The 115343-nt window shown below is 56.3% G+C and carries 109 protein-coding genes and 4 pseudogenes (2 of these 113 cut by a window edge); 63 read left to right on the forward strand and 50 right to left on the reverse strand.

The genetic code is table 11. The features are described 5' to 3' along the window. Together rhaS and ABLN87_RS09630 are read right to left on the reverse strand one after the other, a co-directional pair. Positions 1–281, reverse strand: partial view of a rhamnose ABC transporter substrate-binding protein gene (gene rhaS / locus ABLN87_RS09625; RefSeq protein WP_353009494.1) — the 5' portion only. The gene continues 718 nt to the left of window position 1, outside the view; the window shows 281 of its 999 coding nt (coding positions 1–281); it begins with the start codon at positions 279–281; the stop codon falls past the left edge of the window. Positions 282–319: 38 nt separating this feature from the next. After that, positions 320–1120 carry a DeoR/GlpR family DNA-binding transcription regulator gene (locus ABLN87_RS09630; protein WP_353009496.1) on the reverse strand — a complete coding sequence of 267 codons (801 nt, stop codon included), beginning with the start codon at positions 1118–1120 and terminating at the stop codon, positions 320–322. A gap of 185 nt (positions 1121–1305) precedes the next feature. On the opposite strand from ABLN87_RS09630, the gene ABLN87_RS09635 reads away from it, so the two are divergent. Both ABLN87_RS09635 and ABLN87_RS09640 read left to right on the forward strand, forming a co-directional pair. Next, positions 1306–3408, forward strand: coding sequence for a bifunctional rhamnulose-1-phosphate aldolase/short-chain dehydrogenase (locus ABLN87_RS09635; RefSeq protein ID WP_353009498.1), 2103 nt, complete (start codon positions 1306–1308; stop codon positions 3406–3408). 12 nt (positions 3409–3420) lie between these two features. Further along, positions 3421–4659: an L-rhamnose isomerase gene (locus ABLN87_RS09640; protein WP_353009500.1), complete on the forward strand. Its 1239-nt coding sequence runs from the start codon at positions 3421–3423 to the stop codon at positions 4657–4659. A 118-nt stretch (positions 4660–4777) separates the two neighbouring features. On the opposite strand, the pseudogene ABLN87_RS09645 reads toward ABLN87_RS09640, so the two are convergent. Then, positions 4778–4900 (reverse strand): annotated as a pseudogene (locus ABLN87_RS09645) (IS6 family transposase); the annotation flags it as partial. 125 nt (positions 4901–5025) lie between these two features. Continuing rightward, entirely contained in the window at positions 5026–5667 is a 642-nt protein-coding gene (locus ABLN87_RS09650) for a TetR/AcrR family transcriptional regulator (protein ID WP_353009502.1), read from the reverse strand. A gap of 87 nt (positions 5668–5754) precedes the next feature. Between ABLN87_RS09650 and ABLN87_RS09655 the strand changes: the two genes are divergently transcribed. The 16 genes from ABLN87_RS09655 to ABLN87_RS09730 all read left to right on the forward strand — a co-directional run bounded on the left by ABLN87_RS09655 (position 5755) and on the right by ABLN87_RS09730 (position 23276). Further along, positions 5755–6915 (forward strand): efflux RND transporter periplasmic adaptor subunit, encoded by a 1161-nt coding sequence (locus ABLN87_RS09655; RefSeq protein ID WP_353009503.1) that lies wholly within the window; start codon positions 5755–5757, stop codon positions 6913–6915. A gap of 12 nt (positions 6916–6927) precedes the next feature. Next, positions 6928–10071 (forward strand): efflux RND transporter permease subunit, encoded by a 3144-nt coding sequence (locus tag ABLN87_RS09660; protein WP_353009505.1) that lies wholly within the window; start codon positions 6928–6930, stop codon positions 10069–10071. A 132-nt stretch (positions 10072–10203) separates the two neighbouring features. Continuing rightward, positions 10204–12498: a bifunctional salicylyl-CoA 5-hydroxylase/oxidoreductase gene (locus ABLN87_RS09665; protein WP_353009506.1), complete on the forward strand. Its 2295-nt coding sequence runs from the start codon at positions 10204–10206 to the stop codon at positions 12496–12498. Then, complete coding sequence (locus tag ABLN87_RS09670) at positions 12495–13214, forward strand: SDR family NAD(P)-dependent oxidoreductase (protein ID WP_353009509.1); 720 nt, start codon at positions 12495–12497, stop codon at positions 13212–13214. Before ABLN87_RS09665 ends, ABLN87_RS09670 begins: the two co-directional genes overlap by 4 nt. Next, on the forward strand, positions 13211–13675 hold the full coding sequence (locus tag ABLN87_RS09675) for a MarR family winged helix-turn-helix transcriptional regulator (protein WP_353009511.1): 465 nt from the start codon (positions 13211–13213) through the stop codon (positions 13673–13675). The genes ABLN87_RS09670 and ABLN87_RS09675 overlap by 4 nt, the downstream gene beginning before the upstream one ends. Next, positions 13675–14478 carry an enoyl-CoA hydratase family protein gene (locus ABLN87_RS09680; RefSeq protein WP_353009514.1) on the forward strand — a complete coding sequence of 268 codons (804 nt, stop codon included), beginning with the start codon at positions 13675–13677 and terminating at the stop codon, positions 14476–14478. Before ABLN87_RS09675 ends, ABLN87_RS09680 begins: the two co-directional genes overlap by 1 nt. Beyond that, positions 14478–15629, forward strand: a complete 1152-nt coding sequence (locus ABLN87_RS09685) for an acyl-CoA dehydrogenase family protein (protein WP_353009516.1) — start codon at positions 14478–14480, stop codon at positions 15627–15629. The genes ABLN87_RS09680 and ABLN87_RS09685 overlap by 1 nt, the downstream gene beginning before the upstream one ends. Next, the gene (locus ABLN87_RS09690; protein WP_353009517.1) at positions 15629–17263 is read left to right on the forward strand and encodes an AMP-binding protein; all 1635 of its coding nucleotides are present in this window, start codon (positions 15629–15631) and stop codon (positions 17261–17263) included. Before ABLN87_RS09685 ends, ABLN87_RS09690 begins: the two co-directional genes overlap by 1 nt. 111 nt (positions 17264–17374) lie before the next feature. Further along, on the forward strand, positions 17375–18505 hold the full coding sequence (locus ABLN87_RS09695) for an ABC transporter substrate-binding protein (RefSeq protein WP_353009520.1): 1131 nt from the start codon (positions 17375–17377) through the stop codon (positions 18503–18505). A gap of 64 nt (positions 18506–18569) precedes the next feature. After that, positions 18570–19490: a branched-chain amino acid ABC transporter permease gene (locus tag ABLN87_RS09700; protein WP_353009521.1), complete on the forward strand. Its 921-nt coding sequence runs from the start codon at positions 18570–18572 to the stop codon at positions 19488–19490. Then, positions 19487–20470: a branched-chain amino acid ABC transporter permease gene (locus tag ABLN87_RS09705; protein WP_353009524.1), complete on the forward strand. Its 984-nt coding sequence runs from the start codon at positions 19487–19489 to the stop codon at positions 20468–20470. Before ABLN87_RS09700 ends, ABLN87_RS09705 begins: the two co-directional genes overlap by 4 nt. Continuing rightward, complete coding sequence (locus tag ABLN87_RS09710) at positions 20463–21212, forward strand: ABC transporter ATP-binding protein (RefSeq protein WP_353009526.1); 750 nt, start codon at positions 20463–20465, stop codon at positions 21210–21212. The genes ABLN87_RS09705 and ABLN87_RS09710 overlap by 8 nt, the downstream gene beginning before the upstream one ends. Beyond that, positions 21209–21895, forward strand: a complete 687-nt coding sequence (locus ABLN87_RS09715; RefSeq protein ID WP_353009528.1) for an ABC transporter ATP-binding protein — start codon at positions 21209–21211, stop codon at positions 21893–21895. Before ABLN87_RS09710 ends, ABLN87_RS09715 begins: the two co-directional genes overlap by 4 nt. Further along, positions 21895–22308, forward strand: coding sequence for an acyl-CoA thioesterase (locus ABLN87_RS09720; RefSeq protein WP_353009531.1), 414 nt, complete (start codon positions 21895–21897; stop codon positions 22306–22308). Before ABLN87_RS09715 ends, ABLN87_RS09720 begins: the two co-directional genes overlap by 1 nt. Further along, positions 22298–22690, forward strand: coding sequence for a RidA family protein (locus ABLN87_RS09725; RefSeq protein ID WP_170537414.1), 393 nt, complete (start codon positions 22298–22300; stop codon positions 22688–22690). Before ABLN87_RS09720 ends, ABLN87_RS09725 begins: the two co-directional genes overlap by 11 nt. Positions 22691–22985: 295 nt before the next feature. Next, the gene (locus ABLN87_RS09730; RefSeq protein ID WP_170537416.1) at positions 22986–23276 is read left to right on the forward strand and encodes a zf-TFIIB domain-containing protein; all 291 of its coding nucleotides are present in this window, start codon (positions 22986–22988) and stop codon (positions 23274–23276) included. 357 nt (positions 23277–23633) lie between these two features. Here the strand turns inward: ABLN87_RS09730 and ABLN87_RS09735 are convergent, their stop codons facing one another. Further along, positions 23634–23897: an ATP-binding protein gene (locus ABLN87_RS09735; protein ID WP_353009534.1), complete on the reverse strand. Its 264-nt coding sequence runs from the start codon at positions 23895–23897 to the stop codon at positions 23634–23636. Positions 23898–24143: 246 nt separating this feature from the next. On the opposite strand from ABLN87_RS09735, the gene ABLN87_RS09740 reads away from it, so the two are divergent. From ABLN87_RS09740 to ABLN87_RS09770, 7 genes are all read left to right on the forward strand, one after another. After that, the gene (locus tag ABLN87_RS09740; protein WP_353009536.1) at positions 24144–25304 is read left to right on the forward strand and encodes a LacI family DNA-binding transcriptional regulator; all 1161 of its coding nucleotides are present in this window, start codon (positions 24144–24146) and stop codon (positions 25302–25304) included. Then, the gene (locus tag ABLN87_RS09745) at positions 25301–26656 is read left to right on the forward strand and encodes an ABC transporter substrate-binding protein (RefSeq protein WP_353009537.1); all 1356 of its coding nucleotides are present in this window, start codon (positions 25301–25303) and stop codon (positions 26654–26656) included. The genes ABLN87_RS09740 and ABLN87_RS09745 overlap by 4 nt, the downstream gene beginning before the upstream one ends. Before the next feature lie 65 nt (positions 26657–26721). Then, entirely contained in the window at positions 26722–27954 is a 1233-nt protein-coding gene (locus ABLN87_RS09750; protein WP_353009540.1) for a carbohydrate ABC transporter permease, read from the forward strand. Beyond that, complete coding sequence (locus ABLN87_RS09755; protein ID WP_353009541.1) at positions 27954–29162, forward strand: carbohydrate ABC transporter permease; 1209 nt, start codon at positions 27954–27956, stop codon at positions 29160–29162. The genes ABLN87_RS09750 and ABLN87_RS09755 overlap by 1 nt, the downstream gene beginning before the upstream one ends. Positions 29163–29167: 5 nt before the next feature. Continuing rightward, positions 29168–30415, forward strand: a complete 1248-nt coding sequence (locus tag ABLN87_RS09760) for an MGH1-like glycoside hydrolase domain-containing protein (RefSeq protein ID WP_353009544.1) — start codon at positions 29168–29170, stop codon at positions 30413–30415. Further along, positions 30415–31467 (forward strand): ABC transporter ATP-binding protein, encoded by a 1053-nt coding sequence (locus ABLN87_RS09765; protein WP_353009547.1) that lies wholly within the window; start codon positions 30415–30417, stop codon positions 31465–31467. Before ABLN87_RS09760 ends, ABLN87_RS09765 begins: the two co-directional genes overlap by 1 nt. A gap of 158 nt (positions 31468–31625) precedes the next feature. Further along, positions 31626–32672: a GlxA family transcriptional regulator gene (locus ABLN87_RS09770; RefSeq protein WP_353009550.1), complete on the forward strand. Its 1047-nt coding sequence runs from the start codon at positions 31626–31628 to the stop codon at positions 32670–32672. Here ABLN87_RS09770 and ABLN87_RS09775 read toward each other — a convergent pair. Genes ABLN87_RS09775 through ABLN87_RS09805 form a run of 7 tightly spaced genes read right to left on the reverse strand, consistent with a single transcriptional unit; the run spans position 32632 to position 40106 of the window. Then, complete coding sequence (locus ABLN87_RS09775; protein WP_353009552.1) at positions 32632–33564, reverse strand: 3-hydroxyacyl-CoA dehydrogenase NAD-binding domain-containing protein; 933 nt, start codon at positions 33562–33564, stop codon at positions 32632–32634. The genes ABLN87_RS09770 and ABLN87_RS09775 overlap by 41 nt on opposite strands. Next, positions 33564–34304, reverse strand: coding sequence for an SDR family NAD(P)-dependent oxidoreductase (locus ABLN87_RS09780; protein ID WP_353009555.1), 741 nt, complete (start codon positions 34302–34304; stop codon positions 33564–33566). The genes ABLN87_RS09775 and ABLN87_RS09780 overlap by 1 nt, the downstream gene beginning before the upstream one ends. Next, the gene (locus tag ABLN87_RS09785) at positions 34304–35722 is read right to left on the reverse strand and encodes an aminobutyraldehyde dehydrogenase (RefSeq protein ID WP_353009558.1); all 1419 of its coding nucleotides are present in this window, start codon (positions 35720–35722) and stop codon (positions 34304–34306) included. The genes ABLN87_RS09780 and ABLN87_RS09785 overlap by 1 nt, the downstream gene beginning before the upstream one ends. Positions 35723–35732: 10 nt before the next feature. Next, positions 35733–36665, reverse strand: coding sequence for a 3-keto-5-aminohexanoate cleavage protein (locus ABLN87_RS09790; RefSeq protein ID WP_353009560.1), 933 nt, complete (start codon positions 36663–36665; stop codon positions 35733–35735). Then, the gene (locus ABLN87_RS09795; RefSeq protein WP_353009561.1) at positions 36665–37459 is read right to left on the reverse strand and encodes an SDR family NAD(P)-dependent oxidoreductase; all 795 of its coding nucleotides are present in this window, start codon (positions 37457–37459) and stop codon (positions 36665–36667) included. The genes ABLN87_RS09790 and ABLN87_RS09795 overlap by 1 nt, the downstream gene beginning before the upstream one ends. Then, positions 37456–38991 carry a choline-sulfatase gene (gene betC, locus ABLN87_RS09800; protein WP_353009562.1) on the reverse strand — a complete coding sequence of 512 codons (1536 nt, stop codon included), beginning with the start codon at positions 38989–38991 and terminating at the stop codon, positions 37456–37458. Before betC ends, ABLN87_RS09795 begins: the two co-directional genes overlap by 4 nt. Then, positions 38988–40106 carry an aromatic ring-hydroxylating oxygenase subunit alpha gene (locus ABLN87_RS09805; protein ID WP_353009564.1) on the reverse strand — a complete coding sequence of 373 codons (1119 nt, stop codon included), beginning with the start codon at positions 40104–40106 and terminating at the stop codon, positions 38988–38990. The genes betC and ABLN87_RS09805 overlap by 4 nt, the downstream gene beginning before the upstream one ends. 282 nt (positions 40107–40388) lie before the next feature. On the opposite strand from ABLN87_RS09805, the gene ABLN87_RS09810 reads away from it, so the two are divergent. The 9 genes from ABLN87_RS09810 to nadC all read left to right on the forward strand — a co-directional run bounded on the left by ABLN87_RS09810 (position 40389) and on the right by nadC (position 50352). Beyond that, on the forward strand, positions 40389–41435 hold the full coding sequence (locus ABLN87_RS09810; RefSeq protein ID WP_353009567.1) for a helix-turn-helix domain-containing protein: 1047 nt from the start codon (positions 40389–40391) through the stop codon (positions 41433–41435). Between the two features lie 369 nt (positions 41436–41804). Next, entirely contained in the window at positions 41805–42623 is an 819-nt protein-coding gene (locus ABLN87_RS09815) for an efflux RND transporter periplasmic adaptor subunit (protein ID WP_353009570.1), read from the forward strand. Beyond that, positions 42620–43333: an ABC transporter ATP-binding protein gene (locus ABLN87_RS09820; protein ID WP_353009572.1), complete on the forward strand. Its 714-nt coding sequence runs from the start codon at positions 42620–42622 to the stop codon at positions 43331–43333. The genes ABLN87_RS09815 and ABLN87_RS09820 overlap by 4 nt, the downstream gene beginning before the upstream one ends. Next, positions 43330–44472 carry an ABC transporter permease gene (locus ABLN87_RS09825; RefSeq protein WP_353009574.1) on the forward strand — a complete coding sequence of 381 codons (1143 nt, stop codon included), beginning with the start codon at positions 43330–43332 and terminating at the stop codon, positions 44470–44472. Before ABLN87_RS09820 ends, ABLN87_RS09825 begins: the two co-directional genes overlap by 4 nt. A gap of 5 nt (positions 44473–44477) precedes the next feature. Beyond that, entirely contained in the window at positions 44478–45680 is a 1203-nt protein-coding gene (locus ABLN87_RS09830) for an ABC transporter permease (RefSeq protein WP_353009576.1), read from the forward strand. Positions 45681–46055: 375 nt separating this feature from the next. Continuing rightward, a complete protein-coding gene (locus ABLN87_RS09835; RefSeq protein WP_353009579.1) occupies positions 46056–46868 on the forward strand; it encodes an NUDIX hydrolase in 813 nt (270 codons plus the stop codon). A 77-nt stretch (positions 46869–46945) separates the two neighbouring features. Further along, a complete protein-coding gene (nadA, locus tag ABLN87_RS09840) occupies positions 46946–47917 on the forward strand; it encodes a quinolinate synthase NadA (protein WP_353009581.1) in 972 nt (323 codons plus the stop codon). Next, positions 47914–49452: an L-aspartate oxidase gene (locus tag ABLN87_RS09845; RefSeq protein ID WP_353009583.1), complete on the forward strand. Its 1539-nt coding sequence runs from the start codon at positions 47914–47916 to the stop codon at positions 49450–49452. The genes nadA and ABLN87_RS09845 overlap by 4 nt, the downstream gene beginning before the upstream one ends. A gap of 3 nt (positions 49453–49455) precedes the next feature. Continuing rightward, on the forward strand, positions 49456–50352 hold the full coding sequence (nadC, locus tag ABLN87_RS09850; protein WP_353009586.1) for a carboxylating nicotinate-nucleotide diphosphorylase: 897 nt from the start codon (positions 49456–49458) through the stop codon (positions 50350–50352). Positions 50353–50365: 13 nt separating this feature from the next. On the opposite strand, the gene ABLN87_RS09855 is transcribed toward nadC, so the two are convergent. From ABLN87_RS09855 to ABLN87_RS09890, 8 genes are all read right to left on the reverse strand, one after another. Then, positions 50366–52099 (reverse strand): SulP family inorganic anion transporter, encoded by a 1734-nt coding sequence (locus ABLN87_RS09855; RefSeq protein ID WP_353009588.1) that lies wholly within the window; start codon positions 52097–52099, stop codon positions 50366–50368. A 105-nt stretch (positions 52100–52204) separates the two neighbouring features. Further along, positions 52205–53884 (reverse strand): TIGR01244 family sulfur transferase, encoded by a 1680-nt coding sequence (locus ABLN87_RS09860; RefSeq protein WP_353009590.1) that lies wholly within the window; start codon positions 53882–53884, stop codon positions 52205–52207. A gap of 10 nt (positions 53885–53894) precedes the next feature. After that, positions 53895–54776: an MBL fold metallo-hydrolase gene (locus ABLN87_RS09865; RefSeq protein WP_170537465.1), complete on the reverse strand. Its 882-nt coding sequence runs from the start codon at positions 54774–54776 to the stop codon at positions 53895–53897. A 22-nt stretch (positions 54777–54798) separates the two neighbouring features. Beyond that, the gene (locus tag ABLN87_RS09870) at positions 54799–55227 is read right to left on the reverse strand and encodes a DUF6691 family protein (protein WP_353009594.1); all 429 of its coding nucleotides are present in this window, start codon (positions 55225–55227) and stop codon (positions 54799–54801) included. A 1-nt stretch (position 55228) separates the two neighbouring features. Continuing rightward, positions 55229–55660, reverse strand: coding sequence for a YeeE/YedE family protein (locus ABLN87_RS09875; RefSeq protein WP_353009597.1), 432 nt, complete (start codon positions 55658–55660; stop codon positions 55229–55231). A 4-nt stretch (positions 55661–55664) separates the two neighbouring features. After that, positions 55665–55877 carry a YgaP family membrane protein gene (locus tag ABLN87_RS09880; RefSeq protein WP_353009600.1) on the reverse strand — a complete coding sequence of 71 codons (213 nt, stop codon included), beginning with the start codon at positions 55875–55877 and terminating at the stop codon, positions 55665–55667. 90 nt (positions 55878–55967) lie between these two features. After that, the gene (locus tag ABLN87_RS09885) at positions 55968–56630 is read right to left on the reverse strand and encodes a Crp/Fnr family transcriptional regulator (RefSeq protein WP_353009602.1); all 663 of its coding nucleotides are present in this window, start codon (positions 56628–56630) and stop codon (positions 55968–55970) included. Next, positions 56627–56761 carry a hypothetical protein gene (locus ABLN87_RS09890; protein ID WP_353009604.1) on the reverse strand — a complete coding sequence of 45 codons (135 nt, stop codon included), beginning with the start codon at positions 56759–56761 and terminating at the stop codon, positions 56627–56629. Before ABLN87_RS09890 ends, ABLN87_RS09885 begins: the two co-directional genes overlap by 4 nt. Between ABLN87_RS09890 and ABLN87_RS09895 the strand changes: the two genes are divergently transcribed. Next, positions 56760–56939 (forward strand): hypothetical protein, encoded by a 180-nt coding sequence (locus tag ABLN87_RS09895; protein WP_353009605.1) that lies wholly within the window; start codon positions 56760–56762, stop codon positions 56937–56939. The two genes, ABLN87_RS09890 and ABLN87_RS09895, sit on opposite strands and share 2 nt — an antisense overlap. Positions 56940–57002: 63 nt before the next feature. Here the strand turns inward: ABLN87_RS09895 and ABLN87_RS09900 are convergent, their stop codons facing one another. Genes ABLN87_RS09900 through ABLN87_RS09915 form a run of 4 tightly spaced genes read right to left on the reverse strand, consistent with a single transcriptional unit; the run spans position 57003 to position 61227 of the window. Beyond that, positions 57003–57785 (reverse strand): dimethylarginine dimethylaminohydrolase family protein, encoded by a 783-nt coding sequence (locus ABLN87_RS09900; RefSeq protein WP_353009608.1) that lies wholly within the window; start codon positions 57783–57785, stop codon positions 57003–57005. A gap of 3 nt (positions 57786–57788) precedes the next feature. After that, entirely contained in the window at positions 57789–59393 is a 1605-nt protein-coding gene (locus ABLN87_RS09905) for a 5-guanidino-2-oxopentanoate decarboxylase (protein ID WP_353009611.1), read from the reverse strand. Beyond that, entirely contained in the window at positions 59390–60574 is a 1185-nt protein-coding gene (locus ABLN87_RS09910; RefSeq protein WP_353009613.1) for a pyridoxal phosphate-dependent aminotransferase, read from the reverse strand. The genes ABLN87_RS09905 and ABLN87_RS09910 overlap by 4 nt, the downstream gene beginning before the upstream one ends. After that, on the reverse strand, positions 60571–61227 hold the full coding sequence (locus ABLN87_RS09915) for a TetR family transcriptional regulator C-terminal domain-containing protein (RefSeq protein ID WP_353009616.1): 657 nt from the start codon (positions 61225–61227) through the stop codon (positions 60571–60573). Before ABLN87_RS09915 ends, ABLN87_RS09910 begins: the two co-directional genes overlap by 4 nt. Before the next feature lie 77 nt (positions 61228–61304). Here ABLN87_RS09915 and ABLN87_RS09920 point away from each other — a divergent pair, with 77 nt between their 5' ends. The 7 genes and pseudogenes from ABLN87_RS09920 (at position 61305) to ABLN87_RS09950 (ending at position 68595) form a co-directional block, all read left to right on the forward strand. Further along, positions 61305–62102: an ABC transporter ATP-binding protein gene (locus tag ABLN87_RS09920; RefSeq protein ID WP_353009618.1), complete on the forward strand. Its 798-nt coding sequence runs from the start codon at positions 61305–61307 to the stop codon at positions 62100–62102. A 41-nt stretch (positions 62103–62143) separates the two neighbouring features. Further along, positions 62144–62908: a transporter substrate-binding domain-containing protein gene (locus tag ABLN87_RS09925; protein ID WP_353009621.1), complete on the forward strand. Its 765-nt coding sequence runs from the start codon at positions 62144–62146 to the stop codon at positions 62906–62908. Between the two features lie 9 nt (positions 62909–62917). After that, positions 62918–63670: an ABC transporter permease gene (locus ABLN87_RS09930; RefSeq protein WP_353009624.1), complete on the forward strand. Its 753-nt coding sequence runs from the start codon at positions 62918–62920 to the stop codon at positions 63668–63670. Beyond that, positions 63667–64458, forward strand: a complete 792-nt coding sequence (locus ABLN87_RS09935) for an ABC transporter permease (RefSeq protein ID WP_353009627.1) — start codon at positions 63667–63669, stop codon at positions 64456–64458. Before ABLN87_RS09930 ends, ABLN87_RS09935 begins: the two co-directional genes overlap by 4 nt. 220 nt (positions 64459–64678) lie before the next feature. Further along, positions 64679–65125, forward strand: a complete 447-nt coding sequence (locus tag ABLN87_RS09940; protein ID WP_353010250.1) for a helix-turn-helix transcriptional regulator — start codon at positions 64679–64681, stop codon at positions 65123–65125. 80 nt (positions 65126–65205) lie between these two features. Continuing rightward, positions 65206–65424: pseudogene (locus ABLN87_RS09945) on the forward strand (helix-turn-helix transcriptional regulator); the annotation flags it as partial. Between the two features lie 219 nt (positions 65425–65643). Next, complete coding sequence (locus tag ABLN87_RS09950) at positions 65644–68595, forward strand: NAD(P)-dependent oxidoreductase (protein ID WP_353009630.1); 2952 nt, start codon at positions 65644–65646, stop codon at positions 68593–68595. 165 nt (positions 68596–68760) lie between these two features. Here the strand turns inward: ABLN87_RS09950 and ABLN87_RS09955 are convergent, their stop codons facing one another. The 3 genes from ABLN87_RS09955 to ABLN87_RS09965 are packed head-to-tail and all read right to left on the reverse strand — an operon-like array spanning position 68761 to position 71538. Then, positions 68761–68961: a DUF2783 domain-containing protein gene (locus ABLN87_RS09955; RefSeq protein WP_353009633.1), complete on the reverse strand. Its 201-nt coding sequence runs from the start codon at positions 68959–68961 to the stop codon at positions 68761–68763. 3 nt (positions 68962–68964) lie between these two features. Further along, positions 68965–70581 carry an FAD-dependent oxidoreductase gene (locus ABLN87_RS09960; protein WP_353009636.1) on the reverse strand — a complete coding sequence of 539 codons (1617 nt, stop codon included), beginning with the start codon at positions 70579–70581 and terminating at the stop codon, positions 68965–68967. A gap of 6 nt (positions 70582–70587) precedes the next feature. After that, a complete protein-coding gene (locus tag ABLN87_RS09965) occupies positions 70588–71538 on the reverse strand; it encodes an MBL fold metallo-hydrolase (protein WP_353009638.1) in 951 nt (316 codons plus the stop codon). A 137-nt stretch (positions 71539–71675) separates the two neighbouring features. On the opposite strand from ABLN87_RS09965, the gene ABLN87_RS09970 reads away from it, so the two are divergent. Next, positions 71676–72164, forward strand: coding sequence for a MarR family winged helix-turn-helix transcriptional regulator (locus tag ABLN87_RS09970; RefSeq protein ID WP_353009641.1), 489 nt, complete (start codon positions 71676–71678; stop codon positions 72162–72164). A 19-nt stretch (positions 72165–72183) separates the two neighbouring features. Here ABLN87_RS09970 and ABLN87_RS09975 read toward each other — a convergent pair whose 3' ends face one another. The 14 genes from ABLN87_RS09975 to ABLN87_RS10040 all read right to left on the reverse strand — a co-directional run bounded on the left by ABLN87_RS09975 (position 72184) and on the right by ABLN87_RS10040 (position 87236). Next, positions 72184–72945 (reverse strand): Phenylacetic acid catabolic protein, encoded by a 762-nt coding sequence (locus ABLN87_RS09975; RefSeq protein ID WP_353009643.1) that lies wholly within the window; start codon positions 72943–72945, stop codon positions 72184–72186. A gap of 13 nt (positions 72946–72958) precedes the next feature. Continuing rightward, entirely contained in the window at positions 72959–74032 is a 1074-nt protein-coding gene (locus tag ABLN87_RS09980; protein WP_353009646.1) for a 2Fe-2S iron-sulfur cluster-binding protein, read from the reverse strand. A gap of 13 nt (positions 74033–74045) precedes the next feature. Continuing rightward, complete coding sequence (paaD, locus tag ABLN87_RS09985) at positions 74046–74507, reverse strand: 1,2-phenylacetyl-CoA epoxidase subunit PaaD (RefSeq protein WP_353009648.1); 462 nt, start codon at positions 74505–74507, stop codon at positions 74046–74048. Between the two features lie 6 nt (positions 74508–74513). After that, a complete protein-coding gene (paaC, locus tag ABLN87_RS09990; RefSeq protein WP_353009650.1) occupies positions 74514–75272 on the reverse strand; it encodes a 1,2-phenylacetyl-CoA epoxidase subunit PaaC in 759 nt (252 codons plus the stop codon). Continuing rightward, positions 75272–75556, reverse strand: a complete 285-nt coding sequence (gene paaB / locus ABLN87_RS09995) for a 1,2-phenylacetyl-CoA epoxidase subunit PaaB (protein ID WP_353009653.1) — start codon at positions 75554–75556, stop codon at positions 75272–75274. Before paaB ends, paaC begins: the two co-directional genes overlap by 1 nt. A gap of 23 nt (positions 75557–75579) precedes the next feature. Next, the gene (gene paaA / locus ABLN87_RS10000; protein WP_353009656.1) at positions 75580–76557 is read right to left on the reverse strand and encodes a 1,2-phenylacetyl-CoA epoxidase subunit PaaA; all 978 of its coding nucleotides are present in this window, start codon (positions 76555–76557) and stop codon (positions 75580–75582) included. 68 nt (positions 76558–76625) lie between these two features. Further along, the gene (pcaF, locus tag ABLN87_RS10005; protein WP_353009659.1) at positions 76626–77828 is read right to left on the reverse strand and encodes a 3-oxoadipyl-CoA thiolase; all 1203 of its coding nucleotides are present in this window, start codon (positions 77826–77828) and stop codon (positions 76626–76628) included. A 171-nt stretch (positions 77829–77999) separates the two neighbouring features. Continuing rightward, positions 78000–78731, reverse strand: coding sequence for a PaaX family transcriptional regulator C-terminal domain-containing protein (locus tag ABLN87_RS10010; protein ID WP_353009661.1), 732 nt, complete (start codon positions 78729–78731; stop codon positions 78000–78002). 133 nt (positions 78732–78864) lie between these two features. Further along, the gene (paaZ, locus tag ABLN87_RS10015) at positions 78865–80895 is read right to left on the reverse strand and encodes a phenylacetic acid degradation bifunctional protein PaaZ (RefSeq protein ID WP_353009664.1); all 2031 of its coding nucleotides are present in this window, start codon (positions 80893–80895) and stop codon (positions 78865–78867) included. Between the two features lie 118 nt (positions 80896–81013). Continuing rightward, complete coding sequence (locus ABLN87_RS10020; protein ID WP_353009667.1) at positions 81014–82201, reverse strand: cytochrome P450; 1188 nt, start codon at positions 82199–82201, stop codon at positions 81014–81016. Continuing rightward, on the reverse strand, positions 82201–83553 hold the full coding sequence (locus ABLN87_RS10025) for a TRAP transporter large permease (protein ID WP_353009670.1): 1353 nt from the start codon (positions 83551–83553) through the stop codon (positions 82201–82203). The genes ABLN87_RS10020 and ABLN87_RS10025 overlap by 1 nt, the downstream gene beginning before the upstream one ends. Beyond that, entirely contained in the window at positions 83550–84056 is a 507-nt protein-coding gene (locus ABLN87_RS10030; protein WP_353009673.1) for a TRAP transporter small permease, read from the reverse strand. Before ABLN87_RS10030 ends, ABLN87_RS10025 begins: the two co-directional genes overlap by 4 nt. 58 nt (positions 84057–84114) lie before the next feature. After that, a complete protein-coding gene (locus ABLN87_RS10035; protein ID WP_353009676.1) occupies positions 84115–85134 on the reverse strand; it encodes a TRAP transporter substrate-binding protein in 1020 nt (339 codons plus the stop codon). A gap of 68 nt (positions 85135–85202) precedes the next feature. Beyond that, positions 85203–87236: an FAD-dependent oxidoreductase gene (locus ABLN87_RS10040; RefSeq protein ID WP_353009678.1), complete on the reverse strand. Its 2034-nt coding sequence runs from the start codon at positions 87234–87236 to the stop codon at positions 85203–85205. A 103-nt stretch (positions 87237–87339) separates the two neighbouring features. On the opposite strand from ABLN87_RS10040, the gene paaG reads away from it, so the two are divergent. The 6 genes from paaG (at position 87340) to ABLN87_RS10070 (ending at position 91260) form a co-directional block, all read left to right on the forward strand. After that, the gene (paaG, locus tag ABLN87_RS10045; protein WP_353009680.1) at positions 87340–88125 is read left to right on the forward strand and encodes a 2-(1,2-epoxy-1,2-dihydrophenyl)acetyl-CoA isomerase PaaG; all 786 of its coding nucleotides are present in this window, start codon (positions 87340–87342) and stop codon (positions 88123–88125) included. Between the two features lie 2 nt (positions 88126–88127). Next, positions 88128–88553: a hydroxyphenylacetyl-CoA thioesterase PaaI gene (gene paaI / locus ABLN87_RS10050; RefSeq protein WP_353009683.1), complete on the forward strand. Its 426-nt coding sequence runs from the start codon at positions 88128–88130 to the stop codon at positions 88551–88553. Positions 88554–88576: 23 nt separating this feature from the next. After that, entirely contained in the window at positions 88577–89887 is a 1311-nt protein-coding gene (paaK, locus tag ABLN87_RS10055) for a phenylacetate--CoA ligase PaaK (RefSeq protein WP_353009685.1), read from the forward strand. A gap of 3 nt (positions 89888–89890) precedes the next feature. Then, positions 89891–90487 (forward strand): TetR/AcrR family transcriptional regulator, encoded by a 597-nt coding sequence (locus ABLN87_RS10060; RefSeq protein ID WP_353009688.1) that lies wholly within the window; start codon positions 89891–89893, stop codon positions 90485–90487. A gap of 135 nt (positions 90488–90622) precedes the next feature. After that, complete coding sequence (locus ABLN87_RS10065; RefSeq protein ID WP_353009690.1) at positions 90623–90913, forward strand: hypothetical protein; 291 nt, start codon at positions 90623–90625, stop codon at positions 90911–90913. After that, positions 90859–91260, forward strand: a complete 402-nt coding sequence (locus ABLN87_RS10070) for a DsbA family protein (RefSeq protein ID WP_353010252.1) — start codon at positions 90859–90861, stop codon at positions 91258–91260. The genes ABLN87_RS10065 and ABLN87_RS10070 overlap by 55 nt, the downstream gene beginning before the upstream one ends. A gap of 19 nt (positions 91261–91279) precedes the next feature. Here ABLN87_RS10070 and ABLN87_RS10075 read toward each other — a convergent pair whose 3' ends face one another. From ABLN87_RS10075 to ABLN87_RS10090, 4 genes are all read right to left on the reverse strand, one after another. Then, positions 91280–92233 (reverse strand): NAD(P)-dependent oxidoreductase, encoded by a 954-nt coding sequence (locus tag ABLN87_RS10075; RefSeq protein WP_353009693.1) that lies wholly within the window; start codon positions 92231–92233, stop codon positions 91280–91282. Then, the gene (locus ABLN87_RS10080) at positions 92230–92682 is read right to left on the reverse strand and encodes a cupin domain-containing protein (protein ID WP_353009695.1); all 453 of its coding nucleotides are present in this window, start codon (positions 92680–92682) and stop codon (positions 92230–92232) included. The genes ABLN87_RS10075 and ABLN87_RS10080 overlap by 4 nt, the downstream gene beginning before the upstream one ends. A gap of 116 nt (positions 92683–92798) precedes the next feature. After that, a complete protein-coding gene (locus ABLN87_RS10085) occupies positions 92799–94241 on the reverse strand; it encodes an aldehyde dehydrogenase family protein (protein WP_353010254.1) in 1443 nt (480 codons plus the stop codon). Positions 94242–94303: 62 nt separating this feature from the next. Continuing rightward, positions 94304–95923: a GMC family oxidoreductase gene (locus ABLN87_RS10090; protein ID WP_353009698.1), complete on the reverse strand. Its 1620-nt coding sequence runs from the start codon at positions 95921–95923 to the stop codon at positions 94304–94306. Between the two features lie 136 nt (positions 95924–96059). Between ABLN87_RS10090 and ABLN87_RS10095 the strand changes: the two genes are divergently transcribed. The 7 genes and pseudogenes from ABLN87_RS10095 (at position 96060) to ABLN87_RS10125 (ending at position 101496) form a co-directional block, all read left to right on the forward strand. Beyond that, positions 96060–96944 carry a LysR substrate-binding domain-containing protein gene (locus tag ABLN87_RS10095; RefSeq protein WP_353009701.1) on the forward strand — a complete coding sequence of 295 codons (885 nt, stop codon included), beginning with the start codon at positions 96060–96062 and terminating at the stop codon, positions 96942–96944. A gap of 91 nt (positions 96945–97035) precedes the next feature. Continuing rightward, positions 97036–97266 (forward strand): hypothetical protein, encoded by a 231-nt coding sequence (locus ABLN87_RS10100; protein ID WP_353009703.1) that lies wholly within the window; start codon positions 97036–97038, stop codon positions 97264–97266. A gap of 11 nt (positions 97267–97277) precedes the next feature. Further along, a pseudogene (gene glnQ, locus ABLN87_RS10105) lies at positions 97278–97400 on the forward strand (glutamine ABC transporter ATP-binding protein GlnQ); the annotation flags it as partial. 96 nt (positions 97401–97496) lie between these two features. Further along, entirely contained in the window at positions 97497–98456 is a 960-nt protein-coding gene (locus ABLN87_RS10110) for a dihydrodipicolinate synthase family protein (protein WP_353009706.1), read from the forward strand. Beyond that, positions 98447–99379 (forward strand): proline racemase family protein, encoded by a 933-nt coding sequence (locus ABLN87_RS10115; RefSeq protein ID WP_353009709.1) that lies wholly within the window; start codon positions 98447–98449, stop codon positions 99377–99379. The genes ABLN87_RS10110 and ABLN87_RS10115 overlap by 10 nt, the downstream gene beginning before the upstream one ends. A 63-nt stretch (positions 99380–99442) precedes the next feature. Then, positions 99443–100693, forward strand: coding sequence for an NAD(P)/FAD-dependent oxidoreductase (locus tag ABLN87_RS10120; protein ID WP_353009711.1), 1251 nt, complete (start codon positions 99443–99445; stop codon positions 100691–100693). A 161-nt stretch (positions 100694–100854) separates the two neighbouring features. Continuing rightward, the gene (locus ABLN87_RS10125) at positions 100855–101496 is read left to right on the forward strand and encodes a mandelate racemase/muconate lactonizing enzyme family protein (RefSeq protein WP_353009713.1); all 642 of its coding nucleotides are present in this window, start codon (positions 100855–100857) and stop codon (positions 101494–101496) included. A 3-nt stretch (positions 101497–101499) separates the two neighbouring features. Here the strand turns inward: ABLN87_RS10125 and ABLN87_RS10130 are convergent. The 3 genes and pseudogenes from ABLN87_RS10130 to ABLN87_RS10140 all read right to left on the reverse strand — a co-directional run. Continuing rightward, positions 101500–101640 (reverse strand): annotated as a pseudogene (locus ABLN87_RS10130) (hypothetical protein); the annotation flags it as partial. 24 nt (positions 101641–101664) lie between these two features. Next, complete coding sequence (locus ABLN87_RS10135; RefSeq protein WP_353009715.1) at positions 101665–102537, reverse strand: isocitrate lyase/PEP mutase family protein; 873 nt, start codon at positions 102535–102537, stop codon at positions 101665–101667. 101 nt (positions 102538–102638) lie between these two features. Further along, the gene (locus ABLN87_RS10140; protein WP_353009717.1) at positions 102639–103310 is read right to left on the reverse strand and encodes an IclR family transcriptional regulator; all 672 of its coding nucleotides are present in this window, start codon (positions 103308–103310) and stop codon (positions 102639–102641) included. Between the two features lie 87 nt (positions 103311–103397). Between ABLN87_RS10140 and acnA the strand changes: the two genes are divergently transcribed. From acnA to ABLN87_RS10170, 6 genes are all read left to right on the forward strand, one after another. Next, positions 103398–105986, forward strand: coding sequence for an aconitate hydratase AcnA (gene acnA, locus ABLN87_RS10145; RefSeq protein WP_353009720.1), 2589 nt, complete (start codon positions 103398–103400; stop codon positions 105984–105986). Beyond that, positions 105986–107140: a PrpF domain-containing protein gene (locus ABLN87_RS10150; RefSeq protein ID WP_353009722.1), complete on the forward strand. Its 1155-nt coding sequence runs from the start codon at positions 105986–105988 to the stop codon at positions 107138–107140. Before acnA ends, ABLN87_RS10150 begins: the two co-directional genes overlap by 1 nt. After that, complete coding sequence (rraA, locus tag ABLN87_RS10155; protein WP_353009724.1) at positions 107137–107628, forward strand: ribonuclease E activity regulator RraA; 492 nt, start codon at positions 107137–107139, stop codon at positions 107626–107628. Before ABLN87_RS10150 ends, rraA begins: the two co-directional genes overlap by 4 nt. Positions 107629–107664: 36 nt before the next feature. After that, a complete protein-coding gene (locus ABLN87_RS10160; RefSeq protein ID WP_353009726.1) occupies positions 107665–108651 on the forward strand; it encodes a tripartite tricarboxylate transporter substrate binding protein in 987 nt (328 codons plus the stop codon). A gap of 73 nt (positions 108652–108724) precedes the next feature. Beyond that, positions 108725–109228, forward strand: coding sequence for a tripartite tricarboxylate transporter TctB family protein (locus tag ABLN87_RS10165; protein ID WP_353009728.1), 504 nt, complete (start codon positions 108725–108727; stop codon positions 109226–109228). Between the two features lies 1 nt (position 109229). Then, complete coding sequence (locus ABLN87_RS10170; protein ID WP_353009730.1) at positions 109230–110750, forward strand: tripartite tricarboxylate transporter permease; 1521 nt, start codon at positions 109230–109232, stop codon at positions 110748–110750. 122 nt (positions 110751–110872) lie between these two features. Here ABLN87_RS10170 and putA read toward each other — a convergent pair whose 3' ends face one another. Then, positions 110873–114346, reverse strand: coding sequence for a bifunctional proline dehydrogenase/L-glutamate gamma-semialdehyde dehydrogenase PutA (putA, locus tag ABLN87_RS10175; RefSeq protein WP_353009733.1), 3474 nt, complete (start codon positions 114344–114346; stop codon positions 110873–110875). Between the two features lie 133 nt (positions 114347–114479). Here putA and ABLN87_RS10180 point away from each other — a divergent pair, with 133 nt between their 5' ends. Continuing rightward, a complete protein-coding gene (locus tag ABLN87_RS10180; protein ID WP_353009735.1) occupies positions 114480–114953 on the forward strand; it encodes an Lrp/AsnC family transcriptional regulator in 474 nt (157 codons plus the stop codon). Between the two features lie 238 nt (positions 114954–115191). On the opposite strand, the gene ABLN87_RS10185 is transcribed toward ABLN87_RS10180, so the two are convergent. Beyond that, a protein-coding gene (locus ABLN87_RS10185; RefSeq protein WP_353009738.1) for an IclR family transcriptional regulator crosses the window boundary here: on the reverse strand, positions 115192–115343 show its end. The gene runs 628 nt beyond the window's last position; only the last 152 of its 780 coding nucleotides appear in the window; its start codon lies beyond the right edge, outside the window — the gene reads right to left on this strand; the stop codon is at positions 115192–115194.

The raw sequence follows: 115343 nt of genomic DNA on the forward strand, positions 1-115343 counted from the left end.
GCAGAGATCGCGATGGCGTCGACGCCTTGGGCGATCAGAGAGTTTATGACTTCAATCTGGCCCTCCGCAGTGGTGTCGGTCGGACCGGTATAGATGACCTCGACATTACCGAGCTCTGCCGCTGCCTCCTCAGCACCTTCCGCAGCCGCTTCAAAAAAGCCGATACCCAGCGCCTTTACAACAAGCGCGATGCGCATGTCATCTTGTGCGTGCACAGCACTTCCCGCCAGCATGGTGGCCGCGATTGCTGTGCCACCGAAGAGTCTTCTGGTCATGCTCATGGTTAATCCTCCCTGTCGAGCGATTGTGAATGGTTCGCTTAGGTCGAACCGGTTTCAGCCGCGGCGTTCCTTTCCGCCACGATCAGTTTGATTTCGGCAGCCTCCAGCATCGCCGCAGCCCGGTCGGAGATACCCGCATCTGTAATAACGACGTCGATACGATCCAGCGGGCAAAGCACGAGGCTGGAGCGCGACTCGAATTTGCTGCTATCGACCAAAACGACCAACTCGTCCGCCTGACCCATGAGCTTTTCCTCGGCTTGGATGAGCAGGGGATCGCCCTCCATCAAACCAAGAGGGCCAATGCCCTGAGCCCCCATGAACATGCGGCGCGCGTAGAAATTGCGCGAGACATCATTTTCGAACGGAGACAGGATGATGTTCTGTTCACGGTATATCGCCCCACCGGGCAGCATGACTGTGTTCTTGGAATGCTTCAGCAGGTGCTCTGCAATCGGAAACGAATTGGTAAAGACCTGCATGCGTCGGTTGGCTAGCGGATGCACCATCTGGAACGTCGTGGTGCCCCCGTTAATAATGATCGGATCGCCATCTTCGCACAGCTCGGCTGCGGCCTGAGCAATGGACTGCTTTTCATCAATGCGAATAGCTTCGTTTACGGCAAACGTCCGTCCCGCAAGTCCGACGAATTGAGGTGGTGCGATCGCTTCGGCACCTCCACGAACACGGCGGAGCTTTTTCTCCATGTGAAGCGTAGCAATGTCCCGTCGAATGGTGGCTTCAGAGGCACCGGTCAGCCCACAAAGATCGGTGACGCTGGCGAATGGGCGGTCCTGAACCGCCGACAAGATTACAGTATGACGCTCAGTTTCGTGCAATTGTGCCTCCCTTGGCCCAGCACGATGTCCAGATTCGCATAACCTGTCAATCATTTTCACTCATAATCAATCATGCTGCAATGCAGAATGATTGATTATGATCGTTTTTGATTGACAAAATGACACAACCTCCGCACCCTCGCTTGCAACGCACATCCTGAATTTGGACGCAGCCGGAGGGTCAGATGTTGAAGACCGTTGAAAAACAACCCCTTGAGAATCTCTGGGAAGACAGTGCTGCAGCAAAGATGAGCGAGTCGGAGAAGCTTCTTTATCGCTCCAATCTTCTTGGATCGGACAAACGCATCACCAACTACGGCGGCGGCAATACGTCAGCCAAGGCAATGGAGCGCGATCCATTGACAGGCGAGGATGTCGAAGTCCTTTGGGTCAAAGGCTCGGGCGGCGATATTGGTTCTATCAAAATGGACGGGTTCGCGACGCTCTACATGGAAAAGCTGCTTGCCTTAAAGGGTCTTTACCGCGGCGTTGAGTTTGAGGACGAGATGGTCGGCTATCTCCCACATTGCACGTTCAAACTAAACCCACGCGCGGCCTCCATCGACACCCCGCTCCATGCCTATGTCAAGAAGAAACATGTCGACCACCTCCACCCGGACGCCATCATCGCGATCGCGGCTTCAAAGAACTCGAAAGAGCTAACGCATGAAATTTTCGGCGGCGAGATTGGCTGGCTTCCGTGGAAGCGCCCGGGCTTTGAACTGGGCTTATGGCTTGAGGATTTCTGCAAAAGAAACCCAGAGGCCAAGGGCGTCGTTCTTGAGTCACACGGGCTCTTCACTTGGGCGGACGACGCCAAGGAATGCTATGAGCTTTCGCTTGCGATCATTCAGAAAGCAATGGACTGGTTCGAGGCGAAGACAGCTGATGTCGCGGCTTTTGGCGGAGCTGTTCACGAAAGCCTTTCTCCAGCCAATCGTCGCGCCGTTGTCGCGCGTCTTATGCCAGCGATCCGTGGGATGGTTTCAGGCAAACAGCACATGGTCGGCCATTTCGATGATAGCGACGCCGTCCTCGAATTCGTCAACGCAAAGCACATTCGTCCCCTCGCAGCACTTGGTACGTCTTGCCCGGACCACTTCTTAAGGACAAAAATCCGACCGCTGGTCGTGGATTTCGATCCGGCCAAGAACAATATCGATGCCGTGTTGGAAGGGCTGCCCGGACAGGTTTCTGCATATCGCGAAGACTACGCCGCCTACTATGAGCGCTGTAAACACGACGATAGTCCTGCGATCCGAGACCCAAACGCCGTTGTTTATCTTATCCCCGGCGTCGGCATGATCACATTTGCCAAGGACAAAGCCACCGCGCGCATTTCGGGCGAGTTCTATATCAATGCTATCAACGTGATGCGTGGTGCTTCTTCTGTCAGCGAATATGTTGGCCTGCCTGAACAGGAGGCCTTCGACATCGAATACTGGCTTCTGGAAGAGGCCAAACTTCAGCGTATGCCCAAACCAAAATCGCTTGCCGGGCGCATCGCACTTGTCACTGGTGGCGCTGGCGGAATTGGCGCGGCAACGGCTGAAAGGTACCTTTCAGAAGGCGCGTGCGTAGTGCTGGCCGACATTGATGCGGACGTTCTTGGAGCCGTCGCGGACAACCTGAAATCCCGTTATTCGGATGATGTTGTTCACAGCGTCAGGATGGACGTAACCGATGAGAATGGCGTCTTTGCCGCCTTCGCTGAGACAGCCGTTGAGTTTGGCGGCATCGATATTCTTGTTTCAAACGCGGGTATCGCCTCGTCGGCGCCAGTCGAGGAAACTACGCTCGCGCTGTGGAATAAGAATATGGATGTTTTGTCCACTGGCTACTTCCTCGTCAGTCGCGAAGCGTTCAAGATCCTGCGCACCCAAGGCATTGGAGGTTCGATCGTCTTCGTCGGCTCAAAGAACGGACTTGCAGCCAGCCCCAACGCCTCGGCCTACTGTACGGCCAAGGCATCCGAACTTCACCTCGCCCGATGCCTAGCGCTAGAGGGGGCGGAGGCAGGCATACGCGTCAACGTCGTAAACCCTGATGCGGTCCTTCGTGGGTCTCGCATCTGGGAGGGCGAGTGGCTCGACCAACGCGCATCGACCTATGGAACCGACAAAGACGGCCTTGAAGAAATGTATCGCCAACGTTCGATGCTAAAGCGCTCGGTTTTGCCGGAGGACATCGCTGAGGCCGCCTATTTCTTTGCCTCTGACAAGTCTGCAAAATCGACTGGTAACATAGTCAATGTAGACGCGGGTAACGTTCAGGCCTTCACCCGTTAAGAGAGGAAGCCCATGACCTACGACAGCGCGAAGGCGGTTTTTGCAGAATGGGGCGTTGATACCGAGGCAGCCCTCGATCGACTTGCTACGATTCCAATCTCGATGCACTGCTGGCAAGGTGACGACGTGATGGGCTTTGAAAAACGAAGCGGCACTTCGGGCGGTGGCATTCAAGCGACCGGCAACCATCCGGGCCGCGCTCGAACACCGGATGAACTCCGTGCTGACCTTGAATTCGCCTATCGTCAGATCCCCGGCACACACAGGCTCAACCTGCACGCTATTTACCTCGACACAGACGAGACGCCCGATCGGGACGAAATCGAATACCATCACTTCGCACCATGGATCGATTGGGCCAAGGATCAGGCGATTGGCATCGATTTCAATCCGACTTTTTTTGCGCATGCGAAGGCCGACGACAATCTGACCCTCAGCCACCCTGACAAGGGCATCCGCGATTTCTGGATCGAACACGGCCGCCGTACGCGCGACATCGCAGCAAAGATTGGTGAAAAGCTTGGTTCGTCAGCCGTCAACAACATCTGGGTGCCAGACGGTTACAAAGATACACCAGTGGACCGCATGGCGGCACGCGCACGGCTTGAGGCCTCGCTTGATGCCATGCGTGCCGAAACCCAGGACCCGGCTCAGATGGTCGATGCGGTCGAGAGCAAGCTTTTTGGTATCGGTGTCGAGGCCTGCACCGTTGGCAGCCACGAGTTCTACATGGGTTACGCGATCCGCAAGGGAACGCTTCTGTGCCTCGACATGGGGCATTTCCATCCCACCGAGAGCATCGCCGACAAACTGAGTTCCGTGGCGCTCTCGCTTGACGAAATCCTCCTCCACGTCTCACGCCCCATGCGTTGGGACAGCGATCACGTGATCCTGCTGAATGACGACATTCAGGCGATGGCGAACGAGCTCGTGTTCGCCGACCTGCTTGACAGGACACGCATCGGGCTGGATTTCTTTGATGCTACGATCAGCAGAACGGCCGCTTGGGTGATCGGGACACGGAACATGCAAAAGGCACTCTTGCGATCTCTGCTTATGCCGCTAACAGAACTTAAAAGCGCAGAAGCTACGCTGGACTTCACAAAGCGTCTCATTTTCACCGAAGAGCTTAAAGACCTGCCCTATGGGGTAGTCTGGCAGGAGTTCTGCGAAAGGCATGACGTGCCTTGGGGCCTTGCTCTTTCAGGCTCGCTGGACGCCTATCAGGCGAGCGTGAGCGGACGCGGATAAATCATCTAAGCTTATAGGTGGCTTTGTTCGCATCATGTAACTTCAGCCACCCTATTATTTTGCGCTTGCACTGAGCGGCTGGTTCGACAGGCCGCTACGAGAAGGTCCGTACTCAGAGATTTAGCACCGCGCGATCCATGTCGACACGACGCTCCGCCATAATTTCTTCCAGATCCCGCTAGAAGATAGGGTGCAAGATCACGTTCTTTGGAAAATGGGCGCCTCTGAATGAGATCGTCACGGCCGGTTCCTGTCACGTTTAGTGCGCGTTACCAGAACTGCTTTCGATCTCACAGGTGGTGCAAAGATTGCAACAGAACCTGCGATCCCGATAACCCTGATAAAAGTCACAGCTATGTTGAGAGTTCAACGCAGCATTCTTTCAGCGATTTCTTCGAGTAGGGCATACAGCTCGAAATCTCCGCCTTTCTCTGCAAGCCCTTTGTCACGCAGAATGAAGGATAGCCCGTGCACAAAGCTCCACAATAAGAACCCTCGTCTACGTACCTCGTCAGTGATCCCCGGTTCTCCGAGACATTTTGCAACCTCGGTCAAAAGAATCCCAAAGCTTTGTTGGCCGCTTTCTTCAAGTCGGGGATCTGCGATGCGATCCGTAAAGCCACCAAATTTCAGCCTGAAAATTCCCGGCTCGTTGAGGGCGAAAGCAACATACTCCATCCCAATTGCGGTGATGCGCTCGGTCGATCCTTCAGGAACGCCTTCCAGTGCGGAAAGCATTTTATTGCGGTGACGCACCATGCCTTCAAGAACAGTCGCAACGAGCATTTCTGTCTTGTCTTTGAAGTGCTTGTAAGGGGCCGCCGTCGAAACGCCCGCCCGTCTGCACGCCTCGGATACGGAAAAACTATCCGGACCTTTTTCTTCAACCAGCTGTCGGGTTGCCTCGATCAATGCAGCGCGTAGATCGCCGTGATGATAGGCTTTCTTGCTAACAGCATGACCGGTCGCCTGGCTGATTGAAGGGTGAATTTTTTCTGTGCTGCTCATGATCCAACATGTGCCAGATCACGTATCTCTTGTCAAAGTAAGAACTTCTAACATATGTTAGAGATGCTAACTTGATGAGGTCCCCAAATGCCGAATCCTGCAAATTCATCTACTGAAGCGACCAAACCGAGCCTATTTGCACGTGTGTTCCGCGGCACCGTGCGTTTGGGAGTGACCGTCAGCTTTATGGCCGTTGCAGCGGCTGCAGTTTACTTCGGTGCGTCCGAGCTCACACGCCGGGCAGATGCTGTTCCTTCACCGGACGCTGCGGCAGTGACGCCGGTCTCGGCTACGCCAATCACGTCGGAGAGCGCCTATACAGTCGACCGTGTGTTCATCGGTCAGGTCGAACCACAGCGTTCGGCAGATATTTCATTCGAACTGAATGGGACGCTTGATCAGATTCTGGTGGACGAGGGTGACGAGGTTGCCAAGGGCCAACTTCTGGCGACGCTGGACACTGCTCTGTTGGAGGTCGAACGTGAGCGTCTGACCGCATCACGCGATGCCATTTCAGCCCAGCTCGCGTTTGCCAAGAAAACGGTTGAGCGAAACGCCAAACTCATCGAACAGGGATTTACCAGCCAAGCTCGACTGGACGAAGCAGTTTCCCTGCAAGACGAATTGTTGTCCAGAATTGGTGAACTGGATGCGGCCATGCGTGATGTGACCGTTCGGATCGAGAAATCCAGTATCGAGGCCCCATTTGCCGGTCAAATAACCGCGCGACACGTGGACGGAGGTGAAACTCTGCGATCGGGTGAGCTGGTTCTGGGAATGGTCGAGGTCGTGTCCCCGCAGGTTCGGATCGGTATCCCTCTCGATGTTGATCCGGAGCTGTTGACTGATGTTGAGATCGAAATAGCAGGTCAAAGCTATCGCGCCGAGCTTGCAACTTTGCGGCCCGACATTGACCCGGTGACCCGAACCCGAACCGCGCTGTTCGATCTGAAGAACGCGCCAGACGTTGCTTTCGGACAAACCGCACGTGTTCATGTACTGGATCCCGTCCAGAGTGCGGGGACCTGGGTGCCCACGACATCGTTGAAGGAAGGTACGCGTGGGCAATGGACACTTCTGGTTGCTGACGCACAGAAGATTGTACGCCTGGCAACGGTCGAAGTTCTGCACGCTGAAGATGACCGCGTTTTCGTACGCGGCGCGTTTCCAGAAGGCACTGTTCTGATCGACCAAGGGCCACAGCGCGTTACCGTTGGCCAGCGCGTCGCCTTCAACACGGGCGAGTAACGGAGCGATTTGATGGAAACCCTTACTTTTCGCCAACCCCGACTGGTTGCTCTTATCATTTTGGTGCTTGTGTCTGCAGGCCTGTCTTCGTTCTTATCGTTGGGCCGGCAGGAAGACCCAACGATTACCAACCTCTTCGCAACCGTGACGACGCAGTTCCCGGGTGCAGACCCGGAGCGGGTCGAGGCGCTGGTTACCGCAGAAATCGAGGAAGAACTGCGGAAAATCTCCGAAGTGGATGAGATCAGTTCTGTCTCACGCTCGGGCGTGTCGGTTGTTTCGGTCGAGTTGTTGGAAACGCTGGATGAAGCCACCATTGAGCAGGTTTGGGCCGAGGCTCGGGATGCCGTTGAAGATGCGCGCCAGAACTTTCCGGCAGGAGTATTGCCGCCAGAGTTTGATGCCGAGGGTATTGCTGCCTATTCCGCTGTCATTGCAGTTGCGGCCGAGGACCCCGACTTTCCGTTAACTTTGCTGTCTCGTCATGCCGAAGCATTGGGTGACAGATTGCGCGCGATACCTGCGACACGAGCAGTGGACTATTTCGGGCAGCCGGATGAAGAGGTGCTTGTAAGCGTCGATATGGATAAGGCTGCTGCGCTTGGGCTTAGCGCGGCCGAGATATCCCAGCGGATCGCAGAAGCAGATGGCAAGGTTCAGTCTGGGCGGTTGCAGTCCGATGTCGACCTGACCATCGGCATCAGCGGGGAGATTGAGACTTTGGACCGCATTCGAAGCATCGTCCTGCGTGAAAACGCAGACGGTGCCGTGGTGCAGCTTGGAGATATTGCCAGCGTAGACCGGGGTGGGCGCGAACCGCAGTCCTCAATCGCGTTTGCCAACGGAAAACCTTCGGTTCTGGTGGGGGTTCTGGCGCAGGATGGCGTGCAGATCGACCGCTGGACTGGTTTTCTTCGGGATGAGCTTGCGGCAGGCGCCGCATCGGTACCTCTGGGCATACAGGAAATACTTCTGTTTGATCAAAGCCAGTATACGACGGATCGTTTGTCAGAGGTCGGGATTAACATGGCAATTGGCGTGGCGCTGGTGGTGTCTGTTTTGTTCATAACCTTGGGGGTTCGGGCCGCTGCGATTGTGGCGTTGGTACTGCCTGTCGTCTCATTGGCAACTCTGGCGACGATGAACATGATTGGATTGCCCATTCATCAGATGTCCGTGACGGGCCTGATTGTTGCACTCGGTCTGCTCGTTGACGCAGCCATCGTAATGACCGATGAGATTCGACGCCGTCTGCAGGATGGGATGGAGCGACTTGCAGCCGTGCGAGACGCTGTTCGCCGGTTGGCCGCGCCGTTACTGGCATCGACTGTCACAACGGCGCTCGCCTTCACGCCGATGATCTTGCTGCCGGGGCCCGCAGGCGACTTTGTCGGTGCCATCGCGATCGCTGTGGTGCTTATGCTTGTCTGGTCCCTAGTCGTGGCCTTGACGGTGACTCCGGCGATTGCGGGCTGGGTACTGTCCGATCGCCCAGATGCAGGAATGCTGAGCCGTGGTATCAGCATTCCGCCGCTTGCCCGTATGTTCGAGGCCTCAATCCGATTGTCCGTTGCCAACCCAGTGCGATCCATCGCGTTGGCGTTGGTCTTGCCCGTGCTTGGCTTTGCGGCCTTTCCAACGCTGACCGCGCAATTCTTCCCGGGCGTCGACCGAAACCAATTCTATATTGAAGTTGACATGCCGGGTGGAACATCAATTGCCACCACCGAAGCAACCGCCCGTCAGATCGATGAAATGCTGCTGGCTGATGACGGCGTTAAAAGTGTCTACTGGACGGTCGGAGAATCCGGCCCTGCATTCTACTACAATATCGTTGGCAACCGTTCACGCGAACCCGGGTTTGCACAGGCCATGATCACGACCGACACGGCTGACGACGCAGCCCGCCTTGTCGGAGCCCTGCAGGGTCGTCTGGATACCGACTTTCCTGACGCGCAGATTATAGTTCGCAATCTTGTGCAGGGCCCTCCGGTTGCGGCACCGGTTGAGGTCAAAATTCAGGGGCAGGACATCACGGTTCTGCGTAATCTGGGCGACGAGGTGAGGTCAGTTATGGCCAATCTCGATTTGGTGACGCAAGCACGCGCCAGTGTGAACGGTGGCAACCCTCAAATCCGGTTCGAGATTGATGAGGTCAAAGCCCGTCTGCTGGGATTGGACGTGGCAGATATAGCGGGTCAGTTGGACACGGCGCTTGTTGGCATAACCGGCGGATCACTGATCGAAGGGACCGAGCAGTTGCCGGTGCGTGTTCGTTTGGGTGACGAGGTGCGATCAGACCTAAGCGCCATTGTCAGTATGCCCATTCTCCTGCCGAACGCTGCCGCCATATCCGCGACCGGGGTGTTCCCCGCTGTACCTTTGTCGGAACTCGCCAGACCGGTTATCGAACCTGCAGAGAGCGTCATAACCCGCACGGATGGCGTACGCGAGAACACCATACAGGCGTTTATCGTGCCCGGTGTTTTACCCGAAGAGGCTTTGCAGGACGTTCTAGTAGCGCTTGATGCATCGGGGTTTGCGTTGCCGCAAGGGTATTCGATGTCCTTGGGCGGCGACAGCGATGCCCGATCCAACACTGTGGGGAATTTGCTTGCCTCTGTCGGGTTGATTGTCACGCTCTCCATCGCGACCATTGTTCTGACCTTCAACTCGTTCCGGCTGACCCTTGTGACTTTGGTTGTGTGCGTGTTGTCTGCCGGCCTTTCAATGCTGTCACTGGCCGTCATGCAATTCCCGTTTGGTATAACTGCAATTATCGGAGTCATCGGTTCAATTGGGGTTTCGATCAACGCGGCGATCATTATCCTAACCGGGTTGCAACAAGACGATCAGGCCAGCCAGGGTGATCGGGCGGCGATGGCGCGCGTTGTTACTGGTTCCAGCCGACACATCATCTCGACAACAATCACGACTTTCGGTGGCTTCCTGCCCCTTATCTTAGGAGGAGGAGCTTTTTGGCCTCCGTTTGCAGTGGCGATCGCCGGTGGTGTTCTGTTGTCGACAGTAGTGTCGTTCTACTTCACCCCGCCTGTATTCGCGTTGGTGTATCGTGGCAAATTCAAAAATCGGCGGGTAGCCAACCAACAACCCTCTGACCCCAACAATCCAGTTGTTGCGCTCGCGGCGGAATGAGGGTCCTCTTTTCCCCTAGCAATCGAGCCATTCTTTCGGGGTCAAACTGTTCCAATTTAAAATTTCAAGCTTGAAATAAAAATGAGTTGCCCACAGACTTAGTTCAAGAATCGGGGCAAGGAGAGGGATTGTATGCGTATCGCCTGTCTTGGTGGCGGCCCGGCAGGGCTTTATTGCGCGATCTCGATGAAGCTGCGCGACCCGACCCATGAGGTTGTTGTTGTGGAGCGAAACAAGAGGGACGACACCTTTGGTTGGGGCGTCGTGCTCTCTGATGAAACGCTCGACAACCTCGCGTCAAATGACAGCATAAGCGCCGCGGCAATCCGTGCAAACTTTGCCTATTGGGATGACGTGGCTTTGCGCTTCAAAGGTGAACGACTGGTATCGTCGGGCCATGGGTTCTGCGGTATCGGTCGCAAGACACTGCTTCTTTTGCTTCAGGACCGGGCGCGAGAGCTGGGCGTCGAGTTGCGTTTTGAAACCGAGATCGGAAGCGTCGAAACCTATGCGGCCGAGTTCGATCTTGTCGTGGCCAGCGATGGGCTGAATTCAAAAACGCGCGCGCATTATGCAGATGTATTCAAACCCGAGATCGACGAACGGCTTTGTCAGTTCGTTTGGCTGGGGACGCATCAGCGTTTTGATGACGCTTTTACCTTCATCTTTGAGGAAACCGACAAAGGGTGGGTCTGGGCCCATGCCTATCAATTCGATGATGAGACCGCGACATTCATTGTCGAATGTTCGCAATCCACTTTCGACGCGTATCGCTTTGGCGAGATGAGCCAAGACGAAAGCATCGCCGTCTGCCAGCACATCTTCAAAGATCACCTGGGCGGGCATGCTTTGATGACGAATGCCAATCATATCCGTGGCTCCGCCTGGCTACGGTTTCCGCGTGTGCTTTGCGAACAATGGCATCATGAGAATGTCGTATTGATGGGCGATGCCGCAGCCTCGGCGCATTTTTCGATCGGCTCTGGCACGAAGCTGGCGTTGGAGTCGGCGATTGCCTTGGCCGACTTGCTGCATAGCGAGGAGGATACAGGCGCCGCGCTTGCGCGCTATCAAGAGGACCGCAGGCTTGAAGTGTTGCGTTTGCAATCAGCGGCGCGCAACTCGCTGGAGTGGTTTGAAACTGTGGAGCGCTACTTCGATCTGGATCCGGTGCAGCTCAACTATTCCATGTTGACCCGGAGCCAGCGGATCAGCCACGAAAACCTGCGCGAACGCGACAAGGATTGGTTGGAAAGCGCCGAGCGTTGGTTCATGACGCGTTCAGGTATGCCAGAGGACGCACCCCTGCGCTCTCCAATGTTCACGCCGTTTAAGCTGCGAGAGATGACACTCAAGAACCGGATCGTTGTGTCGCCCATGGCGCAGTATAAGGCTGTAGACGGCGCACCGACGGATTGGCATTTGGCGCATTATGGAGAGCGGGCCAAAGGCGGGGCCGGGCTGGTCTACACTGAAATGACTTGCGTCAGCTCAGAGGGCCGGATCACACCCGGCTGTCCGGGGCTTTACGCACCAGAACACGAGGCCGCCTGGCGGCGGCTGACTGGATTTGCGCACGAACACACCGATGCAAAGATTTGCTGTCAGATCGGGCATTCAGGGCGCAAGGGTTCGACTCAGTTGGGTTGGGAGGTCATGGACGCGCCGCTTGCGGAAGGGAATTGGGACCTGGTCAGTGCTTCTGCCCTTCCTTGGTCGCCAAACAACGCAACACCTCGCGAAATCACCCGAGCGGAGATGAATGAGATCAAGGACCAGTTTGCGGAAAGCGTGCGTATGGCTGATCGGGCCGAATTCGACATGATCGAGCTGCACGCGGCGCACGGGTATCTTGTTTCGTCCTTTATCTCGCCCATGTCGAACGCACGCACCGATGAATACGGTGGCGCACTAGAAAACCGCCTGCGATGGCCGTTGGAGGTATTTGCCGCCATGCGTGCAGCCTGGCCAGAGACCAAGCCGATATCGGTTCGGATCTCGGCGAATGACTGGGTTGGAGATGCGGGTGTAACACCTGAAGAAGCCGTGTTGATCGCAAAAGCCTTCCATTCGGCGGGGGCGGACTTGATTGACGTGTCGGCGGGGCAAACCACAGTTGAGGCTCAGCCGGTCTATGGCCGCATGTTCCAGACGCCGTTTAGTGACCGTATTCGCAACGACGCGGGCATTCCCACGATGGCAGTCGGCAACATCTATGAAGCTGATCACGCGAATTCGATCCTCATGGCTGGGCGCGCCGATCTTGTTGCGGTTGGGCGTCCAAATCTGGCGGATCCATACTGGACTTTGCACGAGGCCGCACGCATCGGCGACAGGGCGGCTCCTGATTGGCCACTTCCCTATCTGGCAGGGCGGGATCAGGCGTGGCGTTTGGCAGATCGCGAAGCGGAGATGCTTAAAGTATGAGACGGGTCTTGGTCACGGGCGGAGGTACAGGTATCGGGCGTGCGATTGCCCATGCCTTTGCTGACGCGGGCGATGCTGTCACGATTACAGGCCGAAGAAGCGATATGCTTGAAGACGCCAGCGCGGGGCGTTCAATCATTTGGCAGACCGCTGACGTCACAAAAGAGCCAGAGGTCGAAGCGCTTTTTGACGCGCCCTACGACGTGGTGATTGCAAATGCTGGGGGCGGTTCCTCTGGTAAGGTTTTAAAGACGTCGCTTGCGTCCTGGGAAAAGACTCTGTCGGTCAATTTGACAGGCACATTTCTGACCTTTCGCGCGGCCTTGAACACGATGGGCGCTGGCGGGCGCCTGATTGCAATTGCGTCGACTGCCGCCCTGAAAGGGAACGCATCGGTTCCCGCTTATTCTGCCGCCAAACATGGTGTCGTCGGGCTGGTTCGATCCATCGCTTTGGATGTTGCGAAGTCGGGGATCACGTGCAACGCGATCTGTCCCGGCTTTACGGATACTGCGCTGGCGGATGAGGCTATATCCGGGCTTATGAAACGGTTTGATATGAACCGTGCTGAGGCGACGACAATGGTTGCGTCGGGCAACCCCCAGGCACGACTCATTGACCCGAGCGAAGTGGCCGCAACCGCGTTGTTCTTGGCGTCTAAGCAAGCCGCCGCGATCAACGGTCATGCATTGTCAATGTCGGGAGGTGAGATATGAATCCGCAACCGCAACCCGACCAGGAACCGCTGTCAAAGGAGCGGCTGCGTCTTTGGCTCAGGATTTTGAAGCTTTCGTCTTCGGTTCAGGCAGAACTGCGCCGTAGGCTCCGAGATAATCATGATACGACGCTTCCGCGATTTGATGTGATGGCAGCCCTATCGCGCTATCCTGACGGCTTAAAAATGAGCGAGCTCTCCGACTATCTGAAAGTCTCCAACGGTAACATTACTGGAATTATCGACCGCCTGGCGGAAGAAGGCCTTGCGCTTCGTGTTGCGGTGCCCGGAGACCGGCGTGCCATGATCGCGCGCTTAACACCCAAGGGCACCAAAGCATTTGCGGATTTGGCGCAGCACCATGAAGAATGGATAGACGATAGGTTGGGCAACCTGACACGTGAGGACGCGAAAACCCTGACCCGTCTTTTGAACAAAGCCCTGGATGATCGGAACACGTGATGAATCTGCCCCAGCCAAAGCACTTTCGCTGCAAAATCGTCGACGGCATTGCCCGTATTGCCCATGATCGACCAGATCGAAAAAATCCGTTTACGTTCGACAGCTATGCAGAAATGCGCGATTGGTTCCGTGCCCTTGCCTATTCGGACGATGTCCACGCGGTTGTGATCTTGCCAAACGGTGGCAATTTCAGTTCGGGCGGAGACGTGCATGACATCATCGGGCCGCTCACCCGGATGACCATGAAAGAGCTTCTGGCCTTCACGCGTATGACCGGAGATTTGGTCAAGGCGATGATCCATTGCGGCAAGCCGATCATCGCGGCCGTAGACGGGGTTTGCGCGGGTGCAGGCGCGATTATGGCCATGGCGTCTGATCTGCGCATTTCCGGACCGGACACAAAAGTTGCGTTTCTGTTCAACAAGGTGGGGCTTGCAGGCTGCGATATGGGGGCTTGCGCGATGCTGCCTCGGATCATCGGGCAGGGGCGCGCTGCGGAATTGCTTTATACCGGGCGCAACATGCGCGCAGAAGAGGGCGAGCGTTGGGGGTTTTTCAATTCTGTGACCTCCGCTGAAGAGCTTGAGGCGGCGGCGATTGCCCTTGCCGAACGGATTGCCACCGGGCCGACCTTTGCCAATGCGATGACCAAGACGATGCTAGCGCAGGAATGGAATATGAGCCTGGATCAGGCGATCGAGGCCGAGGCGCAGGCACAGGCCATCTGTATGCAGGGCCAGGATTTCAAGCGTGCCTATGAAGCCTTTATTGCCAAAGAAAAACCAGTGTTCGAGGGCGATTGATGGCGGATCAAACCTTTCTTCACTGGCCCTTCTTTGATGCCGAACACCGCGACTGGGCGGCCTATGTGGAAGAGATTGCCCAAGGGCTGGATATAGATCACGGCGATACGGACACGGCCTGCCGGGCGCTGGTTGCGGAGCTGGGAAAGGCAGGTGTTCTTGCGCCCACGTCCAATGACGACGGCGTGTTCGACGTCCGGAAGCTGTGCCTGTCGCGTGAAATTCTGGCTCGCCATGACGGGTTGGCCGATTTCGCCTTTGCCATGCAGGGGCTGGGAACTGGAGCGATCACGCTGTTTGGAACGCCCGAACAGAAAGCCGCTTGGCTTCCAAAGACGCGCGCCGGGCAGGCGATTTCCGCCTTTGCCCTTACCGAGCCCGGCTCGGGTTCAGATGTTGCGGCCAACACCATGACGGCGACGCGCGATGGCGAACACTTCATCCTTAATGGCGAGAAAACCTGGATCTCGAATGGCGGGATTGCTGATGTCTACACGGTCTTCGCGAACACGGGTGAAGCGCCGGGTACCAAGGGCATGTCGGCCTTTATCGTCACGCCAGACTTGCCGGGTTTTAATGTTGCAGAGCGTCTTGATACCATCGCGCCACATCCTTTGGCGAGTTTGCGGTTTATGGAATGCCGTGTTCCCGCGAGCGGTATGATTGGGAATCCGGGGCAAGGCTTCAAAATCGCAATGTCTGTCTTGGATGTGTTTCGTGCCAGCGTGGCGGCGGCGGCTTTGGGCTTTGCGCGCCGCGCGCTGGATGAAGCACTTGGGCGCGTCTCCTCCCGGCACGTGCAAGGGTCTCCGTTGTTTGATTTACAACTGGTTCAGGGGCATATCGCTGACATGGCTTTGGATGTCGATGCGGCGGCTTTGTTGATTTACCGCGCTGCATGGATGCGCGACAGGGGTGCCCCGCGCATTACCCGCGAGGCGGCGATGGCAAAGCTGTTTGCCACGGATCAGGCGCAACATGTGATAGACAAGGCGGTTCAGCTTTTTGGTGGAGACGGCGTAAGATCTGGGTCTTCAGTGGAAACGCTCTATCGCGAAATCCGGGCGCTGCGCATCTATGAAGGTGCGAGCGATGTTCAGAAAATCATCATCGCGCGCCAGACCATGACCGTGTTCGAGGAGGGTGCCTGATGCTTGGACCGACGGCGCATAGTGATGGTTTCGCGCGGGACAACCTGCCCAGGCAGGACAGTTGGCCTGATTTCTTGACGGCTGGATTTGAGTACCCAGAATATCTGAATGCCGGTGTGGAACTGACTGATGCGATGGTGGCCAAAGGGTTCGGAGATCACACGGCCCTGATCGGAAATGGTCGGCAGCGGACTTACAAAGAACTGACGGATTGGACAAACAGACTGGCACATGCGCTGGTTGACGACCTGGGGGTAAAACCAGGAAATCGTGTTTTGATACGCTCGGCCAACAATCCGGCCATGGTGGCCTGCTGGCTTGCTGCTACGAAAGCAGGCGCTGTGGTGGTCAACACAATGCCGATGTTGCGCGCGGTCGAATTGCAAAAATATGTCGAACTGGCCGAGATCACACATGCGCTATGCGACACCCGACTGATGGATGAATTGGACCTTTGCGCAAAGGACTGTCCTTCTCTGCGCGTTGTGGCATTTGACGGGACAATGAACCATGATGCCGAGCTTGACGGGCTGGCGCTGGAAAAACCGGTGACTTTCGATGCGGTTCAGACGGGTCGTGACGATGTCGCCTTGTTGGGTTTTACCTCCGGCTCCACCGGTGCGCCCAAGGCAACAATGCATTTCCACCGCGACCTTCTGATGATTGCGGATGGTTATGCGCGGGAGGTGCTTAAGGTGGTGCCCGAAGATGTCTTTGTCGGTTCACCGCCATTGGCGTTTACATTCGGCTTGGGAGGACTAGCGATCTTCCCCCTCAGGTTCGGTGCAACAGCAACGCTGCTAGAAGACGCAACACCGCCGAATATGATCGACATTATCCAGAAATATAAGGCGACAGTATCTTTCACAGCACCAACCGCCTATCGCGTGATGCTCTGCGCAATGGAAGAGGGGGCTGACCTTTCCAGTCTTCGGGCTGCCGTGTCCGCAGGAGAGACCCTGCCTGCCCCGGTTTACGAGGAGTGGATCGCAAAAACCGGCAAACCGATGCTGGACGGGATTGGGGCGACTGAGATGCTGCACATCTTTATCTCGAACCGTTTTGACGATCACCGTGCAGGTTGTACTGGCAAGCCTGTGACGGGGTACGAAGCCAAAATTCTGGCGCCTGACGGCAGCGAAGCGCCAATTGGCGAGGTGGGGCGGCTTGCTGTGCGCGGCCCGACAGGGTGCCGATATCTGCGGGGCGACCGTCAGGACACCTATGTTCAGGATGGATGGAATGTCACGGGTGACAGTTTTCGCCGTGATGAGGATGGCTATTTCTATTTCGTAGCCCGCAATGACGACATGATAGTCTCCTCTGGTTACAATATCGCCGGGCCCGAGGTTGAAGCGGCCCTTCTGGGGCACGAAGCCGTTGCTGAATGTGGCGTCATCGGTGCGCCAGACGAGGCGCGGGGATCAATTGTTCAAGCCCATATTGTTCTTGCTGAGAATGTCGAACCATCCGACGAGCTGATCCAAGCGCTTCAGGACCATGTGAAAGCGACCGTTGCGCCCTTCAAGTATCCACGTTCTATCCTTTTTCGGGATGAGCTGCCAAAAACCCCAACAGGAAAGATTCAACGCTTCAGACTGAAAGAGGCGATTCCAGAACAAGGGTCGACATGAGCTTTATCGGAAAATTGTCCCCTCGATTTGGGCGGGATCGAGAGGACAAAGCCACGCTTACGGTGGAAACAAGCTAACCGTACCGAAACGAAACAGGGAAAGGAAAAACCAATGAAAAAAATACTTGCGATGACAACAGCGCTTGCGCTTGCCGCTACTGGAGCGGTGGCAGAGACCAAGATCGGCATGATCACGACACTTTCAGGAGGAGGTGCCGGGCTGGGGATTGATGTGCGCGATGGCTTCATGCTGGCAATCAAACAATCCGGCCGCGATGATGTAGAAGTTGTGATTGAAGACGATCAGCGCAAGCCGGATATCGCGGTTCAGCTGTCAGACAAGATGATCCAGTCCGAGAAAGTTGACATTATGACTGGAATCATCTGGTCAAACTTGGCCATGGCTGTCGTCCCATCTGCTGTAAACCAAGACGTTTTCTATCTGTCGCCGAATGCGGGACCTTCGGCATTGGCCGGCAAAGGCTGCCACAAAAACTACTTCAACGTTGCCTGGCAGAACGACAATCTTCACGAGGCTGCTGGCGCATATGCAAACGGTGCGGGCTACGCCAACAGCTTTATCCTTGCCCCCAATTACCCGGCAGGGAAAGATGCTTTGACCGGATATAAGCGTTTCTTTGAAGGTGAGCTGGCCGGCGAGCTTTACACCGAACTTGGCCAAACAGACTATGCGGCAGAGATCGCGCAGATCCGTGCCTCGGGCGCAGATAGCGTGTTTTTCTTCTTGCCCGGCGGAATGGGAATTTCCTTCTTGAAGCAATATGCAGATAGCGGTGTTGATCTGCCTGTGGTCGGTCCGGCGTTCAGTTTTGACCAAGGTATCCTGCAAGCGGTGGGTGGCGCCGCCTTGGGCGTGGTGAACACGTCGCAGTGGAACAAGGATATCGACAATCCGACAAATGCAGCCTTCGTCGAGAGCTTTCAGGCCGAATACGGGCGTCTTCCGTCGCTGTATGCAAGCCAGGGGTTCGATACGGCAAACCTGATCCTATCGGCCCTGAACACCACGAGTGTTGACGACGCCGACGCGTTCCGCGCGGCTCTGAAAGCCGCCGAGTTTGACAGCACGCGCGGCGACTTTGCCTTTGGCGACAACCATCACCCGGTGCAAACGATCTATGCCCGTGAGGTGATCCAGGAAGGTGACGTTTTCACCAACAAAATTCTTGGTGCTGCTCTCGAAAACCACGCTGACGCCTACGCGGGTGATTGCAAGATGTAGTGACGATGGCAGGCCTGCCGCGCGTGGTGTGCACGGCAGGCCTGTTTGTTTCCGAGGCGATTGAATGTCAGCTATTCTCATTTTTGAGCAGGTTCTGAACGGGCTTCAGTTTGGTGTTATGCTATTTCTGATGGCAGCAGGCCTGACCCTGATCTTCGGCGTTATGGGGTTGATTAATCTGGCCCATGGCTCGCTGTACATGGTTGGGGCCTTCGCGGCCGCAGCCGTTGCCGGATACACAGGCTCTTTCGTTCTGGCGCTTGTGGCGGCGCTGGCTGCCGCGGCCTGTGCTGGCGCGATTGTTGAAATGACCGTTATCCGACGGCTTTATCATGCTCCGCATTTGGATCAGGTATTGGCGACATTTGCCCTGATTTTGATCTTTTCCGAAGGTACGAGATGGGTTTTTGGGTCTTTCCCTCTGTTTCTTGACATCCCCGATTACCTGTCTGGCCCGATCACATTGCCGGGCGGTATTGAATATCCCTTTTATCGTTTGACCCTTATTGGCGTGGGTATTGTGGTAGCCCTTGGGCTATGGTGGCTTACCGCCCGTACCCGGATCGGTATCCAAATCCGCGCAGGAGAAAATGACCGCGAGATGATCGCAGCGCTTGGCGTCGATATCTCGAAACTCTACACGATCGTCTTTGCCCTGGGCGCGGCGCTAGCCGGGTTTGCAGGTGCCTTAGTGGGCGCGATCCAATCGGTGCAGGTGGGGATGGGAGAACCTGTGTTGATCCTTGCCTTTGTGGTGATCGTGATCGGTGGGATCGGCTCGATCAAAGGGGCGTTCATCGGAGCTGTCCTCGTCGGATTGACCGATACACTGGGCGGAATATTCCTGCCGGAAGTTTTCAAACTGTTCATGGAAGCAGGCGCTGCGACGCAAACCGGCTCTGCCTTGGCGTCGATGGCTGTCTATATCCTTATGAGCATCGTTTTGATCTGGCGCCCGACTGGTTTGTTTGGGGTGCGGGCATGATCAAGGAACATTATGTCAATTGGGTCGTGCTGGCCGGGCTTTCGGTCGTGCCGCTTTGGGCTCTTGCGGTTGATGAACCATTCACGATCACATTGGCCACAAGGGCCGTTATTCTGGCGCTGGCCGCGGTGGGGTTGAACATCGCGCTTGGGATTGGCGGCTTGGTGAGCCTTGGACATGCGGTGTTTTTTGGCCTTGGTGGCTATGCGATGGGCATTCTCGCCCATCATGCCCAGACATATACCGCGCTGGAGCTTGGACCATTTAGCATCGAGGGCACAAAATCCATGCCGGTGATATGGTTGACGGCGAGTGTCACTTCCGCCCTGGCGGCGTTGTTGATCGGGCTACTGTCTCTGCGCACAACGGGTGTCTATTTCATCATGATCACGCTCGCGTTTGGTCAGATGTTCTTTTTCTTCTCCATTTCCTGGAGCGCCTATGGCGGCGAAGATGGTCTGTCGATTTACGTGCGCAACGGATTTCCAGGCATGAACACACTTGTCCCGTTCCAGTTCTTTGGCCTGTGTTTCGCGGCGCTGTGCGCCGCGCTGCTGCTCCACTGGCGGCTTCGTGCATCTCCTTTCGGATTGGCTTTGAACGCAGCACGACAGGTGCCGCAACGCGTGGAAACGGTCGGGTTGAACCCGATGCGCCTGAAGCTTTTGGCCTTTGTCATCTCCGGCGCGGTGACCGGATTAGCGGGTGCTCTTTTTGCTGATCTGAATCGCTTCGTGAGCCCAACGATGTTCAGTTGGCAATTGTCGGGCGAGTTGATTGTTCTGATTATCATTGGTGGTGTTGGGCGTTTGATGGGTCCTGTCATTGGGGCCGCACTATTTGTGATGCTCGAGCATTTATTGGGCGGTTTGACCGATTTCTGGCACGTTTGGCTTGGAGTGATCCTGCTTCTGATTGTGCTGTTCGCCCGCGGTGGCCTGTTGGGCATTTTGACCGGCAAAGAGGGGCCCCATGTCTGACGTTGTGTTGTCCACGCGGAACCTCAAAAAAAGCTTTGGCGCGCTCAAGGCCACGCAAGACGTTTCGATTGATTTGAGGGCTGGGGAAATCCACGCCATCATCGGTCCGAACGGCGCGGGCAAGTCAACGCTGATTGGGCAAATCTGTGGAGGCTTGAGGTCCGATTCCGGCCGCGTCTACTTGAACAATCAGGACATCTCGTCCAAATCGACGCAGGAACGTGCCAGGGCCGGTTTAGGGCGAACCTTCCAAATCTCTGCTCTTGCGATGGAAGACACCGTGCTTGAAAATGCGCTGCTGGGTGCGCTTGGACATTCCGGAAATCCTTGGCGTTTTTGGGGCGCAGCAAGCCGGGACACAGACTTGCGCGACAGGGCTATAGAGGCGCTTGTCCGCGTCGGCTTAGACGGTGCCGCAGGTCAAACCACTGCCAATCTCAGCCATGGGCAACGTAGGCAATTGGAAGTCGCCGTTGCCTTAACCCTGTCCCCTAAGGCCTTTGTCATGGATGAACCGATGGCGGGATTGGGTGCGGAGGGGTCGAAGGAGATGACCGGTTTCCTGGACAAACTGCGCCACGAGGCACCGATCCTGCTGGTTGAACATGACATGGATGCGGTTTTCTCGCTGGCCGATAGGATCAGCGTTCTCGTCTATGGCCAGGTGATCGCGTCCGGAACAGTAGACGAAATTCGATCATCGCCCGAGGTCCGAGAGGCCTATTTGGGGGAGGAGGCATGAGCTTGCTCAAGGTTGAAAACCTGACAGCATCCTACGGTCGTACGCCTGCTTTGTTCGGAGTTGATCTGACCCTGAACGCAGGCGAGGTCTGTGCATTGATGGGGCGGAATGGTATGGGAAAATCCACCACAGTCAAAGCGATCTGCCGAATGATCGACGCGTCCGGCAACCTGACATTTAGTGGCAAAAACCTGCATAAGCTGGCGAGCCATAACGTGGCTCGGCTGGGTGTTGGATTGGTGCCAGAGGGGCGTCGTTGCTTTCGGGACCTGACGGTCGAAGAGAACCTCATTGCTGCGGCGCGCTCTGGCGCTTGGGATTTAAAAGCCATTGCCCGGCTTTTTCCCCGACTTGAAGAACGCAAAGGCCAACGCGCGGCCTCGCTTTCGGGTGGAGAGCAACAGATGCTCGCAATTGGGCGGGCATTGATGACCAATCCTCAGCTTTTGGTGTTGGACGAGGCAACTGAGGGCCTGGCCCCGATTGTTCGCCAAGAAATTTGGGCAGCGATCACGCAGATTAAGCGTGAGACCGGAATGTCGATCCTGTTGATCGATAAATCCCTGCGCGAGCTGTCCTCGGTTGCCGACAACGCCGTCATCTTGGCGCGGGGCAAGACGGTTTGGGCTGGCAAAATGGACGCTTTGACGCCCGAATTGACCGCGCAATATGTAGGTGTGTGATGAGCTTTGAACTTACCCAAAAAGTCATGTTCAAACACTGCGACCCTGCCGGGATTGTCTTCTACCCACGCTATTTCGAGATGATAAACGACTGTGTTGAGTGTTTTTTCGCGGACGTGCTGGATTGGCCGTTCGAAGACATTCATGGCCAGAGCGGCGTGCCGACGGCACAGATCAACACGAGGTTTGCCGCCCCAAGCCGGCACGGGGACAAGCTGGTATTGCGCTTGAAGATTTCTGCCATCAGCCGCCGATCAATGACGTTTCGCCTGACTGCGCATTGTGAAGAAGAGCTTAGATTCGCAACCGAGGCAACCTTGGTTCACATCAACGCGACAGGACGTGCAGCGCCTTGGCCGGAACGGATCGCACAACGACTGCAAGACTTGAAGGAGCCCACTGATGCCGCATGACGTAATACACCCCGAAGGTTGGCTGCCGGCGCTGGGCTATGCAAATGGAATACTGGCGAAAGATGGCACGCTTCATATTGGTGGCCAGATTGGATGGGATGCAAACAAAGAGTTCGTGAGTGACGATTTCATCGGTCAAATGCGTCAGGCGCTACTCAACATCCGCACAATTGTCGAAACGGCCGGTGGCAAAGTCGAGGATGTGATGCGCCTGACGTGGTTTGTCACGGACAAGGCTGAATACTTGGCCGCCCAACGCGAAGTTGGCCAGGCCTATCGGGAGATTTTTGGTCGACACTTCCCGGCCATGTCGATGGTGGTTGTTGCCGGCCTTGTCGAAGACGCGGCAAAGGTCGAAATCGAAGCAACGGCCCAATTGTGATGTCGGTGCAAGCCGTTTTCTTCTGCAATATGTAACGAAGGCCGTTCGATCGGTATGGCGACACACTGCCTTCGATCCGTGCTGACTATCTTGCGAGTTCACTGACCAGGCCTTGATGGAACGTAGTTTCATCGATTGGAGCACTTCGGGCGATGTTATCCAGAGCGCGGCGAACCAATCCTGTGAAGACAACCACTGATGCGATGGAGTTCTGAGCCTTGTAAAGGCATCGCTCAACTACAATTTATGTAAGGTCTGCTCACTGGTAAATCTCGCTTAGCAAAGGATATCGCATATGCCCCTGATGACATCTCCAATCGACGGTTCGCCCATGCGTGAGGTGGAACGTTATGGTGTAAAGATGGATATCTGTCCTTCTTCGGGGGGCATCTGGTTGGATCGTGGAGAGTTAGAAAAGATCATCATGGCCATCCGCGAAGAAGCGCTCATCGATAGCGGCGTCTCCGCTGACGATGCATATTCTGATGTGCATTATCACGAAAGCCCTCAGCGCACGCCGCAGGGTTACCCAAAACGCCGCAAGCGCGGCGGCATGTTCGACAATTTGCTAGAGATTTTCGACTAGGCACGTCACGCTCCTCGTGATCTCAACCGCCCTGCGTGCATGTATGACCGCTTGCCGGTCCTATTGTGTGACTGCCGGGCAAGTCCGGATTGAGGACTTGGCCTAGGCCTTCAAGCGCTGCCACGCAGCTTTGCAAGACCGGGCTTTCGCCACAGCTGCAGCGTCTAGGCATTCGGTCGGGTGTCCCGTTTGGGCCGGCTGCCTGCCCTGATCGCCTGAAAATGAGGGATCGCCTAAGCTCATAGCAACACGCGCTGCGGTGTGCGTCAAAGACTGGTTTGGCGTCTATGCAGACGGCGATTTCAGATCGGAAGAGGTTGCGCCCTGACTGCTAGCGCAATAAGCAGAGCGCTTTGCTCACATCCGAAGCGTTACCTCACAGGCCAAGCCACCCAGGCGCTCCGATGTTCTAAGTTCCAGCTTCCCAACATAGGCAGCCAGTAGATCAACGGAAATAGACAGACCTAAACCAGTTCCTCTTACTGAGGTGTCCAGCCGACTGCCGGACCGAAGCGCTTCGTCTCGGGCGCCTTCCGGAATGCCGGGTGCGTCATCTTCGATACAAAGTTCGATACCGCTTTCAGTACGCCTTGCGGTGACCTGGAATGTTGTTTGGCTCAAGAATTGGGCACAAGTGGCGTTACGTTGTGATCGCTATTCCAGGTCTTCCTTCCCTCAGTCGCCTTCGTAACGACCATTATCTACTGGTTGTGAATCCTGACCCGAGATCGCCGCGCCAGTGTCTCTTCGGATTCTGGAATTATAGGCGTCTTCCAGGAACCAAGTTTGTTTGACGCCAGAGGTTCAGGCGGCAGAAGTTCTACAAATCTGTTGCCGAAACCGGTTTCGGCATCGAAAATCGAAAAGATGGGAGCGAATCTTACAAATCGGTTGGATGTATCTGTTGCTGAAAATCAGCAGATTTCTGGCCGTGTTAAGATCCATGATCTTGCAGCCCGGCTTGGTCTTTCGAAAAGCACGGTTTCGCGCGCGCTGAACGGATATCCCGATATTTCCGAAACCACGCGCAAGCGTGTTGAAACCATGGCACGTAAGTTGGGGTACCGTCCCCTTAGCCATGCACAAGCTATTCGAACCGGGCGTGTTCGCGCCATTGCGATGGTGCTCAACGCTGACGAGCCGGATGGCCACAACCCATTTCTGCAGGAATTCCTAGCCGGAGCTTGCGAGGCCGCCAGCGGATTTGACTGGACGATGACGATATCAACCGCAAGATCTGAGCAGGACACGCTTAAGGTTCTTGCCCGTCTTGTGGAAGAGCACAAGGCCGATGGGTTTATCCTGCCTCGAACTGCGGTCAACGACGCGCGTATTCGATTTTTACGGCATCTGGATGTACCGTTCATTCTTTATGGCCGCACTGGATATGGATGCGCCACTCCGCCTGCAAATACATCGTGGTTCGATATCTCGGGCGAGACAGCCATCCGCAAGGCGGTGCTTCGGCTGGCAGGTCACAATCATACCCGCATCGGGTATGTCGGCAGCGATCTAAAATTCAACTACAGCCATCTCCGCCGGGATGGTTATGTTGAAGGGCTGGGTATCGCTGGGTTGCCCTTCGATCCAGAGCTTGTGCGGAACGGCGCCCGAACGCGCGAAGAAGGGGCCGCTGAAAGCCGGGCCCTTTTGGGTCTGGATCGGCCACCCACCGCGATCGTTTTTGCCACCGACCTGGCGGCCTTGGGATGTTACGGGGTCGCAACCGATCTGGGGCTGAAGATCGGACAGGATATTTCGATCATCGGCTATGACGGTATCCCTGAATGCCACTACGCCCGTCCAGGCCTGACAACGTTCAATGTTGATAGCCACGCTGCGGGGGCTCGCCTCGCAACACTGCTAATCCGCCAAATCCGGGGAGAAGCCCCTGACACTTTGCGCGAGCTTGGCGAGGCATCTTTGACCGAACGGGCCTCTGACGGCCCGCCATCGCTGACCTCGGAGGAGTTGGCGGAAAAGATCACGAAATCTAATGAACACATCTCGGGAGGAACCAATCAATGAAACTCACGCCCAAAGCGGCCAAGCTTATGCTAGGCTCGTCGCTTGCACTCGCGCTGACTGCGCTATCCGTGCAGGCGGACACGATCCGTTTCTGGACAACCGAAGAACAACCAGAGCGTCTGGCCAGACAGCAGGAGATGGCTGATAAGTTCAAGGCCCAGACCGGCACAACAGTTGAGGTGATCCCGGTTACCGAAAGCGATCTTGGCACCCGCGCCACCGCCGCCTTTGCTGCCGGCGATCTGCCGGACGTGGTTTATCACCCGCTGCAATATGCCCTTCCCTGGGCTGAAGCAGGTATTCTGGACACCGGGGCTGCAAGTGAAGTGATCGAGGATCTGGGCGCGGATACCTTTGCCCCGGGCCCTCTGTCCATGGCCGCCTTTGATGATGAAACTGCATCGGTTCCGGTCGACGGCTGGACGCAGATGGTGGTCTATCGCAAGGATCTGTTTGATGAGGCGGGTCTGGAAGCGCCGAACAGCTTTGCCGACATTCAGGCAGCGCTGGATGCACTGCATAACCCACCTGAAATGTACGGGTTTGTTTCGGCCACCAAGGTTGATGAAAACTTCATGAGTCAGGTGTTGGAGCATGTCTTCCTAGCCAATGGCGTCAGCCCTGTGGGTTCCGAGGGCTTCCAGCCATTGGACGAAGCCAAGACCACCGAGGTTCTGGATTTCTATAAAGCGATCTCTCAGGCCTCGCCTCCGGGTGAATTGTACTGGAAGCAATCGCGTGAACTGTATTTCGACGGCAAAGCCGCGATGATCATCTGGTCCCCATTCATTCTGGACGAGCTGGCTGGTCTGCGCGACAGTGCGCCGCCAACCATCAACGACGATCCGACCTCGCGCGATCTGGCCAGCAAGACCGGTATCGTGACCAAGCTGTCCGGCCCCTCGAACCCCGATGGAGCTGCTTGGGGTGATGTGCGTTACTTCGGTATTACCAGCGATGCGGATACCGATGCGGCGATCGACTTTGTGAAGTTTGCTATGGATGACGGATACACCCAAACTCTGGCTATCGCACCAGAGGGCAAGTTCCCTGTCCGTCGTGGAAATGCCGATAACCCGACTGCCTTTGCGGAAGCATGGGCTGAACTGCCGGTTGGTGTTGATCGCAAAGCCCCGCTCGGGGATCTCTATGAACAGGCCATGATCGATGAAATCGTTGGTGGTCTGGACGTTGCCCAGCGCTGGGGCGTGGCCGAAGGTCAGCTGGCACTGGCGTCGAAGATGATCAACAGCCAGGCGATCAATCGGGTCGTCCGTCAATATATTGATGGCGAAATTGACGCTGCAACTGCGGTTGCCGCCATGAATGACGAACTCGCCAAGGTCGAATAACGCGACCTCTCTTTGGCATCTGCAGCGGCGTTCGCGCCGTTGCACCCAACCCCTCGAGGTACCTCATGACTTCGGCCACCCCACCGACCGGAACCGGGGCCCTAGCCAAACGCGAGGCGCGTCTGGCCTGGGCGCTGCTGGCCCCAACCATCATCAGCGTGTCGCTGGTTGTGATCTTGCCATTGCTGGCAATCATCTGGATCAGCTTCAAACCCTTCTCGCTGTCGGATCTGCGTCCACCTGCGCCCGTCGTACGCGAGAGCCTGCGAGGGTCGGGTGACGATCTGCGTATCGAATACCGACTGCGCAACTCTAGTCAGGAAATCGCTGTCGAAGGTGTGACGCTTAGCGATGTTTTGCCTGATGGTGTCACCGCGGGTGAGGTCGCCACCCCCTGCATTCTGAATGGACAAGACCTATTCTGCGATTTCGGCACGTTGGAAGGTGGTCAACGTGAACGCATTCGCATTCCGGTCACCCTGGATGGTGATAAGGACGCATTTGAAGATTTGTTGGAAGGATCCGAACCGGGCATTACTGGCAAAGGACCAAACGTTCTGACCAATCCGGAGTTCAGTCTGGAAAACTTCGCTCGTGTCTTTGACGGATCAGAATTCTGGGGCGTTCTCTGGGTCACCTTGTTTTACACCGTCTTCGGTACAATTGGTGCCTTGGTCATGGGCCTGTTTGCTGCGCTGTTGCTGAACAAAAGCTTCAGAGGTCAGGGCTTCATCCGAGGTTTGTATCTATTCCCGTATGTCGCCCCCGTGATTGCCGTGGCCTTCACATGGGTTACACTGTTTGACCCCTTCTCTGGCTCGGCCAATGCATTGCTGGTGCAAATGGGGCTTAGTAACGATCCGATCAACTTTTTCGGCGAACGACCTCTGGCACTGATCATGGTCACGGTGTTCGAAATCTGGCGTTACTTCCCGCTGTCCTTCCTGTTCATTCTGGCGCGGATGCAGTCCATCGACTCCAGCATGTACGAAGCTGCCGATATGGATGGGGCCTCACCATTCCAAAAGTTCTGGCTGCTGAGCATTCCGCAATTGCTGGGCATCCTGTCGGTGCTGTTCCTGCTGCGTTTTATTTGGACGTTCAATAAGTTCGACGACATCTTCTTGCTGACCGGCGGCAATGCGGGGACCCGCACATTGACCGTGAACGTCTATGAGCAAGCCTTTGCGATCTCGAATATCGGTGCAGGCGCTGCCGTTGCTGTTGTGATCCTGATGTGCCTGATCACCTTCAGCTTCGTCTTCTTCCGCTTCATCAGCCGTGAGGAGGGTTTGTGATGCGCAATGGATTTATCACAGGACCTGTTTTGGGTGCACTGTGGCTGGTGGTCATTTCCACAACCGTCGCGGTGACTATGTCTTTCGCGACGGGCGCGGCCTTTCGCCCGCAAGTTCTGATGAGCCTGATCTGGGGGGCGGTGGTTGGTCTAACCTACGCTCGCTTTCCGGCGCGCCTTGCCCCGGCACGCCTGGGTGTGACGGCCCTGTTGGGCCTGTCCTGCGTGACAGGTTTTGGTCCGGTTCTGGTCGGGTCAGACACGACGCTGCAGGCCACGATGATCACCGTCATCGCCATGGCTTTGGTGATGCATCTTTCAATGGCAGAAATCTTGAAGGAACTTCCTTTCGGTGAGCTAACCCGCCATGAGTTCGAGGATGCGGTGATCCGCTTCTGCACCGGATTCGGCTATATCTTCTTTACCGCCATCGTCGTCATTCCCTTCTATGTGATGGTAATGACCAGCCTGAAATCGCAACAGGCGCTGTTACAAAATCCGCTGGATTTCTCGGTGGACCTTTCGCAGGGTTGGGCGCTGTTTCGCAGCTATACGGAACTGTTCCGCGATTTTAACTTCGGCACCTATCTTTGGACCTCTCTTTATGTCTCGGTCCTGACAGTTTTCATCACACTGGCGTTTAGCGTTCCAGGTGCCTATGCCGTCGCGCGTTTCCGGTTTCAGGGGCAAAAGGCGTTCTCTCGCTCGATCCTACTGATCTACATGGTGCCGATGATCGTTCTGGCGCTGCCGATCTATATTGCGTTCTCGCTGACTGGTCTGCGCAACTCGATCCTGGGCATCGTGATGATCTATCCGGTCACGACGATTCCCGTCGCGCTGTACATGCTGCAGGGGTATTTCCGTGGTCTCCCGACCGAGGTGGAGGAGGCCGGTCTGATGGACGGGCTTTCGAGGTTGGCAGTAATCTGGAAGATCACACTGCCACTTAGCCTGCCAGCCCTGGCCTCGGTCTCACTCTATGTCTTCATGATTGCCTGGAACGAGTTCCTGCTGGCCTTCATGCTGCTGGACGATCCGTCGAAATTCACTCTGACCCGAGGCGTCACCATGCTGAACTCCTCGGAAATTCCCCGACAGCACCTTATGGCCGGCGCGGTGATCGCCACTGTTCCGATCATGGCGCTGTTCCTGGGGCTTGAACGTTTCATGACCAAAGGCCTGACGGCAGGGTCTGTCAAAGGATGACCGAGATGAACCAACATACAAACCCCGACCGCGAGGCACGCAACATTCTGATTGCCAACGATCGCGGCGGTTACACCATCCCAACCGAGGGGCTGTACCCCTATCAATGGAACTGGGACAGTGCCATTGCTGCGCTGGGCTTTGCCGAGTTCGACATCGACCGCGCATGGGTCGAAATCGAGACATTGTTTTCAGGCCAATGGGATGACGGTATGGTGCCACATATCCTGTTTCATAAGCAGGATGAGGGTTATTTCCCGGGCCCTGACGTCTGGGGCTGCAACGGGCCAATTCCGTCCTCAGGTATTATCCAGCCACCGATTGCCGCAACGATGGCGCGCAAGATCTGGGAAAAAGACCCCGAAGCCGGTGAGGTGCGGATGCGTTCATTGTTCCCGGCGCTGCTGGCCTGGCACCGGTGGATCATGACGTGGCGCCTTGATGACCATGGTGCAGTTTGCACCACCCATCCATGGGAGGCCGGCCGGGACAATGCGCCGGATTGGGATAACACAATGGTGCGGATGGATGCCTCGGACGTGGGCGAATATCAGCGTCGTGACACAAAGCACGTGAACAGCGATGACCGCCCGACCAAATACGACTACGACCGCTATATAAAGCTGGTCCAGATCGGGCGGAACGTGCATTGGGATCAGCGTAAGCTGCTCGATGACAATCCATTCCGGGTTGCCGATCCGACCATGTCGTTCACCACTTTGCGCGCTGCACGGGATCTATTGATCGTCAGCGAAGCCCTGGGTTTACCCGCTGACGGTTTGACCGAGGACATCGCTAAATTGGAAGCCGGGGCGCAATCGCTTTGGAATGATGAACTTGGGTCCTTTGATTCTCGCGATGCGCACACTGGCGAGTGGTCCGGTAGCGTTTCAAACGCATCTTACCTTTGCTGGTATGCAGGTGTGGATTCTAAAGGAATGCTGCAGCGCGCACGGTCGGTATTGGAAACCGTACCATACCCCTTCCCAAGCTATGACCCGTCAATGCCGGGCTTCGATCCTCGCCGATATTGGAGAGGACCGAGTTGGGCGATCATGAACATGCTTGCCGGTTTTGGTCTGGACGAAATGGGCTACAAAAAAGAGGCAGAGTTGTTGCGCAGTAAAACAGCGGACCTGATCTCAACCTTTGGCTTTGCAGAATATTTTGACCCAATGACGGGCAGCCCCGCAGGCGGCAAGGCATTTACCTGGACAGCCGCTGTCTGGCTGCATTGGGCTGGGAGGAACTGATGGGCAGTATAGAACTCAAAGGCGTCGAAAAATGGTTCGGCAGCGCACAGGTCATCAAGGGCGTCGATCTTAAGATCGAAGAAGGTGAATTTGTTGTCTTCGTCGGCCCGTCGGGCTGTGGGAAATCCACACTTCTTCGCATGATTGGCGGGTTGGAAGATATCTCGCGCGGTGCGCTTCTGATTAATGACGGCGATGTCACCGACCACCCGCCATCCAAGCGCGGGCTCACCATGGTCTTCCAGTCCTATGCGCTCTATCCGCATTTGACCGTGGGCGAAAACATGGGCTTTTCACTCAAGGTGGCGGGCGTGCCCAAGGCTGAGATTCAGGAACAGGTTGCAAAAGCCGCCGACGTGTTGAAGTTAGAGCCGTTTCTGGAACGCCGACCAAAGGATCTATCCGGGGGACAACGTCAGCGTGTTGCCATCGGACGCTCGATCGTCCGCGATCCCACGGCTTTTCTGTTCGATGAGCCTCTTTCGAACCTCGATGCCGCCCTGCGGGTCGAAATGCGGTACGAGATTGCGAAACTGCACCAGAACCTAAAGCGCACGATGATCTATGTGACCCATGATCAGGTTGAGGCCATGACGCTTGCGGATCGGATCGTCGTACTGGAATACGGCAAGATCGCTCAGGTGGGGGCACCACGCGAGTTGTATGAACGCCCGGCCAATCTGTTTGTTGCTCAGTTCATCGGAAGCCCAAAGATGAACATCCTGCCATGTACGACGCGGGATGGCGCATATCATCTGGACAATGGCGGTTCGGGCGGGTTTCCCCTGACCAGCGAAGCAACCAAAGTCGGAATACGCCCCGAGCATATCGAGATCGCAGATCCCGGTGCTGGTCAATCGGACGGTACAATCGAGGTGGTCGAGTATCTGGGGGCAGACTCGTTTCTGATTGTTGATTGCGGCAGCGATGAACGTGTCACGGTGCGTCTGAACGGGGATACTGATCTAAGAAGCGGCGCAAGAATTGGCATGGTTTTTCCACCTGACAAAACACACTTCTTTGATGCCGACGGACAATCTATGACCGAGTAAGCTGCAAAGACATGATCGGTCTTTCGCGTGCTTTTCAGGCCAGATGAAATGGAGCGGTCGGTGCACTAAAGCCGATTTTGGGCCGTCAAAGTCAGATCCGATGATCCAGTTCATTCCATGGAAGTTCGTTTGACGAATTCGGACGATGCTTTACAAAAATGGCCATGTCAGGTGCCCAGCTTGAGATCATCGTTTTTGTGACGCCGCATTTTAATGTCTCGGCGACTTCTGCATTTATCGATCCGTTCCGCATTGCGAATTATCTGAGCGGAGCGTCGAAGTTCAATTGGGTTTTCGTATCCAAAGACGGTGGCGAAGTTGAAGCCAGCAATGGGATGGTCGTTTGCACGAGGCCGTTGAAAGAGGTCGAACGATCCGAGCCCTGGATGATGCTGGTCAGTTCCAGTTGGACACCCGAACGGCACGCGTCGCGCCAACTGCGCACATTGCTTCAACGATGGGCTGGATCGGGTGTTATCATTGGTGGGTTGGACACTGGCGCGATCATTTTGGCAATGGCGGGGTTGCTTAAGGGTAAGACCGCTACGGTTCACTATGAGCACATTGATGCATTCATCGAAATTGCAACCAACACCACGGTTTCTGAGAACATGTTTGTAATGGATGGTCGCATGTTCACCTGTTGCGGTGGAACAGCTTCGACGGATATGGGGCTGAAACTCATACACAAAGTTTCGGGTGAAAGCGCCGCCAACGCGACAGCACGCTACCTTTTTCATCACAACGTCAGAGGTGAAGATCAGTCACAAAACCCGAAGGTTGTTGAACCGATGGGCTATGTAACATCTGGCATCGTCCGCGCGGCCATTGATTTGATGGAAGCCCATCTGGAAAACACCCTGTCGATCCCCGAGATTGCGGAGCGTTTGCAAACCTCACAGCGGCAACTCAGCCGCCTGTTTAAGCAATATGTACATAGCTCGCCCGTGGCTTACTACCGTGATATCCGGCTGGATCGGGCACGTGGTTTGGTCACACAGACTGAGTTGAAGCTAAGTGAGATTGCGGCGGCCTCTGGCTTCAACAGCCAAGTGCACTTTAGTCGGGCCTATCATCAACGTTTCGGCCTAGCACCAAGCGCGGATCGGGTGGCTGGGCGGGTGCCGTTCGAGTTCCGCGCCTGGCCCATGTACCAGCCTGACGTCAAGAGCGAAGGTGCCGGGTCGCTGTCTGCAACGCAGTGAGCATTCGATCTCGTTGAGCAGATAGGTCTGTCGGGCTTTGGCCCTTGGATTGTGACGAAACTCCATCGACCAAAAGATCGATAACATCGTCATTGAGTCTGGGATCCCCAAGATCATCCCACCAGCCGTTGAACGTGTCCTTGAAATGCGCGCAAAAGGCCCTGAGCCCACCTTCGCCCGCCCCTAGATGAAAGAGCGTTGTCGGGCCCATTGCAGCCCAACGCAAACCTGGTCCAGCCCACATGGCTTTGTCGATGTCTTCGACGCTGGCGACGCCTTCGATGGCCATATGTACTGCCTCGCGCCATACAGCGGCCTGCAAGCGGTTCGCAACGTGGCCCGGAAGACCTTTGCGAATTCGTATCGTGACTTTGCCGATATCCTCATAGAACGCTTCTGTTCGGTCCAAGACATCCGCTTTCGTTGCGGTGTTAGCAGTGAGTTCGACCAATGGGATCAGATGGGGCGGGTTGAACGGGTGGCCAAGGATCAGGGGGCTCGGATCTTGCCAGCCTTCCTGCAATGCTTCGAGCGTCAAACCAGAGGTGGAACTGGATACGATCACATCTGGTGCGAGCGCGGCTTCGATTTCTTTGTAGGTCGCGTGTTTGATTGGCAGTCGTTCCGGGACATTTTCCTGAATGAATTGCGCGTCGCGCACAGCCTCGTTTACGCTCGCAACAAAGCGAATGGCATCGGGTGTTGCGCGCGTCGTCAATCCAAGCTCTTCAAGGGCGGGCCATGCTTTTTCGATATAGTCGCGCACGTCAGATTCAACGGTTGGGCTGGGGTCAAAGACAGTGACACTACGACCCGCAGCAAGGAAGAGTGCGGCCCAACTTGCACCGATGACGCCAGCCCCAAGGACGGCGGTATGATTAATCTCTGTCATCAGAATAATCCCGGATTAAGGGGCGAGGCTGCGGTCATGCCGCCATCAACAGTGAACAGCTGCCCGGTTGCGAAGCCCGCCTCATCAGAGGCGAGCCAAACAGCCATAGCAGCGATATCCGCCGGTTTGCCAAAGCGTCTGACCGCATGCCGGGCGAGCGCGTCTTGTTTGGCTCGTGCTGGATCATCTGCCAAATCAAAACCGGCGTCCAGCATGCCCGTTTCGATCCAGCCGGGGCAGATGGCGTTGCAGCGAATGTCGGGGCCATGATCGACAGCGATTGAGCGGGTCAGCCCATGCACAAAGGCCTTGGACGCATTGTAAAGTGCCATTGATGGATCCGCGACAGTTCCAGAAATCGAACCGATGTTGATAATCGCCGATCCCGAAGGCATGTGTGGGATGAAGGCCCGACAACAGTTGAACACGCCGCGCGCATTGACGCCCATCACCAGGTTCCAATCTTCGTCTGTGCTGTCGACCACGGTCTTTTCGACCTGCACGCCCGCGTTGTTGACCAGGATATCGGTGCCGCCGATTGTCCAGACGATTTTTGCAACTGCGTCAGGGTCGGACACATCCAGAGTGTGCCAAATTGCGTTTTCTGGCAGATCATCTGGTTGAGGGCCGCGCCCGCAGGTCGTAACAGCAGCCCCTTCAGCCAGGAAAGCCTCAACAATTCCGCGGCCAATCCCTTGTTTGCCGCCCGTAACAAAAGCGCGTTTGCCAGCCAGCCGCATTAGTGCGCCACCATCACATGGCGGATCGCGGTGTATGCGTCCAGCGCATAAACAGACATGTCGCTTCCAGTGCCGGACCCTTTCATCGCGGCCCAAGGCATCTCCGGGGTCGCAACCCCATGCGTATTCACCCAAGTGAAGCCATAGCGCAGTTTTGACGTCATTTGCATGGCCCGGCCGACATCACGCGTCCAGACCGAGGATGCGAGACCGTAGGAACCGCTGTTTGCAATACTCAGAGCATCGTCCGCATCTGAGAACCGCGAAACTGTCACAACTGGACCAAATACCTCCTTGCAGGCGACCTCGGCATTGTTGTCGACATTTGCGATGACGGTTGGTTGGTAGAAAAAGCCTTGTCCGTCACCCTCGGCACCACCGGTCACGATTTCAGCAGCCCCGCGCGCACGTTCGACGAAGCCTGCAACGCGATCCCTTTGCGCCAAGGAGACCAACGGCCCCATTTCGGTGCCTTCCGCCTTTGGAGCGCCGATCTGAATTTGGCTGACCTGGCCTTCAATGGCTGAGACGAGCTTGTCATAAGCTTTGGCAGCGACCATTACCCGACAGGGTTGGGCACAGTCCTGACCGGCGTTGAAATAGCTGCCAAAGCGAATAGCCTCGGCTACGGCCTCAAGATCAGCGTCATTAAAGACAATCACAGGTGCCTTTCCGCCCAGTTCAAGGTGGACATGCCGGATTTGCTGCGAAGCTGCCCGCATCGCCGCCATGCCCGTTGCGGGGGAACCTGTGACGCTGATGGCTTCCATTTGGGGGCTGTTGATGAGGGCGTCGCCAACAGTTGGGCCGCGCCCGTGGATCACATTCAACACCCCTTTGGGAAGGACGTCTTGCAGCAGCTCCGCCATGCGAAGGGTAGACAGAGGTGTTATCTCGGATGGTTTCAGTACGACTGGGCAACCGGCGGCGATAGGGGCCGCCAGTTTCCAGGAGGCCATCATCAAAGGATAGTTCCACGGTGCGATGGCGGCGACCGGACCCACGGGATCACGACGGATCATCGATGTATGCCCGGCCACGTACTCTCCGGCGGCTGAGCCCGTCATTGCGCGCGCGGCACCGGCAAAGAAGCGAAAGACATCGATGGTTAGCGGCATTTCGTCATCAAGGGCCGAGGGCCATGGTTTGCCGACGTCAAGGCTTTCCAGTTCTGCTAGTTCCTGACTGTGTTCTTCAAGGATATCAGCGATCTGCAGCAAAATGGCTGCGCGATCAGCAGGAGGCATGCCTGCGAAGCTGTCGAAGGCTTCGGCAGAGCTGCGCACAGCCGCTTCGATCTGTTCTGACCCGGCTTCATTCACGGCCCCGATGACCTCACCCGTTGCGGGGTTCATGACATCAAGCGCTTCGCCCGTACCGTCCACCATTTCACCATTGATCAGAATTTTCGTTTGCATGTTGTTCTCCCTAGAACCCGACCTGATCGCCACCTTTGAGGGCAAGCCGTGCGCGCGCTTCTGCAGGGGATGCAACTGTGAGGCCAAGGCTTTCAACTATCGTGCGGATCCGTGCCACCTGTTCGGCATTCGATTTGGCCAGTTCGCCTCTACCAATAAAAAGGCTGTCCTCTAGCCCGACACGTAGGTTGCCGCCACGCATGGCGCTTTGCGTCGCAAATGGCATCTGATGGCGGCCAGCGGCCAGCACGGACCATTCGTAGTTTTCTGATCCGAACAGCTTGTCTGCTGTGTTGTGCATGTGGACCAAATGGTCGGGGTCAGTCCCGACGCCGCCCAGAATTCCAAACACCATCTGAATGAAGAATGGCGGTTTGATGATCCCCTGATCGACAAACCATTTAACGTTGTAGAGATGGCCAAGATCGTAGCATTCAAACTCGAACTTCGTGCCATGATCTCCGCCGAGTTTTTCGATAGCGTAGCGGATCGTCTTGAACGTGTTGGGAAAGATGAAGTCTTCGGTCATCTTAAGGAATGGACGTTCCCAATCATGCTGGAATTCGGTGTATTTCTGAAGCATCGGGAAGATCCCGAAATTCATTGAACCCATGTTCAGGCTGGCCATTTCTGGGCTCGCAGACGTGGCAGCCAACAGCCGTTCGTCGATAGACATTCCCAACCCGCCGCCGGTTGAAACGTTGATGACAGCGTCGGTCGATTGCTTGATGACGGGCAGGAACTGGCCAAACAGCTCTGGTCGCGGATCTGGCTTGCCTGTCTCCGGATGACGCGCGTGCAAGTGGATAATCGACGCGCCGGCCGCCGCCGCCTCAATGCTTGCTGTTGCGATCTGAGCTGGCGTGATGGGCAGGTGAGGCGACATCGACGGCGTGTGAATGCCACCAGTCGGTGCGCAGGTGATGATAACGGGCCTGGGCATCAGAGCTTCATCTGTTGGACTTGCGCCGACAGACCTCCGTCCAGCACCCATAGTTGGCCTGACGCATAGCGCGCCTCGTCCGAGGCGAGCCAGTTCACCAGATTGGCGATATCCGTCGGTGTGCCGTAGGTGCGCATCGGGTGCACGTCGCGCACTGCTTTTTGCAGGGTTTCGATATTGCCACCGCCACCGCCCGAGCCATCCCCGTTGAAGAAACTCTGCAACATGGGTGTATCGATGTAACCAGGGCAAACCGCATTGACCCGAATGCCTTCAGGGCCGTGATCGCAGGCCATGGCGCGCGTAAGCGCGTGGACCGCCCCTTTCGTCGCGCAATAGGCAGCCAGTCCCGGGTCAGCGATGAACCCGTCATAGGAGCCAAAATTGATTAGGCTGGCGCTGCTACCAGACTTTGCTGCTGCTCGCATCAAAGGCAGCGCATGTTTCGAGGTGAGGAATGTACCCGTAGAATTCACCGCGAAACTTTGGTTCCATTCCTCAAGCGTGGTTTCTTCGACCGTCTTTTCGATCTCGATACCCGCCGCGTTTACTAGGATGTCCAACTTGCCATGGGCCGTGCCGACGATGTCCATTGCGGCTATGGCGTCGGCTTCCTGAGTGACATTGAGTTTCACAAAGTGACTGCCGTCGTCGTCGTGCTTTTCCAATGACCCTTGGGGCGTCAGGTCAGCCGCGTAGACCGTCGCACCCTCTTTCAAAAACCGCGCTACAATCGCGCGGCCAATTCCACCGCGAGCACCCGTCACCAGTGCGATTTTTCCATTTAACATCATTGATCTTGATCCTGCGGGGGTGGGAAGCGATACCTGCTGGCCGCAAATGTCCAATCCATGTGATTGCGCACATATTGCTGGCTGGCGTCAGCGGGCGGGTTGTAGTCCCAAGCCTCGCAAGCTCCGGCTTCCATTGCAGCATGCAGAGCCCGACGTGACCTTTGCGTCGCTATGATCTGCTTTCGAAGCGTTTCGCCATCCCATCGATCAGCGACCTCCTTGGCAAAGCCAGCTGCGGCATCTGTGTAACCCGGGTCTGCGGCGACATTTCGCGTTTCCTTGGGATCGGGGCCAAGGTCGTAGAGCTGAGGGGGATCACTGTCGCAGTGGATGTACTTGAGCGGCCCACGCCGGATCATGATGACGGGGTAGCCGGTCATTTCGGCGCAATATTCGCCAATCGCCTCGTCTACAGGATCGTCTTCTCCCTTCATCAAGGGGATCAAACTGCGCCCATCAATCGGCTCTCCCAACATTGAAAGATCGCCACCTGCGATGTCGATGAAGGTGGGGAGGAGGTCTACAAGCGAGACCGCGTTCTGAGCGGTCCCAATCACTACGCCAGGGCCTGCCATCACAAGCGGCACGCGCGCGGAATGCTCAAAGAAGTTCATCTTGTACCAAAGACCGCGTTCACCCAGCATATCGCCGTGATCTGCGGTCACGATAATGATCGTATTGTCGAGTTCCCCTATTTCTTGAAGAGTTTGAACAAGCTCTCCTATCTTGCTGTCAAAGTAGCTGATATTGGCCAAGTAAGCGCGTCTCGCGCGGATCACTTCCTCATCCGTCAGTGGTACATATGACGCCTCGATCCCATCCAACAGCCTGCGTGAAAACGGGTCTTGTTCTTCCAACGCGGGCACAAAGTCCGGCATCTCGATATCGTCGTCGGAATATAGGTTCCACCACTCGGGCCGGGCAACATAAGGGTCATGCGGGTGAATGAAACTGGCCACCATCGCAAAGGGTGCAGCGTTGCCCGCCGCCTTGTCGCGCGCTGCATCAAAGAGCCACCGTTTGGCGGCAAAGGCGACCTCATCGTCGTAGTCGATCTGAAATGTTGCATGTGCCAGGCCGCTTTCCTTGACGGTCTGCATATTGTGATACCATTTGTCGATCCGCTCATCGGGTGCTTCCCAGTCCGGGGTCCAGGCAAAATCGGCCGGGTAGATATCGGTGGTCACGCGATCTTCAAACCCGTGCATCTGGTCAGGGCCAATAAAATGCATTTTGCCTGACAGGCAGGTCCGATATCCCAACATTTTCAGATAGTGGGCGAAGGTCGGGATGGATGCCTTGAATTCTGACGCGTTATCATAGGCCGCAATACGGCTGATATGCTGACCTGACATAAAGGCAAAGCGCGAGGGCGCACAAAGAGGCGAATTACAATAGGCCGCATCAAACCGTATACCACGCGTGGCGAGCGCATCGAGATGCGGCGTTTTAGCGGTTTTGTGCCCGTAAGCTCCTGTGAAGTGTGGCGCCAGTTGGTCTGCCATGATCACGAGTATGTTGGGCTGTGTCACGCTGCACCTTTGGTGTAGGCATCCAGAACCAGCCCGTGAAAGTGATGCACAGCATGTTCGGATTTTCCCGATCCATCAGGGTCATGCACGATGCGCCCTTGGGTAAAGGCAGGCGTGCTCATACCGCGCTGCACACTTTCGACCAGACTGATGTCTTCGACCTGAAGAACCTCATCCAGATATCGGATCGCATCAAGCTCCATTGCGTCAGGCTCGGGCGTTTCCAGAAAGAAATCGTAGGTTTCCAAAGTCCGATCCGGCCCAACTGGAATGATATTAAGGACGATCATACTGGACCGCCCCGGATATCGCATCAGGCAGGTCGTTGGATAGAGCCACCACACCGCGTGGGTTTTGACCGTGGCATTGGCAACGTCATACGCTGAATTTGCGTGTTGACCTGCGTCAGCCATGTGGCTGGAGTAGATGGAATGCGTTGTTACCTTATAGGTATCCATGTCCACCAGATCGCAGAAATCCTTATGCGCGGTGGGGCAATGGTAACATTCCAGGAAGTTATCGACGACATTCTTCCAGTTCGATTTGATGTCGTACGTCAGACGGTGGCCAAAGGTCAGTTGATCCACATCCGGGGCCCAATGGCGCACTTCGATCTCAAGATTGCCGGACTGCTCTGCCAACGGGATGGCTTTTGGGTCTAGGTTGACGAAAACGAAGCCACAGAACTCTTCAACCTGCACCTCGTCCAAGCAAATTTCGTTCACGTCGAAATCGACGAGATTTTCGGTATGTGGCGCACGTACCAACCGCCCATCCAGTTTGTAGACCCACGCATGATAAGGGCACATAATCCGTGTTGTGGTGCCCTCGCCTGAAAGGAGTTCATGAGCACGGTGTTTGCAGACGTTGTAAAACCCGCGTAGCACGCCATTTTTGTCTCGGACAACGGCAATTGGCTGGCCTGCGATCTCAACTGTGACATAGGCCCCCGGATCACGTGTTTTTTCAACGTGGCAGATCCATTGCCAAGTCTTTCCGATCACGGACTTTAGGTCAGTGTCGAACCATCTTGGCTCGGTATAGGCTTCTGCCCTCAATGATTTCGAGCGTGCTGGATTGTCGTCATAGCCATGTGAAATTGCCGCGATGTCCATCTTTTCACCCTCCCGGATTTGAAAAAACGATATTGAAGCGGAGGAACGAAACTTAGCATTTTTCGCCAAGTTAGTTACAAAAATAGCCATTCAACGAAGGAAGAGTCTGTGAATTAGGATCAATCACAATGGGCTTTGTTTAAGAGGAGTCTGAGAAATACAGTTGCCAAGATCTTAATGATCGTCATGAAACATCGTGTTGTGGTCTAGACCATTGGCGCTGGGTGCCTCATCTTTTGTCAGCAATCATTCTATTCAAGCATGACGAGTTATCTTTGCACTATGATCTTTGTACCGCTGCCTTTTGTTGTCACAATCTTACTGGCACTGCTTTTTGTCAGCATCGCCCGGCGGGAGAATGATCAACCCAAGAACTCCGCATTTATGCTGTTGATCATATGTGCGGCTTTGCAGTCCATGTTGATCGGATTGCGTTTCGGGTATGGTGTTGAATGGGTCCGCTTCCTGTCGCCGCCGCTGGCGGCCGTAATGGCCCCATTGGTTTATTTCGGCTCGTTGCAACTGGTCGGCCCACGGCGGGTTGGGAAACTCCATCTGATTGCGCCGCACAGTATTCCACTTTTGATGGTCCTGCTTTCGATGGCTTTCTGGCCCGCTGCGCTGGACGTGATTATTATCGTCACGTTCCTTGTCTATGCAGCTCTAATACTTTTTCTGCTCCGATCCGGGGCAGATGCACTTCGGGTGACGGCGCTGGAATCTGCGGGATTGGTTCACCGTGCTTTGGTTTTTGCGGCACTTGTCTTGATATTTTCTGCAGTGGTTGACACGCTTATCACAGTTGACATCGCGGTCATGAATGCCCGGCATTTGCCGCAGCTCGTCTCGGTTGGCAATGTCGCAACTCTGCTCTTTCTTTCAATGGCCACCGCAGTGGCCAGTCGTGGTCGAGCCACGGGTGAAAGCTCAACACACGCCCCAACAACTGCGCCATCGTCGCTCTCTGGTTCCGCTGATGATCAAGAAATCATGGCAAACATCGAGAGTTTGATGAGCAAAACACATATCTATCGGGACGCCGATCTAAACCTTGCGCGCCTCGCCCGCCGGGCGGTTATCCCGTCGAGGCAAATCTCGGGGGCAATCAACCGGATGACGGGAAGCAATGTCTCACAATACGTCAACGGATACCGTATCGCTGAGGCTTGCGAACTGCTGGAGAACAGCACACGTTCGGTAACGGAGATCATGTTCGAAGTTGGTTTTGAGACAAAATCTAATTTCAACAGAGAGTTTCGACGTGTGACAGGCGTAACGCCGCTTGAATGGCGCAAATCAAAAGGGCCAACGTCAAAAGTGGCGCGCTGACCTCGCTTGGAATTGACTGAATCGCGATTTCGAACGTCCTAGATCGCGTTAGAGGTCGCGGGTTCGCGGGATGCGACAAATTCTGGTGACATGAAAACAGTCACCGATCAAAACAGTAAGATGTCCGAGACGCTGAGAGAGCTCTCAGCGTATCCTGCACCAGTTACAGCGGGTAGGTCGTCGCGGCGCTTTTCCAAGGTGTCTCTGGCAAGCTTAATTTCTTTGTTGTTGTTTGCGGCCGGTCTGGGATTTGCTCTTCTGCCTGATGGCGCGCAGCGCACTCTGTTGCCGCCTGACGTGCCGAATACATCAGTTGGAGCTGCGCCGCAGCGTGTCGTCTTGGACTCATCTGCTCCTTCTTCAGCACCCATGATCCGAGAAATCACTGGTTCCGGCTACGTCGCCGCACAATCCTCAGCCGTTGTTTATGCAGAGCATAGTGGGCTGATAGCGAATATTCTTGTTGAACCCGGAGACACGGTTCGCTTGGGCCAACCGGTACTTGTTATCGAGGACAAAGACGCCAGGTTCGCGTTGGAAAGCGCGCAGCTTTCACTTTATGTCGCCAAACTGGCGCTTTCTGCTGCGCGTATTTCCTGGGCACAGATTGATGCGACACTGCAGAGACAGGCCGAGCTCAGCCGAAGGGGTGCCGTTCCAAGTAGTCGCTTGGAAGATGCACAGACGGCTGCGCGCATGGCGGCCAACCAGGTCGAACACGCCAAAGCCGAGTTTAATAGGGCTGAGTTCGCTGTACGCGTCGCAGAAGAACGCGTTGCCGATCTGACCGTGCGTGCGCCGATCGCGGGAACTGTGACACATCTTTCCGCTCATGTAGGCGATGCCGTTCTGGACCGTATCGATGCGATACATGACGGAATCGGTTTGATGACAATTGCTGATCTGGGCCAGTTGGTCATCGATGCTGATGTGACAGAAAAAGCGATTACTGACCTAAGCGATGATCTCATCGGTGAGGCGGTTCTGGACGCCTTTCCCAATCAACCCTTCTCCTTCGCGCTTCAACGCATTGCGCCATTGGTGAATGCCGCCAAAGGAACCGTTGAGCTGCGCCTCAAACCGATCGATCCGCCAGCCGGGCTGCGGCCAGGCATGGCAGCGCGCGTCAACATCACGTTGCCTCCATCATCGATGCAAACCCAAATAGAACCGGGAGCTAACCCATGAGTGCCAATTTAGAAACCAACAAATCTTTCATCACGCTGCACGGTATCGGCAAGACCTTTCAAACCAGTGGCACGAGTGTTCCAATATTCGAAAACCTCGATCTCACCATCCAAAAAGGCGAATTTGTTGCTGTGATGGGGCCATCGGGTTCCGGGAAATCAACGCTCCTCAACCTGCTGGCCGGCCTTGACGGGCCAGATACTGGTGAGATCTGGATCGCAGGCCAAAGGCTGGACCATATGGGCGAGGCCGCCCGTTCAGCGTGGCGTGCGCACCATCTTGGGATCGTGTTCCAATTCTACAACCTTCTGCCGATGCTAACGGCCGAAGAAAACGTGGAACTTCCGCTGCTGCTGAAACCGATCCCTGCTTCTATGCGGCGCGAGCGGGTTGAGAAAATACTTGATCTCGTGGGTTTGGCGGGGCGTGGACGGCAAAACCCTGCGCGCATGTCCGGCGGGCAGCAACAGCGCGTCGGAATCGCGCGCGCAATCGTGTCTGATCCAACTCTTTTACTTTGTGACGAGCCGACCGGGGATTTGGATCGCGCATCCGCCGATGAAGTACTGACCATGTTAGGATACCTGAACCGCGAGCTTGGCAAGACCATCGTGATGGTCACCCATGACCCCGAAGCGGCCGAGGTCGCGGGCCGTACGCTACATCTTGATAAAGGCGTGTTTATCGAGCGTGAGCGGGTGATGGCATGACATTCTTTGGTCTCACTCGCAAAAGCGCGCTACGCAAACCACTGCGTTCCATATTGCTGGTCATTTCCGTCGTTGCTGCTTTTTTCATCTACGGGCTGACCGCCAGTTTCATCGCCGGATCACAGGGCACGGCCGCCGCCAGCGACGATTTGCTTGGTGTAATGCACTCAGCCGGTCGCAGTCAGCCCTTGCCCGTGGCCTATCTACCGCGCATCGCTGCGGTACCTGGTGTTGCAGAAGTCAGCCCAATCACACGGTTGCGCGGCAGCGTTCGCGATGAGCGCAATGTGGTCGCGGTCAGCGCAGGTCAGCCCGACAAGTTGCTGGCCGTCAGCGGTAGGGACCTCGGACTGAGCCAGTCTATGATCGATGCGCTGGGCGCCGGGCGGGATAGGGTCCTGGTTGGGCGCGCCCTTGCCGAGGCTCAAGGCTGGAAGGTCGGAGACCGACTGACGGTTTCGGCCTTCCGCACCAAAAGACGTGATGGAAGCCGTGACTGGCCGTTTGAGATTGCCGCAATCTTTGATGGCAAAAGTGCCAGCACAGATACCTATTTTATCCTCGCCCAGTATCGCTACATCAACGAAGGCCGCGCACGGGGCAAAGATACCGTGTCCACCTTCGCACTTCGTCCAGAACCAGGAGTTACACCGGAGGAATTGGCACCGCGTATAGATGCGTTGTTCGCCAACTCTGCGGCACCCACACGCACCTTGTCAGAAAAGCAATTTCTCAGTGCGTTCCTCAGCCAATATGCAGACATCAAACATGTTGTAACGCTGGTTGTCGGCGCTTCCTTTGTGACGCTTTTGTTGATCGTGATCAACACAATGGTCTTCGCCTTGCGCGAGCGTCGTTTTGAGGTCGGTGTACTGAAAACCCTGGGGTTTTCGCCATCCCGTATCCTGCTGATGGTTTTGGCTGAGGCCCTTTTCATATTCCTGCTCGGCGGCACCATCGGTATGGGACTTGCGAGGCTTGCCAGCCTGGCCTTGCCGCCCGCTCTGGGGCTGGTTTTTGATCCGGGTGTGATGTTGCGCGCAGTCGCACTTGTTTTCCTGCTTGGTCTCGTCGCCGGGGCGCTGCCCGCGCTGACCGCCATGCGAACACCAATCCTTTCCGCTTTCAGAACGAGGTAAGCCCCATGCCTTCATCCTTTCGACAAATCATTGCAATGAGCCGTGCAACGCTTCTCAGTCTCCCCCGCAGGCTTGCCATTTCCTTGTCTATGGTCGGGTCAATCACGCTTGTGGTCTGCGTTTTAAGTGGCTTTCTTGCCATGGCGCGGGGGTTCGAGATCACGTTGCAAAGCGCGGGATCATCAGACGTGGCTGTTATCCTTGGCGGCGGCACACGACAGGAAGGCAACTCTGATATCCCAAATGAAGTTGTGCGGGCACTTCTGGCAACGCGCGGCGATTTGGGCGTCCTGCGCGACGATCGGAATGTGCCCGTCCTGTCTCGCGAGCTTGTAGTTCCCGTCGAGTTTCGAGACAGTCCCGACGCGGTACCCGAAACACTGGCACTACGCGGTATGGATGAAACTGGTCCGGGCATCCGCGCCGGTGTCACACTCGCTTCCGGCCGCTCGATAAAAACTGGCACGCGTGAGATCATGTTAGGTGAGCAACTGGCCGCCCGCTATCCTGGCTTGAACGTCGGTGATCGGGTTCGGCTCGGTCCGGTTGATTGGACGATTGTCGGACACTTCTCCAACCAAGGAAGTGCTTTGGAATCAGAGATTTGGGGCGACATTGATGCTGTGGCAGCCGCGTTCGACCGTTTGGGTGAGGTGCAAAGTCTTCGGCTTTCTCTCACGGAGGCCAACAAGCTTGAAGGGCTAATCCGCGCCACCTCTGAATTCAATACAGCTCAACTTTTGGTTCTGACCGAGGCTCAGCTCTACGCTGGGCAGGCCGAGGGAACGGCGCGGCTCGTCCGGTATTTTGGATGGCCAGTGGCGATCTTGATGGCGATTGGCGCAACCGCTGGGGCGCTGAATACCATGATGAGCTCGGTATCGGATCGAACCGTCGAAATCGCTACCGTCCGGGCATTGGGGTTTAGCCGCTTATCGGCTTGTATAGCGACCTGGTTGGAGGCTGTATTGCTTTCAACCTTAGGCATTGGTTTGGGCCTTGCCGCATCATGGCTGGCGATAAACGGCTGGCAGGCAAGTACGATCGGCGCAAATGGCACAAAGCTGGCCTTCCATCTCGTGGTTGGTCGAGATGTTATGGTTGAGGCCGCATTGGTTGGTCTTGCCATCGGAGTCATAGGTGGTGTCGTGCCCGCAATTGCTGCAGCTCGGCTGCCTATTGCTGTGGCATTGAGAGGGCGTCGTTAGATGGTTTCTTCTGTTCTGTGATCATCAAGTATACCGCTGCTTGATGTCGATGACATAACCTCTCGCTGGTTCGTTGGTCTCGTGCATCCTGAAACAAGATTGCCCGTGAAGCCGTGTTTCGAAACCGCCTTAAGTGATAATCGTTGGGTGCTTCTAACTGTGCTCAGCGAGCACCTGGGTCAGAGCTGAATTATCTGAATGAGCACGTTTCGTAGGGCATTTTCCACAAGAAAAGGTATTGAATTTGCGTTAGAACGCTCATTGAAGCCAATCTGGTCAGACATTCAATACACAGGAATTTCGTTGCCAAGTGGACTAGCCCCTGCCGAACTGATCGCCATCTTAACGGCGGTAACGGATGATCAGCCGCGGGTCATGACCCTACGGGGAGGCGAGGCCTTGCCTTCCGGGCCTTTCGAATCCTCTCATCGCAGTTTGCAAAGCGGATTGCGCGATTGGATCGAAGCACAGACCGGCCATCCAGTAGGCTATCTCGAACAACTCTATACCTTCGCAGACAAGGACCGTGATCCACGATCTGAGGAGGTCACCAGCTCGCAGCGTATTTCGATCAGCTATCTTGGGCTGGTGCGTGAGCAGGATGCACCGGGGGCCAGACGCCCGACATGGCGCAGCTGGTATCGGTACTTTCCCTGGGAGGATCATCGCGGTGACCACAGCCCCAAGGAACTTCCGCTTATCACTGGCCGCCTCGCAGCCTGGGCAAAGGGGGATGCACTAAAGATCCAGCGTGTCGATTATCTGTTCGGTCTAAATGGAAAACCGTGGAACGAAGAGCTTGTTCTGCAACGCTATGAATTGATGTACGAGGCCGGGCTGGTCGATACGCCAGAATTCGGAGCACCCATGGCAGGCGACAACCGTCGCATCCTCGCGACAGGCATTTCGCGCCTGCGGGCCAAGATCAAATACTCTCCGGTGGTATTTGAACTTTTGCCCGAAAGCTTCACTCTGCTTCAATTGCAGCGCACGGTCGAAGCGTTGTCCGGTCTGCACCTGCACAAACCCAATTTCCGCCGCCAGATTGACCAGCAGGAACTGGTTGAAGAAACCGGGGAAATGTCCAGCGGCACCAGCGGCCGTCCGGCGCGGCTGTTCCGATATCGCCCGGCCATTCTTGAGGCCAGAATGCTGTCGGGTGTCAGATTGCCGCTCTCCAGACCCTGACAATCTGTTGACATAATCTCGAAACGAGAATAACTAGGTCTAAAATGTACTCGATTCGAGTATAAATGGAGAGTCCAATGAAAGATTTTCGCCTTCCCGAGCTCTATGATCGGGTTAAGCAGGTCATCCCACCTCCGGAGTGGATGCTGTTCGAAGAGGATCTGGAAGCCATCCTCGAACTGAAGCGCAAGAAGAACGCGGTCATTCTGGCACATAACTATCAGACGCCAGAAATTTTCCACGGCGTTGCCGACATTGTGGGTGACAGCCTGGCTTTGGCGCGCGAAGCCGTTAAGGTCGATGCTGACGTCATCGTTTTGGCGGGTGTGCATTTCATGGCCGAAACCGCCAAGCTGTTAAACCCTGAGAAAACCGTACTAATTCCGGATTTGGGGGCAGGGTGTTCGCTGGCTGATTCCATCACCCCCGAGGACATCGCTTTGCTGCGCCAAGCCCACCCTGGGGTTCCGGTGATCACCTATGTCAACACGTCGGCAGCGGTGAAGGCGGCATCGGATGTCTGCTGCACGTCGGGCAACGCAGTTAAGGTAGTGGAGTCCCTCGGAGTGCCGCGCGTTCTGATGATACCTGATGAGTATCTGGCAAAGAATGTTGCTAAAGAAACAGATGTCGAACTGATCGCCTGGCGCGGGCACTGTGAGGTGCACGAGCTGTTCACACCTGACGACGTGCGTGCCATGCGCGAAGCGTGGCCGGGCGTGACGGTACTGGCCCACCCGGAATGCCCACCAGAGGTGGTTGCTGAGGCGGATTTTTCGGGCTCTACCGCCGTGATGTCGGATTTCGTAAGCGCCAACAAGCCGGCGCGGGTCTGCCTGCTCACGGAATGCTCTATGAGTGACAATGTGGCGCTTAACCATCCGGACGTCGAGTTCGTACGTCCTTGTAACCTGTGCCCGCACATGAAGCGCATTAGTCTGCGCAATATCCGCGAAGCGCTAGAACATGATCGCTATGAAGTCACGGTCGACCCGGCCATCGCCGATGATGCGCGCCGCTCAGTGGAGCGGATGTTGGCAGTAAAATGATCCAGCTCGACGGTCTTCATGGCCAGGTTGCAATAGTCGGAAGTGGCATTGCCGGGTTGATCGCTGCGCTGGAATTGGCTCCGCAACCGGTGGTGCTGATCACCCGTGCAGGGCTGGGGCAGGAAAGTTCCAGCGCTTGGGCGCAAGGCGGTATTGCCGCCGCGTTGGGCGCGGATGACGATCCGGCGCAACATTTGGCCGATACATTGCAAGCTGGCGACGGGTTATGCGACGGGTCTGTCGCGTCGGACATTCTGGCCGACGCGCACGAGGCGATCACCATGCTGGAAAGCTATGGTGTTTGCTTCGATATGATTGCTGATGGCGCATATGCCTTTGGGCGCGAGGCTGCACATTCCCATCGTCGCATACTGCACGTGGGTGGCGACCGCACTGGCGCCGAGATCATATCGGCCTTGACACGTGCAGTCCTGCAATGCCCGTCGATCACCTGCCTGACAGATGTCGAGGCTCGGCGGCTGACAACGACTAACGGGCGTGTCACCGGCATTCACGTTCAACATGGCCGTCAGGCAGAGGTGTTGCGCACGTCTCAGGTTGTCATGGCGACTGGTGGCTGCGGCGGCTTATTCGACGCCAGCACCAATCCGTCAGGCAACTATGGGCAAGGTGTCATGATGGCTACGCGCGCTGGGGCAGCACTGCGTGATATGGAATTCGTGCAGTTTCATCCCACCGCCTTGGATACTCCGCAGACGCCCCTGTATCTGGTCAGCGAAGCCGTGCGGGGTGAAGGAGCCATCCTTGTCGATCAAAACGGCAAGCGTTTCATGGCGCATATGCCGGGTGCTGAACTGGCCCCGCGCGATGTGGTTGCTCGCGCTGTGCATCAAGTCATCGCTGATGGTGGCCGCGTATTTCTGGATGCCCGCACAACACTTGGGTCCAGTTTTGCGCAGCATTTTCCCAGTATTTATGGGATATGTAATGCCCATGGTATTGATCCGGTTCGCGAACCGATACCAGTACGCCCGGCGGCGCATTATCACATGGGCGGTATCGCGGTTGATAGGAACGCCCGAACTACCCTGACTGGCCTTTGGGCCATTGGTGAATGCGCAGCCACAGGTCTGCATGGCGCAAACCGGCTTGCAAGTAACTCGTTGCTAGAGGCTGTGGTGATGGGACGTCGCGCTGCCCACAGTATTGCCGGGTGTAAGATTCAAATTCCTCGGACCGCGCTTGAGCCTGAATGGCTACCTCATCCCGATCTTGGTTTGGTCAGGTCGTTGGTTTCAAGACATCTAGGCGTGATCCGCGATGAGGCCGGGCTGCGCTCTGCCATTTCAAACCTGTTGCCCATGGTTGAATCCGCTGGGTGTGCCTCTGATCCGGCGCTTGTGGCGCTATCTGTCGCGATCTTTGCGTATCTTCGTTGTGAATCGCGCGGCGGACACTATCGCAGCGATTTCCCAAATTCGGAATCCATGACGCGTGCCAATCAGATGACACTGACCGAAATTCTCACCCATGCAGGTTCGATCTGCCAGGAACCCCTTCTGAGGACTGCTTGAACTATGACCGACACACCCCTAGACCCGTTGCCCCGGATTATGCTGCAGCCCCTAGTCCGTCGCGCCCTGGAGGAAGACTTGGGTCTTGCCGGCGATGTAACCTCAACGGCTATCATTTCAGGGAATCACAGTTCTGAAGTTGTGGCTCGCGCGCGTCAATCTGGATGTATTGCCGGATTGGATTGCGCGGAACTGGCCTGTGCAATGGTCGATCCCGCAATCAAAGTGACGCGTCATGTAAACGACGGTGATTTCGTCGCGCCCGGCGCGGTCATCGCAACGTTCCAAGGCCCCTCTCGCAGCCTTTTGATAGCTGAACGCACCGCGCTCAATTTTTTGGGGTATCTTTCTGGCATCGCCAGCGTGACGGCAGATCTGGTGCGTCGGGTCAAAGATACAGGTGCGGCGATCACTTGCACCCGCAAAACCACACCCGGTTTACGTGCGCTCGAAAAATATGCAGTGCGTGCAGGTGGTGGAATGAACCATCGCTATTCCTTGAGTGATGCTGTGCTGATCAAGGATAACCACATTGCAATAGCAGGTGGTGTTGGCAAGGCGCTTACCAAAGCAAAACAGAGTGTCGGCCATATGGTCAAAATTGAGATTGAGGTCGACACCCTCGAACAGCTTGCGCAAGTTCTCGAGATCGGTGTCGATGCTGTGCTGCTTGACAATATGGATCCACAGACCCTTCGCAAAGCGATTGCAATGATCGATGGACGGGCGATCGCCGAAGCCTCGGGCGGGATTACCCCGGATAGTGTGCGAGCCGTTGCGGAAACCGGTGTCGATCTGATTTCTATGGGCTGGATCACCCACAGTGCGCCTTGTCTGGACATCGGGCTGGATTTTGTCGCTACGGTTAATTCTTCACCCGAGCCCCCGCCGAACAACTGATCTTTGTCTTTTACTATTCTGCTGCGGCACACCGATGTTCCGTCAGGGTTATCCAGGCCTCGTTTTGTGACAGAAAGACTTGCCCGTTTAAGTCCTCAATCAGGTGCGAGCGACTTAACCGATCCATTACAGGTCCTTTCACTTCAGAGAAATGCAGCCCAACACCCATGTCTTTTAGACGTGCGTTCACCGCTTCAAGACTTTCGAGCGCGGAGTAATCCACTTCGTTCACCGCAGAGAACATCAGGACGACATGGGCAATGTTGCAGCCTTCGGTAACGCGAGATTGTATCAAATCCTCTAAAAAGCGAGCGTTGACGAAGTAGAGGCTCTCATCAATGCGCAGGCTCAACACGCGCGGGTCGGTTTCGACTTTGTGGCGCAGGATATTGCGAAAGTGTTCGCTGCCGGAAACTCGGCCCACCTCGGCCACGTGCGGCTTTGAGGTTTTATAAAGGTGCAACAGCACAGAGATGATCACACCCGAAGCAACCCCGACCTCGACCCCCAGCGACAAGGTCAAAACAATGGTTGCTGTAACAGCGACGAAATCGGCGCGGCTATAGCTCCAGGTTTTTTTTAGGATCGATAGATCGACCAAAGACAGCACCGCTACAATGATTGTCGCTGCAAGCGTTGCCTTCGGTAGGTAATGGACCAGCGGCGTCAGGGCAGTGGCCGCGATGGCGAGACCGATGGCGGTGAACGCCCCCGCAGCAGGAGTTTCCGCGCCAGCGTCGAAGTTCACAACAGAGCGCGAGAAGCCACCTGTAACGGGATAGCCGCCGGTGAACGCAGCACCAAGATTGGCCGCGCCCAGCCCAATCAATTCCTGATCCGGGTCAATCCGTTGGCGTTTCTTGGCCGCAAGAGTTTGAGCAACGGAGACAGATTCAACAAATCCAATGATCGAAAGCAAGATCGCTGGCACAAGAAGGGCTTGGATGAGGTCCGGGGAAAAACTTGGCATGGTCAGCGGCGGAAGGCTTTGCGGGACAGCCCCCACGACCTTTACGCCTTCGTCTGTAAGATTGAGCGCCCAAACCGCAACAGTGGTGCCTATAACGGCGACAACGGGACCGGCCTTGGTGGCAAGCTCTGCAACAAACGCCGAAGCCCCAAGACGGCTTAACATCAACTTCAAGCCCTTCCGCACCCAAAACAGGAACGCCGTCGCAGTCGTTCCGATGACAAGCGTGATCCAATTCAATTCATTCAGATGAGATACTGTCGCCACAAGCAATTCGGGCAGAGTATGTCCTTGGGCGGGAACACCAAGAATGTGTTTGATCTGGCTGGCCGCAATCAGAATGCCTGACGCTGTGATGAACCCGGCGATCACCGGGTGGCTGAGGAAATTGGCCAGAAATCCCAGCCGGAGCAGCCCCAAAAGAAACAAAAATCCACCTGACAAGAAGGCGAGCGTTAGTGCCGCGACCGCATAGCCTGCTGTGCCCTGTTCTGCAACCTGTCCAACTGCCGAGGCTGTCAGGAGTGAGACCACCGCAACTGGCCCTACGGCCAGAGCACGGCTTGTCCCGAACAAAGCATAAAGCAAGATTGGCACGATCGACGCATAAATACCCGCCTCTGGTGGGAGACCTGCCAGCAGCGCGTAGGCAAGGCTTTGCGGGATCAACATAATCGTGACGATCAGAGCCGCGATCATATCGTTCGAAAGAGCGCTGCGATCGTAGCTGTATCCCCAGTCCAGTACTGGCAGGTAGCGGCGTAGAAGTTGGGTCATGGCCCCGTCCAGAAGAAAGAAGATGGGCTCGGCGGTTCACGCATGAGCCAACCTTTTTACGATGCGCATCTAGGAAAAGGTTCCGCCGCGCTGGTTATCAGCCGCTTATTCGGCAGCTACCTTGAGTTTTTCGGGCTTGGCCATCCATTCCTTGCCCTTCAGCATGGCTTTCCAGTAGATCGGCGGCAGCATCTTTTCCTTGAGAAACCATGCCAAGCGTGTGGGCTTGGTGCCGTCCAGTAGTGCAGGTGGGAAGCTGGGCTTTAACACGCCACCATAGCCGAACTCGGCCAGAACGATTTTTCCGCGTTCAACTGTCAAAGGGCATGACCCATAGCCATCATAGGCTGCAGTCGGTGAGCGACCCGCGATATCAGCCACGACGTTTTCGGCCACTGTTGGAGCCTGCTTGCGTGCTGCCGCTGCAGTTTTCGCATTGGGGGCGTTCATGACATCGCCAAGGCTCCAGATGTTTTCGTAGCTCTTGTGGCGGAGGGTACTCTGATCGACGTCAACCCAACCCGCGGCATCGGCCAAAGGAGAGACACGGACAAAGTCAGGGGCCACCTGAGGGGGGCAGACATGCATCATGTCAAAATCCACTGTGACTGTTTCCGGCTCAGTCTCGGGTTTGGCGACCTTGAATGTTGCCGTCTTTGCTGGGCCATCGACAGACACCAGATTGTGGAAGTAGTTCAGCGTCGCACCGTACTTAGCCACGTAGTGTTCCAAAGCGGGTACATAGTCTTTCACCCCGAACAGGACCCCACCCGCGTTCATGAACTGAATGTCGATGTCTTTCAGGCGACCGTTTCGGAACCAGGCATCGCCTGACAGATACATTGCCTTTTGAGGCGCACCTGCGCATTTGATGGGCATCGGTGGCTGCGTAAAAAGGGCGCGCCCCTCTTTCAGGTCTTGGACCAACTGCCAAGTGTAGGGCGCCAAATCATAGCGGTAGTTCGAGGTTACGCCATTGCGGCCGAGCGTTTCTTCGAGCCCCTCAACTGCTTCCCAATCCAGCTTCAGGCCGGGGCAAACAACCAATCGCTCGTATTTCACAACACGACACCCATCCAGGATCACCGCATCGTTTTCGGGTTCAAAAGCGGCAACCGCTGCCTTGATCCATTTGACTCCATTCGGGATGAGCGATCCCATAGTTTTTGCGGTTTCGCTGGCCTCGAAGATACCACCGCCGACCATGGTCCATCCTGGCTGGTAGTAGTGAATATCCGCCGGATCAATGATCGCAATCGAAAGGTTCGATTGGCGGGATTGCAGGCTGGCAGCGACAGAAACACCACCGGCACCCGCACCGACAATCACAACGTCAAAATTTGCATCACCCGTATCCGTTGGGGTCTTACCCCCGTTTGCTATGCGTCTCGCGACACCGTTCATATCGTATCCCGCAGCTTTCGTCGCTGCGAGTATTTCGGGCATTGGACGTTTCTTGCTTTCGTGGAACGACCAAAGGGTGGCTGACCGCGTTCCGGTTCGGCAATAGGCAAGGACAGGGCGTGGCAGCTGGGCTAAGGCGTCACCAAATGCCTCGACATCTGCATCTTTTACGATCCCGGATCGAATTGGAACATAAGTTGCCTTAAGCGCGGCCAGTTCTGCTGCACCCTCGATTTCATCGAAACTGGGCTGGTCTGCGCCTTCACCATCGGGACGGTTACAGATTATCGCTCGGAAGCCGGCATCCTTGATTGCGGTTATATCGTCGACCGTGATTTGCGGGCTTACCGAGATTTTGTCAGTGATTTTCTTGATATCCATTTCAACCTCCTCAGAGTGCGTTCACGGGCACTTTGAGCATCGGATTGCCGTCAACGTCTTTTGGCACTTCTCCGGCGCGCATGTTCACTTGCAGTGAAGGAATGATGAGTTTTGGCATGGCAAGCTGTGCATCGCGTTCGGTGCGGAACTTGACGAACTCTTCCTTCGTTTTGCCCCCGCCAACATGAATATTGTGCGCTTTTTCGTCACCAACAGAGGTCTCCCACTGTATTTCACGGCCGTTTGGACCGTAGTCGTGACACATGAAAAGCCTCATCTCGTTTGGCAGCGACAGCACTTTCTGAATGCTGTCGTAGAGAACGCCGGAATCGCCGCCCGGAAAGTCCGCTCGGGCCGAACCTCCGTCAGGCATGAATAGGGTGTCGCCTACAAACGCAGCATTCCCCATTACATGCACCATACAGGCAGGTGTATGACCCGGCGTATACATGGCAAAGGCTTGCATATTGCCGATCATGTAGGTGTCGCCGTCTTCGAACAGCGCATCGAACTGAGATCCATCGCGCTGGAATTCGGTACCTTCGTTGAAGACCTTTCCGAACGTGTCCTGCACCACCATGATTTTCGATCCGATACCGATCTTGCCGCCCAGCTTCGACTGAATGTAGGGGGCCGCGCTGAGGTGATCGGCATGAACATGCGTCTCGATGATCCACTCAAGTTTTAGCGCTTGTTCTTCAATTCGGTGGATCAGTTGATCTGCATGTTCATAGGTGATGCGCCCTGCGGCATAGTCGATATCCATGACGCTATCGACAATCGCGCAGGCATTCGATGACGGGTCCTTTACGATGTAGCTGATTGTATTTGTGGCTTCGTCGAAAAAGGCCTGAACATCCGGTTTGATGCCCATGCAAACGGGGTAAGTCATATCGTGTCCTCCGAAGGGATTGTCAGGTGGTCGATTTGGCCGGCATAGGGCTGATCAGACGGCGCAAATAGAATCCGCCAATGACTGACGCGAGGAACAGCGCGACTTCCCAGCGGCCTGTTCCCAATGCAGGGATGGCAGCGCCTGGACAGAAGCCGGCAATTCCCCAGCCAACGCCAAATGGGGCAGCGCCCCCGATGAGTTTGTTATCGATCTGTGTGGAAACAGGCAGCTGGAAGCCGTGTTCAAACACGGGGGCAGGGCGATGCCAAACAAGCCGATACCCAATAAACGTCACGACCAAAGCACCGCCCATGACGAAAATCAAACTTGGATCCCATGTTCCAGCAACGTCAAAGAAGTTTAGAACCTTTGCCGGGTCCATCATCCCAGAGATCGCAATTCCTGCTCCAAAGACAAGTCCGGTCACTAGGGCAAAAAGATGTTTCATTTCAGCCTCCAGCAACATGGCGGATTAGGAATACGGTTAGTGCTGCTGTCGCCATGAAAACCGGCACCGCCACGAACGAACGGATTGATAAGCGCGACAAGCCACAAATTCCGTGACCAGATGTGCAACCAGACCCCAGGCTTGCGCCGAGCCCGACAATCACACCACCAATGACAATCATGGCTGGGCTGACGGGTACGGTGAGCACGGGCATGGAGCCCGTCACCACATAGATGAACCCCGGAGCAAGTATCATTCCCGCAATCAAAGCAAGCCGCCACATCAGCTCTTCCCGGTTCTGGACGAAGACTGTGCCAGACAGAACCCCGGTCGCACCAAGTACCCGCCCCAGGCCAAGCATAAGCAGCACTGCACTAAGGCCGATCAGCAAGCCACCACCAAAAGAGGTGAAAGGAGTAAACGAAGTTTCCATTGCTTCAGGACCGACAGGTCTTAAAGCCGAAGATAGAGTAGATCGGACAAACACGCGTTGCCGAGACAATCAGCATAACCATACCGACGGCTGCCGCGCCGAATTTCAGAACGTTCCCGTCAAACAAAGGCAAGTCGCTGAAAAGGGCAAGATAAAGCAATCCAAGGCCAAGCGCAGCGCGCAGGATGCGGTCAATGGTTCCAACGTTCGTGTTCATGGTGTTCTCCATCGTCATAACTTGGAGAACGGATATAGTTTTGACTTCAGGGGTTCAGTGACATTGTCACTTAACATGCAAAAATTTGAATTAGTTGGATGCAGCGCGTTCTCGTAGCGCTTGTTTGTCCAGCAATAAAATGTGGCCACGTGATTGAGCAATCATCTCACGCTTCTGAAAATCCTGCAGAATTCGGCTGACAACCTCTCGCGCTGTGCCCAGTTCACTCGCCAACTGTTGGTGGGTGGTCGAGATCTCCTTAAACTCGCCTGCCAATGTCAGAAGCCGCTCAGCCAAACGCACATCCATATGTCCAAAGGCAACGTCATCCACGACACGCAGGAGGTCGATCAGTCGCCTTGAATAGGCCGCGAAGACGAATTTCCGAAATTCTTCTTCTTCTGCGACCAACCTGTCGAAGGCAAGCTTTGGAAGAACGATGGCGGTTATGTCAGTCTCTGCCATACCTTCGGCGTTGTAAGCCTCTTCCGCCAGCATGCAGGCGGTCGTCAGAACGCAGCTTTCCCCGGCATCTACGCGATAGAGGACGATATCCCGACCCGTGTCCGAACTTTGCGAGACACGGATGCGTCCATCATAAAGAAAGAAGAGGCTATCTGGCACATTCGCAGGCCCAAAAACCTGCGCGCCTTTAGGCATTTCGACGATCCGCGCTTCCTTAAGCAGGCGGTCGCGCACCGAGCGCGGCAAGGCCGCAGTTCCCTGAAAGCGCTCTGTCCAATCAGCGATCATCGTGCCATGCGCATCGGTGCCACGATACCCTCTTCAATTGTCGCAATGCGAGAGAACAAAAGATTTGCCCAATTGAACACCACCATTGTGCCTTCGTCGGGTGACCACATACCCCACGAGGCCCAGTTCATGCACGATCTTTTTGATATGCGCTCGTGCAAATCCATGGACCTGCACAACGTCATCGACCCGGATCAATTCAATCGCCTTGAGAGCCGCGCACTGCGTTTTGGCCTGACTAAATTGATGCAGGTGTCAGCTTCATTCTATGACCTCGCCTTGAACAATGATCCATGTCATCAGACGTGACTCAATTCGCGCTGATGCCAACCAAACCTGTACCGATGATTAAAAGCGACCGAAACGAAACCTTCAGAGTCTCAACGAAAGACAGGACATCCCCCCATCCAACTTTGCGCAGTCGGTGTTGTCGATCTCTACGACCTGGTATCCCTCGCGATCCAGCATCTCTGCAGTGCGTGGGAAGCCCGCGGCCATCAGGACCAGATTGTTAAAACGGATTGCGTTGGCAGAGGCTTCTTCGCCGTCGGCGACATGCAATACACGGTATCCTTCAAAGCAACCCGATGCATCCAGTCGACGGGTCGACAGGATTGTCTCGGCATCCATCAATGAACAATCTGTCTTGAAGTGCAGAACGCCTTCGGGCGTGAACACCTCCCGCAGTTCGTGGCCCCAGTTGGAGGCGATTTTTTCCAACTCGGCGACACCTTCAGCATCCGTCCGCTCGGACCTGCCCACCAAGATCTCGCGTCCGGTGACAAGGATATCTCCCCCCTCGACATGACCGGGGCCTTTGATCTCAAGAACTGTTTCGTAGCAGTTTCGAAGTGTCGGGGCCATTTGATCCACTTCTCCCATCCGCGACGGTGCACCTGGCCGCATCAGTATGGCTCCTTGCGGCAGGCACAGGGCCGTATCCTCGACAAATTGCGCGTCAGGGAATGCGTCGAGGGAATCAAGCTCGATCACCTCCGCTCCGGTACTTTTTAGTGCTGCAACGTAAGCCTTATGCGCCGCTATCATCCCGTCAAAATCTGGGTTTCCGATATCTTCTGCACGTAGCCCTCCGGCTATGGTCGGAGCGGGTCGTCGGGTGATGGCACGGGAAAACTCAAAGGTAGGGTCTGACATGTTTCAATCTTTCTGAGGTTCGAATTTCAGAGCGGTGACTTCGATCATGACCGGTCCATCTGTGGCGGCTGTTTCGCGCAAGGCCTGCGCGACAGCGCAGGGTTCAGCTGGAATCGAACTGAATGGAATGCCAAATGACTTGGCAGTGGCGGCGAAATCTGGGGGCGAGGGGTCACACCCTATGACGGTCACGCCCACATCCTGCATTGACGTGGCGATTTCCCGATATCCGTGATTGTTCCAGATCACGAATGTGATGGGCAGGTTTTCATCGACTGCTGCCATAATTTCGGGCAATGAAAACTGAGCGCCGCCATCGCCGGCAATGCAGATCACTCGGGCTGTTGGATCGGCGATTGATGCACCGATCGCAGCAGGTATCCCGTAGCCGAGCGCACCATACCCCGTCGCTGCATTGAACCAGCCACCAGCCCGGTCGTGATCGTAGAAAAGATTACCGGCATAAATTGGTTGGGTAGAGTCCCCGACCATCAGCGCATTTGGGGCCGCCGCGCGCATCGCATTCAGGATTTCCACCTGATGGCGATAATCGGGGCCAATTTCTTCCCAGGCGGCGTCGCGTGCGTTGCTGGCACGTTCTGCACCATCGCATTGCTTTGCGTCCAGAGGCAGAGCCTCAAGCAGCTGCGGAATAACCACGTCAACGTCACCTTGAATGGTAAGGGTTGCCTCGTGTCGGGCCAGTTGATCGCTACACCGATCAACCCGGATCAGGCCTGACAGTTTTGCGAACTCACCCGTGTCGTACATATCGTAGTCCGTTGGCCCCAGCTCAGTTCCCAAAGCAAGCACACAATCGGCGCTTTCTATCAGTGCGCGGACCGCGTTCAGGCTCGGGCTTGCTGGAACGGTCAGAGGATGCCCATGCATCAGGCCGCGCGCGTTGACAGTTTGGACCACCGGGGCATCCAGCGCTTCGGCCAAAGCTTGCAGTCCGACCCCAACACGTTTCGCGCCGCCACCTGCCAAAATGACAGTTTGCTTCGCTTCGGCCAGTTGCTTTGCGGCTTGTGTGATCAGAACCGGGTTGACCTGCGGCTCTGGATCGAGCGTCGCGAGAGGCGTTTCCTGATATTCAGCCGCCGCGATATCCAACGGAACCTCGATATGCACCGGTCCGGGGCGGCCGTTTGCGAGGCTGTGAAAAACGCGGCTCAGTGTTGGGTCCAGTGACTTGGTTTCGGAGACTTGTTCCGAAACCAGTGCAACTGTTTTGGATAGAGCCAGTTGATCCGGCAATTCATGCAGATGCCCCAAGCCCTTGCCGAGCGATGCGGTTCTGTTCACGCCAGACACCACCAACATTGGCACTGAATCGGCGCGCGCCTGTGCCATCGGCGTCAGCGTATTGGTCAATCCCGGGCCGGTAATAACAAAGGCCACGCCCGGTTTGCCCGACACGCGGGCATAGCCATCGGCCATGAAACCCGCACCCTGTTCGTGCCGAGGCGTAACATGACGAATGCCCGAGGCCGCAAGCCCGCGGTACAGCTCAACCGTGTGAACTCCTGGAATTCCGAAAACGCAGGTCACATTTCTTTGGCGAAGTTTCGAAACCAGAGCTTCGCCGATTGTCATTTTGCTCATGCAACCTCGCGTGATTTACTGTTGGCGTGATCGATGATGCGAGAGATTGCGGTGGCAAAATCTGTGTCGTTGATCGTCAGCGCGACGCGCACCCAGGTCTTCAAGCTGTCCCCAAAGGCGGAACCCGGCATCACAGCGACCCCGGCTTGCAACAGATCCCAGGCATAAGCTTCGCCGTCCAGCCCGGTGGCAGACACGTTGATGAGCGCAAACATTCCTGCCTCGGGGCGGTGAACAGTCAGATCCGTTTCCGCTTCAAGGCGATCAGCCAGCAAGGTGGCGCGCCCTGAGAAACGGGCGGCCATACCGGGGGCAACATCGGACCCGTCGCGGATCGCTTTTTCGGTCATATCCGCGATGAAGGGCTGATTGCCAAAGAGCATGGTCTCGGAATACGGCAGCAGTGCGTCGCAAAACGCTGCGGGCCCCACGCACCAGCCGCTGCGAAACCCCGGGGCAGCATGTGATTTCGAGATGGATGAGACGCCTATGACGCGATCCGCCAGTTCTGGTTGAGCCAATGGCGAAACAAAACGGGCCCCGTCAAAAATCAATTCTTCATAGACCTCATCCGAGATGATCCACAAATCATTGGCAATCGCGAGTTTTCCGATTTCGGCGATCTCCGTAGCAGTCAGGATCGCACCCGTTGGGTTATGTGGCGTTGTCAGAAGGATGGCACGGCTGCGGGGCGTGATCCGCGCAGCGATGTCTTTGGCCTGCATGCGAAAGCCGTGCTCCGGATGCAGCGGAACGGGCACCATTTCCGCACCCGAAGCGCGTATGACCCCTTCGTAGGTTGCATACATCGGATCGCCGACCAGAACTTCGTCACCGGCCTCGGCAACCCCAGCCATCGCTGTGAACAGGGCGGTTTGTGTCCCGGGAAAGCAAAGAAAGTTCTCGGGCCCGAAAACCCGCCCACGAGAGGCTGAATAGCGCGTGGCAAGCGCGTCAAGAAGTCCAGCTTCACCGCGTCCGTTGGAATATCCTGTCCGCTGCGCACGTAGCGAGGTCACTGTGGCTTCGACCAAAGCTTCGGACACGGGAACATCCGGTTCGCCGATCGTCATCTCAACGATATCCGTACCGGCTTTGATAAGTTCGCGCGCTTTTAGGTGAACGCCCCATTTGGCACCACCCAAACCTGCCAATCGTTTGGTTACGGTCGTGGTCTTCATTGTTGTTCCACTTCTTTGTTCAATGGAATCCCGACGATGGCGCTGACAGAATCCAACCCGATTTGCGCCAGTTGGCCTTCGGAAAATGCATCCGGAAGCGCACCCCCTTCCAGCCAGAGGCCGTCGATCACCGCGTTACAGGCAATGGCCAGTTGCTTTGCCTCCGACGCTGCGACCGAGCGCCCGGTTTCTTGCAATGCGGCGACAATCAATTTCTCGAGGTGATCCCGGAAATAGTTATAGGTTTGCTGGTGGATGCGCTGCATTTTTGGATCATGCTGCACCTTGTTCAGGAAACCGGCCCATAAGGCCACAGCGCTCGTATTAACGATTGGTGGCCGCAACGAGGCGTCAACAAAGTTGGTTAACCGAGAGACTGCGCTGCCTTGACCCGATGAAGCAGCTGTCTGATCGGTCAGCGTGTTCATGTGGTGCTCATATGCAGCCTGAACCAACTCTTCTTTCGATGAGAAGTAATGACGGATCAACCCTTGAGTCACATTGGCGCGGGCAGCGATCTCACGCACTGTGGCGCCCCGAACGCCCATTTCGGCGATCAGATCTAAAGTCGCCAGGATCAGCGCCTCGCGCCGAACCTCAGCAGACTCACGTGTAAATTTTCGGCTGTCGTCCTGCACGTCCGGGTCATCCATGGCATGGCACTATTATACACTTGCATAATTGCGAGATTCGGGGCTTACTGCAAGTCGAAATCAGAAGATTCTTGGATATGGACACAGCCAGAGCAACATCATCCACACTCGAAGCAACCGCGTCGAACGAGGCAATAAAGGTTGAAGACCTCCACAAATCTTTCGGCACGCTGGAGGTTTTGAAAGGTGTGTCGCTAACAGCCAACAAGGGGGATGTCGTTGCCATCATCGGGGGGTCAGGTTCTGGTAAATCCACTATGCTGCGCTGCATCAATTTCTTGGAAACGCCGAGTTCGGGAAAGATCACCATAGGTGGTGAACTGGTTGAGATGCACACCGATGGCAGCCCGTCCAACCGCCGCCAGATCGAACGTATCCGAACGCGGTTGGCGATGGTGTTTCAGCAGTTCAATCTGTGGACACATCGCACGCTTTTAGAGAACGTGATCGAAGTGCCTGTGCATGTGCTAAAGGTACCAAAGTCAGAGGCCATTGCTCGGGCGCATGAACTGCTGGAAAGGGTGGGGCTCGGCGACAAGGCCGACACCTATCCAGCCTATCTGTCAGGTGGTCAGCAACAGCGCGCTGCCATTGCACGCGCGCTTGCGGTCGATCCGTCTGTCATGCTGTTTGACGAGCCCACCTCGGCGCTTGATCCCGAACTGGTCGGCGAGGTTTTGACCGTGATCCGTGATCTGGCCGCCGAAGGGCGCACCATGCTGCTTGTCACCCATGAAATGAAATTTGCGCGCGAGGTCGCAAACCACGTTGTCTATCTTTTCGAAGGCCGCATTGAAGAGCAGGGGCAACCTGCCGAGGTCTTTGGGAACCCAAAATCAGAACGGTTGAAGCAATTCCTCAGCTCGGTCGCCTGATCCAGTCAAAACAAACGAATGAATCAACAGGGAGTAACAAAATGAACGTCAAGAAACTGCTCGCATCCGGGCTTGCCGCTGCCATCCTTTCGGCTGGTGCCGCCAGTGCCGAAGAGGTCAAGATCGGCATCGCAGCTGAGCCTTACCCGCCATTCGCGTCGCTCGATAGCTCAGGCAATTGGGTCGGCTGGGAGATTGATGTCATCAACGCTGTCTGTGCTGCAGCCGAACTTGACTGTGTTATCACACCCGTCGCTTGGGATGGCATTATCCCGTCGCTGACCGGTCAGCAGATCGATGCGATCATGGCCTCGATGTCAATCACCGAGGAACGCTTGAAGACCATTGATTTCAGCGATCCTTATTACAACACACCCGCCGTCATCGTCGCGGATAAATCGATGGATGTTGAAGCAACCCCCGAGTCGCTGGCAGGTAAAGTTGTTGGCATTCAGGCTTCGACCATCCACCAGGCCTATGCGCAGGAATACTTCAAGGATTCCGAACTGCGCGTCTACCAAACCCAGGATGAGGCTAATCAGGATCTGTTCGCAGGCCGCATTGATGCTACGCAGGCTGATAGCATTGCGATGGCTGACTTTGTGAACTCGGATGCCGGCGCCTGCTGTGAAATCAAAGGTGCCGTTGCAGACGATCCGGCCATTCTGGGCCGCGGTGTGGGTGCTGGTGTCCGCAAGGGTCAAGATGACCTGCTTGCGGCGTTGAATAAGGGCATCGCGGCAATTCTGGCCGATGGCACGCACGAGGAAATCACGTCGAACTATTTCTCGGCCAGTATCTACTAAGCTGCCGCTGTGACCGAACTGTTGGACTCACTTGGATTGGCGCAGAGCGCAGAGCTTCTTTCGCTGTCGCCACCGGGGTGGGGGGGCAATCTGCTGCGCGGATTGTCCCACTCATTGCAGATCGCTTTTGGTGCGTATGCGCTGGGCCTCGTGATCGGATTGTTCGGAGCTTATGGCAAACTTTATGGTGGGAAGGTCACGCGCGATCTTCTTGCCATTTATACGACTGTGATCCGGGCCGTACCGGAACTGGTTCTGATCCTGATCCTGTATTACGTGGGATCGGATATCATCAACAAAATCTCTGCCGCCATGGGCGGTGGCCGGGTCGAGGTTAGCGGCGTTGGCGCGGGCATATGGGTGCTGGGCGTTGTTCAGGGCGCATATGCAACCGAAATTCTGCGCGGTGCCATTCAGGCGGTTCCACCCGGTCAGATCGAAGCTGCCAAATCCTACGGGATGCCTGCCTTCATGACCATGCGGCGTGTGACAATCCCTGCGATGATGAGCTTCGCCGTGCCCGGTTTGGCCAACCTGTGGCTGATTGCGACCAAAGACACGGCACTGCTTGCTGTTGTGGGTTTCAACGAGTTGACGCTGGAGACCCGACAAGCTGCCAGCAGCACGCGCGCCTATTTCACCTTCTTTCTGGCGGCGGGTTTTCTCTATCTCATGGTTACCCTGTTCTCCGGCGGTATCTTCGCCCGGATTGAGAAATGGGCGCGTCGTGGCCAACCCTCTCTGACGGGAGGGAGCAGATGATCGATTTCAGATCGCTGATGCAACCACACCGTATCGTGATGATGCTAGTCTTCGTCGGGATCGTCATATGGTGCGCCGTATCGCTGCAATGGGACTGGATTCCGAAATACGCCCCACTGGCCCTTCAGGGTATTTGGACGACAATCTGGTTGTTGGTTGTCACCGTTGTTCTTGGTTTCCTGATTGCGGTTCCGCTTGGGTTGGCGCAGGCGGTTGGACCCTGGTATCTTGCCGCCCCTGCCAAGGCATTTTGTACCATCATCCGCGGTACTCCGCTGCTGTTGCAGCTTTGGTTATTGTACTATGGGTTGGGCTCGCTCTTCCCGCAGTTTCCGTGGATACGGTCTTCAGAACTATGGCCCTATCTGCGGCAGGCATGGCCTTATGCAGTGCTGGCGTTGACGTTGTCTTATGCCGGTTATGAAGGTGAAGTTATGCGTGGCGCGTTCAAGGGCGTTGCCAAGGGGCAGCTTGAGGCCGCCAAGTCTTTTGGTATGCCGCGGTTTACCATGTTCCGCCGCATCTGGTTGCCACAGGCGATCCGCAATGTTCTTCCGACATTGGGTGGCGAAACCATCCTTCAGTTGAAAGCAACCCCCTTGGTCGCCACTATCACCGTTGTCGATATCTACGCCGTCTCTTCACGTGTGCGTTCCGATACTTTCATTATCTATGAGCCGCTCCTTCTATTGGCTGTATTCTATATTCTGGTGGCGGGTGTGATTGCTTTGGCGTTCCACTGGTTGGAGGTCCGAGTTTTGGGAACTGGAAAGCGAAGTACGTCTTGATTTTGAACTAGCGGAGGATAGTGGACGGTTCGTATCAGTTCTTGCTGCGGCCTGTTGGCCCTGCCTATCTGTCAGCTCCTGTACTGAACGGGTGGCGAATTGTTGAACGTCACATGTGTCAGCCATCGCGTTTGCAAAAGACTTGGATCAAAAGGTTTCGCAGAATTTCTTTGGTGGTCGTCTGTCCAGAGTTCATGGTGCACGCGGTCCTATCGACCAGATGCCAGAGCCCGCTTTGGTATCAAGATCAGCGAGCGGTGAGAGGCATGGCGCCATCGTGCGAAACCTTCGTCGGAATGGTACATCTACCGTCGACCCGCTTGCCAAACAGGTCGGAGCCTCGCGCCGAACAGTAATGCGCGATATCTCTGCTCTGCGGGATGAAGGCCAAATAATCTACTCTGATGTAGGGCGGGGTGGGTGGCTGCAGCTTGATCCACGCTCTATGCAGACAACAGCAAAGCTATCGGTGTCCGAGATTATTGCGTTGTTAATCAGCGTCGCAGCAACACGTGCCGCTGGAAACTTACCCTTTTACGCTCTTGCCGATGCGGGTCTTGCGAAAATTGAAAAGGCGCTACCGGCAGAAAAAGTGAAAGACCTACGCACGTTTTGGACTGTCTCCATATTGGCCAGATTTCACCGTTGCCGGACTTGTCGGATGTGAGAGTAACAAAGTCTTAGCTTCTTCCTGCAGTCGAAACCGCGTTTCTTCAGCGACAGTTCATTCGGTTTGTTTATTGTGACGCCAGAGGTCAAAAAACGCAGCGCGAAGTCGAACCCAAAGCAATGCTCATACTACAGCCATTGTGGTATCTGGTGGGCTGGGACCCGTTGCGCAAAGACCTTCGCCACTTCAGGATGGACCGGATTGCTGATCCTACGGTCGTTCCCGATACTCAATTCCGCCGGCGCCATGTTCCGTTTGAGGATTATGTTTGTCCTTACAGTGAAATGATTAGCTGAACTAAGATCCGCTTCGCGAAATGGGCTTCAGGCTCGCAGATGTTATGTTTTTGTCAATGCATAAGCTCCGTCCCATTCCTTAATACCTACCCAAAATTCATGGTTGGCACGAACTTGACGTTTGGCAGCGCTAAAACTTCGCAATTTGATGTTTCCCATAGTGAACAACGGCGTACGATGTGCGCAAATCGGATGAAGTTGAAACGAGACAGATAGACCATGAGCGAACTTGAAGCGCAGCGCAAAATCTCCATCGAAGCGACACAGAGCGGACCTCCGCCTCGGACGATCAACCCGTTCTTTGGCGTCGGGCCCATCACGGACGTCATGCAGGATGAGGCTGAAGGGCGTAAAAACCGTTTCGACTTTGACCGTTGGTTGGAATCCACCTATCGCAAGCTTGACGACAACGGCAACGATCTGGGGCCGTTCACCACCGCAGAGATCGGCCGTTCGATGCATCGTGGCTATCCAGCGGATGCAATCTTGCGGGACATGATGTTCCATATCCATCGGTATTTTGGCTTCCCAAAATCAAACCCGATGGCTGTAGGCCTTGGTGGCGGCCATAGTGGTTTTACCGTCGCCATCATGCACTTGATGAACCCGAATCTGGACGGTCAGAAACTTTTCGTCGACACGCCGCGCCCGGAATCGGGCGAAGCCAACAAGGGTGGGTTCTTTCGCCAAAGCTGGGGCACACAGATCCTGGAATTGCAGCAGTTTGCCGCCAATGGGCACGAAGACAAGGTCGTCTTCGCGGGCGCTGAAGGCACGATCCCGTCAGCGGACGAGTTGGAGGCCATGGGCATCACCCTGTTTGTTGGCGTTGGGCACGAAACCACCGGGGCCACGACCTACACCACTGAAGAAGTCACCTCGCTTCTGGAATGGTTGGACCGCGACCCGGCAAACCGCCACGCGATGATTGATGCAACGTCGATGCTGGGCGGGATGCCCTGGCCGCAGGATGTGGTCGAGGCCTTCATGGCCAAATGCAACATTTTCACCCCGTTCCAGAAAGCAATCGGTGGGATTTCGGGTTACTTCCTGGCGTCGTTCACCCCAGCAGCAATGCAGCTGATCGAAGACAACCAAAAGAACCCGGCCTGGGCGATTGCGCGCCAGCTGAAGCTGGTTGTTCCGACCGATGCCAAAAAGCCGCTGACCGGTAAAAAGTCTGTGGGTCTTGGCCCGTTCTATGATGCTACGGCGGACAAGATGACCGGGGGAGTAATCAATACATTCTCGTCGCTGGCTTTCGCTGAAACGACCTATGGCCTGTTGCGTGTCGAAAAGATGTTTGGCTCGGTTGGCGTGATGAACCAGCGCTCGGCCGCCAACCGGGCGCAGATCGATACATGGCTGGCCGGTCAGGATCTGCTGGTTGCTGGTGTTAGCGATGCTCAGAAACGGGGCGCGGCGGTGACCCTGCTGGCGGTGAATGATCCGGGCATCACCGATCCTGCCATTCACGCGCGCATCATCGCGCGGTCGAAGCAACTCTTGGGTTACGAAGGGCTGACGCATCCCAATGGCGATTATGAGCCGGGCCTGGATGCAGCTCGCTATGTCAACGCGTTCCCTGGTACCCCTGGTGACTATCGCGCCTGGATCGGTGGCATTCGTGAGCCCGAGGATATCGTGCGTCTGCTGGACAACATCTCTTACGCCTATCACCGTGCCAAAGTCGTGGTGCTGGAAGAGGAGTTGGCCGCGCAAGGGACCACTTTCGACGCCTCGGCAACAGGCGGGGCGGACCTGCGTCAGGACGACCCAAACCGCGCCTATCGCATTCTGGTCGCGGATCTGGTCGGCCTGAAGTTTGGTGCCGATGGGCAACCGGATGCTTCGGCGGTCAAGGCCTATGTCGAGGAACAGGGCGCAACCTTCACTTATGGCGGCTGGGATGGGTCCGATCTGCCTGCTGGCCAGCATTTCTTCTATCTGCCGGATCTGTCCACGCATGAGGAACTGACGGCGGCGTGCTGTGGCAACCAGTATGACGCGGTCATCGCGGCGGCGACCTTCTTTCCCGAGAATGCAACCTTTCCCGAAGGCGGCGTGCGTATTGGTGCAGGAACCGGCAACATGGCCTGTGCCTGCTGGGGTGGCGGCGACGGCGTGGGCGGTTCTGCCCCGCTGATGAACACCCCCAGCTTCAACAGCCGCGCAACGGCGCAGACAGCGATGAAGGCTCTGCTGCGTGTTTTGCCTGATCTGAAGGTTGATGAGATGCACAAGCGTGTTGTTGACGGCGACTTTGACACCGGCAAGCACCTGCGCGATTACCCGACTGAAAAGCTGGAAGGCAAAAGACTGGGCGTGATCGGCTACGGCAATATCGGCCGCGAAGTGGCCAAGCTGGGCAAAGCCTTTGGAATGACCGTCGCCATCTACGCCCGCGAGGGCCATCGCCAATGGATTGAAAGCGAAGGTTTCATCTACGCTGCAACTCCGGAAGAGGCCGCCGCAGGCGCGGATGTGTTGTCGCCTCATACCGGCCTTGGTGCCAAGGGTGCGGATGGTGTCTTTGCCAATGCGGGGCTTGTTGGCGCGTCGGTTCTGAATGCCCTGAATGATGGCGCGGTTCTGGTCAACTACGACCGTGGCGAGGTTGTCGATGCAGACGCGCTGAATGACGCGATGGCCTTGGGCAAAGTGGCCTATGCCGCGATCGATGCTGATCTGTTCATTGCAGAGGATGGCAGCCTGTTTGGCCCAATGGTGCCTTACCGTCCGCTGGTCGACGCCTATCCGGGGCGATTGGAGCTGCTCCCCCATGCGGCAGCGGATACCGAGCATACCTCACGCGTTGAAGGGGCCAAGCAAGCGGTCGATCAGATCCTGTCGGCTATTCGCTATCGCAAAGTGATCAACTGCAAAGGTGATATCCCCGAGGGTTATATCAGCGGCGGCGCACATACTGTCGCCGGAGTCGGCAAAGTATCCGCCTCTGCGATTGCGTCGGCAGCAGCAGATGCCGATACGTTGGTCCGTCTGCGCGACGCGGCTGAAACACTGGCTGCGATCTGGGGCGCCATTGAAACAACCCGCGACCCGGCCCGCCGGGCGGAATTGATCGAACGTCACGGAGAAGCGTTGACGCTGGCGTCGAACACGCTGCACCGAGACTTTGACGCCTGGGGCCTGGTCGGCGGTTACGACTGATTTGGCTCGGAAAGTCGACAGGCTGTGCGCAATGCAATAGCCGCGGATCTATTGAAACGTGTCAAGCAAACCATCCAGTGGGTGGTTTGCTTCCTGGAGCAGGATGATCTTTCAGGTGAAATGCCATTCTGCGCGTCCGGACATGGGGCAGTATGTGTCCAGCACCTATCCACTGTTGGCTTTTTGGGCCGCAAGCAATGCGGCCTCTAGTATCGACTGATCGCCAATGTGATTGGCCAGGATCAGGATCAATCGGGCGTTCAGCGCGTGGACCCCTGTTTCGGTTAGCCCATCATGGGCGTTCAGTAGTGCCTCATAGAAATCGTCGCCATTGTCGAAGTTTGGGGTCAGGATCAGGTCTGACATGGTTCAGGTCCTTCCGCAGGCTGTGTACATTGCCGCCTCGATGACCTTTGGGTCAAAGCTTGGCCAGCGACCGGCCACATGCTGATCGGGACGGATTAACAAAACGGCTGATTGCGCCTCGCCCAAATAGCGTTCAGCCAAATGGCCTGTGACGTTCTGCAGCGTAAAACAATCCAGCGCCTGCTCAGCCACTTCTAGCTGCTTAGGCAGATTGCAGTTCAGAGCGAGAATCGAGAATGCACCAGTGTTGAGACGATCCAGCAGATACCCGTTTTCCAAAGGCGCATCAGGTAGTGGACTGCCGGGTCGTGTGCAAGCTGGCCCATCGGGCATCCCGTCGTCACTATTTAGCGGCGAAAGATCATAGGTGCACGGCACCGACAGGCGACCCGAATTCACCAAAGGGCGCGCGAAATCAAAATCGGTGACCAGATCGAGCACCGCATCGCGGAACAGCGCATGTGCAGGGTTCCGAGGCGTCAAAAAATCAGCGCTGCGGCTGGAATTTTTGATGTTCTCCAACGCGCCGTGCTTGCGTTCGGTATGGTAACTGTCGAGCAGCGCATCTGGCGCATGGCCTTGGATCACTGCGGCCAGTTTCCAGCCTAGATTGTCGATATCCTGAATGCCGCCATTGCAACCTCGGGCGCCAAAGGGGCTGACCTGATGCGCGCTGTCGCCTGCAAAGAATATCCGACCATGGCGATACTCTTTCATCGTGCAGCAGCGGAACGTGTAGATTGATGACCATACCGGCTCGAACTCTACGTTTTCTCCGATCATCGCTGATACGCGGGAGGCCACCTTATCAGGGTCCAGTTCGGCCTTGCGATCAATGTCCCATCCAAGCTGGAAATCAAGTCTCCAGACATTATCAGGCTGCTTGTGCATCAGGGCGGTTTCACCGCGATTGAACGGCGGATCGAACCAGAACCGACGCTCGACCGGGAAATCCGCCTTCATCTTGATATCCGCGATCAGGAAGTTGTCTTCGAACACGCGACCTTCGAAACCAAGCCCCAGCATCTCGCGCATGGGCGAGCTCGCGCCGTCACAGGCTACAAGGTAGTCGGCTTCGATCTGATAGGGGCCGTCTGGCGTATCGACATCCAAAAGTGTGTAGTCTTCGTTTTGTGTCAGCGCTGTGAGCTGGTTCTGCCCGCGAATCTCAATCGGTGCGCCCAAATCTTGCTGACGGCGAATTTCCTCGACGATGAATTGTTCGAAATAGGGTTGTTGCAGGTTGATGAAGGCCGGGCGTTTGTGGCCTTCTTCTGGCAACAGGTTGAACGAGTAAATCTCTTCCGTGTCACGGTAGACCCGGCCCAGATTCCAGACCACGCCTTTCTCGACCATGGGTTCCCCGCAGCCTAAACGGTCGCAAATTTCCAATGTGCGTTTGGAAAAGCAAATCGCGCGGCTACCCATGCCCACGCCGTCATGGTCATCCAGCACAAGGCACCCAACGCCTTTCTTACCAAGATCCAGTGCAAGCCCCATGCCAACGGGACCACCACCCACGATCACAACCGGAAAGCGGCTGGGTCTGGGTGCATCCTGATCGGGGACCCTTTCGTAGGGATAAAGCTGAAAGGCCGTTTGATATCGTGCTGCAACCATGCCGACTTACCCCTGCAGGGCCTCCCACATGTCCAGATCGCGCTGGGCGGTCCAGATCCGGGGTGTGTCGATGCCGCGGGCCTCGTCATAGGCGCGTGCGACATTGAAGGGCAGGCAGTGTTCATAGATGGCGTAGTCTTTGAACTTCGGATCACATTCTGCGCGGACTGCATCCCATGCGGCTTTGAGGGAGCCGCCCTTGGCGGCAACGGGTTTTACAGCGTTATAGGTGCTATCCACAAAATCACGCGTATTAGCCAAGGCCGCGTCGACCATCTGACGCCCAACAAGCGCGTCCCCACGTCCGGGCGCGATGCTTTGCGGATCGTAGGATTTGACCGCATCCAGTGTTGCGCCCCAATCTTCGAAATGGCCATCACCGCAGTAGCAGGCCGAGTGATATTCGACGATGTCACCAGTGAACATCGTTTGGCTATCGGGCACCCAGATGATGCTATCACCCGCCGTATGCGCGCGCCCGATCTGCTTGATCACAACCTTGCGGTTGCCCAGATAGACGGTCATCTGATCGTTGAAGGTTGTTGTAGGCCAGGTCAATCCGGGGATGCTTTCATGCCCTTCAAACAGGCGTGGAAAACGCTGAAACTCGCTGTCCCAGTCTTCCTGCCCGCGCTCCACCACCATGGCGCGCGCCGCATCGGACATGATGATCTGATCTGCGCCAAAGGCCGACGCACCCAACACACGTACAGCATGATAATGGGTCAGAACCACATGAGAGATTGGCTTGTCGGTAACGCCGCGCACGCAGTCGATCACCTTTTGCGCAAGGCGCGGGGTGGCTTGGGCCTCTATGATCATGACACTGTCGTCACCGATGATCACACCCGAGTTCGGATCGCCCTCAGCAGTGAAAGCATAAAGTCCGTCGCCGATCTCGGTAAATGAGATATTCTTTTCAGACATATCCCCTTGGCTTGCGAATGCTTTGGCCATGATCGGCTTCTCCCTGATACGGCCGCCCGATTGCATGCGAAGCGACAGTTTGTTTCATCTGCAACGAGTTGTTTGTCTTTGCAAATGAGGCAAAAGTCAATATCGTTTTAGATGCAACGATCGTGGATTTTGCCGAAATGCCAGACAAATTTAACCTGTCTTCCTTCTTACCATACCGGCTTGCGATACTGTCCGAACGGGTCAGCCGCCGCTTGTCGGTCGAATACGACCGGACGCATGGGCTGGCCGCTGCAGAATGGCGGGTGCTGGTGCATCTTCAGCGCTGTGGAACCGCATCGGTCCGCGATATCCGAACTTATGTGAACCTTGAAAAGCCACGGGTCAGTCGTGCGGTTTCCAAACTCGAGGCTGACGGGCTGGTCACGAAGGTGCCCGGTGATACTGATGCGCGGCTTGTTTCGATTTCGCTGACCGATGCCGGGCACCAGGCGCTGGCCGAGATATTGCCCGCCGCCCGAGAGATCGAAGACCGTTTGCTTGCGGTTGCAAGCCCCGAAGATTTGGCAACATTCTACACAGTCATGGAGCGCATGCATCATGTGCTGGACAAGGACCCGCTGGCCAAGCCGCGCTCGGCCATGGATCTGGACGGTGTTGAGAGCTGAAGCCAAGCCTCCAGTTTTTTTAGGAAGGTGCCGACATTCCCAGCGTTTTCAGGGTCTCAGCCATCGTCTTGTGCCAACGGTCACGCAACGAAGCACTTGTGTTCCGCCGCAGCCCAAGTGATTTCAGAAGCGCGAACCGCTTATCATCGTCACCACCGAATGAGCCAGCAACGCGAGGCCACCAATAGGTGACTGAGGCTTGCATAAGCTCAGCCTCGCCTTGTTCGATCAGTTTGATCGCCCCCTCCTTCGCCAATTCACCATGATGCGCTTCGATAGGAGCAATTGCGCGGAAAGCTTCGGCGAGCGGCTGATATGAAATTGTTGAGTATTCGGCCAGTTGTTCGGCCACAGCACCGCTCATGAGCAGGTTCATGATCACTGCGTCCGACCAGCCCGAAAACGGATAGTTGAACACGGCCAGACGCATGTCATGTTCGGACCGGGTGGCCCCGATATCAGCATCCCGGTTCAGCCGCGCCGTCCAGGGATGATGGTTGGCATAACGGTCCGTATCGACGCCGAACTCGCCCATGATGTTCAAAACGCGGTCTGCATGATCCGTTTTTTCAAGCACGATTTTTGACGCGGCGATGCGTTCCTTGATACCCGGTCCAAGGTTGATCACATCTGCAAAACCTGCTGCCCCTGCCAGCTCGCTGTCGACAAATGTTGCCATCAGTTTCAACAGTTCCGCGCGATAGCGTGGCGGAACGTTTGACAGGTTGGTCAGCACACCGCCCGAGGCAAGATAGGTGTCGAGGGTCATGGCGTCGTTCATATCGGGTTCCTCGCTACTGATCGTAATCCACGACCACGCGGTCTGTCAGCGGATAGGCCTGACAGCTAAGCACGTAGCCCTTCGCAACCTCGTAATCCTCAAGCGCATGGTTGGCGAGCATCTCAACCTCACCTTCCAGCACCTTGCAACGACAGGTCGAACACACACCGGCCTTGCAGGCGTAAGGGGCATCCATCGCGTTTTCCAGGGCGGCATCAAGCAAAGACATGTCCTTGGGAATGGTCAGAGTCTGGGTCGAGCCGTCCAGAGTAATGGACGCACTGGTCTGATTGTCCGTCCGGCTGGCATCCGCCGCGCTTGCCTTGCGCTTTGCACGACCGGGCTGCGCGCTGGCGAACAACTCGAACTTGATCTGGCTGTCATCCAACCCGTGATCGCGCAGGGCAGCGGCAATGCCCAGCATCATCGGTTCTGGCCCACAGATAAATGCGGTATCGACGTTTTCGATGTCGACCCAGTGCTTGAACAGGTCCGCGCATTTTTCCTGTGTCACCAACCCGGTGAAGAGGTCGATTTCCTGAGAATCCGTTTCCAGAATATGGATCACATTCAAACGGCCCATATAGAGGTTCTTGAGGTCCTCCAATTCCTCGCGGAACATGATCGTATTGATGCCTTTGTTGGCATAGATCAGCGTAAACTGCGATTGGGGTTCGCGGGCGAGGGTGGTTTTGAGGATCGACAAAACCGGTGTCACGCCAGACCCACCGGCAAAGCCGAGATACTGCTTTTCAGCATTTTCATTGATCGGAGCATGGAAGCTGCCCATGGGCGGCATGGCCTGCACAATGTCACCGACACTCAGCTCGGCGTTGGCCCAGTTTGAGAACGCACCGCCATCGACACGCTTGATGCCAACCTGCAAAATGCCATCGTCTTTCCCTGCGCAGATTGAGTAGGATCGACGCAGTTCTTCACCCTCAAAATCACGACGGAATGTCAGGTACTGACCGGCGATAAAGTCGAACTCCTTCACTGCGCCGTTCATCGGTTCGAGCGTTACAACCACCGCATCGCGGATTGTTTTGTGGATATCGGTGACCTTCAGGTCGTGAAAACGTGCCATCGCGTGCTTCTCCTCAGATGCACTTGAAATAATCGAAGGGTTCGAGACAGTCGGTGCAACGCCAATGCGCCTTGCACGGGGTCGAGCCAAACTGGCTGACTTTTTCAACTGCCTTGCTGCCGCAATGCGGGCAACGCTCGGGTCCGCCCGCCGGTTGCGGCGGGGCGATCCCGTATTCTTCCAGCCGGGCGCGGCCCTTGTCACTCAGCCAATCGGTGGTCCAGGCGGGTGCGATGGTGGTTTCGATCCTCAGATCCTTGATCCCGTGATCCCGTAGCGCCGTTTCGATGTCCATGCTGATGACTGAGGTCGCAGGGCAACCGGAATAGGTTGGGGTAACCGTCACAGTCAGTGTGCCCGCATCCCAGTGCACATCGCGCACGATCCCAAGATCGACCACTGAAATCACAGGGATTTCAGGGTCAGGAACAGCATCCAGCCATTCCCAAATCTGGTCCGTTGGCACCCGGTTCATATCGGTTTACCACCTGGCGCCGGGGTAGGCGCGTTGCAGCCATTGCATCTGAGTCAGAAGGTGCCCCAGGTGCTCGGTATGCATCTGCCCGGTACGCCCGCCCTTGTGCGCAAATGTGCTGTCGGGGATGGTCAGCGTCGCATCCGCCAGAACACGTTGGACCAATGTGTCATATTCGGCGCGCAGATGGGCAGGGTTGGGCGCGATACCCGCTGCCACCATCTCGGAGTCCACCTCATCGCTGGCGAACATCTCACCCACATAAGGCCACAGATAGTCCAGCGCCGCCTGCATCCGGTCATGGCTTTCCGCCGTTCCGTCGCCCAACCCAACAACTGTGTCGCTTGAGCGTTCCAGGTGATAGGCGACCTCTTTGCTGGCCTTGGTCGCAATGGCCGCGACACGGTCGTCTGACGATTTGATCAGGCGCCCCAGCATGATCGAATGCCATGCATCAAACAGGAATTGGCGCATCAACGTCCGGCCAAAGTCTTCGTTTGGAACCTCGACCAGCAGAACGTTGCGAAAATCCCAAACGTCGCGCAGGAACGCCAAGTCATCCGCGCTTTTGCCGCCCTCCACTTCGCCCGCAAGCCCCAGCCACATCTGGGTTTGGCCGATCAGATCCAGCGCCGTGTTGGCCAGCGCGATATCTTCTTCCAAAACCGGCGCATGGCCGCACCACTCGCTGACGCGATGGCCGAGGATCAGGGTATTGTCCCCCATTCTCAACAGAAATTGCAGGAAGGCTTCGTCGCGGCTCATTACATCGCCCCCACTTCATTGGGAATGTCGAAGAATGTCGGGTGACGGTAGACCTTGCTTTCGCTGGGCTCATATAGCGGGCCCTTGTCACTGGGGGATGAGGCCGAAATGTTGTTCGCTTCGACCACCCAGATCGACACGCCTTCGTTGCGGCGCGTATAGACATCGCGTGCGTTCTTGATCGCCATTTCAGCGTCAGCCGCGTGCAGCGAGCCGACATGACGGTGGCTCATACCGTGCTGACCGCGGATAAAGACTTCCCAAAGGGGCCATTCGTTTTTCATCGGGTTTCCTCCTCAGGTCAGGTCTATTCAGCCGCCACTTGACGGGCGCGTTTCTTTTTTGCGTGGGCCAGTAGGCCGTCCCGCACCCATTGCCCGTCGTCCCAGGCTTTGTTCCGCGCGGCCAGACGATCTGTGTTGCAAGGCCCGTTGCCTTTGATGACGTCGAAGAACTCGGACCAGTCGGGTTCCGAGAAATCGTAGTGGCCGCGTTCTTCGTTCCATTTCAGGTTTGGATCGGGGATGGTCAGGCCTAGGAATTCGGCCTGCGGCACGGTCTGATCGACGAATTTCTGACGCAGCTCGTCATTGGTGTTCATCTTGATCTTCCAGGCCATCGATTGGGTCGAATGCACCGAATCCTTATCCGATGGCCCGAACATCATCAGCGACGGGTACCAAAATCGGTTCAGGGCATCTTGTGCCATTTTCTTCTGTTCGGGCGTGCCTTCGGCCATCTTGCGAATGGCATCATAGCCCTGACGCTGGTGGAAGCTTTCTTCCTTGCAGATCCGGATCATGGCCCGCGAATAGGGGCCATAAGACGTGCGCTGCAGCGGCACCTGGTTCATGATCGCGGCACCATCAACCAGCCAGCCTACCGCGCCGATATCGGCCCAGTTCAGCGTGGGATAGTTGAAGATCGATGAGTATTTCATGCGGCCGTCCAGCAGCATTTCGGTCAACTCGTCCCGGCTGACGCCCAGTGTTTCTGCCGCGCAATACAGGTACAGCCCGTGCCCGGCCTCGTCCTGAACCTTTGCCAGCAGGATTGCCTTGCGCTCCAATGTGGGCGCGCGCGTGATCCAGTTGCCTTCGGGCAGTTGTCCAACGATCTCAGAGTGGGCGTGCTGACCGATCTGGCGGATCAGCGTTTTGCGATAGCCTTGCGGCATCCAATCCTTCGGCTCGATCTTGATGTCCGCGTCGATCTTTGCCTGAAATTCCGCAAGCTTTTCGGGGTCATCATTTGTGGCCTCGGATCTAACCATTTGTGCGTACATCTTGCCTCCTCCGTTCGGGTTGACCCAGACTTGAACCGGTCGGCACGGCTCGTTCTGTGATCTGCCCGTCAAACCCGTTCCAAAATCAAAGCGGCACCCTGTCCGACGCCCACGCACATAGTGCATAGCGCGTAACGACCGCCTGTCCGGCGCAGTTGATACGCAGCCGTTAGCACCAATCGCGCGCCGGACATGCCAAGCGGGTGGCCCAAGGCAATTGCGCCTCCATTTGGGTTCACATGCGCTGCGTCGTCGGGCAGGCCCAACTCTCTGAGCGTTGCCAATCCCTGAGAGGCAAAGGCCTCGTTCAACTCTATCACATCCATCTGTTCGATGGTGAGCCCGGCCCGGGCCAGCACTTTGCGACTGGCCGGTACTGGGCCAATCCCCATGATGCGCGGTTCAACCCCGGCAACGGACATGCCCACAATGCGCGCGATCGGAGTGAGGCCATTCTTTGCGGCCGCCCCTTCATTCGCCATCAGTATCGCTGCCGCGCCGTCGTTGACGCCCGATGCATTGCCCGCCGTAACTGTATTGTCTGGTGCATTCACCCCTTTAAGGCCCGACAGTTTTTCTGCCGTTGTGCCCGGGCGCGGGTGTTCATCGGTGTCGATCACAACCGGATCGCCTTTGCGCTGTGGAACCGAGACCGGGGTGATCTCATCCGCGAATAGACCTGCTTTGTGTGCGGCGGCCCACCGGGCCTGACTGCGCGCGGCGAAACTGTCCTGATCCGCGCGGCTGATACCGTAGTCTGCGGCCACGTTATCAGCGGTTTGTGGCATTGAATCAATGCCATAGGCCTGCTGCATCTTGGGGTTCACAAAGCGCCAGCCAATCGTTGTGTCATAAACCGCATTGCTGCGCGTGAACGCGGATGTCGCTTTGGGCATCACAAAAGGCGCGCGGGACATGCTTTCGACCCCGCCCGCGATTGCCAGGTCATAGTCTCCTGCCTTGATCCCGCGAGCCACCATCCCAACCGCATCCATCCCGCTGGCGCACAGACGGTTCACTGTGGTTCCTGGTACCTCAACCGGCAATCCGGCCAACAAGGCAGCCATCCGCGCCACGTTCCGGTTGCTTTCACCTGCCTGATTGGCATCCCCATAGATGACGTCATCCACGCTGGACCAGTCCACTTGCGGGTTCCGCTCTTTCAAAGCGGCCAGCGGAATGGCCGCCAGATCATCCGTGCGGATCGAGGACAACGCACCTCCATATCGCCCGATCGGAGTGCGCGTCGCATCGCAAATGAATGCATCCATCCGTGAAGTCTCCTAGGTGTTCACGTTATTCATAGACCGTATGGTCGGTTTATAGGGTTTCTACCGATTCGAGGCAAGTATTATGTTACCAAAAAATAGCGGTTGCGGAAATATCGGTAACATATCGAATCGTCACCACCGATGCTTGGCACGAGTTGGCCGTGATCCAGCTTAGCTGCTCAATTCAGCTTCCAGCGCAGAGAGCTTTGGCCGGGGCAACCGGTCCAGAAGATCAGAAACGGCCGCTCGGCATTCAGGCCCTTTCCAATCGGCGGGAAGGAAATCTGCTGGCAACACCGGGTGGCGCAATACGATGCGGCGCCAATTGTGTACGATGAGAACGCGTAACATCGCGGTTTCCATCGGATCATCCGCACCGGTTCTAGGTAGAAGGCCATCGACGATACGAACAGATTCTAGGAAATCAGCATATGCGGTTTTCAACGGCTGCGGCCCGAACAGGTCTTGCAACCAGTCAGGAACAGAAATGGCGCTGGTCTCATAGCCCAGCAAATCCTCCAGATCATCCGGCATCGGCCCCGGCGCCATAGCTGTTGCCGGGTTGAGTGACACATAATCCCCGGTCAACAATAGGTCAGCCAGTTCTTTACGGGATGTGTCGGAGTTGTTTGCAATCAGCACGTGCCAGATATCCGGCATGCTGACTTCACGTCCATAAATGCGCGGTGCTGCTGCAGCACTTTGATTGCGCCCATAGTCCGTGAGGTGATGGGTGCTTGCGCGCCCGATGCGGGTGCTTTCGATCCACCCGTCTTTGCGCAACCGATGCAAGGCAACCCTTGTTGCCTCAGCCTTGATGCCAACGCGACCCGTCAACGCCGTAATAAGTGAGCCGCTGATCTGGTCCGATTTGTTTTGCGCAAGATCGCCAAAAATCGTCACCAAAACTGACCACACCCGCAGGGAGTCGGTGGATGTCAGTCGACTGACACAGGAGTCAAACCAGTCGTTGGGCGCGTCTTTCATGACCGCAGTATAGGCGGGCCAGATTGAATTGCCATCCGGCCCGAAGCCTTTAGTAGGCCACCATGGTCAGCAGTTCGTATTCAGCGACAAGTTCATCATCCTGCTGGGTCAGCGTGACGTGCCAGCGTATCTCGCCATACTGATCATTGCGTTTCGTCTTCGACTTTACAGTCAGGCGCACCTTGATGGTGTCCCCCGGCACAACCGGTTTCATAAAGCGCAACCCATCAAGGCCAGTATTGGCCAGGACAGGGCCCTCGTTCGGTTCGACAAACAACCCGGCGGCGAAGGACAACAGCAGGTATCCGTGCGCGACGCGACCGGGGAAGAACGGGTTCCTCTCCGCCGCGGCCTGATTCATGTGCGCATAGAACGTATCGCCCGTGAATCCGGCGAAGTGTTCGATATTATCCATCGTTACAACGCGCGGCGCCGTGACGAGTGTCTCGCCGATTTCAAGATCGTTGTAGCGTCGGGTAAAGGGGTGGGCGGGGCCTTTGATTTCGGTTGCGCCCGGAACCCATTTGGACCCGATCGCGGCCAGGATGTCCGGAGACCCCTGAATGGCCGTGCGCTGCATATAGTGTTTCACGCCCCGCACGCCACCCATTTCCTCTCCGCCACCTGCGCGACCGGGGCCGCCATGAACCATATGGGGCAGGGGTGAGCCATGGCCGGTGGATTCTTTCATCGAGTCGCGGTTGTTGAAGTAAAGCCGCCCGTGATAGGCCCCCGCGCCCATGGCGAATTTGCAAGCGACATCCGTGTCATGGGTGATGACCGATGCAACCAACGAGCCCTGTCCCTTATTCGCCAGCTCAATCGCGTGATCGGTATCTCGGTATCCCATTATGGTGCTGACCGGGCCGAAGGCCTCGGTGTCATGGACGCGCGTCGCCGCATCTGGATTGGCGCAATGGAACAGCATCGGCGGCAGGAATGCCCCTTTTTCGGCATCTGCGCCGTCAACGGCAAAGTCATCCGGATCGCCAAACACACGCTCGGCCTCTTGCCCAATGACCGCGGCTTTTTCTAGCACATCCCGTTTTTGACCATTCGAGACCAGGGCTCCCATGCGCGTGGTTTCAAGTCTCGGGTCGCCGATGACCGTTTTGGACAGGCGCGCGGAAAGGGCTTCGATCACCGCCTGTACCTGTGGTTCAGGCGCGATGATCCGTCGGATTGCGGTACATTTCTGACCCGCTTTTGTGGTCATCTCCCGCTGAACTTCCTTGATGAACAGGTTAAATTCCGGCGTTCCCGGTTCAGCATCGGGGCCCAGAACCGAACAATTCAGGCTGTCTTGTTCGGCAACAAACCGTACCGAATTCTCAAGAATGAAAGGGTTTGAGCGCAGTTTTAGTGCCGTGTCGGCCGAACCGGTAAAACTGACCACATCCTGCAAGGTCAGACGATCCAGCATATCCCCCAGACCGCCTGAAACAAGCTGCAGTGCCCCGGCTGGCAAAATGCCCGAATCCAGCATCAGCCGCACGCACATTTCGGTGATATAGCAGGAATTCGTCGCCGGTTTGACGATCGCCGGAACACCGGCCAGCAGAGTCGGGGCGAGCTTTTCCAGCATGCCCCAAACCGGAAAGTTGAACGCATTGATGTGGACCGCCACGCCTTGCAGTGGGGTGCAGATGTGCTGGCCCAAAAATGTGCCGTTACGCGATAGCTGCTCGACGTCACCGTCCAGATACACGTGTCCGTCCGGCATCTCGCGGCGGCCTTTTGATGCGAAGATGAACATGGTGCCTATCCCGCCATCGATATCGATCAGGTGATCTGATTGCGTGGCGCCCGTATTAAACGAGAGGTCATACATGGCCTGCTTATGCTGCCCCAGATGCAGAGACAGCGCCTTGAGCATCTTGGCGCGTTCGTGAAAAGTCAGCTTACGCAGCGCAGGCCCGCCAACGTTGCGGGCATAGTCCAGCATGCCCTGCACATCCAAGCTGTTGTTGCCGGCGGTCGCGATCACCTCGCCCGTCACGGCGCTGGCAATGGTGCGGGCTCCGCCGCCCGGCGCAATCCATTCGCCCGCCGCGAAACTTGAAATCTGCTGGATTGTCATGAGCCACTCCTCAGTCCTGAGATGATCTGCGCGGGCTTGCGCGCGATGAAGACAAGCATATTATTAACCGTATGGTCGGTCAATGTTTAACGGCTACCTATTTGTTGTTCTCGTCAATTCAAACCTCTGCCGGTAATTGGGCGAAGCCGCGAAAACGGATACGCCCGCCGCGTATTGCGCCGTCTGTGATCTGATAGTTTGGAAAACGGTTCAAAAACCGGCTTACCGCGATCTTACCTTCCATCCGGGCAAGGGTCAGGCCGACGCAGGTATGTGGACCACCGGCAAACGCATGATGTTTATTGGGCCTGCGGTCCAGCTGCATGTCATCAGGCCGGTCAAACTGTCTTGGGTCCCGGTTGGCGGCCCCGATACATAGATGAATATCAGTCCCCGCCGGAATGGAGTGTCCATGAAACGTGACCTCTTCGGTCGTCAGGCGGTTACCAAACTGGTTTGGGCTTTCAAGGCGAAGGAACTCATCCACAGCCTTGGTGATGAGGTCAGGAGAGGTCAGCAACTCGGACCGTTTATCCGGGTGTCGGTGCAGCAGCTCCAGCGCGTTGCCGATCAGGTTTGTCGTGGTTTCGTGCCCTGCGTTCAGGATGAAAATGCAGTTCTGATACAGCTCAATCTCGGTCAGGCCACCTTCCGCGTCGTCCTGCATCAACCTCGTCAAAACATCCGTGTCCAGGTTGCCGGGATTGCGTCTTCGGTCGTTCACGATATGGTGCAGGAACTCTTTGAACTCGGTGACCGCACGATTGCCCCGCTCTTCCTGTTCGGGAGTCAATTGGGGCTCGAGCGCACCAAGGATGGCCAGAGACCAATCGCGCAACGGTCCGCGTTCGGATCGGGGAATGCCCAGCAGGTTGCCAATAAACTCAACCGGGATTGCTCCGGCGAAATCCTGGATTAGCTCGACGCTGCCCTTGGCCTGCATCTGATCCAGCAGAGCATCGACGAGCTCGATCAATCCCGGCTCCATCTGCGCCAAAGCACGTGGGTTCATCGCCCCGACCATTACCCTGCGGACACGGGTATGCAAGGGCGGGTCATTGAACACCAGGCTGGTGGTGTGGTGTTCGTATAGGGGGCTGTCGACCCCATATTTCGGGCCAAACACCGCCTTCTTGTCCGAGATGAACCGCGTTGTATCTCGATAGACCAGATCCAGATCCTCGTACCGCGACAGGATCACTGAGCCGTCAGGTTGAGGGCAAACCGGCATGTCCTCGCGCAATGCGGCATAGGCTGGATAGGGGTTCTCGTGATACCCGTCAGGAAGCGCGGTTAGCAAAAACATCAGTGACCCATCGCCCCCATATGCTCGGGCAGAACCAGTACAAGCCACGGCACCAGAACGATAAGGGCCAGACGGAAGATATCGGCGATCCAGAATGGCGTTACACCCTTGAAGATCGTACCGGTCGAGACATCTCCGACCACGCCTTTCAGGATAAACACGTTCAGGCCAACTGGCGGTGTAATCAGGCTGATCTCGGTCACGACAACAACCACGATGCCAAACCAGATCGGGTCATAGCCCAGCGATGTTACAAGCGGGAAAAAGATCGGCACGGTCAGCAGGAGCATCGACAGCGATTCAAACACGCAGCCCAAGATGATGTAGATGCCTAGGATCATCAGGATCACAACAAAGGGTTCTACATCATATGCGGTGACCAATGCGATCAATGCTTCGGGCAAACCGGCGAGGTTGATGAAGTTCGAAAATATCTGCGCCCCGATCAGGACCGAAAACAAGGCCGCAGCGGTAAACGTGGTTTCTTTCAGAACTTCAAATGTAGAACTCAGGCTCAGCCCGCCGCGCGACAGGGCTATCAGAAAGGCGCCCATGGCCCCCATACCAGCGGCTTCCGTCGGGCTGAATGTCAGGTTCAGCGGGTGAAAATCAAAGGCACCATAGAGCCCGCCAATGACCAGAAAGAACAGCAGTAACACGGCCCAGACCGAGCGCAGGGCATTCAATCTCTCACCCCAACCATGCTTGTCACCGGCCGGTCCCGACTCTGGCTTGCGCCAGACGGTCCAGCGGACTGCAAACAGGTATAAAAGGATGCCCAATACACCTGGGATGATCCCGGCGACGAACAGTTTGCCGATAGATGTTTCGGTCAACAGGCCATAGATCACAAGGATCACAGAGGGTGGGATCAGGATACCCAGCGTGCCACCTGCCGCGATTGAGGCAGTCGACAGCTCGTCCGAGTACCGATAGCGGCGCATTTCCGGCATCGCGACTTTCGACATCGTCGCGGCCGTTGCCAAAGACGACCCGCAGATCGCGGAAAACCCACCACAGGCCGCAACCGTAGCCATCGCGATGCCGCCTTTGAAGTGGCCAAGAAACGCATTTGATACGGCGTAAAGTTCGCGCGCCAGACCGCCTTTGTTCACGAACAACCCCATCAGGATGAACAGCGGAATAACCGAAAGGCCGTAGTCTTGTGCCGTGTCGGTGATCTGACGACCGACCATCGACATGGCCGCTTTCAAACCGCGTTCGGATAGGATGCTGCCTCCGCGTTCGTATGCAAAACCGAGCGTTCCGACCAGACCCATTGCAAACACGATTGGCAGGCGCAGAAGTACGAGAACAAGAACAAGGGCAAAACCGATCAGCGCAGCAGTCATTGCTGGTTCTCCGTCAGAACTTGGGGCGCGAAGATGTACAGCAACCCGGTTGTGATCATTGCAACGGCAGTGACTGCAGTGGATGCAGCGATGAACCAGCCGATGTAGAAAACGGGGATCGACAGGTACTCGGTCACATCTCCATAGTCCCTTGCCCGTTCAGCAAGGATCCAGACTCGCTGAATCGGCCAGAACAGCATGATGCCCGAGATCAGATAGACAATCGCATCCCTGGCGCGGCTAAGCCGATAGCGTGAAAACAGCCCGTCGGTCAGATCAACGGCAATCTGGCCCTTTCCTGCGGACACCATTGGCAGGACCGAAAATACGAGGATGGCCATCAGAATGCGCGTCAGTTCGGTTGCCGCCTCAATCGGAGCATTAAAGACTGATCGCAACACGACGTCAAAGAACGTCATCACCATCAGCACGAACAACGCCAGACAGGCAAGTATCGTCGGGGCGACGCTGACGCGACGCGCAAAGGTCACAAGGGATTGCATGTTTAGTTCCCGCAAGCTTGGGGGTGGCCGGCGGCTTGATTCCGCCAGCCAGGCTTGGTTACTGCGACGCCATTTCGTTGACGATCAGGTCATAGGCGGCTTGTGCGTCGACACCTGCACCATTGACCTCATCAATGACCTTGGCGCGGACATCCACGGCAATCGCGTTGAACTTCTCCAGGTCTTCGGCAGATGCGGTGTTGATCGCGTTGCCGTCTGTGCCTTCGGTGGCTTCGCGCCCGATGGCATCAATTTCGTCCCAGATTTTACCAATTTCGCGGCTCAGCGGTTCGCCAAAGACCTGCTCTTCCAGCGCTTGCTGCAGCTCAGCAGGCAGATCAGCAAACGTGTCTTCATTCATGATGAACGCGAAGGATCCACGGTACAGACCACCGGGAACCTCATAGACGTTCTGCGCGACTTCGGTCAGCTTAAAGCCTTTGCGAGATTCAAACGGCATCACAACGCCATCGGCCGCTTTTGACGCGAGTGTCTCGTACACTTTCGGGGCTGGCACCTGGATGCCGGTTGCGCCAAGTGCTGCACCGACATCGCCGCCAACACCGCCCGGGATACGAACCTTAAGGCCCGAAACCTCGTCCAGCGAGGTAACCGGGTTGCTGGAATGCAGCTGCGCCGGTCCGTGGGTGTGCAGGGCAATCACTTTCACGCCGCGATGTTCGTCTGCGGCTTTCAGGTGCGTGTCATAGGCGCGCCAATAGGCAACCGATGCGGCCTCGGCCGAGCCCTCATAGCCGGGCAGTTCGATCATTTTGGTGGTGACAAAGCGACCGGGCTGATAGCCGTGGAAGATGATCGAGGCATCCGCCGCCCCGTCCATGATCAGGTCCATCTGGGCGGGTGGGGGCGCAATGCCCAGCTTCAGTTCCGCTGTGACCTGGCCATCCGTGGCCTCTTCAACCATCTCAACGAATTTTGGCCACATCTTGGCGTTGATGCCGTGGGTCGGCGGCGCCCAGCTGGAAATCGTCAGCGTATAATCTGCCGCCAGTGCCACGGTGCCTGAAACGGCCAAAGCGGCCGACGCCAGCAAGGTGCTTAACTTGGTGAGTTTCATGTTCAGTGCCTCCCTTTGAAACATGCATTCAGAATGCGCTAATGGTTACTTTTGTAACTATCAACATGTTATTGGCGTTTTGCTTGGGACGCGATGACCCAAGACGCGGGGCTTTCTTCCGCCACAACCCGCATGGTCGCCGCTGACGTGCAGCTTCCGATTTCTTTGCGATAGTTCATGGGCCCGCCGCGCCAGCGCGGGAAGCCATAGCCATGGATTTGGACCATATCGACGGCCTCGGCGTTTTCGGCGATCCCTTCTTCTATGATCAGGTCGCCCTCGTTGGCCAATACGGCCAGAAGACGCGAAGAAATATCCTGAGCGCTAAAACTACGCCGAGCAATACCTTCGGTGGCTGAATAGGTTTCGATCAGCACCTCGACCTCGGGGTCGCGGATTGGTTTGCGATCCCCGGCCTCGTATCGATACCAGCCTTTTCCCGAGCGCTGGCCAAGCCGCTCCATCTCGCAGAGTTGATCGGCGATGGTCACATAGCGTTCGTTCGGATCGCGCGTTGCGGCATTGCGTTTTCGATTGGCCCACGCGATCTGCAGCCCGGTCAGATCCTGCAGCTCATATGGGCCCATGGGCATTCCGAACCCACGCATCGCCTCATCCACCTGATAGGGCAGGGCGCCATCTGCCAGCAGATAGTCGGCTGCGCGGCGATAGGCTGCCAGCATACGGTTGCCGATGAACCCGTCACAAATGCCTGATAGGACGGAAATCTTGCGGAGTTTCTTACCCAGCGCAAAGCCTGTGGCTACTACTTCGGGAGCGGTCTGGGGCGTATGCACAATTTCGAGCAGTTTCATCACATGGGCCGGGCTGAAGAAATGCAACCCGATGCAACGCGCCGGGTTTTCGATACCCGCAAAAATTTCAACCGGGTCCAGATATGAGGTGTTGGTGGCCAAAATGGCTTCGGTGCTCATGTGCTGCGCCAATTCGGCAAAGACCTGTTGTTTGACCGAGATATCCTCGAACACAGCCTCAATTGCCAGTTGCGCGTCGGCCGCCTCAGCATAGCTGTCAACGACGCGAAGCCGGGACAGAGCCTTCTGGAATTGAGCCTCGGTCATCTTTCCGCGTTTGACGGCACCGTTCAACAGACCGTTAACCCGCTCATGAGCGGCTGTTGCAGCCTCGGTGTCCCGCTCAATCAACGTAACGGACAATCCACTGCTCAGCGCGGCAGTTGCGATGCCGGCCCCCATCAAACCGCCGCCGACAACGGCAATGCGATGAATCTCGCGCGCAGCGACATCCTTGATCATTGCAGGTTTTGAGACGGCGCGTTCAGCAAAGAATGCGTGGCGTAAGGCGCGGCTTTCCGCGCTTTGTCGCAGTGCCATATGAAGCGCGCGTTCTTTCGGTTGTCCCACCGAAAATGGTTCTGTCGCCCAGCCCAGTGCGGTCAGATTTTCCAGCGGTGATTGCTGCCCTCTGGCGCGCTTCTCCAATTTACTGCGTGAAGCCTCCATCAGGTCAGGCGCAAAATCCGCAACAGGGCGCTGGCTAACGGGCATGGGGCGTTCCGGCAAATCAGAGACAAAGCGTTCAACCGCATCTTCAACAGGATCCGCCACCAGATCGACGGCACCGTGCTGTTGCATAACCTCGGCCTTCAGGATTTTGCCCGAACAAGCCAGGTCAATCGCCAGATCCATCCCCACAAGGCGTGGCAGCCGCTGCGTGCCGCCCGCGCCGGGGATCAGCCCGACATTGACCTCGGGCAGTCCGAAGCCCATGCCGGGTGCTGCAATGCGCCATGCGCAGGCCATCGCAATCTCAAACCCACCGCCCAGAACATTGCCATGCATACAGGCGACGAACGGAACCTCGCTGTCTTCAATCATCTGAATCACATCGGGCAGATGTGGCTCGACCGGCGGTCTGTCGAACTCGGACATGTCGCCACCTGCGACAAAGGTTCTGCCAGCGCATCGCAGCACTGCCACTCGTGCGCCTTTGATTGCAGTAGTAGCGTTGACCAGCCCCTGACGAACGCCGACCGAGGTCGCATTCACAGGCGGATTGTCAATGGTGACCCACGCGACATCGCCCTTGAATTCAACAGTCACAAGTGACCTTTGCGACATGGTCGTGCCCTTTATTCGGTTGAGAATCGAAACTGGTTTATATATTGACCAACCGTTCGGTTAATGCAATGATTTAGTTAAAGCGGCATCAAGCGGGACGGTCATGAGCAATACGATTCTTGTGGAAGATCATGGACACTGGGTGGAAATCACCCTGAACCGTCCCGACAAGTTGAACGCGTTCAATGACGAGATGCACATTGCACTACAAGGTGCCATGCAATCCGCCCGCGACAGCGGGGTGCGCGCGATCCTACTGACAGGCGCTGGCCGTGGTTTTTGTGCCGGGCAGGACCTTGGCGACCGCGACCCGTCGAAAATGGATGGCCCGCCTGATCTGAGTGTAACCGTTCGGACCTATTATGCCCCTTTGGTGCGTTTGATCCGGTCATTGAACTTTCCTGTTGTTTGCGCCGTGAACGGGGTCGCGGCCGGGGCCGGGGCCAATCTGTCACTGGCCTGTGATATGGTCCTGGCCGGTGAAAGTGCCAAGTTCATTCAAAGCTTTGCCAAGGTCGGTCTGATCCCTGACACGGGCGGCAGTTGGCATTTGCCACACCTAGTCGGAGAGGCCAGAGCCAAAGGTCTGGCGCTAACCGCTCAACCCTTGTCCGCACGCCAAGCGGAGGAATGGGGTCTGATCTGGAAGGCACTTCGTGATGAGGAGTTGCTGAGCGAAGCGCGTTCTTTGACCAGCCAATTGGCCAATGGCCCAACCGTCGGGCTGGGCAAAACCAAACAGTGCATTCAGGCTGCTGCGACAACCACGCTTTCGGATCATCTTACAATCGAAGCAGACGCCATGAAAATCTGCGGTGAAAGCGCGGATTATGCCGAAGGCGTATCCAGCTTCCTTGAAAAGCGTGCCCCGCATTTTCAGGGAAAATGACGATGACCCCTCAAGAACGAGCAGCCAAATCCGCTGCCGCCATGTGGGCCCATGATGCGGCCAGCAAGTGGTTTGGCATGGAGCTTGTCGAAGTTGACGAAGGCCGCGCCGTTCTGGCGTTGACCGTCGCGCCGCATCATTGCAACGGGCATGGGATCTGCCATGGTGGCGTGACCCACGCTTTGGCAGACAGCGCGTTTGCCTTTGCGTGCAACAGCCGCAATGCGACGACGGTCGGACAGCACACCATGATGAGCTATCTGGTGCCCGGGCAATTGGGTGATCGGTTGACCGCAACGGCCACCGAAACCACGGTTACGGGTCGTAGCGGTGTGTATGACGTGCGCGTCACCAACCAGGATGACACCATAATCGCCGAGTTCCGGGGTATGTCCCGTGCAATTGGCGGGCAGAATTTTGAAGAATAGAACGACGCCGGAGGAGCAACACTATGGATGACCTCTCACCGAGCAAAGCGGATTTGGATCCGATAGAAATTGCCTCGATTGATGAAATCCGTGCAACACAGCTTGAACGCCTGAAATGGTCCGTTCGACATGCCTATGATAACGTCGCGATGTACAAGCAGCGTTTTGACGAAGCAGGCGTGCATCCCGATGATCTGCAGCACCTCTCGGACCTGTCGAAATTCCCGTTCACCTACAAGAACGATCTGCGCGACAACTACCCTTTTGGCCTTTTTGCGGTTCCACGTTCGGAATTGGTGCGACTGCATGCGTCATCCGGCACGACCGGAAAACCAACTGTCGTGGGCTACACCAAAGGTGACATTGACAATTGGGCCGATCTGGTTGCTCGGTCTCTACGTGCTGCAGGTTTGCGAAAAGGTGACATGATCCATAACGCCTATGGCTATGGTCTCTTTACCGGTGGTCTGGGTGCCCATTACGGGATCGAACGGCTGGGTGCGACCGTTGTCCCGATGAGCGGCGGGCAAACCGAAAAGCAGGTTGGCTTGATCACCGATTTCCAACCCGACGCAATTATGGTGACCCCGTCATATATGCTCAACATCCTTGAACAGTTTCACAAGGCGGGGCTCGATCCCCGGCAAAGCTCACTCAAGGTTGGTATCTTCGGCGCAGAGCCCTGGACCGATGCCATGCGCGCAGAGGTCGAAGCCGCCTTTGATATGCATGCGGTCGACATCTATGGCCTGTCCGAGATCATGGGGCCGGGCGTGGCCAGCGAATGTGTTGAAACCAAGGATGGCCCTGTGATCTGGGAAGATCACTTCCTGCCCGAGATCATCGACCCGGTGACTGGAGAGGTGCTGCCGGATGGCGAAACGGGTGAGCTGGTCTTTACCACCCTGACGAAAGAAGGGTTGCCGATGATCCGCTATCGCACGCGCGATCTGACCTGCCTTTTGCCCGGAACGGCGCGTTCAATGCGGCGGATGGCCAAGATCACCGGGCGCAGTGACGACATGATGATCCTGCGGGGTGTCAACGTATTCCCCAGCCAGATCGAAGAGCAAGTCATGGCGACGGGCGGTCTGGCCCCTCACTATCAGATCGAGCTGTACAAATCCGGTCGCATGGATGCGATGCGGGTGTTTGTCGAGGCAACCGAGGGGTCGACGGATGAAATGTCCAAAACGGCAGCGGCACGTATGCTGACGAAACGCGTCAAGGACATGGTTGGTGTCTCAACGGAAATTGTTGTAGGTGATCCCGGCGAGGTCGAGCGCTCTCAGGGCAAGGCAAAGCGCATCATCGACAACCGCGACAAGGAATAGGCCATGGCCCGAACAATCGCCAAAGACCATGACCAGAAGCGGGAACAGATCCTGAAACGCGCTGCAAAGATTTTTGCGGATCAGGGATTTGACCGCGCCTCCATGACTTTGTTGGCAAAAGAATGCGGGATCTCGAAGGCGAACATATACCACTACTATGATAGCAAGGATGCCATTCTCTATGACATCCTTGAGACCTATCTTCGCGAGCTGCGTGATCGCATTTGCAATGTCGATCTGAGCGGGCTCACCCCAGAAGAAAAACTTCGCAAAGCTGTGCGCGAAATCCTTTACGCTTATCAAGGGGCCGATGACGAACATCGCGTGCAGATCAGCGGCATGGGGTCCTTGACCCAAGACCAGCAGAAAACACTGCGCGCCTACCAGTTGGACATGGTGAGCTTTATCCGCGAACTCCTGAAGGAGCTTTCCCCAGAGACCTTGCGTGATGACAAAGACAAGCTGCGCGGCGCCACCATGTCGGTCTTCGGGATGCTCAACTGGTACTACATGTGGAACACCGGGGCCGGAACAAAGGCGCGCACAGAATATGCTGACCTCGTCTGCACTCTGACAGTCCACGGTATTCGAAAGCTTTAGGCGCAAACCTGGTGGGGTCCAATTTTCGGGTTTCGTCTAACTATTCCAACCGCATCTTGAGATCTGCGCGTCCGCGTAGAAACGTCACGCGCAATCGCGCTATACATTCCCGTGGGCTTTCCACATAAAAGCGATATGTCAGCAATCGAATATGTCTATTCCGCACATTCTGCCTTTGCCTATCTGGGCTCTGCCGAACTTGCCCGAATATGCGCCAAGTACGATGTCACTCTGATCCACAAACCGGTCCTGTTGTCACCAGTAGTTGAGGCGCAGGGAAGTTTGCCTTTCCATGCGCGCACGCAGGCTCATGTGGACTACTTCTCGGGCGTGAAATCGAGCGATGGGCCGAGTATCGCAATGTCCCGGTCATTCGGTCCAGGCCGACATATCACGATGCGGACTACAGCTTGGCATCTGGCATGATCATCGCGCTGGGGGAGACGGGGCAGGGGACTGACGCCATGGCTCATAGATTGCTCGAGGCCCATTGGCGCGACGACGCAGACCTTTCCGATGCCGGGACGCTTGCGGCCGTGGCGGCAGAGTTGGGTCACAATCCGACCACGCTGTTGGATCAGGCCGGATCGGAGCAGACCCAACAAAAACTGCGCGACAACTCGGCCTGGGCGCGAGCTTGCAACATCTTTGGGTCACCAACCTATGTCGTGGATGGCGACCCGTTTTATGGGCAAGACCACCTTAGCCTTGTGGATCGCGCTCTTGAGCGACCGTTTCAGCCATCGACATGGACCAATCCATCGGTTGATTGAACCAAGCTCCTGCTCGTTTTTAACGTCCCAGTCCGGTTGGCGTGACCTCGTAGCCGGGTTCCTCAGGCTCATCATCTGTCATCTCGGCTGGGAAGCCAGGGGCGCGGATGTCCAGACCAGTTGCGTCTTCCAGGCGGCGGATGATGTTTGGTGAAAGCTCTCGGTCGCCGTAGCGGGCGATGCCATCGTCGAAGATTTCGCAGATCAGCGGCGAGATTTCCAGCGGCACATTGTTGCGCTCGGCAATCTCCTGAAACAGCCCGATATCCTTTTTCACAAGGTCCATGGTGAACGAAATATCGCGCGACCCGTTCAGGATGACCTGACTTTCAGTTACGTGACTAAAGGAATTGCCAGACGATATCGCGATGGCCTCATAGGCGGTGTTGAGGTTCATCCCGGCGGCTTTGGCCACGACCAGCGCCTCAGTATTGGCCACCAGATGAACGGTGGCCAGATAGTTGGTCAGTACCTTCAACATCGAGGCTGAACCCATCTCGCCCGTGTGAAGTACGCGGCGGCCAAGGGTTGTCAGCAAGGGCAGGACCCTTTCGAACGTGGCGCGATCACAGCCCGCAAAGATCGAGATATTGCCTGTATCTGCGCGATGGCAGCCGCCCGAAACCGGGCAATCCACCGCAGCGCCCCCGGCTGCAATGACAAGATTGCCCAGACGGACCGCCTCGGCCTGATCGGTGGTGGACATTTCCATCCAGATCTTACCTTCGCGTACCTCGGGCAGCATCTGTTGCAGCACGGCGTCGCAGGCCGCAGGCGATGGCAGGCAGGTGATGACCACGTCACACTCCCGCATCATCTGAACCGGGTTGTCCCCGGCTGTCGCGCCCTGCGCAACTTTTTCAGCTACGAATTCGGCGTTCAGGTCGTGGACCATCACATCGTGCCCATTGCGGATCAGGCTGCCGCTCAGCTTGCCACCGACATTGCCAAGGCCGATAAATCCGATTTTCATTGTTCTGCGTCCTGTTGTTCTGAAAAGTTGTAGACCACATCGCCAAAACGATGCTGGGCGAAGCCATAGACAAACTCAAGGCTCTCTTCGCTGGCGGTCACGCCATGCTCGGCGCCGCCAGGCACAAACACCGCCATGCCCGGGTACACAGCGGTTGCTTTGCCTTCGATGGTGACTTCGCCGTGGCCCGACATAAAATAGTAGAACTCGGCCGGGTCGTGACGATGAAGCGGCAGGCGACCGAACGCCGGAAGATGGGCCGTGCCCAACACGATATCGTCCGAGTTCATCCGATCTTTGCAGATCAGTGTTCTCCAGGTGACATCTCCGAATTTGGGGTCGAAACCACCCTCAATCGGGGCATCATCGCGAAACGCAAACCACGGGTTTAGCGGCGCGTCACTTGCGGGGCTGGGCTCTAGAGCCAGGTTGAGGTCCATGTCGGACATATTGCTTCCTCCCAAGCAAAAGAGTTTCTTTGACCGAAGTTGCCCGCAAGCTGTGTTCGGTGTCTTGAGCCAGCCCCTAAGCGGAAAGTGCTGGGGGCTGGCCTGTTGCATATGGGTTAGACAGGCAGGCCAAGCCCGCCCCGGACCTTCAGCTCCAGGTAATCCTCAAGTCCGAAGGTCCCGCCTTCACGTCCGTTGCCGGATTGTTTGTATCCACCGAATGGCGAGCCATAGTTTGTGCTTTGTCCGTTTATGGTGACAGTACCTGCCTGCAATGCGGCACAGACACGTTCGGCACGTTCGGCGTCGCCCGTCTGAACGTAAGCCGCCAGGCCATAGACAGTGTCATTGGCAATCTGAATGGCCTCGTCCTCGGTCTCGAACGGGATCAGAACAAGAACCGGGCCAAAAATCTCTTCCCGCGCGATGGCCATCTGGTTTGTCACATCTGCAAAAATCGTGGGTTGCGTATACCAACCGCTTTCAAATCCATCCGGTTTGCCGAGGCCGCCGGCAATCAGGCGCGCGCCTTCGTCCATGCCGATCTGGATCATCCGCTGCACGCGGTCATATTGGATCTGATCAAAAAGCGGACCGATATGATCGCCGGGTTGGGCCGGGTCCCCCACCGTCTGCGCCTGTGCCGCCACAGCGGCGATGTTGACGACCTCATCATAGCAGCTGCGTTCGACAAGCATCCGTGTTGGGGCGTTGCAGGATTGGCCTGTGTTGTGGAAGCAACTGATAACCGACGCTTCGACGCGTGCTTTCAGATCGGCGCCATTGTCAGCAAAGACCAGATTGGGGGATTTGCCTCCCAGTTCCAGCGCCACGCGTTTGACCGTGTCTGCGGCGTCTTTCGACACCAGGATGCCCGCGCGGGTCGAGCCGGTGAAGGACATCATTGCGATGTCCGGATGCCGCGACATTGCAGAGCCGACTTCGGCCCCATCGCCAAACACAAGGTTGAAAACACCCGCAGGGTAACCGGCCTCATGAACGATCTCGGCAAAGATCGCGGCGGACAGAGGCGTGTGTTCCGAAGGTTTCAACACGCAGGTGGCCCCAACGGCAAGCGCAGGCAGGACCTTCAGGGCGATTTGGCTGATCGGCCAGTTCCAAGGCGTAATCAAACCACAAACACCAATTGGCTCTCGATACAGCACATCGCCACTGGGCAGAGTTTCGCGCGCGTCGTGGTCTTTGAGCACGCGGATGAAATCCTTGATGTGCTCGATCCCGCAGCCTGCCTGCTCGTTGCGTGACATATCGATAGGTGCGCCCATCTCGCTTGTGATGGCCCAAGACATGTCCTCAAGACGTGCGGTGTAGACCTCCAGCAAACGCTCCAGCAAGGCAAGCCTTTCGGCCTTGGAGGTTCTCGAGAAGGTTGCAAAGGCGCGCGACGCGGCGGCCACAGCGCGGTCTACATCTGCAGCCGATCCCAATGCAACCGTGCCGATCACTGAGTCATTTGCCGGGTTCTTGATCGGGAAGCTTGTGCTCGACAAGGGTGCGACCCAGGCACCGTCGATATAGTGGGTGTTCAGGTTTTTCATGTTGATCTTGCCTTTCGAAAGACCTTGGTCCAGCGCTGGTGCGACTGTCAGACGACCGCGTTTCATGCCGGACACCTTTGCAAGCCAGAGATTTGTGCATCTGCCAGGATCATCTCGGCCCCGCGCGCGGCCAGCATCATGACTGGCGCGTTGGTGTTGCCAGAGGTGACGTTCGGAAACGAAGACGCATCGATCACACGCAGCCCTGTCATGCCATGGACCCGCAGGCGCGAGTCGAGAACTGAATCTGCGGGCGAGTTCCCCATCCGGCAGGTGCAACTGGCGTGATATACTGAATTGGCCCGCTCACGGAAATCCTCCAGCAGCGCATCGTCTGAGTGTGCTGCGATATCGGGCCCTCTGCGGACCACGGCACGGATCGCAGGCGTGTTCGCTAGTTTCTGAATATTGCGCCCTGCGGCGATTGCCATGGCGCAATCTTCATTCGTCGACAGCGAGTTTGGTCGGATTTCGGGCGCTATACGCGGGTCCGCTGACGTGATCAGAACCTCGCCACGGCTCGTGGGTCGGCAGGGCTGCGCGCAGATCAAAAAGCCGGCCTTCTTGTCCACATCGGGCTTTCCGGCGGCATTCACCCGATAGGACATCGGATTGCAATACATCTGCAAATCTGCATGCCTGTTGCGCCCGGATCGCACAAAGCCGCTGACCTGATTGATGGGTACGGCCAGGGGGCCTTGCCGCGTCAAAACATATTGCGCCCCGGCAATGATCTTGCCTGGCCAGTTGCCCAAGCGATTGTTTAGTGTCGGCTCAGTGGCGTGAAACTGATAAGAGACTGCCAGATGATCCTGCAAACCCTGGCCCACCTGCTCAAGCTGGTGTTGCACATCAATTCCGTGCTTTTTCAGCAGTGCAATGGGGCCGATGCCCGACCGCTGCAGAATTTGCGGCGAGTTCACAGCCCCAGCGCTGACGATGACTTCACGCGCGGCGTGCGCCGCGATGCTGCGATCGCCCTGCCGATACGTGACCCCTGTTGCGGTCCCGTTTTTGATGGCTATCCGTTCGACCAGAGCGTCAGTGACAATGTGCAGATTGGTTCGGCTTCGGGCCTTTTGCAAAAACGCGTCTGCTGCCGACCAGCGCCTGCCATTTCTGACGGTGCTGCGCAGGCGCGCCATACCCTCGCGCGCGGACCCGTTCAGATGATCCAGGATAGGCCAGCCCGCTTGACGCGACGCGGCCAGAAAGTGGTTCGAAAACGGATGCATCTTCTGGCTCAGATCAGAGACGTGAATTGGGCCGTTTCCGGTATCACCTGTTTCGGTGTGCTGCGTTTCAAGCGCGGCAAACGTTTCTGAAACAGCGGCCCAATTCCATCTCTTGGCACCTGCATGTTCCCAATCGTCGTAGTCATGCGGCAAGCCCTGAACATAGGCCATCGCGTTGATCGAGCTTGACCCACCGATCACGCGCCCGCGTGGCCAAAAGGCCTGTCGCTGGTTCAAGCCCGGATCAGATTCGGCTGTGTAGCACCAGTTGACCTTTGGGTCGTCATAGGTTTTCCCATAGCCCAGAGGCATTTTGATCCAGAAACGACGATCCGATCCGCCCGCTTCGATCAGCAAGACTTTGTGACCTCCGCAAGCTGTTAGTTTATCAGCCAAAACGCAGCCCGCAGACCCGGCGCCGACAATGATGAAATCGTAGCTGTCCATCGCGACAACCTGCCTCTCTTTCGTGGTTCGCAACCGGCATCCACGATCCTTGAGGGCATCTTTCTGATAGAAGTATTGTTAAATCAAACAATGGATTTTAGGATATAGGCCTAAGTTTACTTAACGGTTATGTAATATGGACCTGCCTCATCCAACTTGGCTGCGAACCTTTGAGGCTGCCGCCCGGCTTGCCAGCTTTTCGGCTGCTGCAGATGAGCTGGGCCTGACTCCCGCGGCTGTCAGCCAGCAGATGCGTCTGTTGGAAGATCACCTGAAGACCACTCTGTTCGAACGATTGCCGCGCGGTGTTGCGCTCACCGATATGGGCGAAGCCTATGCGCAACCGGTGCGCCAAAGCCTTGCTGACATGCGCACCGCTACAGCCGGGTTGTTTGGTGCTGCCAGGAAGCGACAGATCAAGGTCAGGGCCTCGATCTCATATGCCACCCTCATCATCGCGCCCCGCCTGAACGAATTTCTAGCCGAATATCCAGACATTGATGTTGAGCTTTCAACCTTTGTCTGGGCAGGTCGTTTTCAGCAGGGTTTGGGGGATGTCGACATCCGGTTCGGCCATGGCGATTGGACAGACGGTCACGTAACGCATCTGGGCCACGAATATGCCATTCCCGTCTGCCACAGGGACCACCTTGCGCGGTTTGGAAACGCTCCCACCTTTGATCAGCTTGCAGCCGATCACATCACAACCATCCACGGCTCCGAAGCGGATTGGCCGCAGCTGATGGAACAGTTGGGCTTAACCTCGCCGGTCCCGCAAAAGGTGACGCGCTTTGATTCATCGTTGATGGCTTTGCAATTTGTAAGTTCCGGGTACGGGACGGCCATTGTTGTCGAAAGCTTTGCCAGCGCGTTTCTTGATCGCGGCGCCGTCGTAAGGCCGATTCCAGAAAAGCTTGCGATCCGACCGGCTCATTTCATTGTCGAACGTGAGGGGACGGAAAGACGTGACGAGGTGCGTGCGTTTTCGGATTGGGTGAAGTCAATCCATAGCTGGTCTTGAGTGGGTCAGCATGCACTGTTGATGCTATAATCTGAGACGCTCAAAAGGTGTAGACGCCCGGCGGGGCTGTTCAGATGCTGAAGGGGCGCGAATGGAACCCTTGGTCAGCTTCTTCAACATCAACAATCTGCAGTTTCCGGGCGAAGCCGCGCTGAGGATGCTTTGGGTTTCGCTATTATCGAATTCCATGGGTACAGTAGTTGGCAAAATATGTGGTTGGAGCCGCTACGAGAGTAAGCTGGCGGCAAAGCTCATGCTGGCCCCTGTTCTGGCCATATTTCGTTCAGGTCCACTCAACGTCCATCTGGTACTGTTTTTTTAACATCACGCCTTTTGGCCGAAGAAGGCATGACGATGATCTGTGTGACACATGAGATGGGTTTTGCACGGGATGTGTCGGACAGGGTTGCTTTTTTCCACCAGGGCGTGATGGAAGAGATTGGCCCACCCGGTTAGATCTTTGGTGATGCACAGTCCGAGAATGCACGCAAAATTCTGGCCAAAGTGCGCTAAGCAGTTTGGCCAAACGACACGTTAAGGAAGGTTACGTTCATGTCCCAGAATATTTTCACCGGCACGATGCCGGCCCTGATGACCCCGTGCAAACCGGATCGGACACCGGATTTTGATGCGCTGGTGAAAAAGGGCAAGGAAATGATCGCAGCAGGTATGTCGGCTGTCGTGTATTGCGGTTCGATGGGCGACTGGCCGTTGCTGTCAGATGCCGAGCGCATGGAAGGGGTTGAGCGTTTGATCGGCGCCGGGCTGCCCGTTGTCGTCGGAACTGGTGCGATCAATTCCAAATCTGCGGTTGCGCTGGCGGCACATGCGCAAAAGGTCGGGGCAGCAGGTCTAATGGTGATCCCGCGCGTGCTGTCGCGCGGCTCGTCCATTGCGGCACAGCGGAACCATTTCAAGGCGATCCTGTCAGCGGCTCCGGATATACCTGCAATAATCTACAACAGCCCGGTCTATGGCTTTGCAACCCGTGCCGATCTGTTTTTGGAGCTGCGATCCGAGCACCCAAGCCTTGTGGGATTCAAGGAATTCGGCGGCAAAAGCGCTCTGCGCTACGCGGCGGAACATATCACGTCCAAAGATGATCAGGTCACTTTGATGGTTGGTGTGGACACCGAGGTTTACCATGGCTTCGTCAATTGCGGTGCAACCGGTTCGATTACAGGCATTGGCACAGCCTTGCCGCGCGAGGCGCTGTTGCTGGCGGCGCTGTGCCAAAAGGCAGCCGCAGGTCATGCCGAGGCGCGTCAGCGTGCGCTGGAACTGGAAGAGGCTTTTGGCGTGCTGGCCAGCTTTGACGAAGGTACGGATCTGGTGCTCTATTACAAATACCTCCTGGTGCTGAACGGTGAAGAGGAATACCGCTTGCATTTTAATGAGACAGACGAACTGACGGACGCGCAACGCAATTATTGCGAACAGCAATATGCCCTGTTCCGTGCATGGTTCAAAGATTGGTCCAAACAGGGCGGGATCATAGCTGAATGCATGTAATCGACAGCCACACAGGCGGGATGCCCACGCGTGTAATCCTGGATGGCGGCCCTGATCTGGGTTCAGGGTCTCTGGCCGAACGCGCCCATCGTTTGGCGAACGCGCACAAGGCGTTTTACAAATCTGTCCTGCTGGAGCCGCGCGGTCAGCCTGGTATGGTTGGGGCGCTGCTGGTTGATCCTCAGGACCCGGGTAGCGAAACAGGCGTGATTTATTTCGACGCTGATGCGGTTCTGGGCATGTGCGGTCATGGCACTATCGGTTTGGCTGTCACGCTGGCCTATCAGGGCCGGATCGCCCCCGGCAGGCACATTTTTGAGACCCCGGCCGGTCTGATTTCGGTAGACCTGTTAGATGCAAATACCGTGAGTGTCACCAATGTTGAAAGTCGCCGGGTCCGCGCCTCGGTTGCGGTTGAAGTTGCGGGCTATGGGCAGGTGATCGGAGACCTGGCCTATGGCGGGAACTGGTTCTTTATTGTTGACCCAAGTCCAATCGCTGTGGAGCCCGGCAATATCCGCGACCTGAGCGATCTGGCGATCGCCATTCGCAAAGCTTGCATCGCGCAAGGTGTGATGGGCGAAAAAGGCGAGCTTGTGGACCATGTGGTGTTGCAGAGACAATCCGATGTCGCAGGTATACACAGCCGCAACTTTGTACTGTGTCCCGACGATGAATATGACCGTTCGCCCTGTGGAACCGGCAGTTCCGCCCGACTGGCTTGCCTTGCGGCCGATGGGGTGTTGGCGCCGGGTGAAGCGATCGTGCAGGAAAGCGTTATTGGCAGCCCTTATCGGCTGAGCTATCAGCTAGGTGCAAATGGCGGCGTTATTCCCAGCCTGACCGGGCAGGCTCATGTCATGGGGGAAGGTAAGTTGATTTTCGCGCAAGATGATCCGTTTCGGGCAGGTATATCCTTTTGATGGGCCCTTTGGGGGGCAGAGCGATCTGGCCCTATGGGAAACGCAATGTGAAAGCACTCAACCATGCAGTCTAGCATTCAACCGGATATTATTGTGATCGGAGCAGGCCTGATCGGGATCAGCACGGCACTGGCATTGCAAAAACGCGGCAAACAGGTGTTGGTGCTGGATCGGGAAGGGGTGGCGGCAGGGGCCTCGCAAGGCAATGCCGGGGCGTTTGCTTTTACTGAAATCGAGCCGCTGGCCACGCCGGGGATCATGCGCAAGGCGCCGAAATGGCTGATTGACCCGCTTGGGCCGTTGTCGATCCCGCCTTCCTACGCGCTGAACATAGTTCCATGGATGCTGCGGTTTTGGCGGGCCAGCTGGCGGGATCGTTACATCGCGTCGCTAAATGCGCAGGCAGAGTTGATGAACCACTGTCGTGCCGCTTTGGAGCGTCAGATCGCGGACGTGAAGGGCGAGGCATTCATTCAGCGCGACGGCCAATTGCAGTTGTTCGAAAGCGAGGCCGAGTTTCGAGCCAGCCTACTCACCTGGGAGCTGCGCAAGGACCATGGGATTCCATTTGACCTGCTTGAGGGCCCAGAGGCGATCGCCGAGATTCAGCCGGGTCTGGATCGCAGGTTCACCCATGCAGGGTTCACGCCGACCTGGTTGAACACCATAGACCCCGCTCAATGGACCACCCATTTGGCCAAGCAGTTCACATCGCGCGGAGGGCAAATCGAGATTGCGGATGTTTCTGCGCTGATACCCATTGAAGCCGGAGCAAGGGTAACGACCAGCACGGGGGAGTTGACTGCGAAACAAGTCGTTGTCTGTGCGGGCGCATGGTCGCACCGATTGGCTGCAACCTTGGGAGACCGCATCCCGTTGGAGACCGAGCGCGGATACAACACGACCCTACCCAAAGGGGCCTTTGATCTGCGGACTCATCTGACCTTTGGCGGGCATGGCTTTGTTGTCTCGCGCATCAATGGCGGTGTGCGCGTTGGTGGTGCGGTCGAGCTGGGAGGGCTTCAACTGGCGCCCAACTTCAAGCGGGCTGATACGTTGCTGAATAAGGCAAAACGCTTCATGCCGGGCTTGAACACAGACGGTGGCACGCAATGGATGGGTTTTCGCCCGTCGCTGCCTGACAGCCTTCCGGTCATTGATCGTTCGGCCCGTTCTCCGCAGGTTCTGTATGGCTTTGGGCATGGCCATCTGGGGCTGACCCAATCGGCGGGCACAGCCGAGCTGATCGCTGATCTGGCCGTGGGTAACGAGCCGGATATAGACACGGCGCCCTATGCCTCGACGCGTTTCTAGTCTGGAGGATGACCGATGAAGATCACCGGAATGAATGTCTATCAGCAGGATCTGCCGCTGAAAGAGGGTCGGTATAGCTGGTCCAATGGTAACTTTGTCGAGGTCTTTGACAGCACCGTCCTGGAGGTCATCACAGATGAAGGTCTGAGCGGATATGCCGAATGCTGCCCGTTGGGTTCGGCATATTCGCCATCATTCGCTTTTTTGGGGTCCTGGCGGGGTTGGCCGAACTGGCCCCGCTTCAGATCGGGCAAGACCCACTGAATATCGGGCTGATCAACCGCACTATAGATGCCGCTTTGCGCGGCCATCCTTATGCCAAGGCGCCGGTCGACATTGCGTGTTGGGATTTGTTGGGCAAGGCCACGGGTCAACCGCTATATGCCCTTCTCGGGGGTGCGGCTCAGGGCGACGTGGTACTGTTTCGCGCCATCAGTCAGAACGCGCCCGACCTGATGGCCAGAAAGATCGAAGGCCATGCCGCTGAAGGCTATACCAAGTTCCAACTGAAAGTTGGCGGCGCGGCCGATGAGGATATTGACCGCATCCATGCCACCCGCGCGGTTCTGAGAAAGATAGACCTGTTGGTGGCGGATGCCACTACCGGCTGGACCGGGCATCAAGCCGTGCGCGTGGTGGGGGCGATTTCCAATCTGGATGTCTATGTAGAACAGCCTTGTCTGACCTATGAGGAATGCGCCTCGATCCGTCGGCGCACTGTAGGGTCCGTCCGGCAGAATAGGAACAGCATTGTTCGGGTCAGTCGCGTAGTGGCACATGGCGACATTGGCACCGGCGGCTGAGATCGTATCAAAGCTGTCGCAGATGTATCCCGGCTGCCGCTGGCGAAACTCAGCTACTTTGTTTTCGGCTTCGCTCTCTGTCACCCAATCTTGTTTTGCTGTGTGTTCAGGACCACGCTTGCAGCTCGCTGTAGTCAAATACATGGTCGGCGACCGGAGTACCAAACGTCACTCCATATATCGCTTCTCCATTTCGTCATAGTAGGCTTTCTGAACAGCACCCTGACGCACCTCAAAGCTGGCGACTGGTCCGCTTTCATCCATCCGACCATCTGTTTTCAGAAAAGACAGCGCATCATGCATGCCTTTCAATGCACCCTGCAACGCGACATTGGCGTAAAGCACAAGGCCAAACCCCATCTCGTCCAGTGTGGAAAAATCGATGATTGGGGTTTTGCCGCCAACAACCAGGTTGATCAATTGCGGAGTGCCATTCAAACGTCTGGGGATACTGTGAATATCTTCCATGCTTTGGGGCGCTTCGACAAATGTGATGTCGGCTCCGTCTTCGATAAAAGCCTGGGCGCGTTCGATCGCTGCATCGAACCCTTGTGTCGCGCAGGCATCCGTGCGGGCAACCACAAGGAAATTTGGATCCTGACGCGCGTCCACGGCGGCCTTGATCCGGCTGCGCGCTTCGACCAGTTCGACAACATGCTTGCCCGTGAAATGGCCGCACCGTTTTGGATTGACCTGATCCTCCAGCTGAATGGCACTGGCGCCTGCACGCTCCAATGTGCGCACGGTGTGATGCACGTTCAGAGCATTGCCGAACCCGGTATCTGCATCAACCACGATGGGTAGTTCCGTGCTGTTGCGAATGGCCGATGTATGCTGCGCAATTTCGGGGAGTGAGATAAAGCCCAGATCAGGCATGCCCAGATTGGTGTTAGTCAAGCCCGCACCCGAAATATACACTGCCTCAAATCCCAACTGATCAATGACGCGCGCGGCCAGGGCGTTGGCTGCACCGGGCATCAGAACCGCTTTGCCTGTGTTCAGGCGTTCGCGGAATGCTTTGTTGATCTCATGGTTCATCATCGGCGCGCCCTCCGGCTTGTGGGGTTACCCGAATGCCTATCGAAGCCCGGTTAATGTAGCAAGTTGAGCGACCTTACGTTCTGCCTGGTGAAATGCATCCGTCAACTTGTGGTCAGACTACGCGCCAGACTTTCAAGCAAAGGGATCGTGTTTGCCCTTGTTTCGGCGTCGAACCTGTTGGCCAGACCCGAGACCGTCAGTGCGCCGATTAGATGCCCCTCGGCATCGAAGACCGGAGTGGCCACAGATGAGATGTTTGGGTTGGTTTGGCCCTCGGAACTGGCTGTGCCGTTTTTGTTGAACTTCGCCAGGTCACCAACATCCTCGCCCGAGAAGTGTCGCAGCACCAGCCCTGAGGCCCCAGTCGACAATTGCAGGCGCATGCCTTCTTCGACATGAAAGCGCAGTAGGTTTGGTGAGTTTTCTCTATATAAACAAATGCGTTCATTGCCAGAACGCACATAGAAAGAGGCGGTTTCTCCCGTCGCTTCAGTCAGGATTTTCAGGGATGGGGCGACATGTTCGCGCTTGGTGAAATCACGCCGGAAAATCAACCCAAGCCGCCAGACACTGGGCCCCACACTGAACCGGCCGTCCTCGTCACGCTGGATGAAACCATAGATGCTCATGGAATTTGTTATGCGCAGGATGGTGCTTTTGTGCAGCCCGGTTTCCTCGGCCAACTCGGCCAGAGACATGATGGGGTGCTGGGTCGAAAACGCGCTTAGGATTGACATGGCGCGCTCGACGGATTCCGTTCTGTTCGATGGCATGGCGTTCTGTCAGGTGAAACAGTACTGGATCAACCTTGCTGTATCTCTTTGGTATTGTCTAGCTTGGTGGCAATTCTGGAGGCCACCGTGACAGACGCTATACACAAACCAATCGCCAATACGTCGTTCCGGGCCGTGGATTATTGTGCCTTGCTGGGGCGCGACTATCGGACGCTTCCCTATTCGTTGCGGGTCTTGGCTGAGAATGCAGCGCGTCATTCCGAGGGTGGTTCAGCGGCGCTGGACGTACTCGCGCGGGCCGGGGATGCGGTTCCGTTTCGCCCTGCACGCCTGTTGCTGCATGACATGCTGGGTATTCCCGCGCTGATCGATATCATGGCCATGCGCAACCGTTTGGAAGAGGTGGGTGGCGACCCGAACGTGGTTGATATGAGTTTGCCGGTCGATTTGGTGATCGATCATTCCATGTCCATCAATCATTGGGCTGAAAAGCTTGCGCTGACCAAGAACATGGATCGCGAGTTTGAGGTGAACCGCGAACGCTTTGCGTTTCTGAAAGCCTGTGAGGCGAGGTTCCCAAAGCTGCGGGTTATCCCACCTGGAGGGGGCATTTGCCACCAGGTCAACCTTGAATATCTTGGGCAGACGGTTCTGCCGTCCAATGAGAACCCGGATATACTGATCCCGGATTCTAGCCTGGGCACTGACAGCCATACCCCAATGATCAACGCGCTTGGGATCATGGGCTGGGGTATTGGCGGGCTCGAGGCCGAGGCGTTGCTGTTCGGTGAAACCACGCCGGTCAACGTGCCTCGCGTAATCGGGCTTGAGGTCACGGGTAAGCTGTCAGACCATGTAACCGCCACGGATATTGCGCTGGTCATCGCCGAGAAGCTGCGCGCGATTGGGGTGGTTGACACCTTCGTTGAACTGTTCGGCAGCGGCTATGCTGAACTGAGTGTGGCCGACCGTGCCACCATTGCCAATATGGCCCCGGAATATGGCTCGACCATGGTATTCTGCCCTGTGGATGAGCGTACAATCGGATATCTGCGTCAGACTGGCCGCAACGACAGCGCCAAACTGGCCGAGCTGTATTGCCAAGAGCAGAACCTATGGGTCGAAGGTATGGATGCTTCGGTTGACTATGAGCAGGTTGTCGAACTCAATCTCAATCAGATTGGCCGCTCGGTTTCTGGCCCGTCGCGCCCCGAACAGCGGATCGACCTCTCGGCTGCAACGGACCGCCTGAGCTTCGAAGGTGAGGTCGAACGCAGAGTGCCCGTGCCCAACGCGGATCATGACATTGGCGATGGTGATGTGATCATCGCGGCTATTACCAGCTGCACCAACACAGCGAACCCTCGAAACATGGTTTTGGCTGGTCTTGTCGCCCGCAACGCAGTAGCGCGTGGGTTGACTGTTAAACCGCATGTCAAAACCTCCTTGGCGCCGGGCTCGCGCGTAGTGGCCAAATACCTGTCTGAAAGCGGCCTGCAAGATCCTCTTGATGCGCTTGGCTTTGAGGTTGCCGCCTTTTCCTGCTCGACCTGCAACGGAATGTCCGGCCCCCTTGAACCCGCGCATGAAGAGGCGATCAAGGCACATGATGTCAAAGGTATTGCGGTCTTGTCAGGAAACCGGAATTTTGCCGGGCGGATTCATCCGCTTGCATCGCGAAACATGATCGCCTCGCCGCCTCTGGTCGTGGCGTATGCGTTGATGGGAACGATCCTGAAAGACATCACAACCGAACCGCTGGGAACCGATCAAGATGGCAACCCCGTGATGCTGGATGATTTGTGGCCCTCGGCGGATGAGGTGACGCGGATTGTAGAGACCTATGTGACGCCTGAAGAATTCCGCGACAATTACGCGGCCATCGGGGATGTCAACGATCGGTGGAATGCCATGGATGTTGGGGCAGGGACCTATGCATGGGAGCCTTCGACCTATGTCTCTTTCCCGCCTTTCGTAAAAGACATCAGCCCCAAGAAGATTGGGCTTGAACCTCTGCGGGATTTGCGCCCTTTGGCCATTCTGGGCGATAGCGTGACAACCGACCATATTTCGCCTTCGGGTATCATCACGCCCGAGTCAGAAGCGGGCCAGTTTTTGCAGGCACATGGCGTCGCGCAACGCGACTTTAATTCTTTCGGAACCCGACGCGGTTGTTCTGACGTTGTTATTCGCTCGACATTCGCGAACTATCGCCTGCGCAATGAAATGACCCCTGACCAAGAAGGGTCCTGGACCAGGGTCGAGCCCGGGGGGCAGGTGACATCGATTTTCAAGGCGATTGAAACCTATCTGGACCGGGGTCAGGAACTCGTTGTGATCGGGGGCAAGGAATATGGCTGCGGCTCCTCCCGGGACACAGCGGCCAAAGCCCCGTGGTTGGCTGGCATTCGTGCCGTCATCGCAGAAAGTTTCGAGCGTATTCACCGCTCGAATCTTGTGAATATGGGGATCGCGCCGCTGTGTTTCCCGGAAGGTGTAGACCGCAAAAGCCTGCAACTGGACGGGTCCGAGACCTTTGATATCGATTTCAGTGAGGACCTCACCACAGCCTCTCTGACCATCCATCGAAAGGATGGTCATACCCAAACCACGCCGCTGGACCTTCGGCTCTATAATGACGGTGAGCGCGCGACCTTTGCCGAGGGCGGGTTGTTGCCGCGGGCGTTTCGCGGGTTTCTGGCGGGGGCTGCCTGATGGCAGAGCGGTTGCGGGCGGCATTCTATCGGGGCGGGACCTCGAAGGCGGTTGTGTTCAACGGTGCAGATTTGCCCAAGGATCAGTCGGTGCGCAATCGCATATTCCTGCACGTCCTGGGTAGCCCGGACCCCTATGGCCGGCAGTTGAACGGAATGGGCGGGGGGCTTTCTTCGCTGTCCAAAGTGGTGATTGTTGAACCGTCGAGCCGGGACGATGCGGATGTGGAGTACACCTTCGTACAAATTGCGGTGGATGAGCCGGTTGCCGATTATGGCTCGGCCTGCGGAAACATGTCATCCTGTGTCGGGCCCTTCGCGGTTGAGGAAGGGATGGTTCCGGTTGCAGCGGATCAAAACGAAGCGCTTGTTCGCATCTACAGCACCAATACCGACAGTATTTATCACGCGCGTTTTCCCGTGTGCGATGGTCACCCTGTGGAAGACGGCTCGTTTGAGATTCCCGGTGTGTCCGGGGCTGGGGCAAAGGTAACAATAGACTTTCTGGCCCCCGGTGGCGCGGGTACCGGGACGCTGCTGCCAACTGGCAATGGTGTTGATGTTCTTCAGATTGATGGGTTCGGGGCGCTTGAGGTCTCTTTGATCGATGCCGCTAATCCGGTGGTGTTTTTCCGTGCTGCGGATCTGAACAAAACGGCCACTGAACCTCCGCAGGATTTGGATGGTGATCCTGAATTCATGGCGCTGATAGAACAAATTCGTGCAGCGGGGGCTGTGGCGATGGGGATGGCCTCATCTGTTGGAGACGTGAAACGCTCAAGCCCGAAGGTCGCCATGCTTGGTGCCCCGAAAGCATTCACGGCCCTTGATGGACGTGCGCATGGACCGGGCAGCCATGACGTGAATGTACGGCTTGTCTCGATGGGGAATTTTCATCGTGCCATTACATTGACCGGAGCGATGTGCGCTGCAGTCGCTGCCCAGATACCGGGCACGCTGGTGCAAAAGATCGCGCAACCCGCAACTCAGGACCTGCGCATAGGCAACCCGTCGGGTAATTTGCCGACAATCGCCAATGTCGAAACCGGCCCCACAGGACCCATGGCGATATCTGCAGGGACATTCCGCACCCAAAGGCGCCTTATGGAAGGTGCGGTGCTGTATCCGGCCGAATTGGCGGAGGGTGCGCTTTGATCAATGCGAATGATAAACCCACAGCAGACCTGAGCGATGCGCATCCCAACACGCTCTGCCCGGTGCGACAACAGTTCATGGATTATGGAGCAAAAAGAAGCTTTGCGGGGCGTATCCACACCGCAGTCACGGCTGAAGATACCAAGTTGGTTCAAGAGAAACTCTTTACTTTGCAGGGAAATGGCGGTGTCATTGTTCTGGATGGCGGCGGATCACTGCGCACGGCATTGCTGGGAGATATGATGGCAGAACGGCTGATTGCCAACGGATGGTCTGGGATCGTCATAAACGGGGTGGTTCGTGACAGTGAACGTCTTGCGCGTCTTGACCTTGGGATCAAAGCGCTTGGTACAACGCCGGTTCGATCAGGCAAAAGCGGCATTGGGGCAATCGATGTTCCCGTCGCCTTCGGAGGAACGCTGTTTGAGCCGGGGCAGTACATCTACTGTGATCAAGACGGAATTCTGGTGGCACAGAATCCGATCTAACAAAGATAACGAAATGCCAACCAATGGGAGGAAACAATGGCAAAATTTCAACTTACACGCCGGACCTTTGCGGCTGCTGCGGTGGCAGCGATGTCGCTGGGGATGCCGACGCTTGTACAAGCGCAGGAAGTCGTGGACAGCATTCACTTTCTCATTCCTGGTGGCGCTGGTGGCGGCTGGGACGGGACAGCCCGCGGTACTGGCGAGGCACTGACAAAGTCAGGGCTGGTCGGAACTGCGAGCTACGAGAATATGTCCGGCGGTGGTGGCGGTAAGGCCATCGGCTATCTGATCGAGAACGCAGACAGCAATCATGGCACCTTGATGGTCAACTCAACGCCCATCGTGATCCGGTCGCTGACAGGCGTGTTCCCACAGAACTTCCGCGATCTGACGCTTGTGGCCGGAACGATCGGTGACTATGCGGCGCTGGTGGTTGCTGCGGACGGGCCAATTCAGGACCTGAACGGGCTGATCGAAGCGTTCAATGCTGATCCAAATTCGACAGCCGTTGGTGGCGGATCGGTTCCCGGCGGGATGGACCATTTGGTTGCAGCCATGGTTTTCCAGGCGGCGGGCGCTGATCCAGTGGCCATGAAATACGTCCCGTATGATGGCGGTGGTGCCACCATGGCAGGCCTGCTGTCGGGCGAAGTTCAGGCAGTCTCAACCGGCTTCTCCGAAGCGGTCGAACTGGCCAAGGCCGGTGAGGTACGCATCATTGGCGTGACCTCGGATGATCGAGTGGACGCATATCCAGATGCTCCAACCATGAAAGAGCAGGGCAATGACACCGCGTTCGTCAACTGGCGTGGGTTCTTCGCGGCCCCTGGTCTGCCTGACGACAAGCTGGCGGCTTATCAGGACGCTTTGACCCAGATGTACGGTACGCCGGAGTGGGTGGAAGTTCGTGATCGCAACGGCTGGGTCGACATACACAACAACGGTGATGACTTCCGCACCTTCCTGGAACAGCAGGAACAGGAAATCGGGGATCTGATGAAGAAGCTTGGCTTCCTCTAAGTCGACTGTTCACAGCTAAGACAGGCGTCCGGCCCTAAGCCGGGCGCCTCAGGCAATTTGGGGAGGGGATGAAATGGCACTGGATCGCTGGATTGCGCTTGTCATTCTTTTGATCTGTTTGGCCTATGGCTATGCGGCTTTTTTTACCATGGATGATTTGCTGCCGCCGATCATGCGGCGCAGCCCGATATGGCCATCGAGCTTCCCCAAGGTCCTGGTTATCGGTGCCATTTTGATGGCCCTTTCGATCATTTTGGGTTTGGAAAAGACGCCCGAGAAAGAAAAACCCGCAGATATCAACCTTGCGAAATTGCATGAATACAAGGTCGGCCAGGCTGTGATGTTACTGGCGCTGATGGTCGCCTATGCGCTTATGCTGCGCCCTTTGGGATTTTTGGCGTCGACCTTCCTGTTTCTAAGCATTGGCAGTTTCATACTGGGGGAACGGCGATACGTTCTGATGGCTGTTGTCGGCGGCGTCGCTGCCGGTGTTGTCTGGTATCTTGTCGATGTGGTGCTTGGGATTTTCCTGAGCCCGTTCCCCGGATTTCTGACCGCTATGGCAAACGGAGGCTGATATGCTTGAGGGACTTATGACAGGCCTCGCAACGGCCTTTACACTCACAAACATCCTGATGGTGATCGGTGGGTGTTTGATCGGAACCTTCATTGGCATGTTGCCGGGTTTGGGGCCGATGTCGATCATTGCGATCATGATCCCGGTCGCGATCACGATCGGCGACCCGTCAGCGGCACTGATCCTTCTGGCAGGGGTTTATTACGGCGCAGTCTTTGGTGGCTCGACTTCATCAATCTTGATCAACGCGCCGGGGGTGGCATCGACAGTGGCCACCAGTTTCGATGGCTATCCGCTGGCTCGTTCGGGCCAAGCGGGTAAGGCGCTGACCGTTGCCGCGATCTCATCCTTTGCGGGTGGTACGATTGGGGCGGTGTTGTTGATGGTCTTTGCCCCAGCTTTGGCCTCGGTGGCGTTGCTGTTCCATTCCTCAGAGTATTTTGCGCTAATGGTCGTCGGCTTGTCCGCCATTGCAGCATTTGCCGGTACTGGGCAGGTTGGCAAAGCGTTGTTGATGACGTTTTTAGGTCTGATCATGGCCACGGTGGGCGAAGGTGTTCTGTTCAATGCGCCGCGTTTCACCATGGGGATCATGGACCTGCAATCGGGCTTTGGCTTCATTACGCTTGCGATGGCCATGTTTGCCTTGCCCGAGGCGATTTACCTGGTGCTTGATCCCAATCGGTCCAAAACCGGCGATGGTGACAGCGGCAAGATCAGCAATCTGCGCATCGACCGGGAAGAGGCCAAGAAGATTGCACCGGTGATTGGACGCCAATCAATTCAAGGCTTCTTTATTGGCGTCTTGCCAGGGGCAGGCGCGACCATTGCCTCGTTTCTTGGGTATGCGGTCGAACGGAATATTGCACCAAAGGAAGAACAAGAACGCTTTGGCAAGGGTGAGATCAAAGGCATTGCCGCACCGGAAAGTGCAAACAATGCCGCCTGTACCGGATCGTTTGTGCCTTTGTTGACGCTGGGTATTCCCGGGTCGGGCACAACCGCGATTCTGCTTGGGGCTCTGATCGCCTTGAATGTCAGCCCGGGTCCACGGCTGATGATCGATGAACCACAGATTTTCTGGGCCGTGATCATTTCGATGTATCTGGGCAATCTGGTACTGCTGATCCTGAACCTGCCGCTGATCCCTTACATCGCCAAGGTCTTGGCGGTGCCGCGCAATTTCCTGATCCCCTTCATTTTGTTCTTTACGCTCATGGGGGCGTATATCGGTCAGAACAACGCGACAGAGTTGCTGATACTGGTCGGCTTCGGTGTCTGCGCGACGATCTTGCGCTTTGCAGACTATCCGCTGGCACCGCTGCTGATCGGGTTCATCCTTGGGCCGCTGCTTGAAAACAACTTTTCGCGGGCGATGCAGCTTTATGATGGCATGGGCTTTATTTGGGAGCGGCCGATGACTTTAGGGCTTCTGGCGATCGCTGTCATATTGGTTTTGCTTCCAAGCTACCGCCAGCGTCGGGCCGTTGCGCGCGCCAAAGGGGTTGCTGACGGCGACTGATGTTCAACCTTGGTGTTGTGGGTATCGCGGATCACGCGCCAGACAGAGTTAGGTCTGGCGTGTGATTATCTATCGTCTTTGTCAAGCATTGCCGCAGCTTTAGCCGCCTGAGAACACAAACATCAGCTGGCCTCTGCAAGTAGGCTTGCATTGCCGCCTGCGGCCGTGGTGTCGACACAGACGTGGCGCTCCATTACGCAGCGTTCGCCGAAATCGCTCTCAGTAGCCAACGGGATAAGGGCGCCGTCGCGATCTGCCAGCGCTTTTCTGATGGCACGCTGTTCAGCCTCTGATCCCCAGTAAACGATGAGGTCAAAGCCACGGAGCGCGGTAAGAGAAGCCGGGTCCAGTACACCGTCTATTGCGCCGCTGCCTTGTGCCCCAGGCGCGACAGTGATTGAAACGCAGCCATGTGCGCGTACAATCGACGCCTGCTGCTGCGCTGCAACAAGATTTGGCCCCAAGCACAGAACCTTACCACGGCCATAGGTCGACAGAACGTTGGATTCTCCGGTTGGTCCTGGCAACTCATAAGTACTGAGTGCCAGCCTTTCAGGGGCCGCTGTTGCGTCAATCACCCTCTGAACATCGGCCAGCGACGCCATGGTCCCGGTTTCGGCTGGAAGCTGGCTGGTGGTGCCTTGGGTAAAGCGCTTCACATAAGAGGGGCCGCCTGCTTTTGGCCCGGTTCCCGAAAGACCCTCGCCCCCGAAAGGTTGCGACCCGACGATGGCCCCAATCTGGTTGCGGTTGATATACATGTTGCCTGCGTTCACACGCGATGTGACCTGCTCGATCCGGTCATCGATCCGCGAATGCATGCCAAAGGTCAGTCCGAACCCGGTTTGGTTGATCGCATCGACAACCTTGTCCATCTCGGATGCTTTGAAGGTCGCCACATGCATGACCGGGCCAAAGACCTCTTTTTCCATGTCGCCGATACCCGAAACGCGCAGAACGGTGGGCGGCACAAATGTGCCTGTGTCGGGAACAGCAAGCTGTTTGAGGACGCGGCCCTGACTGCGTGCAACCTCAATATAGTCCAGGATTTCTTTCTGAGCACCACTCTCGATGACTGGGCCGACATCCGTGCGCATGTCCCATGGGTTGCCGATGACCAATTCGTCCATCGCGCCGTAGAGCATTTCCAGAACCGTATCTGCGACATCTTCCTGAACGTATAGGATACGCAGGGCCGAACAGCGCTGACCAGCGGATTGGAACGCCGATGCGACGATGTCCTTGATCGCTTGCTCGGGCAGCGCCGTAGAGTCGACGATCATTGCGTTCAACCCGCCAGTTTCCGCGATCAGCGGCGCGCTGGGTTCGATCTCTTGGCTCATTGCGCGGTTGATGGTTTGGGCCGTGAAGGTCGAGCCTGTAAAGCACACGCCGTTGACCCGGGGGTCAGACGTCATTTTGGCGCCGACAACGGAACCACGGCCGGGGATCAGTTGCAGACTGCTGATAGGCACACCCGCCTGATGCATCAAGCGAACTCCGATTGAGGCGATGATTGCCGTCGGTTCGGCGGGTTTTGCAATCACGCCATTACCTGCTGCAAGTGCCGCCGCAATTTGGCCCGAGAAAATCGCCAGAGGAAAGTTCCAGGGCGAAATACACGCGATCACACCGCGCGCCGGGCGATTGAGCTCCAATGCGCGCGCTGCATAGTAGCGCAGGAAATCGACGGCTTCGCGCAGCTCGGCAATGGCGTCCATCGGCGTTTTACCAGCTTCTCGGGTCAGGGCTGCGAAGATTTCGCCGAAGTTCTCCTCGTAAAGATCCGCAGTCTTGTTCAGAAAATCCGCCCGCGTTTGGGCATCTGCGCTCCAGGCTTTCGCCGCGCTCAGCGCGGTTTCCATATCTTCTGCAGCGGCCTGCTTTGCAGTTCCCAGCTTGTCCGAGTGATCTGCAGGGTTGATTACGTCAAGAACGCGGTCACCGATGACTTCACCTTCGATGATTGGGCCGACATTCCAAACGGTGTTTTGGAAGGGGGTACGGGCCTGTTCAATCTCTGCCAGATCGATTGTGTCATGCAAATCCCAACCGCGCGAGTTCGGGCGTTCGGTCCCGTACAGAGCATCCGGCATCAGCACAGATGAGTTGCGGTCGGGGGTGGCAATTGTTTCGAACGGATCGGTGGCGATGGCCTCGGCTGGAACAGCCTCATCTACGATCTGGTTCACGAAGGAAGAGTTCGCGCCGTTTTCCAGCAACCTGCGGACCAGATAGGCCAGAAGATCGCGATGCGCGCCAACCGGAGCGTAAATCCGGCAGCGTGTGCCTTCGCCTTCCAGCACCAGATCGTGTAGTGAATCCCCCATGCCATGCAGGCGCTGGAACTCAAACGCGCGCTTATCGTCAGCCATTTCCAGAATGGCAGCGACCGAATGCGCATTGTGCGTGGCAAATTGCGGATAGATGCGATCTGTCATCTCAAGCAGTTTCTTGGCGCAACAGATATAGGATACGTCAGTTGCTGCTTTTCGGGTGAATAGGGGGAAACCGCCAAGCCCTTCGACCTGTGCCCGTTTGATTTCGGTATCCCAATAGGCACCTTTGACCAGACGCACCATGATCTTGCGATCAAGTTCGGTGGCCAGCGCGTTCAGCCAGTCCAGAACATGCGACGCACGTTTTCCGTAGGCCTGAACCACAACCCCAAAGCCATTCCAGCCTGCCAGCGATGGATCACGCAGAACGGCTTCGATCACGTCAAGCGACAGGTCGAGCCTGTCCGCCTCTTCCGCGTCGATATTCAGGCCCATGCCTGCGTCTTTTGCCTGTTGCGCAAGCTTCAGCGTCAGCGGCACCAGCTCGGCCATGACCCGGTCTTTCTGACCGACTTCATAGCGAGGGTGTAGCGCGGACAGCTTAATCGAAATGCCCGGGTTGTCGCGAATATCCTTGGAACGGCATTCCTGGGCCAGAGCGGCAATGGCCTCCCGATAGGCGACGAAGAACACCTTTGCATCTGCTGCCGTCAGCGCGGCCTCACCCAGCATATCGTAAGAATAGGTGTAACCCTGCGCTTCCTTCTTCTCGCCGCGCTTGACCGCCTCTTCGATGGTTTGGCCCAGAACGAATTGAGCCCCCATTTCTTTCATCGCGCGCCCGACAGCCGCGCGGATCACCGGCTCACCCAGGCGTTTGACGGCGCCTTTCAAGGTCGCAACAAGGCCGCTGCCTTCCTGAAGAACCTTGCCGGTCAGCATCAACGCCCATGTCGACGCGTTGACTAGTGAGGAAGAGGAGTTGCCAAGGTGCTGACCCCAGGCCGAAGGTGCAATTTTGTCTTCGATCAGAGCGTCGATCGTATCTGCATCCGGCACGCGTAACAGCGCCTCGGCCAGACACATCAGGGCAACGCCTTCGCTGGTGGACAGGCCGTATTCGGCCAGAAAGACCTCCATCAAGCCGGGTTTGTCGTCTGCCCTGATCGATTTCACCAAAGCGACTGCACGGTTGCGCGCCGCTGCACGATCAGACGCTGTCAGTTCAGCCGCTTGGGTGAGTTCTCTCAGAACCTCGGATTCGTCACGCAAATGGTTCTGGCGAATTCGGTTCCTGATTGTAGCCAACTCTGACATTGCAGCTCTCCTGAGTTCTTTGCGCTTTGACGCTTGCCGCGCAGGGTACCAGAGTTTTGGAATTCGTGTTGCCTAAAGAAGGGACAAAAGATAGAAGAATTAGCTAAATAGTACAAATTTCGCAGGCGTGATGATGACAAAAATTGATAAAGATAGGCAACTAGATCGTTACGATCGTGCGATCATTGCGATTCTTGCGCGGGAAGGCAGGATACCTGTTACAGAGTTGTCTGTGCGGGTTGGCTTATCAAAAACCCCATGCCAGATCAGGCTGAAACGCTTGCAGGAAGATGAGACCATCCTTGGCTTTCAGGCCGTCATCAATCCGGCCAAGATGGACCTGGAGCAAGTGGCCTTTGTCGAGGTCAAGCTGTCCGACACGACCGAGCCCGCTTTGTCCGCTTTCAATGCAGCGGTTCGCAAGGTACCGGAGGTTGAACAGTGCCATATGATTGCGGGGGCATTCGATTATTTGATCAAGATCCGTACATCGAACATGAGGACATTTCGCGAGGTGCTGGGAAAAACCATCTCGTCTCTGCCTAACGTCGCCAGCACGTCGACCCATGTCTCAATGCAATCTGTCAAAGACAGCGAAACATTTTAGGCACAGCTTTAAACGCGAGGTTGGTACATGTGATATGTGGCTTTGAAATTTTACGATTTGCTGGCGTTTGAGGCGGTTTGTCAGAAGAAGATGATGAAACTCACACAGATGGTCTTTTTGCTCATCGATTGCGGCGATTGCTCAGCACCGTATCAGATCGGTGGATCAGGGCCATCAGCGTTTCACGTTGACAAATCAGCAGACCAACTGGCGTCGTGATGGGTGTTTGCGAAACGGATCATTCCGCCAGAAGCGCCGAAAGATCAGCCGCGCCCTTTTGCAAAATCTGCAAGAAAGACATCAGACTTTCTACGTCATGACGCTGAGTTGGCGCATGAACGGAAAGTGTTGCAACCAACCTGTCCTGCCTATCCTGAACAGGCACCGCAA

The organism is Ruegeria sp. SCP10 (genome assembly GCF_040329495.1).
Lineage (GTDB): Bacteria > Pseudomonadota > Alphaproteobacteria > Rhodobacterales > Rhodobacteraceae > Ruegeria.

Coding starts and splice junctions, on each gene's coding strand:
- ABLN87_RS09635 (WP_353009498.1), top strand. CDS start 1,306: ATGTTGAAGACCGTTGAAAAACAACCCCTTGAGAATCTCTGGGAAGAC.
- ABLN87_RS09640 (WP_353009500.1), top strand. CDS start 3,421: ATGACCTACGACAGCGCGAAGGCGGTTTTTGCAGAATGGGGCGTTGAT.
- ABLN87_RS09650 (WP_353009502.1), bottom strand. CDS start 5,667: ATGAGCAGCACAGAAAAAATTCACCCTTCAATCAGCCAGGCGACCGGT.
- ABLN87_RS09655 (WP_353009503.1), top strand. CDS start 5,755: ATGCCGAATCCTGCAAATTCATCTACTGAAGCGACCAAACCGAGCCTA.
- ABLN87_RS09660 (WP_353009505.1), top strand. CDS start 6,928: ATGGAAACCCTTACTTTTCGCCAACCCCGACTGGTTGCTCTTATCATT.
- ABLN87_RS09665 (WP_353009506.1), top strand. CDS start 10,204: ATGCGTATCGCCTGTCTTGGTGGCGGCCCGGCAGGGCTTTATTGCGCG.
- ABLN87_RS09670 (WP_353009509.1), top strand. CDS start 12,495: ATGAGACGGGTCTTGGTCACGGGCGGAGGTACAGGTATCGGGCGTGCG.
- ABLN87_RS09675 (WP_353009511.1), top strand. CDS start 13,211: ATGAATCCGCAACCGCAACCCGACCAGGAACCGCTGTCAAAGGAGCGG.
- ABLN87_RS09680 (WP_353009514.1), top strand. CDS start 13,675: ATGAATCTGCCCCAGCCAAAGCACTTTCGCTGCAAAATCGTCGACGGC.
- ABLN87_RS09685 (WP_353009516.1), top strand. CDS start 14,478: ATGGCGGATCAAACCTTTCTTCACTGGCCCTTCTTTGATGCCGAACAC.
- ABLN87_RS09690 (WP_353009517.1), top strand. CDS start 15,629: ATGCTTGGACCGACGGCGCATAGTGATGGTTTCGCGCGGGACAACCTG.
- ABLN87_RS09695 (WP_353009520.1), top strand. CDS start 17,375: ATGAAAAAAATACTTGCGATGACAACAGCGCTTGCGCTTGCCGCTACT.
- ABLN87_RS09700 (WP_353009521.1), top strand. CDS start 18,570: ATGTCAGCTATTCTCATTTTTGAGCAGGTTCTGAACGGGCTTCAGTTT.
- ABLN87_RS09705 (WP_353009524.1), top strand. CDS start 19,487: ATGATCAAGGAACATTATGTCAATTGGGTCGTGCTGGCCGGGCTTTCG.
- ABLN87_RS09710 (WP_353009526.1), top strand. CDS start 20,463: ATGTCTGACGTTGTGTTGTCCACGCGGAACCTCAAAAAAAGCTTTGGC.
- ABLN87_RS09715 (WP_353009528.1), top strand. CDS start 21,209: ATGAGCTTGCTCAAGGTTGAAAACCTGACAGCATCCTACGGTCGTACG.
- ABLN87_RS09720 (WP_353009531.1), top strand. CDS start 21,895: ATGAGCTTTGAACTTACCCAAAAAGTCATGTTCAAACACTGCGACCCT.
- ABLN87_RS09725 (WP_170537414.1), top strand. CDS start 22,298: ATGCCGCATGACGTAATACACCCCGAAGGTTGGCTGCCGGCGCTGGGC.
- ABLN87_RS09730 (WP_170537416.1), top strand. CDS start 22,986: ATGCCCCTGATGACATCTCCAATCGACGGTTCGCCCATGCGTGAGGTG.
- ABLN87_RS09740 (WP_353009536.1), top strand. CDS start 24,144: ATGGGAGCGAATCTTACAAATCGGTTGGATGTATCTGTTGCTGAAAAT.
- ABLN87_RS09745 (WP_353009537.1), top strand. CDS start 25,301: ATGAAACTCACGCCCAAAGCGGCCAAGCTTATGCTAGGCTCGTCGCTT.
- ABLN87_RS09750 (WP_353009540.1), top strand. CDS start 26,722: ATGACTTCGGCCACCCCACCGACCGGAACCGGGGCCCTAGCCAAACGC.
- ABLN87_RS09755 (WP_353009541.1), top strand. CDS start 27,954: ATGCGCAATGGATTTATCACAGGACCTGTTTTGGGTGCACTGTGGCTG.
- ABLN87_RS09760 (WP_353009544.1), top strand. CDS start 29,168: ATGAACCAACATACAAACCCCGACCGCGAGGCACGCAACATTCTGATT.
- ABLN87_RS09765 (WP_353009547.1), top strand. CDS start 30,415: ATGGGCAGTATAGAACTCAAAGGCGTCGAAAAATGGTTCGGCAGCGCA.
- ABLN87_RS09770 (WP_353009550.1), top strand. CDS start 31,626: ATGGCCATGTCAGGTGCCCAGCTTGAGATCATCGTTTTTGTGACGCCG.
- ABLN87_RS09775 (WP_353009552.1), bottom strand. CDS start 33,564: ATGACAGAGATTAATCATACCGCCGTCCTTGGGGCTGGCGTCATCGGT.
- ABLN87_RS09780 (WP_353009555.1), bottom strand. CDS start 34,304: ATGCGGCTGGCTGGCAAACGCGCTTTTGTTACGGGCGGCAAACAAGGG.
- ABLN87_RS09785 (WP_353009558.1), bottom strand. CDS start 35,722: ATGCAAACGAAAATTCTGATCAATGGTGAAATGGTGGACGGTACGGGC.
- ABLN87_RS09790 (WP_353009560.1), bottom strand. CDS start 36,665: ATGCCCAGGCCCGTTATCATCACCTGCGCACCGACTGGTGGCATTCAC.
- ABLN87_RS09795 (WP_353009561.1), bottom strand. CDS start 37,459: ATGATGTTAAATGGAAAAATCGCACTGGTGACGGGTGCTCGCGGTGGA.
- ABLN87_RS09805 (WP_353009564.1), bottom strand. CDS start 40,106: ATGGACATCGCGGCAATTTCACATGGCTATGACGACAATCCAGCACGC.
- ABLN87_RS09810 (WP_353009567.1), top strand. CDS start 40,389: ATGATCTTTGTACCGCTGCCTTTTGTTGTCACAATCTTACTGGCACTG.
- ABLN87_RS09815 (WP_353009570.1), top strand. CDS start 41,805: ATGATCCGAGAAATCACTGGTTCCGGCTACGTCGCCGCACAATCCTCA.
- ABLN87_RS09820 (WP_353009572.1), top strand. CDS start 42,620: ATGAGTGCCAATTTAGAAACCAACAAATCTTTCATCACGCTGCACGGT.
- ABLN87_RS09825 (WP_353009574.1), top strand. CDS start 43,330: ATGACATTCTTTGGTCTCACTCGCAAAAGCGCGCTACGCAAACCACTG.
- ABLN87_RS09830 (WP_353009576.1), top strand. CDS start 44,478: ATGCCTTCATCCTTTCGACAAATCATTGCAATGAGCCGTGCAACGCTT.
- ABLN87_RS09835 (WP_353009579.1), top strand. CDS start 46,056: ATGACCCTACGGGGAGGCGAGGCCTTGCCTTCCGGGCCTTTCGAATCC.
- nadA (WP_353009581.1), top strand. CDS start 46,946: ATGAAAGATTTTCGCCTTCCCGAGCTCTATGATCGGGTTAAGCAGGTC.
- ABLN87_RS09845 (WP_353009583.1), top strand. CDS start 47,914: ATGATCCAGCTCGACGGTCTTCATGGCCAGGTTGCAATAGTCGGAAGT.
- nadC (WP_353009586.1), top strand. CDS start 49,456: ATGACCGACACACCCCTAGACCCGTTGCCCCGGATTATGCTGCAGCCC.
- ABLN87_RS09855 (WP_353009588.1), bottom strand. CDS start 52,099: ATGACCCAACTTCTACGCCGCTACCTGCCAGTACTGGACTGGGGATAC.
- ABLN87_RS09860 (WP_353009590.1), bottom strand. CDS start 53,884: ATGGATATCAAGAAAATCACTGACAAAATCTCGGTAAGCCCGCAAATC.
- ABLN87_RS09865 (WP_170537465.1), bottom strand. CDS start 54,776: ATGACTTACCCCGTTTGCATGGGCATCAAACCGGATGTTCAGGCCTTT.
- ABLN87_RS09870 (WP_353009594.1), bottom strand. CDS start 55,227: ATGAAACATCTTTTTGCCCTAGTGACCGGACTTGTCTTTGGAGCAGGA.
- ABLN87_RS09875 (WP_353009597.1), bottom strand. CDS start 55,660: ATGGAAACTTCGTTTACTCCTTTCACCTCTTTTGGTGGTGGCTTGCTG.
- ABLN87_RS09880 (WP_353009600.1), bottom strand. CDS start 55,877: ATGAACACGAACGTTGGAACCATTGACCGCATCCTGCGCGCTGCGCTT.
- ABLN87_RS09885 (WP_353009602.1), bottom strand. CDS start 56,630: ATGATCGCTGATTGGACAGAGCGCTTTCAGGGAACTGCGGCCTTGCCG.
- ABLN87_RS09895 (WP_353009605.1), top strand. CDS start 56,760: ATGCACGATCTTTTTGATATGCGCTCGTGCAAATCCATGGACCTGCAC.
- ABLN87_RS09890 (WP_353009604.1), bottom strand. CDS start 56,761: ATGAACTGGGCCTCGTGGGGTATGTGGTCACCCGACGAAGGCACAATG.
- ABLN87_RS09900 (WP_353009608.1), bottom strand. CDS start 57,785: ATGTCAGACCCTACCTTTGAGTTTTCCCGTGCCATCACCCGACGACCC.
- ABLN87_RS09905 (WP_353009611.1), bottom strand. CDS start 59,393: ATGAGCAAAATGACAATCGGCGAAGCTCTGGTTTCGAAACTTCGCCAA.
- ABLN87_RS09910 (WP_353009613.1), bottom strand. CDS start 60,574: ATGAAGACCACGACCGTAACCAAACGATTGGCAGGTTTGGGTGGTGCC.
- ABLN87_RS09915 (WP_353009616.1), bottom strand. CDS start 61,227: ATGGATGACCCGGACGTGCAGGACGACAGCCGAAAATTTACACGTGAG.
- ABLN87_RS09920 (WP_353009618.1), top strand. CDS start 61,305: ATGGACACAGCCAGAGCAACATCATCCACACTCGAAGCAACCGCGTCG.
- ABLN87_RS09925 (WP_353009621.1), top strand. CDS start 62,144: ATGAACGTCAAGAAACTGCTCGCATCCGGGCTTGCCGCTGCCATCCTT.
- ABLN87_RS09935 (WP_353009627.1), top strand. CDS start 63,667: ATGATCGATTTCAGATCGCTGATGCAACCACACCGTATCGTGATGATG.
- ABLN87_RS09940 (WP_353010250.1), top strand. CDS start 64,679: ATGCCAGAGCCCGCTTTGGTATCAAGATCAGCGAGCGGTGAGAGGCAT.
- ABLN87_RS09950 (WP_353009630.1), top strand. CDS start 65,644: ATGAGCGAACTTGAAGCGCAGCGCAAAATCTCCATCGAAGCGACACAG.
- ABLN87_RS09955 (WP_353009633.1), bottom strand. CDS start 68,961: ATGTCAGACCTGATCCTGACCCCAAACTTCGACAATGGCGACGATTTC.
- ABLN87_RS09960 (WP_353009636.1), bottom strand. CDS start 70,581: ATGGTTGCAGCACGATATCAAACGGCCTTTCAGCTTTATCCCTACGAA.
- ABLN87_RS09965 (WP_353009638.1), bottom strand. CDS start 71,538: ATGGCCAAAGCATTCGCAAGCCAAGGGGATATGTCTGAAAAGAATATC.
- ABLN87_RS09970 (WP_353009641.1), top strand. CDS start 71,676: ATGCCAGACAAATTTAACCTGTCTTCCTTCTTACCATACCGGCTTGCG.
- ABLN87_RS09975 (WP_353009643.1), bottom strand. CDS start 72,945: ATGAACGACGCCATGACCCTCGACACCTATCTTGCCTCGGGCGGTGTG.
- ABLN87_RS09980 (WP_353009646.1), bottom strand. CDS start 74,032: ATGGCACGTTTTCACGACCTGAAGGTCACCGATATCCACAAAACAATC.
- paaD (WP_353009648.1), bottom strand. CDS start 74,507: ATGAACCGGGTGCCAACGGACCAGATTTGGGAATGGCTGGATGCTGTT.
- paaC (WP_353009650.1), bottom strand. CDS start 75,272: ATGAGCCGCGACGAAGCCTTCCTGCAATTTCTGTTGAGAATGGGGGAC.
- paaB (WP_353009653.1), bottom strand. CDS start 75,556: ATGAAAAACGAATGGCCCCTTTGGGAAGTCTTTATCCGCGGTCAGCAC.
- paaA (WP_353009656.1), bottom strand. CDS start 76,557: ATGTACGCACAAATGGTTAGATCCGAGGCCACAAATGATGACCCCGAA.
- pcaF (WP_353009659.1), bottom strand. CDS start 77,828: ATGGATGCATTCATTTGCGATGCGACGCGCACTCCGATCGGGCGATAT.
- paaZ (WP_353009664.1), bottom strand. CDS start 80,895: ATGACAATCCAGCAGATTTCAAGTTTCGCGGCGGGCGAATGGATTGCG.
- ABLN87_RS10020 (WP_353009667.1), bottom strand. CDS start 82,201: ATGTTTTTGCTAACCGCGCTTCCTGACGGGTATCACGAGAACCCCTAT.
- ABLN87_RS10025 (WP_353009670.1), bottom strand. CDS start 83,553: ATGACTGCTGCGCTGATCGGTTTTGCCCTTGTTCTTGTTCTCGTACTT.
- ABLN87_RS10030 (WP_353009673.1), bottom strand. CDS start 84,056: ATGCAATCCCTTGTGACCTTTGCGCGTCGCGTCAGCGTCGCCCCGACG.
- ABLN87_RS10035 (WP_353009676.1), bottom strand. CDS start 85,134: ATGAAACTCACCAAGTTAAGCACCTTGCTGGCGTCGGCCGCTTTGGCC.
- ABLN87_RS10040 (WP_353009678.1), bottom strand. CDS start 87,236: ATGTCGCAAAGGTCACTTGTGACTGTTGAATTCAAGGGCGATGTCGCG.
- paaG (WP_353009680.1), top strand. CDS start 87,340: ATGAGCAATACGATTCTTGTGGAAGATCATGGACACTGGGTGGAAATC.
- paaI (WP_353009683.1), top strand. CDS start 88,128: ATGACCCCTCAAGAACGAGCAGCCAAATCCGCTGCCGCCATGTGGGCC.
- paaK (WP_353009685.1), top strand. CDS start 88,577: ATGGATGACCTCTCACCGAGCAAAGCGGATTTGGATCCGATAGAAATT.
- ABLN87_RS10060 (WP_353009688.1), top strand. CDS start 89,891: ATGGCCCGAACAATCGCCAAAGACCATGACCAGAAGCGGGAACAGATC.
- ABLN87_RS10065 (WP_353009690.1), top strand. CDS start 90,623: ATGTCAGCAATCGAATATGTCTATTCCGCACATTCTGCCTTTGCCTAT.
- ABLN87_RS10075 (WP_353009693.1), bottom strand. CDS start 92,233: ATGAAAATCGGATTTATCGGCCTTGGCAATGTCGGTGGCAAGCTGAGC.
- ABLN87_RS10080 (WP_353009695.1), bottom strand. CDS start 92,682: ATGTCCGACATGGACCTCAACCTGGCTCTAGAGCCCAGCCCCGCAAGT.
- ABLN87_RS10085 (WP_353010254.1), bottom strand. CDS start 94,241: ATGAAAAACCTGAACACCCACTATATCGACGGTGCCTGGGTCGCACCC.
- ABLN87_RS10090 (WP_353009698.1), bottom strand. CDS start 95,923: ATGGACAGCTACGATTTCATCATTGTCGGCGCCGGGTCTGCGGGCTGC.
- ABLN87_RS10095 (WP_353009701.1), top strand. CDS start 96,060: ATGGACCTGCCTCATCCAACTTGGCTGCGAACCTTTGAGGCTGCCGCC.
- ABLN87_RS10100 (WP_353009703.1), top strand. CDS start 97,036: ATGGAACCCTTGGTCAGCTTCTTCAACATCAACAATCTGCAGTTTCCG.
- ABLN87_RS10110 (WP_353009706.1), top strand. CDS start 97,497: ATGTCCCAGAATATTTTCACCGGCACGATGCCGGCCCTGATGACCCCG.
- ABLN87_RS10115 (WP_353009709.1), top strand. CDS start 98,447: ATGCATGTAATCGACAGCCACACAGGCGGGATGCCCACGCGTGTAATC.
- ABLN87_RS10120 (WP_353009711.1), top strand. CDS start 99,443: ATGCAGTCTAGCATTCAACCGGATATTATTGTGATCGGAGCAGGCCTG.
- ABLN87_RS10125 (WP_353009713.1), top strand. CDS start 100,855: ATGCTGCCCGTTGGGTTCGGCATATTCGCCATCATTCGCTTTTTTGGG.
- ABLN87_RS10135 (WP_353009715.1), bottom strand. CDS start 102,537: ATGATGAACCATGAGATCAACAAAGCATTCCGCGAACGCCTGAACACA.
- ABLN87_RS10140 (WP_353009717.1), bottom strand. CDS start 103,310: ATGCCATCGAACAGAACGGAATCCGTCGAGCGCGCCATGTCAATCCTA.
- ABLN87_RS10150 (WP_353009722.1), top strand. CDS start 105,986: ATGGCAGAGCGGTTGCGGGCGGCATTCTATCGGGGCGGGACCTCGAAG.
- ABLN87_RS10160 (WP_353009726.1), top strand. CDS start 107,665: ATGGCAAAATTTCAACTTACACGCCGGACCTTTGCGGCTGCTGCGGTG.
- ABLN87_RS10165 (WP_353009728.1), top strand. CDS start 108,725: ATGGCACTGGATCGCTGGATTGCGCTTGTCATTCTTTTGATCTGTTTG.
- ABLN87_RS10170 (WP_353009730.1), top strand. CDS start 109,230: ATGCTTGAGGGACTTATGACAGGCCTCGCAACGGCCTTTACACTCACA.
- putA (WP_353009733.1), bottom strand. CDS start 114,346: ATGTCAGAGTTGGCTACAATCAGGAACCGAATTCGCCAGAACCATTTG.
- ABLN87_RS10180 (WP_353009735.1), top strand. CDS start 114,480: ATGACAAAAATTGATAAAGATAGGCAACTAGATCGTTACGATCGTGCG.